103 protein-coding genes (2 of these 103 cut by a window edge) are annotated in these 115,343 nt (G+C 42.9%); 39 read left to right on the top strand and 64 right to left on the bottom strand.

Annotated elements, in window-relative coordinates; all coding sequences use genetic code 11:
- The 9 genes from FPL27_RS14230 to katG form a co-directional block, all read left to right on the top strand.
- A protein-coding gene (locus tag FPL27_RS14230) for a sodium-translocating pyrophosphatase (protein ID WP_143961724.1) crosses the window boundary here: on the top strand, window positions 1-16 show its final stretch. Its footprint begins 2,192 nt before the window's first position; 16 of the gene's 2,208 nt are visible here — the last part of the coding sequence; its start codon lies beyond the left edge, outside the window; the stop codon is at window positions 14-16.
- A 449-nt stretch (window positions 17-465) separates the two neighbouring features.
- Window positions 466-3,615, top strand: coding sequence for a SusC/RagA family TonB-linked outer membrane protein (locus FPL27_RS14225; RefSeq protein ID WP_143961723.1), 3,150 nt, complete (start codon window positions 466-468; stop codon window positions 3,613-3,615).
- A gap of 24 nt (window positions 3,616-3,639) precedes the next feature.
- The gene (locus FPL27_RS14220; protein WP_143961722.1) at window positions 3,640-5,112 is read left to right on the top strand and encodes a SusD/RagB family nutrient-binding outer membrane lipoprotein; all 1,473 of its coding nucleotides are present in this window, start codon (window positions 3,640-3,642) and stop codon (window positions 5,110-5,112) included.
- A gap of 16 nt (window positions 5,113-5,128) precedes the next feature.
- The gene (locus FPL27_RS14215) at window positions 5,129-5,557 is read left to right on the top strand and encodes a hypothetical protein (protein ID WP_143961721.1); all 429 of its coding nucleotides are present in this window, start codon (window positions 5,129-5,131) and stop codon (window positions 5,555-5,557) included.
- A gap of 78 nt (window positions 5,558-5,635) precedes the next feature.
- Window positions 5,636-7,162, top strand: coding sequence for an N-acyl-D-amino-acid deacylase family protein (locus tag FPL27_RS14210; RefSeq protein WP_143961720.1), 1,527 nt, complete (start codon window positions 5,636-5,638; stop codon window positions 7,160-7,162).
- A gap of 3 nt (window positions 7,163-7,165) precedes the next feature.
- Window positions 7,166-8,071 carry a serine hydrolase gene (locus FPL27_RS14205; protein WP_143961719.1) on the top strand — a complete coding sequence of 302 codons (906 nt, stop codon included), beginning with the start codon at window positions 7,166-7,168 and terminating at the stop codon, window positions 8,069-8,071.
- A gap of 125 nt (window positions 8,072-8,196) precedes the next feature.
- Window positions 8,197-10,287 (top strand): S9 family peptidase, encoded by a 2,091-nt coding sequence (locus FPL27_RS14200; RefSeq protein WP_143961718.1) that lies wholly within the window; start codon window positions 8,197-8,199, stop codon window positions 10,285-10,287.
- A gap of 122 nt (window positions 10,288-10,409) precedes the next feature.
- The gene (locus FPL27_RS14195) at window positions 10,410-11,693 is read left to right on the top strand and encodes a D-alanyl-D-alanine carboxypeptidase (RefSeq protein WP_143961717.1); all 1,284 of its coding nucleotides are present in this window, start codon (window positions 10,410-10,412) and stop codon (window positions 11,691-11,693) included.
- A 153-nt stretch (window positions 11,694-11,846) separates the two neighbouring features.
- Window positions 11,847-14,102, top strand: coding sequence for a catalase/peroxidase HPI (gene katG / locus FPL27_RS14190; RefSeq protein WP_143961716.1), 2,256 nt, complete (start codon window positions 11,847-11,849; stop codon window positions 14,100-14,102).
- A 161-nt stretch (window positions 14,103-14,263) separates the two neighbouring features.
- Here the strand turns inward: katG and FPL27_RS14185 are convergent, their stop codons facing one another.
- Window positions 14,264-14,845 (bottom strand): flavodoxin family protein, encoded by a 582-nt coding sequence (locus FPL27_RS14185; protein WP_143961715.1) that lies wholly within the window; start codon window positions 14,843-14,845, stop codon window positions 14,264-14,266.
- A 203-nt stretch (window positions 14,846-15,048) separates the two neighbouring features.
- Here FPL27_RS14185 and FPL27_RS14180 point away from each other — a divergent pair, with 203 nt between their 5' ends.
- A complete protein-coding gene (locus tag FPL27_RS14180; protein ID WP_143961714.1) occupies window positions 15,049-15,255 on the top strand; it encodes a hypothetical protein in 207 nt (68 codons plus the stop codon).
- A gap of 359 nt (window positions 15,256-15,614) precedes the next feature.
- A complete protein-coding gene (locus tag FPL27_RS14175; RefSeq protein WP_143961713.1) occupies window positions 15,615-17,864 on the top strand; it encodes a Tex family protein in 2,250 nt (749 codons plus the stop codon).
- Between the two features lie 172 nt (window positions 17,865-18,036).
- Here the strand turns inward: FPL27_RS14175 and FPL27_RS14170 are convergent, their stop codons facing one another.
- The 10 genes from FPL27_RS14170 to FPL27_RS20215 form a co-directional block, all read right to left on the bottom strand.
- Entirely contained in the window at window positions 18,037-18,600 is a 564-nt protein-coding gene (locus FPL27_RS14170) for a hypothetical protein (RefSeq protein WP_143961712.1), read from the bottom strand.
- A gap of 203 nt (window positions 18,601-18,803) precedes the next feature.
- Window positions 18,804-19,397: a hypothetical protein gene (locus tag FPL27_RS14165; protein ID WP_143961711.1), complete on the bottom strand. Its 594-nt coding sequence runs from the start codon at window positions 19,395-19,397 to the stop codon at window positions 18,804-18,806.
- The gene (locus FPL27_RS14160; RefSeq protein ID WP_143961710.1) at window positions 19,363-20,775 is read right to left on the bottom strand and encodes a hypothetical protein; all 1,413 of its coding nucleotides are present in this window, start codon (window positions 20,773-20,775) and stop codon (window positions 19,363-19,365) included. The genes FPL27_RS14165 and FPL27_RS14160 overlap by 35 nt, the downstream gene beginning before the upstream one ends.
- 821 nt (window positions 20,776-21,596) lie before the next feature.
- Window positions 21,597-22,439, bottom strand: coding sequence for a hypothetical protein (locus tag FPL27_RS14155; RefSeq protein WP_143961709.1), 843 nt, complete (start codon window positions 22,437-22,439; stop codon window positions 21,597-21,599).
- A 154-nt stretch (window positions 22,440-22,593) separates the two neighbouring features.
- Window positions 22,594-22,782 (bottom strand): hypothetical protein, encoded by a 189-nt coding sequence (locus FPL27_RS14150; RefSeq protein ID WP_143961708.1) that lies wholly within the window; start codon window positions 22,780-22,782, stop codon window positions 22,594-22,596.
- Window positions 22,776-22,910, bottom strand: coding sequence for a hypothetical protein (locus tag FPL27_RS20165; protein ID WP_262712086.1), 135 nt, complete (start codon window positions 22,908-22,910; stop codon window positions 22,776-22,778). Before FPL27_RS20165 ends, FPL27_RS14150 begins: the two co-directional genes overlap by 7 nt.
- Window positions 22,911-22,924: 14 nt before the next feature.
- On the bottom strand, window positions 22,925-23,608 hold the full coding sequence (locus FPL27_RS14145; protein WP_143961707.1) for a hypothetical protein: 684 nt from the start codon (window positions 23,606-23,608) through the stop codon (window positions 22,925-22,927).
- A gap of 126 nt (window positions 23,609-23,734) precedes the next feature.
- On the bottom strand, window positions 23,735-24,487 hold the full coding sequence (locus FPL27_RS14140; protein WP_143961706.1) for a hypothetical protein: 753 nt from the start codon (window positions 24,485-24,487) through the stop codon (window positions 23,735-23,737).
- A 1-nt stretch (window position 24,488) separates the two neighbouring features.
- Window positions 24,489-25,418 (bottom strand): bile acid:sodium symporter family protein, encoded by a 930-nt coding sequence (locus tag FPL27_RS14135; RefSeq protein WP_262712093.1) that lies wholly within the window; start codon window positions 25,416-25,418, stop codon window positions 24,489-24,491.
- A gap of 196 nt (window positions 25,419-25,614) precedes the next feature.
- Window positions 25,615-27,879, bottom strand: a complete 2,265-nt coding sequence (locus FPL27_RS20215; RefSeq protein WP_143961704.1) for a helix-turn-helix domain-containing protein — start codon at window positions 27,877-27,879, stop codon at window positions 25,615-25,617.
- 826 nt (window positions 27,880-28,705) lie between these two features.
- On the opposite strand from FPL27_RS20215, the gene FPL27_RS14125 reads away from it, so the two are divergent.
- A complete protein-coding gene (locus FPL27_RS14125; protein WP_143961703.1) occupies window positions 28,706-29,503 on the top strand; it encodes a polysaccharide lyase in 798 nt (265 codons plus the stop codon).
- Between the two features lie 67 nt (window positions 29,504-29,570).
- Here FPL27_RS14125 and FPL27_RS14120 read toward each other — a convergent pair whose 3' ends face one another.
- Window positions 29,571-30,722: a hypothetical protein gene (locus tag FPL27_RS14120; RefSeq protein WP_143961702.1), complete on the bottom strand. Its 1,152-nt coding sequence runs from the start codon at window positions 30,720-30,722 to the stop codon at window positions 29,571-29,573.
- Between the two features lie 262 nt (window positions 30,723-30,984).
- Window positions 30,985-31,197 carry a hypervirulence associated TUDOR domain-containing protein gene (locus FPL27_RS14110; protein WP_143961701.1) on the bottom strand — a complete coding sequence of 71 codons (213 nt, stop codon included), beginning with the start codon at window positions 31,195-31,197 and terminating at the stop codon, window positions 30,985-30,987.
- 310 nt (window positions 31,198-31,507) lie between these two features.
- On the opposite strand from FPL27_RS14110, the gene FPL27_RS14105 reads away from it, so the two are divergent.
- A complete protein-coding gene (locus FPL27_RS14105; RefSeq protein WP_143961700.1) occupies window positions 31,508-32,041 on the top strand; it encodes a methionine-R-sulfoxide reductase in 534 nt (177 codons plus the stop codon).
- 566 nt (window positions 32,042-32,607) lie between these two features.
- Here FPL27_RS14105 and FPL27_RS14100 read toward each other — a convergent pair.
- The gene (locus tag FPL27_RS14100; protein WP_143961699.1) at window positions 32,608-33,165 is read right to left on the bottom strand and encodes an alpha/beta fold hydrolase; all 558 of its coding nucleotides are present in this window, start codon (window positions 33,163-33,165) and stop codon (window positions 32,608-32,610) included.
- 203 nt (window positions 33,166-33,368) lie between these two features.
- Between FPL27_RS14100 and FPL27_RS14095 the strand changes: the two genes are divergently transcribed.
- The 3 genes from FPL27_RS14095 to FPL27_RS14085 all read left to right on the top strand — a co-directional run bounded on the left by FPL27_RS14095 (window position 33,369) and on the right by FPL27_RS14085 (window position 35,546).
- On the top strand, window positions 33,369-34,202 hold the full coding sequence (locus tag FPL27_RS14095; RefSeq protein ID WP_143961698.1) for a 1,4-dihydroxy-2-naphthoyl-CoA synthase: 834 nt from the start codon (window positions 33,369-33,371) through the stop codon (window positions 34,200-34,202).
- A 269-nt stretch (window positions 34,203-34,471) separates the two neighbouring features.
- Complete coding sequence (locus FPL27_RS14090) at window positions 34,472-34,741, top strand: hypothetical protein (protein ID WP_143961697.1); 270 nt, start codon at window positions 34,472-34,474, stop codon at window positions 34,739-34,741.
- 37 nt (window positions 34,742-34,778) lie between these two features.
- Window positions 34,779-35,546, top strand: coding sequence for an XRE family transcriptional regulator (locus tag FPL27_RS14085; RefSeq protein ID WP_143961696.1), 768 nt, complete (start codon window positions 34,779-34,781; stop codon window positions 35,544-35,546).
- Window positions 35,547-35,748: 202 nt separating this feature from the next.
- On the opposite strand, the gene FPL27_RS14080 is transcribed toward FPL27_RS14085, so the two are convergent.
- Window positions 35,749-36,432: an OmpA family protein gene (locus tag FPL27_RS14080; protein ID WP_143961695.1), complete on the bottom strand. Its 684-nt coding sequence runs from the start codon at window positions 36,430-36,432 to the stop codon at window positions 35,749-35,751.
- 14 nt (window positions 36,433-36,446) lie between these two features.
- A complete protein-coding gene (locus tag FPL27_RS14075) occupies window positions 36,447-37,211 on the bottom strand; it encodes a hypothetical protein (protein ID WP_143961694.1) in 765 nt (254 codons plus the stop codon).
- Between the two features lie 58 nt (window positions 37,212-37,269).
- Here FPL27_RS14075 and FPL27_RS14070 point away from each other — a divergent pair, with 58 nt between their 5' ends.
- Window positions 37,270-37,887: a 2OG-Fe(II) oxygenase gene (locus tag FPL27_RS14070; protein ID WP_143961693.1), complete on the top strand. Its 618-nt coding sequence runs from the start codon at window positions 37,270-37,272 to the stop codon at window positions 37,885-37,887.
- 74 nt (window positions 37,888-37,961) lie between these two features.
- On the opposite strand, the gene rluF is transcribed toward FPL27_RS14070, so the two are convergent.
- The 4 genes from rluF to FPL27_RS14050 are packed head-to-tail and all read right to left on the bottom strand — an operon-like array spanning window position 37,962 to window position 42,044.
- Window positions 37,962-38,723 carry a 23S rRNA pseudouridine(2604) synthase RluF gene (gene rluF / locus FPL27_RS14065; RefSeq protein WP_143961692.1) on the bottom strand — a complete coding sequence of 254 codons (762 nt, stop codon included), beginning with the start codon at window positions 38,721-38,723 and terminating at the stop codon, window positions 37,962-37,964.
- Between the two features lie 2 nt (window positions 38,724-38,725).
- The gene (gene menD, locus FPL27_RS14060; RefSeq protein ID WP_143961691.1) at window positions 38,726-40,411 is read right to left on the bottom strand and encodes a 2-succinyl-5-enolpyruvyl-6-hydroxy-3-cyclohexene-1-carboxylic-acid synthase; all 1,686 of its coding nucleotides are present in this window, start codon (window positions 40,409-40,411) and stop codon (window positions 38,726-38,728) included.
- A 3-nt stretch (window positions 40,412-40,414) separates the two neighbouring features.
- Window positions 40,415-41,620: a chorismate-binding protein gene (locus FPL27_RS14055; protein ID WP_143961690.1), complete on the bottom strand. Its 1,206-nt coding sequence runs from the start codon at window positions 41,618-41,620 to the stop codon at window positions 40,415-40,417.
- Window position 41,621: 1 nt separating this feature from the next.
- Window positions 41,622-42,044, bottom strand: a complete 423-nt coding sequence (locus FPL27_RS14050) for a hotdog fold thioesterase (RefSeq protein WP_143961689.1) — start codon at window positions 42,042-42,044, stop codon at window positions 41,622-41,624.
- 56 nt (window positions 42,045-42,100) lie between these two features.
- Here FPL27_RS14050 and FPL27_RS14045 point away from each other — a divergent pair, with 56 nt between their 5' ends.
- Entirely contained in the window at window positions 42,101-42,715 is a 615-nt protein-coding gene (locus FPL27_RS14045; protein WP_143962178.1) for a histidine phosphatase family protein, read from the top strand.
- Between the two features lie 25 nt (window positions 42,716-42,740).
- On the opposite strand, the gene FPL27_RS14040 is transcribed toward FPL27_RS14045, so the two are convergent.
- From FPL27_RS14040 to FPL27_RS14030, 3 genes are all read right to left on the bottom strand, one after another.
- A complete protein-coding gene (locus FPL27_RS14040) occupies window positions 42,741-43,169 on the bottom strand; it encodes a hypothetical protein (RefSeq protein ID WP_235893444.1) in 429 nt (142 codons plus the stop codon).
- Between the two features lie 463 nt (window positions 43,170-43,632).
- Complete coding sequence (locus FPL27_RS14035) at window positions 43,633-44,397, bottom strand: zinc ribbon domain-containing protein (RefSeq protein ID WP_143961688.1); 765 nt, start codon at window positions 44,395-44,397, stop codon at window positions 43,633-43,635.
- A gap of 3 nt (window positions 44,398-44,400) precedes the next feature.
- Window positions 44,401-45,501, bottom strand: a complete 1,101-nt coding sequence (locus FPL27_RS14030) for a Nif3-like dinuclear metal center hexameric protein (protein WP_143961687.1) — start codon at window positions 45,499-45,501, stop codon at window positions 44,401-44,403.
- A gap of 57 nt (window positions 45,502-45,558) precedes the next feature.
- Here FPL27_RS14030 and lpxK point away from each other — a divergent pair, with 57 nt between their 5' ends.
- The 4 genes from lpxK to FPL27_RS14010 all read left to right on the top strand — a co-directional run bounded on the left by lpxK (window position 45,559) and on the right by FPL27_RS14010 (window position 50,539).
- A complete protein-coding gene (lpxK, locus tag FPL27_RS14025; RefSeq protein ID WP_143961686.1) occupies window positions 45,559-46,626 on the top strand; it encodes a tetraacyldisaccharide 4'-kinase in 1,068 nt (355 codons plus the stop codon).
- Window positions 46,616-48,583 (top strand): putative porin, encoded by a 1,968-nt coding sequence (locus FPL27_RS14020; protein WP_235893443.1) that lies wholly within the window; start codon window positions 46,616-46,618, stop codon window positions 48,581-48,583. Before lpxK ends, FPL27_RS14020 begins: the two co-directional genes overlap by 11 nt.
- Window positions 48,584-48,589: 6 nt before the next feature.
- Window positions 48,590-49,201: a tRNA-(ms[2]io[6]A)-hydroxylase gene (gene miaE / locus FPL27_RS14015; protein ID WP_185974381.1), complete on the top strand. Its 612-nt coding sequence runs from the start codon at window positions 48,590-48,592 to the stop codon at window positions 49,199-49,201.
- 93 nt (window positions 49,202-49,294) lie between these two features.
- Window positions 49,295-50,539 (top strand): ABC transporter permease, encoded by a 1,245-nt coding sequence (locus FPL27_RS14010; protein WP_143961685.1) that lies wholly within the window; start codon window positions 49,295-49,297, stop codon window positions 50,537-50,539.
- 3 nt (window positions 50,540-50,542) lie between these two features.
- Here FPL27_RS14010 and FPL27_RS14005 read toward each other — a convergent pair whose 3' ends face one another.
- Together FPL27_RS14005 and mtaB are read right to left on the bottom strand one after the other, a co-directional pair.
- The gene (locus FPL27_RS14005) at window positions 50,543-50,896 is read right to left on the bottom strand and encodes a DUF805 domain-containing protein (RefSeq protein WP_143961684.1); all 354 of its coding nucleotides are present in this window, start codon (window positions 50,894-50,896) and stop codon (window positions 50,543-50,545) included.
- A gap of 76 nt (window positions 50,897-50,972) precedes the next feature.
- Entirely contained in the window at window positions 50,973-52,292 is a 1,320-nt protein-coding gene (gene mtaB / locus FPL27_RS14000) for a tRNA (N(6)-L-threonylcarbamoyladenosine(37)-C(2))-methylthiotransferase MtaB (protein ID WP_143961683.1), read from the bottom strand.
- 237 nt (window positions 52,293-52,529) lie between these two features.
- On the opposite strand from mtaB, the gene FPL27_RS13995 reads away from it, so the two are divergent.
- Both FPL27_RS13995 and FPL27_RS13990 read left to right on the top strand, forming a co-directional pair.
- Window positions 52,530-54,692 carry a glutamine synthetase III family protein gene (locus tag FPL27_RS13995; RefSeq protein ID WP_143961682.1) on the top strand — a complete coding sequence of 721 codons (2,163 nt, stop codon included), beginning with the start codon at window positions 52,530-52,532 and terminating at the stop codon, window positions 54,690-54,692.
- Window positions 54,693-54,809: 117 nt separating this feature from the next.
- Window positions 54,810-55,325, top strand: a complete 516-nt coding sequence (locus FPL27_RS13990) for a cupin domain-containing protein (RefSeq protein WP_143961681.1) — start codon at window positions 54,810-54,812, stop codon at window positions 55,323-55,325.
- 40 nt (window positions 55,326-55,365) lie between these two features.
- On the opposite strand, the gene FPL27_RS13985 is transcribed toward FPL27_RS13990, so the two are convergent.
- The 9 genes from FPL27_RS13985 to FPL27_RS13945 form a co-directional block, all read right to left on the bottom strand.
- Complete coding sequence (locus FPL27_RS13985) at window positions 55,366-56,736, bottom strand: DUF6600 domain-containing protein (RefSeq protein ID WP_235893442.1); 1,371 nt, start codon at window positions 56,734-56,736, stop codon at window positions 55,366-55,368.
- Window positions 56,737-57,013: 277 nt separating this feature from the next.
- Window positions 57,014-59,341 carry a PIG-L family deacetylase gene (locus FPL27_RS13980; RefSeq protein WP_143961680.1) on the bottom strand — a complete coding sequence of 776 codons (2,328 nt, stop codon included), beginning with the start codon at window positions 59,339-59,341 and terminating at the stop codon, window positions 57,014-57,016.
- A gap of 35 nt (window positions 59,342-59,376) precedes the next feature.
- On the bottom strand, window positions 59,377-60,618 hold the full coding sequence (locus FPL27_RS13975; RefSeq protein WP_143961679.1) for an ROK family protein: 1,242 nt from the start codon (window positions 60,616-60,618) through the stop codon (window positions 59,377-59,379).
- Between the two features lie 220 nt (window positions 60,619-60,838).
- On the bottom strand, window positions 60,839-62,425 hold the full coding sequence (locus FPL27_RS13970) for a toxin-antitoxin system YwqK family antitoxin (protein WP_143961678.1): 1,587 nt from the start codon (window positions 62,423-62,425) through the stop codon (window positions 60,839-60,841).
- Window positions 62,426-62,512: 87 nt separating this feature from the next.
- A complete protein-coding gene (locus FPL27_RS13965) occupies window positions 62,513-63,067 on the bottom strand; it encodes a hypothetical protein (protein WP_143961677.1) in 555 nt (184 codons plus the stop codon).
- A gap of 10 nt (window positions 63,068-63,077) precedes the next feature.
- On the bottom strand, window positions 63,078-64,076 hold the full coding sequence (locus FPL27_RS13960; RefSeq protein WP_143961676.1) for a 3-oxoacyl-ACP synthase III family protein: 999 nt from the start codon (window positions 64,074-64,076) through the stop codon (window positions 63,078-63,080).
- 200 nt (window positions 64,077-64,276) lie between these two features.
- Complete coding sequence (locus FPL27_RS13955; protein ID WP_143961675.1) at window positions 64,277-65,185, bottom strand: MBL fold metallo-hydrolase; 909 nt, start codon at window positions 65,183-65,185, stop codon at window positions 64,277-64,279.
- Window positions 65,185-65,883, bottom strand: coding sequence for an SOS response-associated peptidase (locus FPL27_RS13950; RefSeq protein ID WP_143961674.1), 699 nt, complete (start codon window positions 65,881-65,883; stop codon window positions 65,185-65,187). Before FPL27_RS13950 ends, FPL27_RS13955 begins: the two co-directional genes overlap by 1 nt.
- Before the next feature lie 30 nt (window positions 65,884-65,913).
- Window positions 65,914-66,873, bottom strand: coding sequence for a YheT family hydrolase (locus FPL27_RS13945; protein ID WP_143961673.1), 960 nt, complete (start codon window positions 66,871-66,873; stop codon window positions 65,914-65,916).
- Window positions 66,874-66,996: 123 nt separating this feature from the next.
- Here FPL27_RS13945 and FPL27_RS13940 point away from each other — a divergent pair, with 123 nt between their 5' ends.
- Together FPL27_RS13940 and hslV are read left to right on the top strand one after the other, a co-directional pair.
- On the top strand, window positions 66,997-68,679 hold the full coding sequence (locus tag FPL27_RS13940) for a pyruvate dehydrogenase complex dihydrolipoamide acetyltransferase (protein WP_143961672.1): 1,683 nt from the start codon (window positions 66,997-66,999) through the stop codon (window positions 68,677-68,679).
- Between the two features lie 168 nt (window positions 68,680-68,847).
- A complete protein-coding gene (hslV, locus tag FPL27_RS13935; RefSeq protein WP_143961671.1) occupies window positions 68,848-69,387 on the top strand; it encodes an ATP-dependent protease subunit HslV in 540 nt (179 codons plus the stop codon).
- A gap of 37 nt (window positions 69,388-69,424) precedes the next feature.
- Here the strand turns inward: hslV and FPL27_RS13930 are convergent, their stop codons facing one another.
- On the bottom strand, window positions 69,425-71,752 hold the full coding sequence (locus FPL27_RS13930) for a tetratricopeptide repeat-containing hybrid sensor histidine kinase/response regulator (RefSeq protein ID WP_143961670.1): 2,328 nt from the start codon (window positions 71,750-71,752) through the stop codon (window positions 69,425-69,427).
- Window positions 71,753-71,961: 209 nt separating this feature from the next.
- Complete coding sequence (locus FPL27_RS13925; protein ID WP_143961669.1) at window positions 71,962-72,297, bottom strand: single-stranded DNA-binding protein; 336 nt, start codon at window positions 72,295-72,297, stop codon at window positions 71,962-71,964.
- Between the two features lie 186 nt (window positions 72,298-72,483).
- Between FPL27_RS13925 and FPL27_RS13920 the strand changes: the two genes are divergently transcribed.
- A complete protein-coding gene (locus tag FPL27_RS13920) occupies window positions 72,484-72,849 on the top strand; it encodes a BTB/POZ domain-containing protein (RefSeq protein ID WP_143961668.1) in 366 nt (121 codons plus the stop codon).
- Here the strand turns inward: FPL27_RS13920 and FPL27_RS13915 are convergent.
- On the bottom strand, window positions 72,846-73,925 hold the full coding sequence (locus FPL27_RS13915; protein ID WP_143961667.1) for an AI-2E family transporter: 1,080 nt from the start codon (window positions 73,923-73,925) through the stop codon (window positions 72,846-72,848). The genes FPL27_RS13920 and FPL27_RS13915 overlap by 4 nt on opposite strands.
- A gap of 174 nt (window positions 73,926-74,099) precedes the next feature.
- On the opposite strand from FPL27_RS13915, the gene FPL27_RS13910 reads away from it, so the two are divergent.
- A complete protein-coding gene (locus tag FPL27_RS13910) occupies window positions 74,100-75,389 on the top strand; it encodes a metal-dependent hydrolase family protein (protein WP_143961666.1) in 1,290 nt (429 codons plus the stop codon).
- 9 nt (window positions 75,390-75,398) lie between these two features.
- On the opposite strand, the gene corA is transcribed toward FPL27_RS13910, so the two are convergent.
- From corA to FPL27_RS13890, 4 genes are all read right to left on the bottom strand, one after another.
- On the bottom strand, window positions 75,399-76,409 hold the full coding sequence (gene corA, locus FPL27_RS13905; RefSeq protein ID WP_185974380.1) for a magnesium/cobalt transporter CorA: 1,011 nt from the start codon (window positions 76,407-76,409) through the stop codon (window positions 75,399-75,401).
- A complete protein-coding gene (locus FPL27_RS13900; RefSeq protein ID WP_143961665.1) occupies window positions 76,410-76,784 on the bottom strand; it encodes a response regulator in 375 nt (124 codons plus the stop codon).
- A 204-nt stretch (window positions 76,785-76,988) separates the two neighbouring features.
- Complete coding sequence (gene groL, locus FPL27_RS13895) at window positions 76,989-78,617, bottom strand: chaperonin GroEL (RefSeq protein ID WP_143961664.1); 1,629 nt, start codon at window positions 78,615-78,617, stop codon at window positions 76,989-76,991.
- Between the two features lie 53 nt (window positions 78,618-78,670).
- On the bottom strand, window positions 78,671-78,949 hold the full coding sequence (locus FPL27_RS13890; RefSeq protein WP_143961663.1) for a co-chaperone GroES: 279 nt from the start codon (window positions 78,947-78,949) through the stop codon (window positions 78,671-78,673).
- Window positions 78,950-79,151: 202 nt separating this feature from the next.
- On the opposite strand from FPL27_RS13890, the gene FPL27_RS13885 reads away from it, so the two are divergent.
- Entirely contained in the window at window positions 79,152-79,859 is a 708-nt protein-coding gene (locus tag FPL27_RS13885; RefSeq protein WP_143961662.1) for a type 2 periplasmic-binding domain-containing protein, read from the top strand.
- A gap of 31 nt (window positions 79,860-79,890) precedes the next feature.
- On the opposite strand, the gene FPL27_RS13880 is transcribed toward FPL27_RS13885, so the two are convergent.
- The 6 genes from FPL27_RS13880 to miaB all read right to left on the bottom strand — a co-directional run bounded on the left by FPL27_RS13880 (window position 79,891) and on the right by miaB (window position 85,879).
- Entirely contained in the window at window positions 79,891-80,889 is a 999-nt protein-coding gene (locus FPL27_RS13880) for a sterol desaturase family protein (protein ID WP_143961661.1), read from the bottom strand.
- Between the two features lie 224 nt (window positions 80,890-81,113).
- The gene (gene secG / locus FPL27_RS13875) at window positions 81,114-81,491 is read right to left on the bottom strand and encodes a preprotein translocase subunit SecG (protein WP_143961660.1); all 378 of its coding nucleotides are present in this window, start codon (window positions 81,489-81,491) and stop codon (window positions 81,114-81,116) included.
- Window positions 81,492-81,503: 12 nt separating this feature from the next.
- Window positions 81,504-82,565, bottom strand: coding sequence for a hypothetical protein (locus FPL27_RS13870; protein WP_143961659.1), 1,062 nt, complete (start codon window positions 82,563-82,565; stop codon window positions 81,504-81,506).
- 37 nt (window positions 82,566-82,602) lie between these two features.
- Entirely contained in the window at window positions 82,603-83,133 is a 531-nt protein-coding gene (lptE, locus tag FPL27_RS13865; protein ID WP_394348511.1) for an LPS assembly lipoprotein LptE, read from the bottom strand.
- Window positions 83,126-84,418, bottom strand: coding sequence for a sigma-54 interaction domain-containing protein (locus tag FPL27_RS13860; RefSeq protein WP_143961657.1), 1,293 nt, complete (start codon window positions 84,416-84,418; stop codon window positions 83,126-83,128). Before FPL27_RS13860 ends, lptE begins: the two co-directional genes overlap by 8 nt.
- A gap of 3 nt (window positions 84,419-84,421) precedes the next feature.
- A complete protein-coding gene (gene miaB / locus FPL27_RS13855) occupies window positions 84,422-85,879 on the bottom strand; it encodes a tRNA (N6-isopentenyl adenosine(37)-C2)-methylthiotransferase MiaB (protein WP_143961656.1) in 1,458 nt (485 codons plus the stop codon).
- Window positions 85,880-86,256: 377 nt separating this feature from the next.
- Here miaB and FPL27_RS13850 point away from each other — a divergent pair, with 377 nt between their 5' ends.
- Window positions 86,257-91,251, top strand: coding sequence for a translocation/assembly module TamB domain-containing protein (locus tag FPL27_RS13850; RefSeq protein WP_235893441.1), 4,995 nt, complete (start codon window positions 86,257-86,259; stop codon window positions 91,249-91,251).
- Window positions 91,244-93,532: a translocation and assembly module lipoprotein TamL gene (tamL, locus tag FPL27_RS13845; protein ID WP_143961655.1), complete on the top strand. Its 2,289-nt coding sequence runs from the start codon at window positions 91,244-91,246 to the stop codon at window positions 93,530-93,532. The genes FPL27_RS13850 and tamL overlap by 8 nt, the downstream gene beginning before the upstream one ends.
- Before the next feature lie 34 nt (window positions 93,533-93,566).
- On the opposite strand, the gene FPL27_RS13840 is transcribed toward tamL, so the two are convergent.
- Window positions 93,567-93,752, bottom strand: a complete 186-nt coding sequence (locus FPL27_RS13840) for a hypothetical protein (RefSeq protein ID WP_143961654.1) — start codon at window positions 93,750-93,752, stop codon at window positions 93,567-93,569.
- A 42-nt stretch (window positions 93,753-93,794) separates the two neighbouring features.
- Window positions 93,795-94,865, bottom strand: a complete 1,071-nt coding sequence (gene dinB / locus FPL27_RS13835; RefSeq protein ID WP_143961653.1) for a DNA polymerase IV — start codon at window positions 94,863-94,865, stop codon at window positions 93,795-93,797.
- A gap of 113 nt (window positions 94,866-94,978) precedes the next feature.
- On the opposite strand from dinB, the gene FPL27_RS13830 reads away from it, so the two are divergent.
- From FPL27_RS13830 to FPL27_RS13820, 3 genes are read left to right on the top strand one after another with little or no spacing between them, the layout of a single operon-like run.
- Window positions 94,979-95,335, top strand: a complete 357-nt coding sequence (locus tag FPL27_RS13830) for a hypothetical protein (RefSeq protein ID WP_143961652.1) — start codon at window positions 94,979-94,981, stop codon at window positions 95,333-95,335.
- Window positions 95,332-95,670: a hypothetical protein gene (locus FPL27_RS13825; protein ID WP_143961651.1), complete on the top strand. Its 339-nt coding sequence runs from the start codon at window positions 95,332-95,334 to the stop codon at window positions 95,668-95,670. Before FPL27_RS13830 ends, FPL27_RS13825 begins: the two co-directional genes overlap by 4 nt.
- 26 nt (window positions 95,671-95,696) lie before the next feature.
- On the top strand, window positions 95,697-96,185 hold the full coding sequence (locus FPL27_RS13820; protein WP_143961650.1) for a copper resistance protein NlpE N-terminal domain-containing protein: 489 nt from the start codon (window positions 95,697-95,699) through the stop codon (window positions 96,183-96,185).
- 69 nt (window positions 96,186-96,254) lie between these two features.
- Here the strand turns inward: FPL27_RS13820 and pabB are convergent, their stop codons facing one another.
- Together pabB and FPL27_RS13810 are read right to left on the bottom strand one after the other, a co-directional pair.
- Window positions 96,255-97,487, bottom strand: a complete 1,233-nt coding sequence (pabB, locus tag FPL27_RS13815) for an aminodeoxychorismate synthase component I (RefSeq protein ID WP_143961649.1) — start codon at window positions 97,485-97,487, stop codon at window positions 96,255-96,257.
- Between the two features lie 71 nt (window positions 97,488-97,558).
- Window positions 97,559-98,278: a YceI family protein gene (locus tag FPL27_RS13810; RefSeq protein ID WP_143961648.1), complete on the bottom strand. Its 720-nt coding sequence runs from the start codon at window positions 98,276-98,278 to the stop codon at window positions 97,559-97,561.
- A gap of 262 nt (window positions 98,279-98,540) precedes the next feature.
- Here FPL27_RS13810 and FPL27_RS13805 point away from each other — a divergent pair, with 262 nt between their 5' ends.
- Window positions 98,541-99,056 (top strand): gamma carbonic anhydrase family protein, encoded by a 516-nt coding sequence (locus FPL27_RS13805; RefSeq protein WP_143961647.1) that lies wholly within the window; start codon window positions 98,541-98,543, stop codon window positions 99,054-99,056.
- A gap of 59 nt (window positions 99,057-99,115) precedes the next feature.
- Here FPL27_RS13805 and xseB read toward each other — a convergent pair whose 3' ends face one another.
- The 7 genes from xseB to serA all read right to left on the bottom strand — a co-directional run bounded on the left by xseB (window position 99,116) and on the right by serA (window position 105,730).
- The gene (gene xseB / locus FPL27_RS13800) at window positions 99,116-99,313 is read right to left on the bottom strand and encodes an exodeoxyribonuclease VII small subunit (protein WP_143961646.1); all 198 of its coding nucleotides are present in this window, start codon (window positions 99,311-99,313) and stop codon (window positions 99,116-99,118) included.
- Window positions 99,303-100,619, bottom strand: a complete 1,317-nt coding sequence (gene xseA / locus FPL27_RS13795; RefSeq protein WP_143961645.1) for an exodeoxyribonuclease VII large subunit — start codon at window positions 100,617-100,619, stop codon at window positions 99,303-99,305. The genes xseB and xseA overlap by 11 nt, the downstream gene beginning before the upstream one ends.
- Before the next feature lie 119 nt (window positions 100,620-100,738).
- Window positions 100,739-101,188, bottom strand: a complete 450-nt coding sequence (locus FPL27_RS13790; RefSeq protein ID WP_143961644.1) for a Spy/CpxP family protein refolding chaperone — start codon at window positions 101,186-101,188, stop codon at window positions 100,739-100,741.
- 21 nt (window positions 101,189-101,209) lie between these two features.
- On the bottom strand, window positions 101,210-101,584 hold the full coding sequence (locus tag FPL27_RS13785; RefSeq protein ID WP_143961643.1) for a hypothetical protein: 375 nt from the start codon (window positions 101,582-101,584) through the stop codon (window positions 101,210-101,212).
- A gap of 35 nt (window positions 101,585-101,619) precedes the next feature.
- Window positions 101,620-102,168 (bottom strand): RNA polymerase sigma factor, encoded by a 549-nt coding sequence (locus FPL27_RS13780; protein ID WP_143962171.1) that lies wholly within the window; start codon window positions 102,166-102,168, stop codon window positions 101,620-101,622.
- 82 nt (window positions 102,169-102,250) lie between these two features.
- Complete coding sequence (locus FPL27_RS13775; RefSeq protein WP_143961642.1) at window positions 102,251-103,174, bottom strand: universal stress protein; 924 nt, start codon at window positions 103,172-103,174, stop codon at window positions 102,251-102,253.
- A gap of 663 nt (window positions 103,175-103,837) precedes the next feature.
- Window positions 103,838-105,730 (bottom strand): phosphoglycerate dehydrogenase, encoded by a 1,893-nt coding sequence (gene serA / locus FPL27_RS13770; protein ID WP_143961641.1) that lies wholly within the window; start codon window positions 105,728-105,730, stop codon window positions 103,838-103,840.
- A 214-nt stretch (window positions 105,731-105,944) separates the two neighbouring features.
- Here serA and FPL27_RS13765 point away from each other — a divergent pair, with 214 nt between their 5' ends.
- Both FPL27_RS13765 and FPL27_RS13760 read left to right on the top strand, forming a co-directional pair.
- Window positions 105,945-106,454: a DUF4920 domain-containing protein gene (locus FPL27_RS13765; protein WP_143961640.1), complete on the top strand. Its 510-nt coding sequence runs from the start codon at window positions 105,945-105,947 to the stop codon at window positions 106,452-106,454.
- 87 nt (window positions 106,455-106,541) lie between these two features.
- Window positions 106,542-106,745 (top strand): hypothetical protein, encoded by a 204-nt coding sequence (locus tag FPL27_RS13760; RefSeq protein WP_143961639.1) that lies wholly within the window; start codon window positions 106,542-106,544, stop codon window positions 106,743-106,745.
- A gap of 113 nt (window positions 106,746-106,858) precedes the next feature.
- Here the strand turns inward: FPL27_RS13760 and FPL27_RS13755 are convergent, their stop codons facing one another.
- The gene (locus FPL27_RS13755; protein ID WP_143961638.1) at window positions 106,859-108,139 is read right to left on the bottom strand and encodes a hypothetical protein; all 1,281 of its coding nucleotides are present in this window, start codon (window positions 108,137-108,139) and stop codon (window positions 106,859-106,861) included.
- A gap of 118 nt (window positions 108,140-108,257) precedes the next feature.
- Window positions 108,258-108,635, bottom strand: a complete 378-nt coding sequence (locus tag FPL27_RS20060; protein ID WP_235893440.1) for a hypothetical protein — start codon at window positions 108,633-108,635, stop codon at window positions 108,258-108,260.
- A 282-nt stretch (window positions 108,636-108,917) separates the two neighbouring features.
- On the opposite strand from FPL27_RS20060, the gene FPL27_RS13745 reads away from it, so the two are divergent.
- A complete protein-coding gene (locus FPL27_RS13745) occupies window positions 108,918-109,298 on the top strand; it encodes a DUF983 domain-containing protein (RefSeq protein WP_143961637.1) in 381 nt (126 codons plus the stop codon).
- A 59-nt stretch (window positions 109,299-109,357) separates the two neighbouring features.
- Window positions 109,358-110,404, top strand: coding sequence for a DUF748 domain-containing protein (locus tag FPL27_RS13740; RefSeq protein WP_143961636.1), 1,047 nt, complete (start codon window positions 109,358-109,360; stop codon window positions 110,402-110,404).
- Window positions 110,405-110,456: 52 nt separating this feature from the next.
- Here the strand turns inward: FPL27_RS13740 and FPL27_RS13735 are convergent, their stop codons facing one another.
- The 4 genes from FPL27_RS13735 to FPL27_RS13720 all read right to left on the bottom strand — a co-directional run.
- Window positions 110,457-111,920, bottom strand: a complete 1,464-nt coding sequence (locus FPL27_RS13735; protein ID WP_143961635.1) for a Gfo/Idh/MocA family protein — start codon at window positions 111,918-111,920, stop codon at window positions 110,457-110,459.
- A 519-nt stretch (window positions 111,921-112,439) separates the two neighbouring features.
- The gene (locus FPL27_RS13730) at window positions 112,440-113,678 is read right to left on the bottom strand and encodes a serpin family protein (RefSeq protein WP_143961634.1); all 1,239 of its coding nucleotides are present in this window, start codon (window positions 113,676-113,678) and stop codon (window positions 112,440-112,442) included.
- A gap of 153 nt (window positions 113,679-113,831) precedes the next feature.
- Window positions 113,832-114,803: a hypothetical protein gene (locus FPL27_RS13725; RefSeq protein ID WP_143961633.1), complete on the bottom strand. Its 972-nt coding sequence runs from the start codon at window positions 114,801-114,803 to the stop codon at window positions 113,832-113,834.
- A gap of 135 nt (window positions 114,804-114,938) precedes the next feature.
- Window positions 114,939-115,343, bottom strand: partial view of a trans-sulfuration enzyme family protein gene (locus FPL27_RS13720; RefSeq protein ID WP_143961632.1) — the 3' end only. The gene runs 762 nt beyond the window's last position; 405 of the gene's 1,167 nt are visible here — the last part of the coding sequence; its start codon lies off the right edge, out of view; its stop codon occupies window positions 114,939-114,941.

Raw genomic sequence — 115,343 nt, 5'->3', positions numbered from 1 at the left:
AGTAGTAAAGCCTTAATTTGATATTCTTTGCTAGAAATGCCGATGGAAAAAGGAAACCATCGGCATTTTTTTTAAATTTAATAAAATATTCTTCCCATGAGATTTCCGAATATTTTCAATAGAAAATCAAAAAAGATCCAATTCTAAAATTTTTTATACTGAAAGTATGACATAATTAAAAATTTTGTATTAGTTTTTGTCATTATCATTTTTGTAATTTAAATCTACCATTGGTGTAATGCAAAGGATTTTTGATGGGAATGTTTGAAAATCTTAAAAAATTAACCAAAATTAGGATCTAATTCTTAAAGTTTATTAAAATCGAAAAAAGTTAGCTGTATCTTTTTATCAGCTTTAGGGATTTTTTGACCGGTTTTTAGCCATCCTGATTCAGGGTAAGTATCTAAACCTTTAACTTCAATTTTAAATATTTTAATTTATGTTACACCCAAAATTTACAAGTAAATGACGCAAAATTGTACAAAATCAGTCTTTTTCCTGATGCTGTTTTTGCTGGCCATACCCACGTATGCCCAGATTTCAGTAACAGGGAAAGTGACCTCCCAAGAGGATGGTGGACCTTTGCCGGGAGTGAGTGTACTGGTCCAGGGTTCTACCACTGGAGCGGTAACGGATTTGGATGGTGAGTATACTATCGAGGTGCCTTCTGGGGACGTCACCTTGGAGTTTTCCTTTATTGGTTTTTCCCGGCAACGTGTCCAAGTAAGGAATAGAAGTGAATTGAATGTAGTGATGGTGCCAGATATAGCTCAGCTTTCTGAGGTAGTAGTGACGGCCTTCGGTATAGAACAGGAGAAAAAGGCTTTGGTGTCGGCTACTCAAGAGGTGAAAGGTAGAGAGCTTGCACTTTCCAGAGAGCCTAACATGGTGGATGCCTTGAATGCCAAAGTCGCTGGTGTACAGGTGACTCGTCAGGGAGGGTCCGCCGGTGCTGCTTCCAGTATTGTCATCAGGGGCATGTCTTCAATCTCCGGAGAAAACCAGCCGTTGTTTGTAGTCGACGGTATTCCGATTAACAACGAATACAGAACGCGGTCAAGATCATCAGGGGTCGATGCTCCAAACAGGGCCATTGATATCAATCCTAATGATATCGAATCCATGAACGTACTTAAAGGTCCTGCAGCTACCGCACTTTATGGTATACAAGCTGCGAGTGGTGTGGTAATCATCACCACCAAGAAAGGTTCAAGATCTGATACGCAAAACCTATCAGTAAACTTCAGTTCAAACACAGGTGTAGATAGAATTATGCAAAACTTCCCTGCTCAAATGACTTATGCTCAAGGGGATAGAGGCGTTCACGGAACAACCACATTCGGACATTTTGGACCTCCATTATCGACATTGAGATTCAATGGTCAAGATACCCACCGAGATCCAAGAGGTTTATTGGTGGATATGAACGACCCATCTGCAACCAACCAAATGATGGACCCGGTGAACAACCAGGATGTGTTTTTTCAGGATGGTTTGACCTTGGATAATAGTATAAGTGTATCAACCGGTAACAAGCATAGCTCTTTTTATATTTCAATGGGCGATTTTAGCCAAACTGGGATTATCCCTAACAATAAATATAACAGAAGATCCTTCAAGGTAACCGGTGAGTCTTCATTAACTGAAAAATTGAGAGTAACCGCTTCCGCTAACTATGTGCATTCTACAAGTACGAGATTCGGTAGAGGTGACAATTTTGCCGATGTGGTGCAGGGTTCATTCAGAACACCTCCAAGTTTTGATAACAGTCTTGGTCATTTGAGACCGGATGGCGGACAGAGGTCTTTTAGAGATAACTCTCCAGACAACCCGTTCTGGACGGTAAATAACAACCCTTACGAAGATGAAGTAAATAGAATTATTGGTTTTATTCAGGCCAACTATGATCCTTTGGATTGGTTGAACATCATGTATAGAATTGGTACTGATGTATCTTCAGATAAAAGAAACCAGCAATGGGCAGTAGGTTCCTTCGGTGGTGACGCTCTTCCAGGCGGTAGAGTGCAGGAAACGACTTACAATGACAGATTACTGAACTCTGACCTAATCATAACTGCCAACACCCAGTTGGGTGAGGATTTTAATCTTCAGGGGATGGTAGGACAGAACTTCTACTCCAGATCTTATAGAATGCAGTTCTTTGACGGTAGAAACCTGGCAATTCCTGGCCTTTACCGTATCACCAATGCGCAGACCAACCTTGTGCAGGATCAGTTCACTGAATTAAAGCAAACCGCAGCCGTATTCTCTAGAGTTTCTGTGGATTTCAGAAATTATGCTTTCTTGGAAGCAACTGGAAGAAATGAATGGACTTCAACCTTGTTGCCTCCAAATAACTCGTTCTTCTATGGTTCCGTGGGTACTGGTTTTGTATTTACAGAAGCATTTAATTTAGATCAAGGCTTTTTCAGCTTTGGTAAATTAAGAGCGTCTTACTCAGAAGCAGGTAGAGATACCAATCCTTATAGAGACCAGACTTACTTTGGAAGATCATCCATTAGCGGAGCATGGGGTGGTGGACTTGTATTCCCGCTTCCATCAGGTGTAGGTGGGGTTCAACTTGCCGGTCTTGCTGGTAATCCAAACCTTCGTCCAGAAAGGAATAAGACTTGGGAATTCGGTGGTGAATTCAGATTTGCCGAAAACAGACTTGGCTTGGATGTGACTTACTATAGAGAAAGAAACGTTGACCAAATCATCGCGGTGTCTGAGCCTGGAAGTACAGGTTTCTCCTCCAGATGGATCAACGCCGGTACTATCGAAAACAGAGGTTGGGAGATCGTAGCCAATGCCTCACCATTAGTAGGTGACTTCAAGTGGGATATCGTAGCTAACTTTTCTAGAAACAGAAACGTGGTATTGGATCTTCCAGTGGACCGTTATGCCCTTGCTGGCTTTGGTAACTTGAGACCATCTTTGGTCGAAGGTCAACCTTATGGTATATTTATGGGGACAGGTTTTTTAAGAGATGACCAAGGTAACAGGATCATCAATGAAAACGGTTATCCTCAGCGAGTGCTTCCTTCAGATGAAAACCCATCTGGTGACATCATCATAGGTGATCCTACTCCAGACTTCCTCTTAGGATTGAGAAACAACCTTTCTTACAAAAACTTCCTATTGACTTTCCTTTGGGATATCAGAGTGGGTGGTGATGTGGCAAATGTTACAGCCAACTGGATGAGAGCACAAGGTGTAGGTGCTTTCACTGAGGATCGTGGTAGCCAGGTGATCTTCAGAGGTGTCAAAGGGGACGGTTCTCCAAACGACATCCCAGTGGTGATCGATGATGCGAGATACTACAACAACACTACCGGTAATAGGGATATCGCCGAAAGATTTATCGAAGACGGTTCTTGGGTTAGGTTGAGAGATATCACTTTGACTTATCAGGTACCTTCGGCAATTGCCAATAGATTGAAAATGAGAAATCTTGATGTTAGTTTGTACGGTAGAAACCTATTGCTCTTCACTGCCTATACGGGTGTGGATCCTGAGACAAACCTTGCGGGACCTAACTCTTCAATCGGTGTGGATGCCTTCGGTACGCCTACCACAAGATCAGTTGGTATCAACTTGTCAGCTCAATTCTAATTTTCATTTCAAAAAAGAGATCAAATGAAAGCAATAAAGAAAAAAATTATAAACGGCTTGGCAGGGGCACTCCTTCTTTCTACTGCAGGTTGTGATTTGCAAGAAGCAAATGTCAACCCAAATGCAGTAACTGAGGTTGGCGTAAACGTCCTTCTTCCCGCCACACAGGCCAATATGACGTGGGCCGTAGGGGACTTTACTTCCCAGGCTACAAGCATCTTGGTGCAATACATGACTGGTACTCTGAACGTGCAGCAAAACGTAACCTTTTATGCTTACGTTCCGCCAAACTTCAACACTCCTTGGAACCATTTTTATAATGGCGCCTTGATAGACTTGAAAAACATAATCGATCTTTCAACCGAAAATCAGGCTTTCCATTATAGAGGCGTAGCCAAAATCCAATCCGCCTTGCTGATGGGTTACTTGGTTGACCTTTGGGGAGATGTGCCTTATTCTCAAGCATTGAATATCGATGAGTTCCCTCAGCCGGCATATGATTCCGGAGAGCAAATTTATGAGGAGATTTTCCGTCTATTGGACGAAGGGATTGCTGATCTTCAGGGTGAAAGCTCCACATCTCCTGCAGCCAATGATTTGGTGTACCCAGCTGGAAACGAAGGCGCTTGGAGAAGCACTTCCCTTCCTAAATGGATCAAAGCAGCAAATTCATTGAAAGCCAGATACCACAATCACCTGAGCAAAGTGGATCCGCAAGGTTCTGCTACCAACGCTTTGGCGGCAATCAATGCTGGTGCTTTCGAAGGAAACGCTGATGATTTAAACACTGTGTTCGGAAACGCTGCAGATGCTGCGGGACCTTGGTTTGGATTCCTTTTGGGTTCTTTCGGTCAAAATAACATTGCCGTGGCTCAGAGATTCATCGATTTGCTTGAAAACAGGGTAGGGCCTGGTCAAAATGACCCGCGCCTTCCTTATTTCATCGCGCCTAATTCTGCCGGGGAGTTTGTAGGAGCCTCCTATGGTGCTGCATCTATTCCTAGCAATGTGTCTATAGTTGGTCCTTACCTTAATAACGAATCGGCACCAACTAGCATCATGACTTACTCTGAGTTGAAGTTTATCGAAGCGGAAGCGAATCAGCGACTTGGGCAGTATGCATTGGCTGCAGAAGCCTTGAATCAAGCGGTGGCAGCTTCTCTTATGAGAGTGACAGGTGCTGCTGATCCAGCTTATATAGCTGAATTCGGATCCGAGACAGCTGCCTCAATGGAAGCCAATGGCCTGGAGAGGATCTTTATGGAAAAGCACATAGATATGTACTTGAAAACTGAGTCTTGGGCGGATTGGAGAAGAAGTATCCCTGCAGGAGCTGACGGTACCACCAGTGGTATACCATTCCTTGAACCAGCGGATGACAATTTTACCAATGACGTATTCCCAAGAAGATTCCTTTATCCAACTTCAGAATTGGACAACAACTCGGCGAATGTACCGACCGGTTCTCCAACAGTAAAAGTGTTCTGGGACCTATAATTTTAAACAAATGAAGATGAAAAAATATATAGCCATATTGACCATGCTGGTCATGGTCGGCCTAACCTCTTGTTTTGATGAATACGATGAGGGATATGACCTTTTAGGACGTGTCGCTTCGATACCAGTATTCACAGTTTCCAGCACTACAGCTGCCCCTGGGGCTGATGTTACAGCTAATTTTCGCTATTTTTCTGAGCATGAGCCTGTGACCGGGCTTCGCTTGATTGAGATAATAAGCGGAAACGAAACTGTGGCGGCTTCTAAGGATATCACAGGACACAACGTGAGGGATTCGTATGAAGATTCCTTTACTTACACTGTTCCGGCAAGTTTAGATCCAGGTACAGCGATCACTTTATGGATCGAAGTAGAAACAGCCAATGGACTTACTAATAGAGGTAGCATCAACCGAGTAGTGACGGTTGCAGAGCCAGCAGAATAATCAATAACCTTATATATAAAAAGACTTCCATATGCTGTGGAAGTCTTTTTTCTTTGCTAATAACCCAAACCAAGCATTATGCATTTGATCAAATATATTACTGGGATATTATCCTTTGTTTTAATTTTTACCTCCTGCCAGCAGTCAGATTCCGCCACAGAATCTTACGACCTACTTATCCAAAATGCCCAAATCATAGATGGAAGTGGAGAAGAAGCTTACCCAGCCAACGTGCTCATAAAAGGGGACGAAATCATCAAGATTGAAAAAGATCTAACTAAGACATTTGAAGCCACCAGAACTATCAATGCCAATGGAAAAATACTGGCTCCCGGCTTTATTGACACCCACACCCACGGAGATCCATTGCAGACTCCTGAATTCCCAAATTTTTTATCAATGGGAGTCACTACCATTTTCATGGGACAGGACGGTTCCAGCCCAAAGACCACTGACCTTGCAGCTTGGATGGATGAGGTGGATGCTGCCGAGCCAGGTGTAAACGTCGCCATGTTTGCAGGACACGGTACGTTACGAATGCTTTCGGGAATAGAGTACGACAAAACCCCTTCTGAGGAAGGATTTCAAAAACTTGATCAGCTGGTGGCTGATGCCATGAAAGCAGGTGCATTCGGGGTGACCACTGGTCTGGAATACAACCCTGGTTACCTTGCAGATAGAAATGAACTCGCCCGTGTGGCAAAAGTGGTGGGGGAACATGAAGGAATCATGATGAGCCACATGAGAAATGAGGATGACGATGCCATTGAGGAATCTTTGGATGAATTCCTTTCCCTTGCAGAGCATTGTCCTGTCCACGTTTCGCACATAAAAGTTGTCTACGCAAAAGGAGAGGAGCGAGCAATTGAGGTTCTTGGAGTTTTGAACCAAAAAAGACAAAGGGGACATACTGTCACGGCAGATCTATATCCATATGAGGCTTCATATACCAGCATTTCCATCCTTTTCCCAGAATGGGCCAAGCCACCGGCTGATTACAATGAGGTAGTGGCAAGCCGTGGAGATGAACTTTTAACGTACTTACGTAACCGTGTGAATTTAAGAAATGGACCCGAAGCCACCCTTTTGGGAACTGGGGAATACAAAGGAAAAACGCTTAAGCAGGTTGCCGAGGAAAAAGGAAAGGCTTTTGAAAGAGTCTTGATGGAAGACATTGGACCAGCTGGAACGAGCGCAGCCTATTTTGTCATGGACGAAACGGTGATGAAGGAGTTTATGAAAGACCCTTACGTTAACATCTGCTCTGACGGAAGTCTTACCGGCAATCACCCTAGAGGCCATGGCACATTTGCCAAAATAATCGAATCATATGTAGTCAACGAACCGGTACTCAAGCTGGAAGAAGCGATCCATAAAATGACGGGACTTGCCGCCAAAAATGTTAAATTACAAAATAGAGGACTGATCAGAGAAGGCTATAAAGCAGATATGGTCCTTTTCGAACCTTCCGAAGTCAAAGCCATCGCAACCTACGAAAATCCGGGCCAATTGGCCAAGGGGTTTGATCTAGTAATTGTAAATGGTAAAATTGCTAAAGAGGGAGAGGAGTTTAAAAACCGATCAGGAAAGATCATTAAGAAATAAACCATGAAAAAGCCTTTTATCAGTGTTATTGGCCTACTGGCTTTTTGGGCATGTAGCCCTGCTCCTCAGGAGCAAAAAGATTTAGAAACCCTGAAAGCGGAAATCACTGAGGAACTGTCCTCCGTGGAGGGAGATTTTGCGGTGGCCTTCAGATTGTTGGGGGGCTCAAATAAAGAGATCCTGATCAACGAAAAGGAAAACTTCCATGCGGCCAGCACCATGAAAACACCCGTGATGATCGAGGTATACAAGCAGGCTGCCGCCGGTATATTTCAACTGTCCGACTCCATCACCGTGCACAACGAGTTTAAAAGCATTGTGGACGGCAGTGCTTACAGTATGCAATTGGGTGTGGATAGTGAGGAGGAGCTTTACGATCGCATTGACAAAAAAGCCACCATCTATGACATCACTTACGCGATGATCATCAAGAGCTCCAATCTGGCTACTAACATTTTGATTGATCTGGTAGGAGCTGAAGAGACTACTGGATCCATGAGAGATATCGGAGCACCCGATATTATGGTCTGTAGGGGAGTGGAAGATCAAAAAGCCTTCGACCAAGGCCTGAATAATACCACTACAGCCTACGACCTTATGGTCATCATGGAAGCAATTGCCACCGGTAATGCTGTAGATGAGGAAGCCGATGCCCAGATGTTTGACATCCTGGCCGACCAATATTTCAAAGACCTCATTCCTGCCCATCTACCGGAAGATGTGGTGGTCGCCCATAAAACAGGCTTCATCACAGGCGTTCAACACGACTCCGGCATCATTAGGCTTCCTGATGGAAGACAATACGCTTTGGTTCTTTTGTCAAAGAATTTGGGTGATAGGGATGAAGGCAAAAGAGTGATGGCGAATGTATCGAAGATGATATATGATTATGTGTTGGCGCTAGATTAGGAACGTACCCTCACTTCATCATTCGGCGTTCATCATTCATTATTCATTATTATAAAAATGATGAATATCGAATTATGAATAATGAATAATGAAATAAAAATGAAGACCATAAACACCCATTTGACATGAAAAAAGCTCTTTTTATTTTCCTAGTCTTTTGCTTCATCACCAGCTTAAGCGCCCAGGACTTCACCATGGAACAGGTTACTGCCTATCCCTTTCCCTCCGAGCTGACCACTTCATCGGGCAGTGATAAAATGGCTTGGGCCTTCAATGAGCAAGGCAAAAGAAATATCTACGTCGCCCAGGGACCGGATTTTGAACCCCGAAAACTGACCAATTATGACAAAGACGAGGGCCAGGAAATCAGCAGTCTTCAGATCTCCGCTGATGGCAACTGGATCATATATGTAAGAGGAGGAGAGCATGGAGGCGGAAACGCCCATGTGTATGTCAATCCGACCAGTCTTCCCAACCCTCCAAAGGTGGAAATATGGAAAGTACCTTTCAGTGGAGGTGAGCCAGTGCTCATTGGCGAAGGCGACCAGCCCACACTTTCACCGGATAGCAAAAAGGTAGCTTTCATCCATGGAGGCCAAGCTTGGGGCGCAAACTTAGAAAATGATGAGCCTGCGAAAAAACTTTTCACCTCCAAAGGATCCACAGGTTCTTTGGAGTGGTCCCCTGATGGAGAAAAACTTGTATTTGTAGCCTCCCGTGGCGACCATGCTTTTGTGGGTATTTATAGGAATGAATCAACCTCAATAAAATGGTTAGCGCCGGCATTTGCCCGAGACCGTTCACCAAGATGGTCTCCCGAAGGTGATAAAGTTGTTTTTGTCCGCACCCCTGGTGGTGGAGGAGAACCGGACAGCCTGTTGGTTCAGCAACACCGCCCTTGGAGCATATGGACAGCCGATGTGGATTCTGGAGAAGGACAGCAAATCTGGAAGGCTCCCGAAACGCTGGAAGGTTCCGTTCCTACCACCCACGGTAGCTTCAACCTACATTGGGCTGGAAACGAAAATATCGTTTTTCTAAGCTATGAGGACGGATGGCCGCATCTTTACTCCATACCCGAAGATGGAGGCGTGGTTACCCAGCTGACAAAGGGTGACTTTATGCTCGAGCACATTACATTGAGCAAGGACGGTAAAAAAGCCATCTTCTCAGCCAATACCGGTTCTGCTCCAGAAGACCTGGACCGCAGACATATAGGAATGGTATCGGTGGATGAGGCTGATATGGAGTTGATGACTGACGGAGAGGGAATAGAGGCCTTCCCGCATTTTATGGGAGATGGAGATAAACTTGCTCTTTTCAGCGGGGATGCCCGGCAGCCATTGTTACCTGCAGTATTGGAAATCAGTAGCAAGAATCTGGATGTTCTAGCAAAGGATAGACTTCCGGAAGACTTTCCGACAGACTATTTTGTGGAACCCAAGCAAGTGAGTTTTGAAGCTCCGGATGGTGTAAAAGTTTACGGCCAGTTGTTTGAAAAAGAAGGCGGAGATAGCCAAAAACCAGCCGTGGTCTTTGTACATGGCGGACCTCAAAGGCAGATGCTGCTGGGGTGGAGTTATATGGATTATTATTCCAATACCTATGCACTCAACCAGTATCTGGCCAACCAAGGTTTTGTGGTACTTTCGGTCAATTTCAGGATGGGAATAGGCTATGGACATGATTTCCACAAACCTGAAGGAGCTGGGATTTCCGGTGCTTCCGAATATCAGGACGTGAAGGCTGCAGGCGAATATCTTGCCGCGCTTTCACAAGTGGATGAAAACAGGATTGGCGTGTATGGAGGCTCCTATGGAGGATACCTCACTGCCATTGCTCTAGGACTTGACTCGGATCTGTTTGCTGTAGGTGTGGATATCCACGGGGTACACAACAGGGACGGTTACATTAAAATCCCCGACGGAATTGAGCAGGCGCCTGATTTGAAAAAGGCGAGACAAACGGCCTGGGATTCTTCCCCAGTTGCTATGCTGGATAATTGGACTTCCCCAGTGTTGCTGATCCATGCCGATGATGACCGGAACGTGAACATCAGTCACAGTGTGGATCTGGCCAGAAGGCTGGAGCAGCGGAACATCCCCTACGAATACCTCGTCATCCCTGATGACACCCACCACTGGATGGTCTATTCGAATATGGTCAAAGTCAACCAGGCGACCGCTGATTTCTTGATGAAGCATTTGATGAAATAAAGAAAATAGGGACACAGAGTTTCTCAGAGTTTTAAAGGGAGTTTCTCAGAGTCTCCTTCGCGGCCAATTTCCTGCTCCCACTCTATTTAAACTCTGTGTCCTAATTTTGATTCAATTATATTATGTACAAATACCTACTTACCGCTTTAACCCTAATCATTACAATAAATGCCGAAGCCCAGCGTCTCAACAAGCGCCAAGTCAAGCTGATCTTTGATCGATCTGAGATTATGCAGGAGCATTTTGTCGGCTTTGTATTGTATGACCAAGAGAAAGGGCGGGTTATCTATGAGGAAAATGCCAACAAGTACTTTCTCCCTGCGTCCAACACCAAGTTGTTTACCCTTTATGCAGCACTTAATATGCTGGGCGACTCCATTCCGGCTTTGAGGTATGAGGAGCGAGGGGATTCCCTGATCGTCTGGGGGACCGGCGATCCGACTTTTTTGCATGAAAAGTTTGAGGACCAAAGAGCGTTTGAGTTTCTTAAAGGCCATGACAAGCAGATCTATCTTTCCATGGATAGGGACGGTGCGTCCGTTATGGAGCCGAGCAACTGGAGGGCAGATATCAATACTTTCCCCATTGCGGCCAATACTGCCCAGATTACTGGTGGACCGGAAGGCTTCAAATCTTTTCCATCCGTGATTTCACAATACATCAAGCCGGACAGTTCATTTGTAGCAGACCGATTTACCCTGAGAAGGGCCAAGGTGGGATATGAACTCAATTACCCTCTTCTACCAATTCCCGAAGAATTTGACAGCAAAGTTCTTTATTCCGTGGGAGCTGAACTTACAGCTGAACTACTTTCAGATACGCTAAAAAGGGAAGTGAAGCTCACCAACCTTGCCATGCCTGAAGAGGCCAAAACTTTATATAGTGTGCGTACTGACTCCTTACTAAAACACATGATGCTGCCCAGTGACAATTTTCTGGCGGAACAAATCTTGATGCTTTGTTCCTCTACCTTGGAAGGAGAAATGGGAATTAAAAATGCCATTGACCATAGTTTGGAAACCTTTATGGATGACCTTCCTGCTGAACCCAAATGGTCAGACGGTTCTGGACTTTCTAGATTTAACCTATTTACCCCAGAAACGATCATTGCATTGATCGGTAAGATTAAGGCTAAAGTAGGAGATGAGGAAAGGCTTAAAGACCTTATGCCTGTGGGCGGATTGAGTGGTACATTAAAGAGTGCCTATCAGCTTGACAACGGGGTGCCTTTCGTTTGGGCCAAAACAGGCACCTTGACTTATGCCCATCTCCAGAGTGGAATCTTGGAAACCCGTAAAGGGAAAAGACTAAGGTATGCTTTTATGAACAACAATTATGTTAGACCCACTTCAGAAATCCGCGAGGAAATGGTCCGCATCATGACCGAAATCCACGAAAGATTTTAATCTTTGGTCTTCCGTCTCCGGTCTCCCGTCTTCTCCATAGATTCCCTCTATCTGCCATAGATTTTAATAGTTAAGAAAGTAAGGTTTTATCTATTCCTTTTTGTAATTTTAATTGTATTCAAAAAGGCAATATAAATTTTACCACTTTATACTATGGAAAACAACAAAGACAGAAACACAGCCCCCGACACCCCTGTTTGGGATACCAATGAATCCAGCAGGTGCCCATTTTTAAGCGGAGCCGTAAGGTCCACCGCGGGCAGTGGAAACACCAACCGGGACTGGTGGCCAAACATGCTTAACCTGAAAATTTTGCACCAGCATTCTTCTCTTTCCAATCCCATGGGTGAAGATTACAACTACAGGGAGGAATTCAAAAGTCTGGACTTGAAAGCAGTAAAAGAGGATCTTACTAAGCTGATGACCGATTCCCAGGATTGGTGGCCTGCAGATTATGGCCATTATGGCCCATTTTTTATTCGGATGGCCTGGCATAGCGCAGGTACATACCGAATCGCCGACGGGCGCGGTGGCGCAGGTTCAGGATCCCAGCGTTTTGCCCCATTAAACAGCTGGCCTGACAATGCCAACTTAGACAAAGCCCGCCTTTTGCTCTGGCCGATCAAACAGAAATACGGAAAAAAACTATCATGGGCAGATCTTTTGATTCTGACCGGTAACGTTGCTTTGGAATCCATGGGCTTCCAGACTTTCGGGTTTGCTGGAGGTCGGGAGGACGTGTGGGAGCCTGAGGAGGATATCTATTGGGGTTCTGAGGGTGAATGGTTAGGTAATAAAGAGCGTCACGAAGGGGGAACCTTGGAGAACCCCCTTGGTGCCTCTCATATGGGGCTTATCTATGTCAACCCGGAAGGACCAAATGGCAATCCTGACCCAGTGGAAGCGGCCCATCATATTAGGGAAACTTTCGGCAGAATGGCTATGAATGATGAGGAAACTGTGGCTTTGATCGCCGGGGGACATACCTTCGGCAAAACTCACGGTGCAGCAGACCCAGGAGAATATGTGGGAGCAGAGCCAGCTGGCGCTGGTATTGCAGAAATGGGCTTGGGCTGGAAGAATACTTTCGGCAAAGGACATTCAGGAGATACCATTACCAGTGGTCTTGAAGGTGCTTGGACCACCTCTCCAACTCAATGGAGCAACAATTTCTTCGAGAATCTCTTCGGTTTTGACTGGGAATTAACCAAGAGCCCTGCTGGAGCACATCAATATAAGCCAAAAAATGGGGCGGGAGAAGGTACCGTTCCCGATGCACATGACCCAAATAAGAAGCATGCACCATTTATGCTGACTACAGATCTATCCCTTAAGATGGATCCAGCTTATGAGAAGATTTCAAGAAGATTTTTTGAAAACCCTGAAGAGTTTGCCGACGCTTTTGCACGTGCTTGGTACAAACTGACCCACAGGGATATGGGGCCGCTTTCAAGATATCTGGGTCCGGAAGTTCCGCAAGAGGAACTGATCTGGCAAGACCCGATTCCTGCCGTAGAGCATGAGTTGGTGGATGATAATGATATCGCTGGCCTAAAGGATAAATTATTGAATTCCGGGCTTTCTGTAGGCCAGTTGGTCACCACTGCCTGGGCTTCCGCTTCCACTTACCGTAATTCTGATAAGCGAGGAGGGGCTAATGGAGGCAGGTTACGTTTGGCACCACAGAAAAACTGGGAAGTCAACAATCCTGAAGAGCTATCCAAAGTCCTCAATGTAATTGAGAGTATCCAAAGGGATTTCAATGACAGCCAGAGTGGCAACAAAAAGGTTTCTGTTGCTGACCTGATTGTACTCGGAGGATGCGCAGCGGTTGAAAAAGCAGCCAAAGACGCTGGATTTGAGGTGAGTGTTCCATTCACCCCCGGACGTGCAGATTCCAGTCAGGAACAAACCGATGTGGAACAGTTTTCCATGCTGGAACCAAATGCTGATGGATTCAGAAATTACTTTGGTAACCACGAGCACGTATCTGCATCAGCTGAAGAAATGCTCATCGACCGGGCCCAACTGATGACCTTAACCGCTCCCGAAATTACTGTACTGGTAGGAGGGATGCGAGTATTAGATACCAATTTCGACCATTCCAAACATGGGGTGTTTACCGATCGACCAGGTCAATTGACGAATGATTTCTTCAAAAACCTGCTCGATATGAGAACTACCTGGAAAGCTACCACGGATGAAGACAAACTTTTCGTAGGAAGTGACCGCCGAACAGGGGAGGTCAAATGGACTGGTTCCCGAGTGGACCTGATCTTCGGTTCCAATTCAGAACTGCGGGCATTTGCAGAGGTTTATGCTTGCAATGATGGTCAGGAACGTTTTGTCAAGGACTTTGTGAAGGCCTGGGACAAGGTGATGAACCTTGACCGGTTTGATTTGAAGTAAGAAAGTTTAAGCTTGAAAATAAAAGGCACTTTGGAGACAGGGTGCCTTTTTTAGTTTTAAATTGGTCACAAAGTCGCTCAAAGTTCAAAAAAAGTCGCACGAAGTCTTCACGTGGTGTTCGTTGCGTATTTCTCAGCGGCGTTGCGTGAAACTCATTAATCTCAGGGACTAGTGTCCAATTTCACCACCATTTCCGCCACCCTTCTTCCCAGCCCCTCTGCTTTAATCAGAAAAACTTCCTGAACGGGCTTACCCGCAAATTCGCCCTCTCCGGTGATAGCAGAGGCTCCAAAAGCAGCCTCAGTCTCCTCGCCTCCGATGATGATCATGCCGTGGATAAGCATGGAGTGGATGATGTTGAGCATCACCAGTTCCTCCCCGATGGAGATGCCGCCTCCTGTAGCAAAAGCAGCCCCAATTTTGTCTTTCATTGGCCGGGCCTCAAACGGCCAGGAATTGATGAACTCCTGCACTGCGGGTGCTATATTGGCATTATAGACAGGCGAGCCTAGAATTATAGCTCCTGCCCGTAGCAAGTCATCCTCTGTAGTTTCTGTTATGGGTTTCAGAACCACCTCTACCTCTCCGGACTCCGCTCCCTTAGCCACCGCTTCGGCCATTATTTTGGTATGTCCTGACGGGCTGTAATATGCTACCAATACGACAGGCTTTGATTGAGCCCTCAGAATTATTGGAGCCGCAAGCCAAATAAGGCTGAAAAGGAGAAAAGCGTAATATTTCATACAGATTTAGGAATTGAAAATGTAAAATTAGGAATTAAAAATGAAGTATCCCGTTGTTCCCGTTGTTCCAAGGCTTTGCCTTGGAACTTCGAAAATAGAGGCCTGCCTTTGCCGGTAGGCAGGCTTAGCCTCTTTTAATCGTATAAAAATATCCTTCATTTTGATTATTTTTACTACATAACTCTCTACTTAACTCAATAACCATGGCAAATCATGTAAGCTTAAGGTTAACTGTCGAAAAAACGGATACGGGCTATTCTGCATTTGCAGGAGACTATCCAATTTTCACCACCGGAAAAACTTTCCCCGATTTGATCATTAATGCCTATGAGGCTTCTGATTTGTGCTTCGAAGATGAAGAGGGATCAAATAAATACCATGACATTAGCTTTCAGGTAGAATATCTATAGATCTCTGTACCCTCTGCCTGCCCGCCGGGGCGGGATCCTCTGCGGTTATCCATTTTCCACTAAAACTCATCTCCTCCATTTTTGATGTCTTTGCGACCGTTGCGCCTTTCTTTGCGCCGCTGCGTGAAATTGTTTCCGCGAAGCAGCGACTCTGTGAAACTCCTTTTAAAACTCATTTAAACTCTGTGTCCTTTTACATTCCTCTACCTGATTTCCAATCCTTTAAATTTTCACCCCTTAATTTCCCGCCCTTCTTTTAAGAAAACTCTCGCATTAAGGTTAACTTGCAAGCCAGAAATCATCCGACCGGATAGGCTCTTTTCGAATAGCCTTCCGGTCTGTACATTATCGTTAAAACCATGAATATCAACCATTACCTCAAGATTGCCGAGGAGCTGAGCATCAAACTCAAGCAGGTGACCGATACGGCTGCCTTATTGGATGAAGGAGCTACCGTGCCCTTTATTTCCCGCTATAGAAAGGAAGTAACCGGAAGCTTGGACGAAGTGCAGGTAGCCGGCATCAGGGACAGGGTGCAGCAGCTGCGCGACCTGGACAAAAGGAGGGAAGCCATCCTCAAGTCCATCAAAGAGCAAGAAAAACTCACCCCCGAATTGGAGGAAAAGATTAATGGAGCCGAAACAATGGCCCTATTGGAGGATCTTTACCTGCCCTACAAGCCGAAAAGAAGGACCAAGGCCACCATTGCCCGCGAAAAGGGACTGGAGCCATTGGCCAACAAGATATTTGAACAGGAATCCTTTGACCTGGAAGCCGAAGCAGCTCAATACGTGGATGCCGAGAAGGAAGTAAATTCCACCGAGGAAGCCCTTCAGGGCGCCCGCGACATCATCGCCGAATGGGTAAACGAAAACGTGGAGCTCAGAAAGCAGATGAGGGACCTTTTCATCAACGAGGGCAAGTTTACCTCCAAAGTGATTCCCGGCAAGGAGGAAGAGGCGCAGAAATACAAGGACTACTTTGACTGGTCCGAGCCTATCAAGACCGCCCCTTCCCACAGGGTGCTGGCCATGAGAAGGGGAGAGAAGGAGCTGTTTCTGATGCTCGATTCCCAACCGGAGGAAGTGGATGCCATAGCTTTGATGGAAAAAATTGTGGTCCAGAATGCCGCCAACACGGCCGTGGAGCAGGTAAAAATCGCCATCAAGGATGCCTACAAGCGTTTGCTGAAGCCTTCCATGGAAACAGAGGTGAGGCTATATACCAAGAAAAAAGCCGACGAGGAGGCTATCAAGGTTTTTGCTGAAAATCTGAGACAATTGCTTTTGGGTGCACCATTGGGCGAAAAGGCCGTGATGGCCATTGACCCGGGGTTCAGGACAGGTTGCAAAACCGTATGTTTGGGGCCTCAGGGGCAGTTGTTGGGCTTTGATGTCATCTATCCCCATGAGAATAGAAAGATTGCCGAATCAGGAGCTTTGGTCAAGCACCTGGTCGAAAAGCATCAAATTGAAGCTATTGCCATTGGTAACGGTACCGCCAGTAGGGAGACGGAATCCTTTGTGAAGTCTTTGGGGCTTCCGAAGCATGTGATCGTGGTGATGGTAAACGAAAGCGGCGCTTCCATCTATTCGGCTTCGGACGTGGCGAGGGAAGAATTCCCGGATCAGGATCTGACTGTTAGGGGAGCCGTATCCATCGGCAGGAGATTGATGGATCCATTGGCCGAGTTGGTGAAGATTGACCCCAAATCCATCGGGGTAGGGCAGTACCAGCACGACGTGGACCAGTCCGCACTGAAAAATTCCCTGGACGATACCGTCATGAGCTGTGTTAACGGCGTGGGCGTGGAGGTCAATACCGCTTCCAAGCAGCTGTTGACCTATGTTTCCGGTCTAGGCCCTTCCTTGGCGCAGAACATCGTCAACTACAGAAACACCAACGGCCCCTTCAAGAGCCGTGATGAAATCAAGAAAGTCCCAAGACTTGGCGACAAGGCCTATGAGCAGGCAGCCGGTTTCTTGAGGATTCGAAACGGGATTAATCCATTGGACAGGAGCGCTGTACACCCGGAAAGCTATACCGTGGTGCAGAAAATGGCCGCTGATCTGGGTGTGGACGTGAGCGATCTGATGAGCAGCGAGGAACTGAGACAGAATGTGGTATTAAAGAACTACGTTTCTGAGACCATCGGTCTGCCGACCCTACAGGACATCATGGCCGAGCTTTCCAAGCCGGGCAGGGACCCGCGGGAGACCTTTGAGGTGTTCAGCTTCCAGGAAGGCGTCAACGAGATGAAGGACCTGCAGGTAGGCATGAAGCTTCCCGGCGTGGTGACCAACATCACCAATTTCGGAGCCTTCGTAGACGTGGGCGTGCACCAGGACGGCCTGGTCCACCTGAGCCACCTGGCCGACAAGTACGTCTCTGATCCCAATGAAGTGGTAACCGTCAACCAGAAGGTGGAGGTGACCGTGATGGAAGTGGACCTTGGCCGAAAAAGAATAGGGCTGAGTATGAAGTCCGATCCCTTTGCCGAAAGGCCGCCCAAGGGCGGAAAAGGCGGCGGAAGGCGCCCCAAAGAGGAAAAGGAACCCGAAGGAGATTTAGCGGCTAAGCTGGCGATGCTGAAGGGGAAGTTTAGGTAAAAGATAGCCACGAACTTGCCTGCAGAAGGCAGGTGCACGAATAAATATTGGTGCATTCGTGGCCTGACAAATAAAAGCAAAGGCTGCCTCTTAAGTAGAGGTAGCCTTAATTATTTAAAGAAGTTCTCTCAGTATCACTCAGCCCTGGAAAGGCTCCCGGAAGAAGCCATCCCTAATGGTTAAAGGCAACGAAAACTTTAGCAAAGTTCTGCCACCTGTCCTTTTCCCTTCTAAAAACATAAATTTCAGAGGAGCCGGTATTGGTGTGAAACGAGCTGTAAAACATAAAGGCGTACACCCTGCCGTCTTCGCCAGTTTGGAAGACGGGGAAGGTTATCCTATCTACTTTTCCGACCTCAGACACATCATCAGTTCGGCGTAAGCTTGAGACATCAAGTTTTTCTTCCTGAAGCTGGACTTCCTTCAAATTTTCAAACATGCTATCCAGCTCGTGCCTTTGCTTGACTGAAAAAATCGTGTCAAAATCAACATGTCTTTCCAGTTCTACAATAAAATTTTCCTTCCTGTTCTCTTCGTTAATAACTTGATATCTCAGCCATCTCTTCAAATACCCATCATTACCACCATACGTTTTGTAATAAAGACCTTTTTGGGAAGTAGGAAATTGGTTGATGAGTTCATACCCTAACTCTATATGATCTGTTTTCGTTGGTATGTAAGACTTTTTGGAGCAGCTAACCAAGATTATTGTGAGAAATATTAATGTTCTCTTCATGTCTAAATATAATTAACCAGCTTACAATCATCCAACCGAACAAGAGAGGAAAATGAAACCGAAGGCAGCAGGGCTTCCAAGCTGACGATGCTGGGGGAAGTTTAGGTAAAATAAAATTGCTGCGAATACCTAAATTATTTGTATTTAAAAATTTGTGAATTTATGGCTGAATGTGGATGAAGGCTCCCGATAGGGAGCCTTTTTTATGTTATAGATACAAATACCACTGCAAACCTTTCCCATTTATCCCCATCTCTTTTGTAAATGTATATCTCGGAAGAACCATTTAATCCATCTATGGAGGACCAAGAATAAAAGAAAAAGGCAAAGATATTATCATTTTTATCTCTTTGTATGATAGGGAAAGTTAACGCCTGAAGGAAATCTACATCCAATTCAGTACGTTTTCGGGTGTATCTTAGCCTATTGATGTTGAGTTTTTCTTCTTTTAAATTAACAGGTTCTATATTCTTAAGATTATTGTCTAGCTTTTCCTGTTGTTGAGAGGAAAAAACTGTGTCAAAATCTACAAACCTATCCCTTTCTAAAATATAACTTTCCTTCCTGTTGTTAAAGTTAATTGATTCATAGTTAAACCAATCTTTTAACCTATTATCTACATCAAACCCTTTGGTTTTATAGAATAAAGCACCCTCTATTATATCAAATTGATTTAATAGCTCATAAGCAAGATGTTCATCATCTATAGTTACAGGATGATTTTTTAGAGAAGTGCAGCTAAGGGTTAAGAAGATGCTGCAATTAAATGCAAGGATCACCTTTAGCCATTGGTTCATTTTTTGCCTCATTTTGGATAACGTTTATAGCTCTACTTCTCTCATTAAAATTCGGAAAATTTGCTTTAAAGGCTTCTGTTAAAACAGACTGACCTTTGATTTTATGATGAGTAAGCCCTCCCCATGCCAAATCCTTATAGTATTGCCATCCATGATTGCCACCTCCTCCATAATTTTTATCCCACTGGTGTAAAGATAGGGCCATTGCCTCAATATATGCTGGCATAAACTCATGATGAAGGATATTTGGATCAGTTATACCTGTAGAAAAGCTGTAATTCCGTATGGCATCATAAGGGTCGTCGTATGGATTTGCTCTTTGTTCATACTGTAAGTATGCATGTATGGATTCATGGATCATCGTTCTTGCAATTGATAATTGGGTTGCAGTATTTAAATAATTAGGATTAAATGAAGTGGTTATTTCATATTGTCCTGTTGTTGGATTTATTCTTGCAAAACTAGTGTTGGCAGATTCATCGTCTTCTAAACCGACTCCCTCCTTCACTATGTAATCAAATTTATCCGACTGTTTGAATAAATTCAGAACCATTTGGGTGATGTTTACATTAGTCCCGTTTAAAGAGGTTATGTTATCTAAATTTATATGGGTGAGGTTGTCAAAGATGCCACTGGCACAAGGATTGTTCAATTCATTTTTTAGATTATAAAAGAAATCAATCCACATCCCTCCTCCATAATAATCGGGAGGTATCATAAGCGTACCATCATTTAACGAAGTATCGTATCCTCCTGTTTCTGGTATAGGTTGGCATTCCAGCGATACCATAGGTTCCGAATGATATACTGTACCACTGGAGGTAGTGACAGACCAGATATTCCACGTCGTTAGACTATAGCATAAGGAGGCGTTATTTTCATCAGGTTGCTTCTGGGCAAATTCCTTAAATTCAATTTGCTGACTGATTTTTCCTTCCTTAAACCTTAGGCCATTTATAGGGCGTTCGTTCCAATCAAACCAATTATAAGTGCCTGAGAAGTCTTCGGAAACTCTTAAAAATCCAAAATCCTCTTTTTTAAAACGGGAATTGGGATATTGAAGGTCTGGCACTATCTTCAATATAAACGTATCCAGTTCGCCATTCTGCCTTTCAACTATGATTAATTCTGTGGTAACCATATCCTTTAAGCGGGCAAAGAGAGAAGGGATAGCTGCCTTTGGATTTGGGCTGTCAATATTTAAAGGAAAATACGGTTCCATATAGCTAAGCCCAAAGACGTGGGTCTTTTCATTTTTCGGGTTTACTTCAATTCGGTATTCATCCCAAAGTATAGTCCTTTCCAATGGTTTACTCCTTCCTGTTTCAGAAGTTATAAGAAACACCTTTTCTTGTCCAAGGTCTTCAAGCTTTTTCAATATCTAGCTATCAAGCCCTTGGTTATTCAGTTTGCTATCAGGAAATTCGTCTGTTTCCTCTACACAGCCTGTGGCAAGTAATATAGCGCACAGCAGGGATACAAAGATCCTTAAAACAATAGTAGGGGGGATAAAATTGTTTTCATTTTTTGCTAGTTTAAAGTTTAAAGTGATTGTAATGTATAGATTAGGGATTTAGTTTCAAAATATTCATCGGAAAAAATGAAAAATATCAGGTGGAAGAAATCGCTTCAGAAAGGAAAAGGCACACGAAGGAGCCCTCGTTGCCAAGGCTGAAGGGAAGGTTTAAGTGAAATAAAATTGCCATTACATTTACTGTCTTTCTATTCTTTTGTACATATCTGGATAACCCCTGACTAAACATGAAAATTACTGAATGCCATCGAGTATTGGACTATGAAACTCTCATTTGTCTTAAGCTCTTTTATTCCACAGATTCTAGCAATATAAAGTCAATACGTCCCTACTTTCCTCCTAATCCCTCTCTTTAACATCGGTTGGGCAAAGGCAGGATAAAGCAGGGGTAAAGGCACTCCACTAGGGACCCACTAGGCTCCCACTAGGGTTCCACTTCGGTACCAGTAGGGGTATAGGCACAGTGGATGGATACTGGATGCTCACTACGTGGGTACTGATTACCTATTGATGCTCCCGAACCCCTTCACAGAACTTTACACCAGAATGGGTAGCAATTGCCTGAAGATAGGGAGGTAGATAGCCACTATGGCCTTGGACTATAAATAGCAGCTAACCTAACTGGCAAAAGGTTGGTGCACAAATAAAATTAAGGGTAAATGATGTTAAAGTTCGTAACTCCATTGCTTTTTTATTTTATCGTAGTTGACATGTACATGTCTGTGATGACGAACCGCTTCCCCAGTCTTTTTAAATATTTTTGGTTCCCACTGTTTTAAATTCTCGAGAATTTTAATGGCGGCTTTTTCAAATTCATTTGGCTCTCTCTGATTAGAATAGTCATATTCAATGATGGTTTCAAATAGTGGATGTTGGATTCGATTGTTGGGCCGAAGCAAATAAACCCCCTGAAGAACTCCTTTTTCATCAATTTTCAAGTCCAAAATGGTATGACTACTTTGTAAATCTGCCTCCGGAGAAGCAGAAAACAGCGAATCTATATTGATTTTAGGCTCAGGTATGGTAAAGCCACCTTCAAACCTATATATATAATCTGTTAAAATAAAGTCTTGAGCATTTTCAAGAACCTCAACATGTTTTATGTTTTTTATGCCATAGTTTATCAACTTTCCAGAGTTGGAACAAATTCCTCCAAAATTGAGCCTATTATCTTTATAGTAAGCGTAAACAATCCATTCTTCTCCTTCATTTATACTCCAGTCGCATGAAGTCCAAGTTCCTGTGAACTTTCCTTCGGCAGGAAAAGTAAATTCTAAAGACTTGGTTTCCGGATCTCCCTTGTAAATCTTTTGAACATTAAAATTGATGGTGAACTCCTGCTTGTCTTGCGAATAGGTCTTGGCTTCCACTTTACCTTCAAATACCATCTCCGAAGCATAATATTCCAAAATGGGTTTCTGAATATCACATACACATGCTATTCCTCTATGGCTATTCCAGAAAAGGAGTCCAAGAATAAAAATAAGCTTAGAATAAAATTTTCCCATAATTTTTTGACTCAAACGGAAGATAATATACTTTTTACTTAGTTCATGGAAGAGGTATTTCTTAACCCTCAAACATCACCACCACAGGTTTGTCAAGCCCCTTTTTATTGATTATTATTAAATCAATCCTTCCTCTTCCAGTTCTTCTTTTAATCTATAGTAGCTTTTTAGCTTGGATTGAAGGAAGTACCAGTTCCCTATTGCTGTCTTCTGATTTGTCAATTTTTTCGGTGGGCTTGGATATTTTGCTCACATCAACATTGTCCATTATTTCCAGGGAAAAGGTGTCTCCAGCATTAATATAATCTTCAAAATATTTATGCTTGAGGTTCTTTTTTACCAAAGACGAGAATGCAGCCCACCCCTCATTTTTTCATCTTCATTTTTGAGGATAATTGAAAATGATGTTAATCCATTTTCAACTCCTAAAATATATTCTTTATGGTTGAATATGATTTTTAATGCTTTCATATAATTTTCTTTAGTTATTGGCATTTGCTTTCTATGTTCCGTTCCGCCAGGTTTCTGTAAAAACCCACACTTTCCCCATCAGCAAATTCCCGCAGTCGGCGGATCAATTCCTGCTGTTCATAATTCCCAAGAATAATCTTAGTGTAGGCAAGGTTGGCCCGACGGTTTTCGCTTTTCAGCAGCTTTAATTTTTCATCTAGATCCATTCCCGGATCCAGTTCAAGCTCAAGTTCCCTTTCTATTTCCAGGGTTTTTTCCCGATAGGGTTCCAGATCCACTCTGCTGTCTGCAAGGATGAGGTCATGAAAAATACTCAGGTTCACTCCCCAGTCAAAGGTATACTTCTTCAGTATTTCCTTTCCAAGAGCCTTCACTTCCTTCTCCCTTCCGGCTTCCCGTAGGACCTTCAGAATGGAGAGGTAATTCACTCCAATGGAATAATTGTCTGGGTTTTCCCGCTTCAACTCTTCCTCCACAAGGGAGTTGTAAATAGCTAAAGACTTGTCATGCTCACCTGTAAAGGAGAGGTATAAGGCTTCCTGATGAGCTATTACCTTGGCGATTTGGGGAAAATATGGATCTGCTTCATGCTTGTCTCTGAAATTCCTGATTTCGGTTATGGCCTCTTCATCACTTTTTTGCAGGAGGCTTCTCAATAGGTTATGGAACTTTTGCTGTAAGGGATGTAGAGTTCTCATATGGGAATTAGCAGGAGTATTGTTTCAAATAATTAAACCATAATATCAGGAATTTATTCCTTAGTTCAAAAAAACTGTGAAAGAGCAGATATCAAAATAAGAATGAAAATGGTGATTAGTTCTGTTCTATAAATCAAACTGACTTAGAAAACCTTGAGAATCTTCGTCTTTGTAATAAAAAACCGAATAGAGTAACTTTTCCGGCTTTTCTTTTCCGTTAAATAAAATCTCCCATTTGCTTTTGGAGATCATAGTCTTTAATTCTGAGACTATAGAATCCATCCCACTTTCCCCCAGAAGGGTAATCTTTTGTGCCTGAAGGTCTGGGTCCAAAGAAATCTCAAACAAAATAAAAGAATTACTTTCTAGACGTATTCCGTCAAATTTTTTAAGATTTATACATCTTGAAATTTCATGCAACTTTACCTGATTGACAAAATCAACTCTTTTTTCCTTTAAGGTATGCAACATCTTTAATTCTCGCTTTAAACCTTGATTGTCCCAGCTTTTAATAAAGGTCGTTCCTGAGCAGTAATTTATTTGAAGTTTTTCCTGATAATTATTGGCATAAACAATCATTATAGTTCCTCGGGGAATTGAAATGCCGCAGCCAGCCCCGGAATCACCTTGATAATTGCCAAGAACAAAGATTGAACTAACCTGATTTCCTTTAAAATGTTCTTTTATATCAATTTCGATACTATAATAATCGGAGTCCGGCGCATTTGGATGGACCTTTAAGACCTCAGCAAGGGCAACAAAATCCGCTTCTGCGTATTTTTCAGCAAACAAGGAAGGCATACAAGAACAAGCAAAGACTTCAACTTTAACGAGGAGGAGGATTATGGTCAGCGCAATTTGGAATTTCTTTATATTCATTTTACATGGTATGAGGGGAAGCTGCCTGTTTTACCATCTCTTTCTTCCTGAGCGCCAAGGCAATCACAGCCCCTGCTGTAAAGAACATCAAAAGGCTGTAAATGGCAGGAGGGATGGTCATGGCCGTATTCTGCAGCATGGAGGCGGCAATGGTAATGGCCAGGGTGCCGTTTTGGATGCCGGATTCTATGGAAACAGTGATTCGCTGCTTGGAACTCAAGCTAAACATTTTGGAAGTCATATATCCCATCAGTAGGGTCATGATGTTAAGGCTCAAGGTGACCGGGCCGGCCAGGATAAAATACTCCACCAGGTGTTCCCTTTCCTTCAAAATGGCCCCGGCAATGATGACGATGAGGAAAACAGCAGACATAAACTTTACCGGTCTGTCTGCCAACCGTGCCCATGAAAGGGCAAAATTCCTTATTACCATGCCCAAGACAATGGGGATTATGGCTATAACAAGTAATTTTAATATAGTTCCAGCCAAAGGCAAAGTGACTGCTTCCCCCGCTGGCATGAAGTGCAGGATGGAAAAGTTGACGATCAAGGGGATGGTAAACATGGACACCACCGTGGTGATGGCCGTCAAAGATACTGACAAGGCTATATCGCCTTTAGCCAGGTGCGTACAAAGGTTTGAAGTTGGTCCGCCCGGACACGCTGCCAGCAACATTACCCCCACAGCAAGTTCCAGTTTCAGGGAAAACAGCATCAGCAGTAGAAACGCCATCAGGGGCAATAGGAGCAGTTGGTTGAGCAGGCCGATGGATATGGGTTTTGGATTACGAAAAATCCTTTTGAAATCAGCCGGGACCAGGTTTAGCCCCATGCCGAGCATGACTATAGCCAGGGCAAGGGGGAGGAGGAGGTCAGTGACGATGTTTTGTTCCATAAGATTAGGTGGTAATTTTCCACTAAAAGGAACGATAATAATAAGGAAAGTACTTTAAAAATCATCATTCATCCATCTAAATTCCTTATTTTTTATATATAACCACCAGTAGACGACAAAACCTAACTGATTATTGATCAGTTTCTACTTAACCGCATCCGCCATCCGCCATCCGCCATCCGCCATCCGTCATCGGTCATCCGTCATCCTTCATCCGTCATCCCACTTCCCACTATCCCTCTGAGACCAGCTTTGGTAGGGAGGCCATGACGGCCCGGATTTCGGCAAAGCTGTATTTCTCTCCAAGGATTTCCCGTATTTCAGAACTTTTCAACTCTTCCTTGGCCTCCTGAATTACTGCGAGAATGGATTCCTTTTTGTCCTGCGAAACAAACTCATCCAACTTGACTTCTCCGGTTGGAATGAATGAAATTAGATGACTTTCTATCGTGCCGGTCACCAGCCCTCTTTCGGTTGCAATTTCGGCAATGCTTTTCCCTACCCGATACAGCTGAAGGGAAAGGCGCATAGAATCACCTTTTAACGGTTTTTTGCCTTTAGGCCTCTTTTCTCGGAAGGGCTGCTTCTGGATAGGCTTTTGGTTGGTAGCCGTGCTTGATTTTAGCTTTTCGGCAGCAATTTGGTCCAGCAGCTCCCCGGGCTGTCCTCCTTGGGTCAACCCTTTGCTGATTTGCGTCATTTGCTGTAGTTTCTTGCTTTTGGACTGAAGCCTTTGCAATAGGCTCTCCAATTCTTGGAGGTGTCGTTTGGCTTTTTTTGGTTGGGATTTCAAGGCCTCGATATGCTCCTTGAGTGGCTGCAGCATCTTTTCCTGCAGGTTGGATTCGAAATAATCCGTAGCGGCAAGTACTCGCTCATGGATGGTGGTATAATGGTCCGCTTCGGCTTTTGGGAGCAGTTGCTCGAGTTGCCTGGTGAATTTTTCGCCTACTTCCTGAAACTCCACTGCCTGAAGGAAAAGTCCTTGGGATATACGCAGGGCTTCTTCCTCAAGGGGGATCCTTCTTGTGGGCAGGTCTAGATGGAATTCCTCTACCTTTTCGGCCAACTTGTGCCAGCTGAAAACCTGTAGCAGGGAATCATGCACAAAATGCTTTTGGGCAACTTTCAGCCGTTCTTCCAAATCAGAACGCTCCGGTTCTGTATTAGCAAAGGCCAAGGCCTCCTGATCGGTACTGATGCAATCGGCATGGATGGGAGACTGGAGAACCAGGCCTTCCAGGGATTGCAGGCGGCTGAGGGCTACGTAGACCTGTCCGGCTGCAAAGGACTCCCCGGCATCCACGATGGCCTTGGCAAAGGTGAGGCCCTGGCTTTTGTGGATGGTGATGGCCCAGGCCAGCCGCAGAGGATATTGGGTAAAGGAGCCTTTCAGTTCCTCTACCACCTGTTCTTTTTCGGCGTCGTATTCATATCGCACGTTTTCCCAAACTTGCTTTTCCACCAGCAGCTCTCCGGGCTCATGGGGAAAGACCACGTGGATTTCATCACCCTTGATGCTGCTGATGGTGCCGGTTTTGCCGTTATAAAAACGGCGCTTCTCCCCATTATCGTTGCGGATAAACATGACTTGGGCGCCTTCTTTGAGCTGGAGTACCTTTTCCGCGGGCAGGGCATTCTCATTAAATTCACCTTCTATCTTAGCCTCGAATTCGTATAGCCTGCCGGGCAGTTTTTTCAGTTCCTGCCGGTTGATGACATCCGCCTTGGCGTTGTGGGAGGTCAGGGTAATGTATTCCCCCTTGGTGGTGGGTTTGAAATTGGGCTTATAAAATGTCCTCAACAAAGCCATATCCTCCCTGGTAGGCTGGTTGTTGCGCAGGTTGTTGAGCAGCTTGATGAAGGTTTCGTCGCTTTGCCGGTAGATTTTTTTCAGTTCTAAATAAATAGGCGGGTTTTCCCGGAGGGCCTTAGCATGGAAAAACATGGGGCTTTCATAATATCGGCTTAGGACCCGTTGCTCTGTATCCTTGACCACCGGAGGTAACTGAAACAGATCGCCAATAAAAAGCATCTGAATACCGCCAAATGGCTTGTAGGGAGCTTTTCTCACGTGCCTCAACACCATATCCATGGCATCCAGCAGATCAGCTCTCACCATGGATACCTCGTCGATCACCAGGAGTTCCAGTTCCTGCATCAGTTCCCGCTTGGCACGGGAAAGCCTGAGGTGCTGGAGCAGGCTTTTTCGATTGAAGAAATTGCTGCCCATGCCGGACAGGTTTTCGTCACCTGGGATAAAGGATCCGAAGGGCAGCTGGAAAAGGGAGTGGATCGTCACCCCGCCTGCATTGATGGCGGCCACCCCGGTGGGGGCTACTACTACCATTTGCTTGGGACTGCTGGCTTTGATATACTTGAGGAAAGTCGTTTTTCCCGTTCCTGCCTTGCCGGTCAGAAACAGATGTTGGGCCGTTTGATTGACAAACTGTACGGCCATTTGAAAATGCTGGTTGGATAAATCCGGCTGTTGCATAGTTATGAAAGGTTAAGGCTAAAAATATAACACTGTAATTCAGCTGCTTATTTACGCAAGGACGCATTCATTTTGGCGGCAACTTTTAAAAAAATCGGGGAACGCTAATTCGGTAAATTTCCTAGAACGTCTCTTTCGGTCTCCGGTCTTCCTTTTTCGGTCATCGGTCTCCGGTCTTCCAGCTTATAACATAAAGATAAAGAAGAGTTGGGAATTTGTCAATTCTGCTATACTATTTTCGAAACCCTTGCCCATTGTCGGGTTGGATGAGTCCCAAAATTTGAGTATTTCCTATGAAATATCCCCAGGTTGAGGAGGAGAATTCCCCAATTTTAACGGATATAATGGTTATTGGTTTTCCGAGCAAAATGTATGTTAATTGATTGATTAGTCTTGAATGGTCGTTCATTTACTAATATGAACTTTTCATCACAAAATTTAAGTTTTTTTAATTATTGGTGATTTTCATCCTGAAACAATAGAATATTTACCTTATGCAATAAGTTATATTAAATATTTAAATAAATCTGTTATTATTTATTTTGTCATACATAATTATTCTTAATAGTAAATACCTTTTAAAAGCCTGGCTAGGCCTAATGTCCTTCGAACAATTTGTAAAGGTTAATTTTTTATGGTAAAAATCTCATAATCAGAGGAAAAGGGCTGTATTATATTGGTAAAATCATATTTTTTCTTCTATAGTCTAAATTTCATTTAATTTTCTGGGAATGGAATTTGGCTTTGGCCCTCTCATCGGAATTGGAAAAATGATGTGAATCCCGGTCAAAGAATAAATATCCCCAGCAATTAAATTATTTAGAACATGAGTAGATTAAAAACCAAATTTTCGTTTTTGCTAACCTTATCTTTATTTGGTGTAGCATTGGTATCCTGCGATACAACAGGCCAAGAAGATTTTACGGAAGAAATGGCAGCCCTAAGGTCAACTTCCGCCAATGTTCTTGTTCATGAAAATTTTGAAGGAAGCAATCCATTCGGGCAAGTGCACAGACAGTTACCTGCCAGCCATTCCTTTAGAACGATACAGGATCCCAAGGACAAATCAAATAAGGGCGGAAGGTTTGAATTAAGATACAAAGATCCAATCGTAAGCGGTGGAAAAAGGGCTGAAGTTCTCTTCCCTGCTCAGTCTAATAAAGACAGATGGTATTCTTACTCCTTGTATGTTCCTTCTTCGGGCTTTAAAAAAGACAAGGATAACGACATCATCTCTCAGTGGCACCAAGAAGGGGGAGGAAGCCCTGCCACCACTATAAGAATTCAAAATGACAGATTTTTGGTTAAATCTGGTAATACAAAAGATTCCAGAAAAGATTTTGATCTTGGAGCACTACAAAAGGATACCTGGCACCACTTTGTGTTTCATATTGTCCATTCCCCAGGTACCGATGGGTTGCTGGAGGTTTGGCAAAATGGCAAAAAGGTGCTAACCCATAAAGGGGGCAATATGTATAAGCTTCCCTTGCCTCGATGGAAGGTGGGAATCTACAAAGCCTCCTGGGCTAAAAGAACAACAGACACGGATGTTAGGGTAATTATGTTTGATAACATCAAACTGGGAAGCCAAAAAGCCAAGCTTTCAGAAATGGGGGCAAAATAAAAGATAAGTTTAAAAAAGGCAGCTATACGGCTGCCTTTTTTTGTTCCGCTTATTGAAAGAGGTAATTTTAAATTGTAGTTTTTGTCAGGTCATATTTTATTAGTACATACTCATCCTCATTATTCTGATTAGGCTGGTTCAAGTAAAAAATGCCTTCATGCACAAAGCAGCTCTCCAAATGATTCTCCTCGGGTACAGTGAAATTTAAGATAGACCCTAAATTCCATTGCTGATCATAGATGAGGATTTGATAGTCGGATTTCATTTTTGATGCTGTTCTGAGTTCTATCGCTTTAATATCTTCTTCACTTATCTTTTTTGGAAGTTCTACCACCCTGAAATAAGTTGAGGTTTTGCTATCATAAAAAAGTTTGATGTTTTTATGATTTTTGGGATTGGGATTCCATTGGGCACTTCTACCATTTCTTGTAACTACATCAGGGTAGTAGGTGCTTTCCTTAAGACTGTTCAATTTTTGTTTTTGAACAATCTTGCAATCTTCTATCCGATAAACTGAGTCTGATAAGGCAAACATAAACCAATATTCTTCTTGATCAGTATTTATCGCTCCTAGAGTCAATGTTGCAGAAGGACTGTCATGAAAGGATTCATCAAATGGCGAAAAAAAATCTGAAACGCAGCTAATTCCATTTTCTATATCAATTTGAAATACCCAAGCACTAAATCCAGTATCAAAACCTCCATTAGGATCCATCATATCAAAAGGGTTTAAAACAACTTGATAATTTCCAGTGCCTAGTTTGGTGAGATTTCCTATTCCTTTTGAAATTTGGGTAAATTTATCTTTGGTAATTTTCGATAGGTTGATTTGGATATTTCGGTTTAAACTTCCGTTTGCATAGCTATGAAATTGACCAATTTGATTAAATACAACGTACTCTCCGGCTGGGGTTATGGCTGTACCAGACATAACCCTTTTCATCGCTTCTGGGCCGTCAAACGGAATTTGAAAAGAAAATTTTCTTAGGCCTGTCTCAAAATCATAAAGCTCATATTTGTTGGTTAATTCACTGACAAAGTATTTTCCGGAATCGGATTCTACTATCCCGTTGAACTTTAAATTTTTGCTGTCAGTAGGTTTAACAATAATAATCTGTCCGCTTTCGAAATCGGAGAGATTTGCAGTTTTTATGGAGGCTGTTTTTTCGCCGCATGAAAATAATACCAAAAAAAAAGTACTAACTAGAAGGCTTTTCATCTTGTCAATTTAAAATGGACTATAAAATTAATTAAATGTAATACAATTTTATTTATTCAAAAAATCCTCAAGGGCTTATTTAATAAGGTATCAATTTCGCCCACCTTATAGTATTTGCATTATCCTGTCACCGACAACCCGTGTAGCCTTAAAAAGCTCATTTTGTCCCAATAGCCACTTTTCAGGGTGATCTTTTTATTCTGAACGTGGAAAAATCCGCAGCCTCTCAACTGTTCGGTCTTCGGTCTTCGGTCTTCCAACTTTACCCATCCCTCTCCACTTCATCCTCGAGCTTGAGCACCATATTTCCATCCTCCTGCTGGATTAAAAGCGCTTTGTTGCCTTTTTCACCTTTACGGGTGATTTTGGAGCCCTTTATAGTTTTGGTCACCGCTTCATCAAAAGTTTCTGTGACTTTTCCATGGGCATAATCCTTTCCCCACTTCCATTTTACCTTACTGCCGGATCTTATCATGTTGGTTTCTATTGGTTTGAGAAAGGATTAACTTGGTTTGGGTAAAAGTGTTTGTGTACCTAATGCATGGTCCTTTTAAATGATACCATATACCAAGGGGTACAATCTGACACGTCCTGATTTTACTTGACCTTTTTTTTAAAATTAAATCCTTCACGGAAAAGGAAACTCTGCGAAACTCTATTAAAACTCTGAGTAACTCTGTGTCCCTTTTGATCCGGACTCCTTCGTACTTCGTATTTCGTCTTTGTACTTCCTCTAAAACCTTCCTTCTCCAATCCTTGTTACTTTCTTATAAGGAAAATTGAACATGAAAACATATATTATTCTCACCATGTTGCTCGTGTATGTGGCCTTCACTGCCTGTGCACAGGAAAAAGAAAGTAAGCAAACCAAAACTGAGACTATGTCTGAACAGAAAGAAGAGAAACTTATCGTCAAGGACGGGAAAAATAACCCGTTCAATGTGCTCAATGATATGGAGGAATATGTAATTAGGAAAAAAGGTACTGAAAGGCCGTTTTCCGGAGAGTATGACAACCATTATGAAGCCGGAACCTATATCTGCAGGCAATGCAACGCACCACTTTATAAGTCAGACGATAAATTTGACGGGCACTGTGGATGGCCGGCTTTTGACGATGAAATTGAAGGAGCCGTAACCAAGAAAACGGACCCAGATGGTCGAAGGGTTGAAATCCTGTGCGCCAACTGTGATGGTCACCTAGGGCACGTATTCGAAGGGGAAAGGTTCACCGACAAAAACGTACGGCATTGCGTAAATTCGGTTTCCATGAGCTTCATTCCCGACGGAAAGCCCCTTCCCACCAAATTGGAAAATTAAAGGACTAGTAATTAAAAAAATAACCACTGAGGCACAGAGGTCACAGAGATAAAATACTTCTCTGTGACCTCTACGTTTGAGCGGTTTAAAAACTTAGTCATAGTACATAGTACATAGTTCTTTGTACAACAAATCATGCCGGTACCTTAGGCTGTACTGGTTTTTTTACAATCCACTTGGCTGACACATAGGCCGCCAAAGTCCATCCAATTAACAAATTAAAACTCACCCCCAGTGCATAAGCATTTGGCAAACCCCACCAATTCATCAGTTGTCCGTAAATAGCCGTCACTGCTGCCAGGGAAGCAAAGACAATTATCGCCATGCGTCGTCCAAAGCCCAAAGGCTGAGTTAAAAACAGCAATATGGATAGCAAAAAGGCCACTAAAGCCTGTGTGATAATTTCTTTTACAAAATAGCCGCTCATGTCATAGGTTTCGATGGGGCGGTTGACAATCCAAGAAAACGTTTCATCAGTAGTCAAAGTGCTGATTTTTCCGGCAAACAAAGAATCATAAGCGGAAGTAGTGAGGCTGTTGGCAGGAAGCTCCAAAACCCGGTCTGATTCAAATTTTTCTTGCCCAGGACTTTGTGCAGCTACATTCTGGGTGGAAGGTACACCCCAAGGAAACATCTGTGTCATCCCGCTCCAGATAAATAATACCACAGTGATGACCAATATTGAAAGTAGAATTTTTTTCATAGGGGAAAGTTTGAACAGTAAAATTAACTATTATATGATTATCTGCAAAAGGCACAGGAGGCTCACCCATGACTAATGTTTTGAAAAGCTCCGGTCTTTGAATGGCTGCGTAAAAACCCACAAAAGCACCATAGGAGGAACCTACCAAATTTACCGGACCCAATTTAAGATTTTCAATAAAATCAATGAGGTCCCTGGCGTGCAGCGGTACAGCATAGTCGGTTGTAGAATCGGTAGGAGGGGTGTTGGGGTAATGGTATCGTCTGCTATAGCTTATAGTATGATAATCCTTACTGAAGGCTTCAAATTGATTGCTCCAGCTACGGTAATCGCTCAAACTTCCATGGACGAGGATGATTGGGTCGCCTTCGCCTTTTTCTATGTAACCTAGACTGTGATTGGATAACTGAACTGTTTTCATTCTTTGTAAAATAGAGATCTGTGAAATAAAAATGGGAATAGCATTAAATGTATGAACGAAATTTAGTGTATTGAGCCTAAATTCGCAATAATTAATTTTCAGAATTAAGGATATTATTTGTTTTTCTCCTACGGAGAAGCTATTGTCTTTCCTGTTTTTCCCCGAAACACCTTATCTTGCATCTTCATTAATTATTTTGACTTATGAACTGGAAAACGGTAAAAGAATACGAGGACATAACTTATAAAAAATGCGACGGAGTGGCCCGTATCGCTTTTAACAGGCCTGAAGTGCGCAATGCATTTCGTCCGAAGACTTTGTTTGAATTGGAAGAGGCGTTGATTGATGCAAGAGAGGATAATACCATTGGCGTAGTCCTGCTCTCTGGGGAAGGTCCTGCCAAGGACGGAAAGTATGCCTTCTGCTCAGGTGGTGACCAAAGAGTACGTGGTGCCAAGGGTTACCAGGGGGAGGATGGCGTACAGCGCTTGAATGTACTAGATATCCAGCGTATCATACGTTTTATGAGTAAAGTTGTGATCTGTGTGGTTCCAGGTTGGGCAGTAGGTGGAGGACATAGCCTTCATGTAGTTTGTGATATGACCCTTGCCAGTAAGGAACATGCTATTTTCAAGCAGACTGATGCGGACGTGGCGTCTTTTGATGGAGGATATGGATCGGCGCTTTTGGCCAGACAGATAGGGCAGAAGCGTGCCCGTGAGATTTTCTTCTTGGGAAGAAATTATTCCGCGCAGGAAGCTTTCGAAATGGGAATGGTGAATGCTGTAGTAGAACACGAAAAATTAGAGGAAACAGCCTTTGAGTGGGCGCAAGAAATATTGGGCAAAAGCCCTACGGCAATCCGTATGATCAAGTTTGCTTTTAACCTAGTGGATGACGGCATGGTTGGGCAGCAAGTATTCAGCGGCGAAGCCACCCGCTTAGCCTACATGACCGAAGAAGCAGAAGAAGGAAGAAAAGCCTTTTTGGAAAAACGGAAGCCAGACTTCAAGCAATTTCCATGGTTATCGCTTTAAAATAGTACAAAGTACGATGTACTAGGTGCTATGTATCCCTACGCTCCGTCGTACTTCGTATTTCGTACTTCGTACTTTCTCTTTATACCTAAAGACCTGCCAGGTTCAAAAAAAAACTGGCAGGTCTTTTTGGCTTTTCATCCGACTTCTGACATCTGACTCCGGACATACTGCGTCATCTTCTGTCACATAAACGTTTATTTTATAAACTTTGTATTGTTGTTTTTATGAACATTCGTACCTTAGTGTCAGTTAAAACAACAACCACTATGGAGACGCAAACAGAACAACAATCCAAAATCAGAATTACCAGCAAGAAACTGGCTTCAGGAAACCACCAGGTTAAGTTTTTTATTGAGGACGAAAAGCATCCTCAGTATGGCTACTTGTTAGTCACAGGGACAAGGTCAGTAGGAGAGGTAATCGAGGAAATCAAAAACCGTATAGCCGAGAAAAGGAAATGCGATTATGACCTTAAGCGTTTTTCTTTTAACCGGAACTTTAGAGATGACCATAATTTTTATCTTTATAGTGCCTAATCAGTAGATTGGGATTCATCCACTTAAACCAACTATCATGTATCTGGGAAAAAACATCCGGTTTTTGCGAAAAGCTAAGTCCATGACGCAGGAGGAACTCTCCGACAGGCTTGGCGTTAAACGGACCATGATTTCCGCCTATGAGGACGGCAGGTCCGAACCTAAACTCCAAACGCTTCAAAAGCTGACTTCTATTTTCGGCCTCAGTTTGGATGAGTTGCTTGAACGGGATCTAGAAGTGCAGGGCAAGAAAGTTTATCAGGCATCTGAAACCCGTATTTTAACTGTTACTCTCGATAAAGAAGAGGAGGAGACCATACCCATGATTGGTCAGAAAGCTTCTGCCGGCTACCTCAACGGATATGCAGATCCGGAATACATGGAGCAGCTGCCCCAATTTAACCTGCCCAACCTCCCGCGAAATGCCTCTTATAGAGGTTTTGAGATCAGTGGGGATAGTATGTTACCGATTTTGCCCGGCACGGTGATTATCGGTTCTTTCGTTGATGATTTCCAACAGGTGAAAAGTGGCAAAACTTACATCTTGGTGACTGCTACAGAAGGGGTAGTGTATAAAAGGCTTTTCAACTATTTGGAGGAAAAGGGAAAACTACTTTTGGTGTCGGATAATGAACAATACAAACCCTATGAAGTGGCTCCAGAGGATGTTTTGGAAATTTGGGAAGCCAAAGCCTTTATCAGTACCGAATTTCCCCATCCCAAAGACAAAAAGGAAAAAGTAACCCTCGAGGACCTTTCGGAGATGATTTCAGACCTCAAGTCCGAAATCATCAGGCAACGCTAATTTCCTTCGGCTAAGCTCAGGGACCGCTATTAAAAGTCTCTGTGCCCCCTAATCTTTGCACGATTTTTCCATTAACTTCTCACCTCTTACTACTTATTATTTTTTCTTTGCGAACCTCAGCTTTCTTTGTGGTTAATTAATTTTCTTCAACGCAAAAGGCTGCCCACAGGACAGCCTTTTGTATTGGTATATGAAGAGTTGGTTATTCTCCTTCTTGGTCATCAAGTTCGCCTTCTTCGGCTTTTTGCTTAAGGTCTTCATTTGCCCAGATGGCAACTTCGACTCTTCTGTTTTTGGCCCGACCCTCATCGGTCTCGTTGTCGGCAACTGGCTTGTCAAATCCATGGCCAATAGTAGTGATACGGTCACTAGCCACGCCCTGCATTTTCAAGTAATTGGCAACTGAACTGGCTCTTCTTTCAGAAAGTCCTTGGTTGTAAGTAGCAGAACCACGGTCATCTGTATGTCCTTCCACTTGAAGGTAAGTGTCAGGATATTCATTCAAGATTCGGGCAAGCTCCTGTACATTTTCCTGAGCAGCAGGAGTAAGGCTGTAAGAGTCAAAGCCAAAAAGAATTCCGGATTCGAAGGTCACTTTGATGCCTTCTCCAACTCTTTCCACTTCGGCATTTTTTACTTCCTCTTCTAGTTCTTTGGCCTGCCGATCCATGTAGCGGCCTATGGCTGCACCAGCAGCGCCACCTACAGCGGCTCCGATCACAGCACCTCCGGCAGTACTGCCTTTCTTGCTACCTATCACGCCTCCTAATACACCTCCCGCACCGGCTCCTGCTGCGGCACCTTTACCGGTATTGCTCCAGTTGGCACAGCTGAATAAAAAAACAGCCCCGAGGGCGATGGCAAACAACGATTTTAAACTACGCATATAATTTTTTAGGGTTAGATCAGTTTCTTGAATCCACTTTTGATTTTGGAAACCGCATCAAAAGAATCATCTAGGTTAAATATGCCTTTGCCAAATTCATGCCAGAAGCCGTCTCCTAAATTGATATAATGGCCTCTTTTGGTGGGTTTACCCTCTTTTGCCTGCTCATAATCATAGTCAGGAAGGTATACAAATGCCAGCATGTTTTTAGTTTGCTCAAAGTCAACGTCTTTCTTCTCTCCATTGATTTCTAAATCGACCTTTCTTGTGGCAAACTTCATTTTTAGATCATAAAAATATTCACCATCTTCCTTAGTGTTTACGTAGTATTGAATGTTAAGCGGAAGTTCCCTTTCACTGACCTCATACACAGCCTGGATGAAATCCTGGGTCAAAAATTGCCAATCTTCATTGTTGGCTGGAATGCCCCTAGCAATCTTTCCATGAAGATCCTTTGCCAAAACTTTAACTCCACCTTCGTCACCAAGATATTTCTTGTTAGACCAACGAGTGTTGGAATAAAGGTCTGTAAAAGGGCTTTCCCATACTTTTGGTAATTCTCCTTTGTATTGAAAATCATCGTCGGGAGTAAAACCCTCATCGAGAATTTCCTGTTCTGTTAATTCTTCGCGATGTGTATAAGTGATTTCCAGTTGGGTGTTGACAAAGCCCTTCTCAAAGCCCACCTTGATTTTATAGGTATGGCTGAATGGTGGCGGTACCGAACCGGAGTCAAACTCAATTTCTAATCTGGTAATATCTTCTTTCTTTAAATGCATGTTACAAAATTATATATTTCCATTAAATTAATCTGTTTATTTGCACATTAGATCGCATATGCAAGACCGTATAGAAAAAATCGTGCAGGATGTCTATGAGAATGGATATGCTGTGGTTGAAAATTTCCTAACTGAAGATTTTCGAAAAGAATTGCTGGCTGAGCAACAAGACCTGCTTGAGCATGGGCAATTCCGCCACGCCGGAGTAGGGAAAGGTGATGCCTTTACCATTCGACCGGAAATCCGCAGCGACAAAGTAATGTGGATGGATCACTTGCAGTTGACTCCCTTGCAAGCCCAGTATTGGAACATGGTGGAGGAGATTCGGGTTGCAATTAACCAACGCTGCTTTTTAGGATTAAGGTCCTTTGAGGCGCATTTTGCCATGTATCCCCCAGGCTCATTTTACCTGCGCCACTTGGACCAGTTTCAGCAGGTAAAATATAGAGTGGTAACAATTATCATCTACCTCAATGACTCTTGGACTGATGCTGATGAAGGAAAACTTCGAATGTACCTGCCACAGGAGGATGGTGAGGAAAAGATTCTGGATATCATGCCCGAAGGCGGTACACTGGTAGTCTTCCTAAGCGCCGAAATCCCCCACGAAGTTCTCCCCACCAACAAGCAACGTATCAGCATTACGGGCTGGCTCAGGGATATAGAGTATTCCTAAGAAGTACGAGGTACGAAGTTGGAAGTACGAAGTACCTCTGCCGCGTACACTTCGTACTTCGTATTTCGTACTTCTTAAATCCTCCTCCGCTTCCCTACCTTCGACGCCTCCTCGGTTTTGCTACTATCTGATACGGCCTTAAGTATGGTCTGAATTTCGTGGGGTTCGAGGTAGCGCCACTTGCCTTCAGGGATGCCCTCAAGGGTAATGTTCATGATGCGGTCCCGCTGCAGGCTGGTAACCTCATATCCCAAATATTCACACATACGCCTTATTTGCCTATTGAGGCCCTGTGTTAGGGTGATTTTGAATACAAAATTGGAGATTTTCTCCACCTTGCATTTTTTGGTAACTGTATCCAATATCGGTACTCCATTAGACATCTTTTCGATGAATTTCTCCGTAATCGGCTTGTTGACTGCTACTGTATATTCCTTTTCATGATTGTTGCCTGCCCGAAGGATTTTGTTCACGATATTGCCGTCATTGGTAAGAAAAATCAGACCCTTGGAGGGCTTGTCTAACCTGCCAATAGGAAAAATACGCTTAGGGTGCTTGATAAAATCTATGATGTTACCCTTGATGTGTCTTTCAGTAGTACAAGTAATGCCCACCGGTTTGTTGAAAGCAATGTATAGCGGTTTTTCCTTAGATTTGATAGGTTTGTTGTCCACCAATACTTCATCACCATCAAATACCCTGTTGCCCAATACAGCTACCTCACCATTGATTTTGACCCTGCCGGCAACGATAAATTTTTCGGCTTCACGACGGGAACAAATGCCCGTGTCACTGATAAACTTGTTGAGATTGATCGAATTCCTTTGCTCTTTCATAATTAAGCTCCTTTCAGTTGTGCTTTTACAGTTTGCAGAATTTCAGCGTTGGTCTTGCTGTCAGAGAAGATTTCTAGAAGTTTGGGCTCCATGGATTTGTTATAAAAACTATCCAGCGAGACCTTGAGTTCGTCTACATTGCTTGCCGATTGGTAGGTAAACCCAAACTCATTGCTCAAATGCTCTGCAGTCAAAGCCTGCTTTGTTTCAAAAAACTCCTCCAGTTCAGGCTGGGCAGCGGGCCCTTCAATAAGCCTAAATATCCCCCCTGCATGGTTGTTAAGTACGATGATTCGTAGATTTGGCATGTTGTAATTGTGCCAAAATGCATTGCGGTCATAAAAGAACGCCATGTCACCGGTGATCAGTGTCACGGTATCTTTTGTCGTAAAAGTGCAGCCGACCGCCGTGCTGTTTGAACCATCAATGCCACTGGTGCCCCTGTTGCAGATGATCTCGAATTCGTTATTTTTCAAGCCAAGGAAATTGAAATACCTTACAGCCATGCTGTTGGAAAGATGGAGCTTAGAATTTGCCGGGATTTTTTTAGATACCATGTGCAGGGCTTGGTATTCTCCAAACCTAGCACCTTCAAGTACTTTCAAAAAGCGGTTGTGAATTCTTTCATCCTCCTTTTTCCAAATATCAATAAACTCCCTGCTATGGTTTGGGTTGATTTTGGAAAGGAATTCCAAAAATGCAAGGGGATGGGTTTGAATGGACCTGGTTAATCCCTGGTAAGTATCAGGACTATACGCTCCTGGAGAGGCCACATGCCAATGGGGGGCTTTGCTAGATCTCAGAAACAGCTTGAGACCCTTGGAAATAATGGATTTTCCAAAACTGATGATCAAGTCCGGCTCAAAATCCTTTTCCTCCTTTATGTGTGGAATAAAAGTATCGTGATAGGTAATGCTATTTTGGTTGGCAAGATTGGATATAGCATCTGTGACCACCAAAGCCTTACCTTCCTCCTGAAGCTTTTCCAGCAGAACTTGGATTTTCTCGTTTGGTCTTTGCTGTCCAGGCACGACCATAATTTTACGGTAATGCTTAAGGTTTTCACCTAGTTTTAGCTCCTCGTCTGTATTAAGGTAGTTTCTTCCCTTTACCATTTCGAAGTTGGGAAGGTCTTTTTGGAAATTAAGAACTTCCTCCCTCTTAGGATAAAATGGCTCCCTTAAGGGAATATTGATATGTACCGGACCAGCAGGATAACTTTTGGCCAAATTAATAGCCTCATTTGTAATCCGGTGGGCATGCCACACTTTGTCCTCATGGGAAAATTCATCGGGGAAATTAAAGCTACCCTTGACGTGTTTTCCATAAATTTCTTCCTGCCGGATCGTCTGCCCATCCCATTGATCAATCCATTCTTTAGGTCTGTCTGCAGTAATTACCAATATGGGGATTTGCTGAAAATAGGCCTCAGCCACCGCGGGTGCATAGTTTAAGGCTGCGGATCCGCTTGTGCACACCAACACTACCGGGTTATCCAGTTGCTGTGCCATTCCCAAAGCCACAAATGCAGCTGATCTCTCGTCAGAAATAGTTCTGCAATGGATATCTGGATGGCGGGCAAAAGCCAAGGTAAGTGGAGCGCAGCGGCTTCCCGGGGAAAGCACGGCTTCTTTTACGCCTTTTTTGGCAGCGATGGCTACTAAGTCATTGATGGGCTGGATTACCAAAATCTATATTTTTTCTTTTGTGAAAAATCTTCCAATAATATCGCATTTCATTTCTGTCTCTTCCCATTCCTTTACGGCTATGGAGTCCTCTGTAATCCCCGCACCCGCATAAAGATAGGCATGATCACCAGTCAGTTGGACCGTACGGAGGTTGACATAGATGGAGGTGGCGTCTTGGATGTTTACTGGACCAAAATACCCGGCAAAAAGGGAACGTTTAAAATCTTCCTGTTCAGCTATGAAATCCAAAGCGGCTTGTCTGGGCATGCCACATACCGCGGAAGTAGGATGGAGCAATTCCAACATGGTGGAACCTAACTGCGGGAAGTTGGTCGCCTCCATGTCAACATTAAAGTCGGATCGGAGATGAAGAAGGTTGCCCGCCAAAACTGTTTTGGGGCCTTTTTCCTCATATTCCCTCAGCCTGATCTTTTTGAAGCAGTTGACAATATACCTGCTGACCAAGGCTTGTTCTTCGATTTCTTTTTGTGTCCAAGCTGCGTTTTTAAGTGGATTTTCGCCAAAGGCCTTTTGAGTTCCCGCAAGGGCCATAGTGGAAAATGCCGTGCCCTCGGTTTTGATCAATACCTCCGGACTGGCGCCCATCCAGGTACCGAATAATGGACTATGCACAAAATTGACAAATGCATTAGGGTAAGTTTCGCAGAGTTTCAAGAATGTCTGGCTTAAATCCAAAGAAGGATTCAATTTCTGCTTCTTTATTTTGGCAGGCACCACCTTGATCAGTTGTCCACTTTGAATCTGCTCAATTCCTTTGTTGACCTGGTCTATAAAAGCCTTTTTATCAGTTTCCTGAACTTCGGTTTTATTGGCGCTTTTCCTGATGCCCTCGTGGACAAGCTTTTGAAGTTTTGATTTTCCAATAGGAGCTTTCCCTGCAAATGAATGGTTTTCCTCTATTTCGACAGGGGTATTTAGATCAAAACTGTAATATTCCTTAGCCTCCAAAAAAAAGAATTCTGGAGAAGTCCTGTCTTCAAAAGTGTGGGCAATAAACCCTGCAGGTAGGTCCTCAAGTTGAGGTTTCCCCTTGCGTAACACCTGATCAGAATCGATAACGATTTCCAGCTGGTTAGACTTAGGTTTTCTCCATACCGCAAAATTGAATCCCTCCTGGAAAACATACTGCAACATCAGGTCCAAGTAGACCTCATGGGTGATAGCTTTGGTACTCGAAATTGTTTCCATATTATGCCTTGTCCAGTACTGCCAGGGTCAACCGGCAGATACAGGTCATTTCTTCTTTCTGGTTATAAATCTTGATTTCCCACACTTGGATCTTGCCTCCAAGTTTGATGGGAATGGCAATACCTTTGACCAGTCCGCTTTTGACTGCTTTTAGATGGTTTGCATTTATGTCGAGGCCCACGCAATATTGCTTTTCCCCGTCCAAAGCAAAGTTGCCAGCCACACTTCCAATGGTCTCGGCCAGCACTACATTTGCCCCTCCATGCAACAGTCCCATAGGCTGTTTGGTTCTATGATCTACAGGCATGGTGGCAGCAAGGTGGTTGTCCCCGATTTCGGTAAATTCTATGCCCAGGTGCTCAACCATGGTGTTTTTACCCATTTGATTGAGTGTTTCGAGCTGGAGGTTTTGGGGAAAGATCATGAAATGTTGAGTAAAAAGCCTTTTCTTTGAAAATTGAAAGCAAAAATAAAGAACTTTTGGCCACGAAAAAAATATACATAGTCCGTCACGGGCAGACAGATTACAATTTGAAGGGCATCGTCCAGGGCTCAGGCATCGACGCACCCATCAACAGTCATGGAGAGGAGCAGGCTCAGGAGTTTTTTGAAGCTCACAAGCACATTCCCTTTGATAAAGTGTATTATACAGCCCTGCAGAGAACTAGACAATCTATAGCCGGCTTTTTGGACTTGGGCATTCCAAGCGAAAGTCTCCCCGAGATGAATGAGATCAGCTGGGGAAAATATGAAGGGGTGCCGATGACGCATGACGAAAATCAGTATTATCTTCACATGCTCGAAAAATGGGCCTCGGGGGACCTAGATTATGCCATTGCCGGCGGAGAATCGCCCAATATGGTAAAAAGGCGCCTTAAAAAAGGCCTTAAGAAGATTTTAGAAGAAGGAGAGGAGACTGTACTCTTATGTATGCATGGCAGGGCAATGCGGATGCTGCTGAGTGTGATGTTACATTACCCTTTACAGTATATGGATATTTTTGAACACCAAAATCTCTGTTGCTATGAATTGACCTTAATGGGAGGGATGCAGTTCAGACTCGACCGATATATGGATATTTCCTATTTAAAATGAAAAAAGCTTCTAATAGAAGCTTTTCTTAATTTGCGACCAGGGAGAGTATTCCCCCTCTATCTTTCTTTTTCTTCCCGTTGTTGTTTTTGCTTTCCAACTCAGCAAGCAAGGCCTGATAGGTGGATTTGCTTTCATTCAGGTCAACTATTCTGAAAGCTATTTCCTGCAGCGAGAGTGTGGTGTTCCTGTTTACTCTCACTAACAGTTCACCCACTTGGCAAGGATCCATGTTGCAGTTTGGAATAGTCATTAATAGTACGGATTCAGAATTACCAGAATATGTTTTGGTGGTAAACATCTGATTAAATGTCAGTTCTATGTACTCAGGACTGGTTTTAAACTCCTTTAGCTCCTCTTTGTCAAAAATAATCAGGAATGTCCTGTCTTCTGGATTTTTTGCAAAAACCGAAGATAATATGGTAAGCGTTAATATGGCTGTCATTAGTGTTTTCATAATCTCGAATATATAGAAATAAACGCAAACTTTATAGTGTATTGTTTCTATATGCAAAAAATATGCAAAAGTTTTCTACTACATCTCCATGAGATTTTTATAAGCCCTCATTATAAAGGATACCCGATGTGGAAGCCAAATGTTTTTAAGGAAGGTAGTTTTTTTATTCATTTTACCTCCACTCTTAATTTCTGCAAATGAAATGTAAGCCGGATATAAGCACAATTGTCAACTCCCAAATAAGGAATGTCAGGAGGGTGTTTGCAGGATGTCGGCCAGATGTCGGCCACACTACCCATACATTCCCGCCTGTTTGGCTATGGATCAAGAAAGTATTGAATTATTCCAAGGGAGGGGTGTGGGGTTGCTTTTCTGAAGGGAGTACATGTCATTTCCCCTTGTTAATACAAGATACCCGAAGTTTTTTAGCATAAAAAAAGCCCGAATCGCTTCGGGCTTCATATTATGCTTTTCTTTTTTTCTTCGGAGTAGTTTCGTCCTCGATTTCGTCCTGAACGCCGGCGAGGATTCTGCCACAGTGTTCACAAACGATGAGCTTTTTCTTCTCACGGATGTCAGCCTGTCTTTGAGGGGGCACGATGTTGAAACAACCGCCGCAAGCTCCTCTTTTTACCATTACCACGGCTAAGCCGTTCTTGGCATTGTTTCGGATCTTCTCGTAAGACTTAAGAATTCTGTCTTCGATTTTCTTGCTTGCTTCTGCTTTTTCACTGATAAGCTTTGACTCCTCAGACTCACTTTCAGAAACAATTGACTTCAATTCATCCTTTTTGGTGTCCAGATCCTTTTTACGGTCCTTCAACGTCTCTTGCAAAACCTCAACGTCCTGCTTTTTGGATTCGATTCTGGCCTCAGCCTCACCGATTTTCTTTCTGCTAACCTGGATTTCCAAGTCTTGAAGTTCCAGTTCTTTCGTGATGGCGTCATACTCCCTGTTGTTTCTGACGTTCATCTGCTGTTCCTGGTATTTTTTGATCAGCTTTTCTGATTCCTTGATAGCTTCTTTATGCCTCTTAATCTCATCTTCAAGAGAATTGATATCCGTCTGGAACTTTTCAAGGCGGGTTTCATAACCTATGATCTCATCTTCTAAGTCTTGAACTTCTTCTGGAAGAGCTCCTCTGATTTTAAAAATAGCGTCTAGGCGGGAATCAATTTTCTGAAGGTTGTGAATGGCTTCAAGTTTCTGTGCAACGGTACTTTCCATGTACTATATATAAGTTATGGGATTCGAAACTACTTTTGTCAAATAGAGTGCAATATTACTAAAATTTTGTGACAATTTCTCTTTTAATAAATCTTTTGTATAAATTTCGCTTTCGTAATGTCCTATGTCTGCCAATACGATTTTCCCCTCAGCATCGAAAAATTCATGGTATTTTACATCAGAGGTGACAAATACATCGGCACCTGATCTAATTGCTGCAGACAGCAGAAATATCCCTGCACCGCCACATACGGCCACCTTTTTTACCGCTTTGCCTCTCAAATCCGTTCTCTTGACCACATTTAAATTCATGTTTTGTTTTAGCTGCGCAAAGAAACTCTCCTCGTCCATTTCCTGTGGCAGCTCACCCACCATGCCGGAACCGACCTCCTGATCCACATTTTCCAAAGTCTGAAGGTAATAAGCCACTTCCTCATACGGGTGGGCCTCCTTCATCGCTGCCAGTATTTTTCCGGAAAGATATTCCGGAAAGATGACCTCAATTCTAACCTCTTCCACTGCCTCTGCCTTGCCCTTGCTTCCGATTGTCGGATTGGCTTTTTCCGAAGGAGTGAAAGTTCCCGTTCCCTGAAGGAAAAAGCTGCAATCCTTGTAATTCCCGATTTGTCCGGCTCCCGCCTGGAAAAGCGCCTGGCTGACCTCTTCACGGGAGGCAACCGGGGCAAAGGTTACAAGTTTTTGAAGGGTCTGCTTTTTGGGACTTAAAATTCTTGTGTTTTCCAAGCCTATCATGTCGCATATCCTCTTATTCACCCCAGTGGAGACATTGTCCAAGTTGGTGTGGATAGCATAAATAGCAATATCGTGCTTGATAGCCTTAATAATGGTTCGTTCTATGTAGTTTTTTCCCGTCAAACTTTTCAACCCTTTGAAAATAATGGGATGGTGGGCCACTATAAGGTTGCAGTTGAGTTCTATGGCTTCATCCACCACGGCTTCCGTGGCATCTAGGGTGCAAAGTACTGCCGTGACTTCGGTCTCCGGGTTCCCGGTCAGCAATTGGGCATTGTCATAGCTCTCCTGATAGGCTGGAGGGGCCAAGGTTTCCAGGTAGGAAGTTATATCTCTTATAGAATAAACCATATATTTGTCTTTGCTTGATTGATCGTTCGGTAACCAAAAATAACAAAATTTTCCCCAATGCGCCCATTTGAACCCGTCTTGTATCCATTTGCCCTGCTGTATGATGGGATTACCAGGTTGCGAAACAAGCTTTTTGACATCGGAAGCAAGCGAAGTGTAGTTTTTGAGATCCCGACCGTAGTGGTGGGGAATTTGGCGCTGGGAGGTACGGGGAAAACACCTATGGTGGAATTTATCATCGAAAGGCTATCGCAACATTACGAGATTGCCACCCTCAGCCGAGGTTATGGACGTAAGACAACAGGCGTTATTTTGGCCGACCAGGAGGCCTCAGCCCAAAATATAGGAGACGAACCCTTCCAGATTTTTACCAAGTATGGAGAAAAGGTGCATGTGGCAGTAGGGGAGCAGCGGATCATGGCCATTCCCCAGATCATCATGGAACACCCAAGTACGGATCTAATCCTTTTGGATGATGCTTTTCAGCATAGGTATATCAAAGGGGATTTCAACATCCTGCTTACCACTTTTCAGAAACCTTTTTTCGAAGATAAGGTAGTTCCTTTGGGAACGCTTAGAGAGCATAGAAAAGGCGCGGGCAGAGCCCAGGCCGTGGTGGTGACCAAATGCCCCAAGGACCTTTCTGAGGAAAAGAAAAAGTGGTATAAAGAAAATATTAAAAAATATACAGCTCCAGGTACGCCTGTTCTGTTTGCGGGATTGAAATATGGGGAGCCATATGAAATCCAACCCAACGGCAGGGTGTTAGGCAAGGATGTAATTTTGCTCACAGGAATTGCGGATACCAAAGTGCTGAAAGAAAGCCTGAAAGGGCAATATAACCTGAAACATGCGTTGGAATTTGCGGACCACCACAAATACACGGAAGAGGATGCAGGCAAAATCAGTAAGGCTTTTCAAGCTTATGGAGGGGAAGGCACGGTGATTTTGACCACTGAAAAGGACATGGTCAAACTAAAAGACAGGAAATTTGCCCAATTATTGGAGGAAATTCCGATTTTTGCAATTCCGGTCAAAGTGGATTTTGACCATAAAGATGAAACGCTGCTAATGGACATGGTCCAAAAAAGCATAATAGAAAAAGGTTATAAACGTGAGGTTTAGACATATACTCATCCTTTTCTTGGGAATTTTAGGCTTCTGTCTCCAGGCAAGTGCCCAGGTCAACATGCCTCCTCCGCAAGGACAGCAACGGCAACAGCAGCAACAGCGCCAGGATCCTGATGAAGAGCAGGAGGAAGTGGGACCCAGACGGGGCATTCTCGATGATTCCACCAAGCAGGTGTACGGGCCTCGTACCACCCTGTATTTTAAGGAAAAACATATTCGCCACAATAGGTTTGAAACAACCGAGATAGACACTGCCTTGACCGGGTTTCATAACTATGAACCAGTAGCCCGCAGCTGGTACAGGTACCAGGATCTGGGGAACATTGGTAGTGCTGCATTGCCTGTGTTTTACGAAATTCCCGGACAAATCGGTAGGACATCAGGCTTTCATGCCTATGACCTTTACTACAATTCCCCGGACAGCATGACCTATTATGACACCAAGTCGCCTTTTACCAATCTGGGGGCATTTTTTGGTGGGGGTAACAGGAATATGCTTGATATTGCTTTTGCTAGAAATATTAACCCACGATGGAATGTTGGATTCAATTTCAATACCATTCGTGCCCGAAAAGTCCTCAATCCAAGTAGGAGGGATGACAACATGGCTGTGCAGAACAGCTACTCCCTACATACCAGTTACCGGTCTGAAAACGAAAAGTACATCCTATTGGCCAATTTTTCCAGGATGAAGCATACTGTCAACGAACAGGGCGGAATCATCCCGCCCGAAGTGGACAGCACCTCACTTTACTTCACCTATGAGGATTCCAAAATGTGGCTCCGAAACTCACAGGCCAATGACCTGAGGCAGGATTACCATCTTTATCACCAATATGAAGTTGTAAAAGGCTGGCAAATCTACCATGTCTTTGACAAGAAAAAGCAAGAGGTGTCATTTGTGTCCAACATGGCCGGATCAGATAGCTTGTTTTTTAACCAGTTCAATACAAACAGGTTTAATATTGGTGAAGATGGTGAGCGTACCGATAGTACCCGGAATCTAAGCCATTTTTCAGAATGGAGGAATGAGTTTGGTTTTAAAGGCGACATTGGGCCGATCTATTATAATGCTTTCATGAAATTCAGGACAGGCCGGATGGCAAGTCCATATTTTGAAAGCAACAACAGTTTCAATGAATTTTATATTGGAGGAGCGCTCCGTGGGCAAATCAGTGAGAGGTGGTATTTTGAAGGCGAAGGGGAGTATTTCATTCCGGATGCCTTCCGGATCAAGGGACTTTTCAGGTCCCCCTATCTGGACCTGACTTATACCAAAGCCCTCTACCGACCCAATCTGATGCAAATGATGTATATGGGCAATCATTTCCAGTGGAACAATCAGGACCTTTCCAATACTGGCGTGGACCAAATCACTGGACAGTTGAAAGCTGATTTTGGACGCATCTCTATCAGGCCTTCCTTGACCTTAAACAGAGTAAGTAATTACATCTATTACAATCAGGAAGTGGTACCCGAGCAGGCCGATTCAGATGCCTTTATGGTGATTCCGGGAGTGACGGCCAGATTTCTGATGGGTAATTTTGTCTTTCAAGGAGAGGTCTTCAATACCACCATTACCGGAGATGGAGCCGATAATTTCAGAATTCCGGAATGGTTTGTCAATTCCAGAATTTTCTATGACAGCCCATGGTTTAATGAAAACATCTTCGTGCAGATCGGTATCGAGGGAAGGTATAGAAGTGATTACTATGCACCAGCCTACATGCCCTCCACGCAACAATTTTATCTGCAGGACAACTTTTTGGTACATGGATACCCTGTGGTGGACTTTTTCTTCAACTTTAGGATAAATAGAACCCGTATTTCACTTCGGTACAATCATTTAAACGATAACCTACTTCAGCAGCCTGGGTATTTTGTAACCCCTGGATATACTGGCTTGAAAGGAATGTTGGATTTGGGGATCAATTGGTCCTTCTTTGATTAAAACAAAATGAACTGGGAAGACAGCACTAAAGACAAAATGTTGAACCTGCAACTGCCCACTGACCCACGCTGGGTAGACATAGCAAGCATGAACCTGGGGGAAATACTTGTGGATCATGCTTACTGCGAACAGAAAGCTGCCAGTTCCTGCATTAGTCTAATTTTAAAATACCCTGATCTCGACCAGTTGGTGGACACTTTGACCCCGGTAGTAGCAGAAGAATGGGCGCATTTTGAAAGAGTAATGGATCAGCTTCGCAAAAGAAATATTCCTTTTGGCTGGCCAAGAAAAGACGAATATGTGATTAGGTTGGCCAAATTTGTCAAAAAAGGTGGCAACCGCATGCAACAACTTACAGAGCAGCTGTTGATGAATGCACTCATAGAGGCCAGAAGCTGCGAAAGATTTAAACTTCTTTGGAAAAACCTGCAGGATGAGGAACTCAAGAAGTTCTATTACGAGCTGATGGTTTCCGAAGCTGGACACTATGTCAACTTCTTAGAACTTGCTAGGCACTATCAGGATGAAGAAAAAGTCAATGTACGCTGGAAAGAATGGTTAGCTTGTGAGGCCAAGATAATGTCGGAGCTGGAATTGCGGGATGATAGGGTACATTGAAATGGTTTTTGGACCGCTGAAAAAGAGTATAAAAAGGTTCTATGTTCTCTGAAGTTTTTTAGTTATACTTACATCCGGTATTTTTAAAACATAATGAATCTTCTTGAAAATATAAAGGAAGCTTTACGCTCCGTACAGTCCAATTTGCTCAGAACAATCCTTACAGGATTGATCATCGCCATCGGGATTACCTCCTTGGTGGGAATGCTTACCGCAATTGATGGAATGAAAGCCCAGATTGAGGAAAGCTTCTCAGGCTTTGGCGCCAACAATTTTGACGTGAAATCCAAATTTTCTAATGGTGCCAGGGTAACTACCGATGGGGTGGCCCAAAAAACCTATCCCCCGATTTCTTTCCGAGAAGCCTCTGCATTTAGGGATGAGTATTCCAGAAGGGGAGTGGTAACCGTATTTTCCAATTTCTCAGGAGCGACGGAAGTCAAGAGAGGGTCCAAGAAAACCAACCCAAACAGCCGGATGATCGGTGGAGATGAAAATTACTTTTTCATCAAGGGAATAAAAATCGACCAGGGACGGAACTTCAGTAACTCAGAAATCCAGTTTGGAAACAATGTCTGTGTTGTAGGAAAAGAAATAGTTACTGCATTGTTTGAAAAAGATGAAGACCCAATTAATCAGTATATAACTTTTTACGGTAGTAGGTATACCATTATTGGGGTGACGGAGGAGCAGGGTAGTGCCACTGCAGGCTCGGGCCCCGATAGAGCAGTGGTGATTCCTTTGGAAAATGCCCGTCGTTTGGATCGAAACGGAACCTTTAGATACGCCATCACGGCATCCATGTCTGATCCCAATAAAATGGATTATGAAATGGGTCATGCCACCGGTGTGATGCGAAAATTAAGAAAAGATCGGATAGGAGATGAGGATAGCTTTGAGATTGTAAAAAGCCAAACCTTAGGCGAGAGCTTGGAGGAGGTTGCTGGTTTCCTCAGGATTGGAGGTTTCGGTATAGGATTTATCACACTTTTGGGCGCAGCCATAGGCTTGATGAATATCATGATGGTGTCAGTTACCGAAAGGACAAGAGAGATTGGGGTTAGAAAAGCCCTTGGTGCTACTCCCTTGAGGATCCGGCAGCAGTTTTTGATTGAGGCAATCGTAATTTGCCTTTTAGGAGGATTACTAGGGGTGATTTTCGGAATAGGCATTGGCAACATTGTGGCCAACTTGGTAGGGCCTGGCGGTTTCTTGGTTCCTTGGCTTTGGATCTTCGTGGCCTTTGGAATCTGTATCGTAGTAGGTTTATTAAGTGGGTTTTTTCCAGCTTACAAAGCCAGCAAACTCGATCCTATAGAATCTTTACGCTACGAATAGACTTCAGACTACGTCAGTGTTTCTAGGATCTGGGCCATATTTATTGGGTCCAAGCGTACCTTCCTTGAAAGTTAAATAGATAAACCCAATAAAATTTATCGGAGGAGGGATTAAAAGATACAGGGAATATTTCCAATCCAGCTCTATATCATGGAGCCTTCTGATCGCGGCTACCATCAGAAACACAATGGTGGTAACTAAGATGATTCCAAAGATGACAAAACTAACCCAGGCCTGAAGCTCCAAAGATTCGTACATCTTCAGCAGGCATAAAAGATTTATAAAATAAAAAACTACAAATAGGACCAGAAACTTTCTTCTAGTAATCCTGCCCGTAGGTTCCAGTAGTCGCTTCATAACTGAAAACCGTTGATAATCAGTTATTAAACCTCATGGGTGGGCTGGTTGTTTAGACTTTTTCTTACTAAAATTTTCAGTGCGCTTCGTACACGACTTCAGGTTCCTCAATATCGACAGAACCCTTTTCATTGATTCCTACTAGTTGAACCACTTTGGTTTCATTGATGAGCATAGGGTCATATTTTGCAGAAACCCGAATGTAGTTTTCTGTAAATCCATGCATTTTCCCATCTTCAATGTCCTCTTCAAAAAGCACTGTATAGGTTTTGCCCAAATTCTCCTCATAAAACTGTCTTCTCATTTTCTCCGACAGTATACGCAGCATTTTGGATCTTTCATTTCTAGTTTTCATTGGAACCACGCCTTCCATCTCGGTTGCTCGGGTATTGGCCCGTTCGGAGTAGGTAAATACATGTAGATAGGAAATGGGAAGTTCTTTCAGGAAGTTATACGTTTCCAAAAACAGCTCGTCTGTTTCTCCCGGAAAGCCAACTATCACATCTACACCTATGCAGCAATGCGGCATAAGAGTTTTGATCTTAGATACCCTGTCTTCATAAAGCTCACGAAGATATCTTCTACCCATTGCCCTTAGCATAGTGTTGCTGCCAGACTGAAGTGGTATATGAAAATGGGGGACAAAATGTTTGGATTTGCTTACAAACTCGATAGTCTCATTTGTAAGCAAATTAGGTTCTATGGAGGAAATTCTGAATCTGTCTATCCCTTCTATTTCATCTAAAGCAGTGACTAAGTCAGCAAAACGCTCTTTTCTTTTTCCATCCTGAATTCCAAAATCCCCAATATTCACCCCGGTAAGCACCACTTCCTTGACATCAGTGCTGGCAATTTCCCTTGCGGAATCAAGGATGTTGGCGATACTGTCACTTCGGCTTTTGCCTCGTGCCAGGGGTATGGTACAAAAGGCACAGCCGTAATTACAGCCGTCCTGGACTTTCAAAAAGGTTCTGGTACGGTCATTGATACTGAAGGCATTGTTGAAAACAGTGGCTTCCTGAATGTCTGTAGCAAGCACTTTGGCCTCTTGCTCTTTGGCAAAACCATCCAATAGCTCAATCAATCTAAATTTCTCAGCAGCGCCTAATACCGCGTCCACCCCTTTTATAGTAGCGATTTCTTGGGGTTTAAGTTGGGCATAGCAACCGATGATGGTCACATAGGAATTAGGGGAGATCTTTTTGGCCTCCTTGACGATCTTTTTACACTTCTTGTCAGCGTTCTCGGTTACCGAACAGGTGTTGATAATGAAAATGTCGGGAGTTTGGTCAAATTCCACTTTCTGATACCCCTTGTTTTCAAACATTCTACTTATCGTAGAGGTTTCTGAGTAATTGAGCTTACAGCCTAACGTATAAAATGCTACCTTCTTCAAACCTAAATCCTTGATGCTTAATTAATCCGCGAAGGTAAGCATAATCCCTTAAGTTTTCAATCAAGGTCAATTTGATCTTCATTTGAGGACATTGTGTCAATAGGGTCAAAAAATGATTGTAATCATGCTATTTTTTGAAAAATATTTGAAAAATGGTTTAATTTTTGACCATATCCGCTTTGTAAAAATAAAAATTGTTAGATTTGCGTATCAAAATCAAACCACATAAATAAAAAAATGGCAACTTTAAGACAAGAAGCACTGAAAATGGTGCAACAGAGGGAACGAGTAAGTATGGTCGCTCCTTCGGCCAAGATCTCTGATTATTTTGGTAGTCAAGTTTTTGGGCTAAAGGAAATGAAAGAATCCTTGGCGCCAAATGTTTATAAAAAAATTAGCAACGCAATTGAAAAAGGCGGAAAAATAGACACCAGTACCGCCGATGAAGTAGCTTCAGCTATCAAAACCTGGGCGCTTTCTAAAGGGGTGACCCATTATACTCACTGGTTCCAGCCTTTGACTGGCTCCACTGCCGAGAAGCATGACACGTTTTTCGATGGAGCTTCAGGAATTGAAAAATTCAAAGGCTCAGCCTTGGTTCAACAGGAGCCTGATGCCTCTTCCTTTCCAAATGGTGGTATCCGATCCACATTTGAAGCACGTGGTTACACGGCTTGGGATCCCACTTCCCCAATCTTTATTTTTGACAAAACCCTTTGTATTCCTACCATCTTCGTAGCTTTCACAGGTGAGGCGTTGGATTATAAAACCCCCTTGCTGAAATCCATTGAAGCTATCAATTCAGCTGCATTGCCGGTTTGCCAGCTTTTTGACAGAAATGTTAAAAAAATTACCGCATCCTTGGGAGTGGAGCAAGAATATTTTGTGATTGATAGAGCTCTATTTGCTTCACGCCCTGACTTAATCATGGCGGGAAGAACTGTTTTCGGTCACAATCCCGCAAGAGGTCAACAGTTGGATGACCATTATTTTGGATCCATTCCGACTAGGGTAAAAGATTTTATGCAGGAGTTTGAAGTGGAAAGCTGGAAACTTGGTATTCCTGTTTCTACCCGCCACAATGAGGTGGCGCCTGGCCAGTTTGAAGTAGCCCCATTGTATGAAGAGATCAACAAGGCTACTGATCACAATTTGTTGTTGATGGACTTGATGACTAAGGTAGCTGAAAAGCACAATCTGAAAGTCCTTTTCCATGAAAAGCCATTTGCTGGACTTAATGGTAGCGGTAAGCATAATAACTGGTCTCTGATCACCGATACCGGAGTGAACTTGTTTCAACCGAGCAGTTCTGCCCGAGAAAATCTTCAATTCCTGACTTTCCTAGTGGCTACCATCAAGGCTGTTCATGACAATGCCGACCTACTGAGAGCAAGTATTGCCTCTGCGGGCAATGATTGGAGATTGGGCGCCAATGAGGCTCCTCCGGCAATTATTTCTGTATTCCTTGGCTCTACTTTGACAGGGGTGTTAGATGAGTTGGAGGAAAACGGAAACCTTAAAATAGAGAAGGGTGATAATATGTACATGAAGCTGGGTATCAGTAAGATTCCACAGATTATCTTGGACAACACCGACCGTAACCGTACATCTCCTTTTGCATTTACCGGAAACAAGTTTGAGTTTAGAGCAGTAGGGTCCCATTCTAACGTGGCAGGACCTATGGCTACATTGAATGTCATCGTAGCTGAAACGCTAAGGACTTTGCATGATGATGTGAAAGAAGAAATAGCAAAGGGGAAAGAGAAGAAAATTGCAATCGTCAATGTGCTTCGTAAATATATCAGAGAAACTAAAAACATCCGATTTGAAGGGGATGGATACTCTGAAGAATGGGAGCAGGAAGCTAAAAAAAGAGGTCTTTCCAACCTGAAAAGCACACCTTTTGCCCTCGATATTTTCGAAAACGAGCAAGTAAAAGAGTTGTTTAAAAAGCATAAGGTGCTTACCGAGATAGAGGTGGAGGCTAGGCATGAAATCATGCTGGAAAACTATATTATGAAGATTCAGATCGAATCTAGAGTAATGGGCGACCTTGCTCTTAACCATATCATCCCTACAGCCATCAACTATCAGAATAAGCTGATACAAAATGCTCAGGGTATGAAAGATCTAGGTTTGGACAATACTGCCGCAGTAGAAACTATCAAAGAGGTCAGTAACTATATCGAGTCCATCAAGTCGAATGTCAATGGCATGGTAGATGTCAGAAGAAGATTGAACAAGGTGACAAATATCAAAGAAAAGGCAAAAGGCTACAGCTCTGAAGTGAAGGAAGCCTATTTCCAGAAAATTCGATATGCAGTCGACAAACTTGAGCTTCTTGTGGACGATGAACATTGGCCGCTAGTTAAATATAGAGAAATGCTCTTTTTGAAGTAATTTTCAAATACATTCTTCATAATAAAGGCCACCAAAAAAATTGGTGGCTTTTTTGTTTATACTTACCCTTTATGTGTAAATTTTTCGTAATTTTTAATTTCAATTTTATATCAGATTATGCAACAAATAGATTTCAATAGCAGCCAAAAGAATGAGGTTTTTGAGCAAGTGAAAGGTTACTTGCAAGGTGAAGGATATCAGATTATTACCATGGACCAGAGTAGGCCTTGGGGTGGGTTTTTCGTGATCGATGAAGATCAGATTCAAAAATTCAAGGACCAGTTTTTTCCGGAGGTGGAACTGGATAAACTTCAATTAAGCCAAAAACTAAGTCCAAAAATACTTTTGGTGGCTCCTGAAAAAAGGCTCTCCTGGCAATATCACCATCGCAGGGCAGAAATATGGAAACTCGTAGAAGGTGAAGGTGGAATCGTCACCAGCGATACGGATGAGCAGGGAGAATTGAAAAATCTAGAAATAGGAGAGGTGGTCAAGCTTAAGCAGGGAGAGCGCCACCGTCTTGTGGGCCTTCGTAAATGGGGCATGGTTGCAGAGATCTGGATGCATGCCGACCCGTCCAATCCTTCCGATGAGGAAGATATTGTAAGAGTAGAAGATGATTTTGACCGATAAATAAAAAAGCTCCAAGCATATCACTTGGAGCTTTTTTTATTTAGTTTCCTCCTCTTTTACTATTGCCTCTTGAGTTGGATGATCGTGAACTTGTACCTGAGCTATTGCCTCTCGAGGAGGATGATCTAGATACTGTACCTCCGCTGCTACGTGGAGAGGAAGATCTCGATACAGTACCACCACTGCTTCTCGAGGAAGAAGAGGATCTGGATACAGTTCCTCCGCTGCTTCGATTCGACTGACGTGGTGCGCTGCTTCTTACTGCTGAACCAGATGAACTTCTATTGTTGGGCCTGCTCTGCACATTGGTGCCTCGATTTGAGGGTGCCTGCTGCCTAGAGTTGACCCGTGGTGCAGATGACTGTACCTGTCGCTGTTGGCTTGGTGCGGCCTGTCTGGTTTGCGTTTGCGCTGGTCTTTGCTGAACCTGACGGGAATTATTTCCTCTTTGGTTAGGCTGTGCGGCAACTCTCGACGGAGAAGCGGTGGCCTCTCCTCTTACATTACCAGCATTACCTCTTTGCACGGTTCCACTAGATCTTTGTTGAGCAGCTGAAGACCGGGCCTGTGCGGTTCTGGTAGCCCTTGGACCAGTTTGCGAACCTCTGGTAAATTCAGAGGAATTTACTGCTCTAGATGGCCTTGCCTGTCTTACTGTATTCCGGTTAACTTCAGGTCTATACATGGCCACTGAACCTCTAGCAACTGCAGATCTACCGGGTCTGCCTGAATTACTCACCTGATAAACAGGTATGCTTCTTCTGCTGATTCTTTCCAAATCTCCTCTGCGCGGCCCACCTACGTAAGATCTTTGGTTCACCACCACCGTGTTATTGATGATGGTGGTTTGTTGGTAAATATTCACTATACGAGTTCTTGGAACAAAATACCTGTGAACTCTTCGATGAATCAATCTATTGTGTGGTACAAACACATAATGGTGATAGGGTAAGTTTACGGCCATGTTAATGTGAACTCCAGGAGCCAATGGAGCCCATCCGTAATAACCTCCGCCGGTTCTCCAGTTTACCCAAGCTGGTCCCCATTCGTAGCCTGGTACCCAGGACCAACCGTATCGATTGGAGAAGAACCATCTACCGTAATGGAACGGAGCCCATCCCCAGTCAAAATCCGACACCCAAGTGTTTCCATAAGAGGTCATTACCCAATGGCCATTTGTAGCGTAAGGGTGAAAGTTACCACCTACGTGGGGGACCCAAACAAATCCATATTGAGGATCATTGATCCAAGTGCCATATGGCATCAATTCATCATAGAAAACTTGGAATGAAACAGCGCCTTGCATTTGGGCTGAAACTGGCTTTTGAATGCCTAGGGACAAGAAAGCCAATAATGCAAAAACCCTGAACACCTGCCTGTAGGAACGGAAATTTTGAAAGGGATTTCTCATAGCTGTGGGATTTAAGTATAGTTTGGTTTACGCAAGAATGTAAAAATTTGTTTGCTGTAAAATTTTGTAACAGTACTTTCTATTGCTTTATAGGGGATGTTAAAATAAAATTTAACAAGGCAAAGTGGTCAATTTCAAGGCTTACGTCAAAATGCTTTAACTATCCTTAAAATTTGTTAAAATTAGTCGCTTTTGAAAAAAAATAACCGAGGCTTCTCCGCCCCGGTTTTAATTACCTACTTTATGTATCCCGTCTCCCGTCTTCGGTCTCCCGTCTCTATAACATCCCTTCTATGGATTTTTCTAGTTCTCTAGCATGCTCTAGAAATTCCTTCACATTCATTTCCTTGAAGAAAATCAAACCATGACTGGATCTTACTTTTGCGGTTTCATGCAGATAGAAGTAATTTTTTCCTAGTAGCAACTGTATGTCGTTTAATTGACTTACCCAGGTTCGTTTAGCAATTGTACTGAATTTACCATTGTGGGCATAGCTTGGGAATGAAGCATTTACTTGGCTGAGGTAACAGTTGGCGAAGGAGTCCTCCATCACCGCCATATCCCCAAGGGATACAGGCACGATGACATTGCTTTCTGCTGGCTCAAACTTAAACCATACATTTCTGTAGCCTAGGATTTTAAGGTCTTTCAAATCCTTTTCCTCACTCCAGACCCTTACGGCCTCAGCTGTTGCCTGTAGTACCTTGTAATGGGTATCAGGTCCGCTGCCTTCCGGATCAAGTGTTAAACTGATTTTAGTAGGCTGTATTTTTCGGAACATATCCACTATAGGCTCCACATCTCTCTTCTTCTCAGGCTGCTCAGTGAAAATATCTCCGGTGTAGAAACCAAGGCGTAAGTGGTGGACATTTTTGACTTGAACACCAAAGTGTGCCCAAACCAACTCTTCCTCAAATTCCCTGATCATACCCTTGAGTTTTTGAATTTTGGCGGGATTTTTTTCTCCATCATAAGAATTGCGGAGAATGCTGATCACCTCATTGATAATCTCACGCAGGCCAGCAGTATTCTCCACTTTGTATATTTCCACCAAAGCTCTAACTACTCGATGACAAAGTCCCCTTAAACTTTCTTCCGGATCCTCGGAGGCAACATTTGTAAGATATTGATATACATCCTTGTCTGTTTTCAGCTTGTAGCCAGTGTTATAGAAGTCCTCATACTTAATCATCTGTATCCTTCCTTCATCTAATAGCTGTTTGGTATGCGTCAACGTGTTGATCACAAACGTGTTGGTTACAGCTGTGAAACCGGAGGTAAGGACAGAGAAATGTGCCTCATTGCTATTCTCCTGAAGTTGTGTGGTAATGTGTGGCAGGATCCCAAGTGAAATATCATCATGGTGAGGTCCGGTATGGAGCAACACTTCATTTTTTTCCTTGGTTGTTCCCTTATTGATTTTGGCAATGATGCTGTCCATTACCTCTTTTACCGTTTCTTCGGTAAGGTTTGGGATTAAAGACGTATATGGATCGGTCTTTAAGTCCTCCAAAGTCAACCTGTGCCCATATTTACCAAGCTTTTTGCAAAGATCAATAATGGATTTCTCGGTTTTTTCCTTAGTCCATTCTCCCACCTTGTAATAATGGTCAATACTGTCCGTCAACTTGCTTGCGGCCCCTTTAGTCATATAAAACCTACCGTTTTTCAACTTTTGCAAAACAGTGGCAGGGTAGAGGTTGGTCAAGGGGGTTTCAAGAGAATCCTTTACAATCTGAGCCTTGGCTTCTCCAGCGGCAATAATAATTCCCACTGCTTCAGGATTGTAAACGATGGTATCTAGGCCGATGGTAATTACCAGTCTATTAGCCGAAACTTCGATACCGCCAAGATCGCCTGCGGCAACGGCTTGTGTTTCAAAATTTGTTTCTGTGAGTCTGGTTGTGCTGAATAGATGAGAACCGCGAGTGTTGAAGGCAATATGACCATCCGGGCCAATGCCGCCAAGAAAAAATCCAATTCCACCTTTATCTCTGATTTTTTGCTCGAATTCTCCACACCACTTGTCAATTAGGTATATGGATTCTTGTTGTATTTTTTCAAGTTTCGACTTGGGCTCTCTGAATCTCAAGGAGAGGTCTACTTTCAAATCTGGAAAAACCTGATGAAAATTCCTCCCCCCAGCCAATGGGATTTCATCGGAATTGATCAATAAAGCTTTTTTGGGATCCAAGCCAAAGGCATCGATATAGAATTTGTTTACATAATGAAAAAAGCTGTTTTTCTGCTGAGAAGAGATTGGGTAAAATTCATCGATCTGTACAAATTGAAGTCCTCCTAATTTTGGCTTTTTTACTGCCGCCAAACCATATTTCTCCCGTATTTCTTTTCCTTTGGGACTGTCCCAATTTTCAAGCAAAAACTGGGTCCACTTGATAAAGAATTCTGGTGTCTTGCCAGTTGGTAAGCTGATTACCCCTTCAGGATTGGCAGCAGCCCATTCCAAAAATCTACAAGCGGTCATCAGTCCTAATTTAGGAAAATTATCTACCGTTAAGTAAGGGATTAAAGTAGAGTTAGGGCTTTGACCGGCTTCTTTCTGAAAGCTTTTTTCTACTTCTGATAAAGGGTAACTAGTTGGCATATTGAATAAATTTTTGGTAAAATGCTTTGTTCACTTTAATTCATCAGGTCTTCAAATATCTTGTCCACTACTACAGCCACACCACCGAGCAGTCCTACTTCCTTGCCCAATTTGTATAGTACAAGTTCAGATTGCTCCCGTGATTTGGCCATGCTGTAAAGATTAAGAGCCTGCTGTATGGGGGTGAGCAGATATTGATGCGCTTCTGCTACCGAGCCCCCGATAATGATTAGATCTGGATTCAGGAGTTGGATTAGGATGGAAATTCCTCGGCCTAGATCTAGACCTGCGTTGGAAATGATGGTGATGGCCCGTTGGTCACCGGCTAGTGCGGCCTCAACCACCCATGAGGGTTCCAATTGGTTATTCCGCTCTTGGGCAAGTCTGCTGAGAATGGAGTCCTCATCAGTTTTGATGGCTTCTTTGGCCATTCTGACGATGGCAGTACCGGAAGCCACAGCTTCAAGACATCCTTTTTTACCGCAGGTGCAGGTGATTTCTCGAGATTCAAAAATAGGGGAGTGGCTAAACTCTCCAGCGAAGCCCGCCCCACCACGGTATAGCTTACCGTCTATGATAATTCCCAAACCTATTCCCCAGCCGATGAAAATGCCAAGTACGTTTTGCTTCTTTTCCGGATGCTGTCCAAATTTGAATTCAGCCAATGTCATAGCACGAGCATCATTTTCAAGGTAAACTTTCCTGTCAAATTTTTTCTCTAACTTTTCTTTAAGACTGTCCTTACCAAAATTCAGGTAGGTGTGGTTGATGCCGTTGTCTGAATCAACTAAGCCGGGCATGGAGATCCCAATGGCAATTATTTTTTCGTTAGGAATGCTTGAATTCTGAATAGTTGTTTCCAGAAAATCCTCAAGGTTCTCATATGTCCCCTTGTCATTATTTAGGTTGATGTTATTGGATTCAATCTGTGAAGATTGTCGATGTGCGCTATCATAAACGGCGGCCTGAACCTTGTACTTGCTTATATCAACCGATAGTACATAAAAAGAATCATCCGTGAGCGCATAAAGATCAGGCTTTCTGCCCCCCTGAGATTCGCCTTGTCCCTGTTTGATTACTTCACCTGACTTCTGAAGAGCTGTTAACAGGGAATTGACTGTAGGTAAGCTTAAGCTCAATTCAGCACCGATTGAGCTTGCCGTGTTGTGGGTGTGGGTGTACAGATGCTTGATTATCTTGATCTTGTTGAGATAATTCTTAATCTCTACCACCCCTTCCTTTTGTTCTAGTACTTTATATGGGTTTCGAAGGTCCATAGGCTTTATTTGATGCAATTTAATGAATAAATGAATAAGTAAGCAGCACTTTATTAAAAAAATTAATTAAGTTAACGTTAAATATGTTAAATTTACTTATAACTCCTGCTGTTAAAGATCTGACTAAATAAGATACTAAGAATAACTTACGATAAAAATTTTAGAATGCCTGGAAATAAAAAAAGCCCCTTATGGGGCTTTTTGTTTCTTTTTAAATAATTTAATTAAAATTTTGGAATGGAAGGTCTACTTCGGGGACGTCTAAGTTCACTACTTCATCATTCTCAAACAGGAGAACTTCATCAAGTCGTCCGTTCCGGTTGTAGTATTTCCATTGACCTTCTTTTTTTCCATCTTTCATTTCACCTTCTGAAGCTAACCGGCCATTGTCATGGAAATACTTCCAAGTTCCTTCTGCTTTTCCCGAAACGTAAGTGCCTTCAGATTCTTTGCGCCCGTTAACATAGTAAGTCATTCGGGTGCCATTTCCGTTTTGGATTGTTCCTGGATCTAATGTAGATGAGCCGTCGTAGGTATAATATTCACCTACATTGAGCAGTCTTCCGTTGGCCCATGTCTCTTCTTGAGTCAACTGCTTGTTGTCATAAAATAGACCCCAATCGCCATCCTCAAATCCATAAAAATAAGATCCTACGGACTTCAACTGACCACCGTCATAGTAATATACCCACTGTCCGTGTTCGCTGCCAAGCTGATATTCTCCTTCTGCGATCAATATTCCGATTTTGTTAAAATATTTCCAAAGACCGGATTTTACATCATTTCGGTATTCACCTATGCTGTAAAGTTCTCCTTCCGGGAAAAAGTTTTTCCAAAGTCCGACTCTTGACCCGTTGTCAAACTGGCCTTCTACCGAGATATTATTATTGCTGTGGTATTCAACATATTCACCATGGGGTAAACCTAGCTCGTTATAGGTTTTTCTTTTGGCCAAATTCCTGTTTGGATAAAACTCCTCCCATGTGCCGGTCGGTTGGTCATTCTTGTAGTTTTCAGTTCTGGCTACCCTGCGGTTTTCATAGTAATAAGTCCATTCCCCCGTACGGTTGCCTTTATTGTCATATTCAGTTTCCGATTCCACTGTTCGGGAAAAAGGAAAGTATTTCTTCCAACTTCCTACCCGCCGACCCAGGTTAAACTCACCTTCTTCCTGTATATTATCCTCATCGTCATACCTTTTAAAATCTCCATGTGGTTTGTTGTTCTGATAATTAGCTTCTATCAAAATGTTACCATATTGACTATATTCTCGGTAGCGTCCTTCCAGCTTATCATCTTTATAAGTCTGAACAATTGCCAATTGCCCGTTTGGAAAATAGGAATTCCATGTACCCGTTTTTTTACCGTTTTCAAATTGGCCTTCCAGTTTTAGCTGGGGATTTCTGCCTTGGCTTTCATTGATATTGTAATACGTTTTGTATGGTCCCACCAAAACGCTATCCTGGAAAACCGATTCTAAAAGGACATTGCCCCTTTGATCATATTCCTTGTATTGACCATTGAGAACATTGTTTCTGTAATCGGCCCGCATTTGGGGCTGACCATTGGAATGAAAGGCCACCCACTCCCCATCTTTTTTGCCTTCCTCAAATTTACCTTGTTGTAAAAGCCGGTTGTTGGAGGGGTTCATGAATTTCCAGAGCCCTTCCATCTTGCCATCGCTCATTACTCCCGTTCCCATAATGGTAGAATCTGAGTTGTATAGCGTGACAGTTTGAGCCATTATTGGCGTCTCTAAGACTAGGAAGGCGACTAGGAATAAGACTTTTGCAAAAATATATTTCATGGACAATGAGGTAATTAATTCCTTAGGATGTTACGACAGTCAAAGCTACTAGGTTACTAAATTAACTTATAATCTTTAAAAAGTAGGCTAAATTCGGCGAAATTGCAAAATACGTTCCAATTCTTCCAATACCTCACCTTCGATATTTACCGGGGACCCCTTCACTACCAATTCTTTCGCAAACAGAAGGTAATTAAATTTCGAAAGATAATCATTAGCATTCATAGAAGAGTTTTTGCTGTTTTTTACCTCCCTATAGAAATTGCCGTAGTCAAATGGAGATTTGCCCCTCGGAAGCAAATATCCTTTTTCTAAAAAGATTTGATCTCTATCGTTTTTTAATATTTTTTCTGACTGTTCTTTTCCAAAAAAAACAAAAACAAAAAGCCCATGACCCCACCAGTTCAATACTCTGATGTTAAAGCCATGGGTTTTGTCAAAATTCCTGAAAATATCCAGCACTTGATAGGGACAATGATTGAGCTCATTGCCTATACTCACCTTGCAACCTTTGCTTTCAGGATAAATTTCTATCAAGCGTTGTTGAGGGAAATTATTAGAAATATTAATGAAGAGCTTTTTGAAAGCCGCTTTCAGCTCAAATATCTCTTCAAAAATCTTCTTGTCTTTTAATAACTCCAAGCCTTCCATTTTACCAGTTAAGCAATGCCGAGGCCCATGCAAAACCGCTGCCGAATGCCGCTAAGCATACCAAGTCTCCTGATTTTAGCTTGCCCTGTTCGAAAGCTTCACTTAATGCTATTGGAATCGTGGCAGCAGTGGTATTACCATAATACATGATGTTGTTGAAAACTTTTTCATCAGGTAGCTGTAGTTTTTCCTGGATATATTTGCTGATCCTTAAATTGGCCTGATGGGGTACAAGCAGGTCAATTTCTGACTTGTCCTTACCATTTGCTTCAAGCGCCTCTTCGATCACTTCCTGGAATTTCACCACCGCATGTTTAAAAACGGCATTACCGTTCATTTGCAACTTGAAACTTGGCCCATCAACGATGTCCGGTGATAGTCTATTCTCACGGCTGCTCCCGGGGTCTTTCACATAAAGTTCCTCACAGTAGTCACCATCTGCATGAAGGTGGGTGGATAAAACCCCATAGTCAGAATTTTCAGTGGCCTGTAATATTGCAGCCCCGGCTCCATCGGCGAAAATAACCGCACTGGATCTTCCTTCATCAGTTATATTGAGTGCGGAAGACTGAATTTCAGCACCTATGATCAAAATATTCTTATACATCCCTGTTTTGATGTATTGGTCGGCGATGGAAAGGGCATATACAAATCCAGAGCAGGCATTACGAATATCCAAGGCGCCAATGCCTTGCAGCCCAAGTTCCCTTTGTACCAAAACCCCGTTGCCCGGGGCGAAATAATCCGGGGTACTGGTGGCAAACACAATGAAGTCAATATCCTTGGTCTCAATACCAGCACGCTCTATGGCCATTTTGGAAGCTTCCACTGACATGCTGGTGACCGTGTCTTTCCCAGGAGTAAACCATCGTCTTTCATGGATGCCTGTTCTCTCGACGATCCACTCATTATTGGTGTTCATTATTTTGGAAAGGTCATCATTGGTGACCACACGTTCAGGTAAATAATGCCCTACGCCTACAATTCGTGATTTTTTCATGGGTTTATTGTCAATTGAAAAGTCAATATTAGTTTACTTTGTGTATCCGTTTTATTGCAAGAAGTACCGTCAGCTAATGAAAGAATGGCCGAAATTCAGATTTAAGGCTTCTTAGGTCATCGGACATTCGCTCCCAAAACCAAGGAAAAATGCCTGCTAGCATCATTGTGGATAATCATATTTAATTATTAACAGCAATTTCACTGTTGTGTTTTAGCCGCCTTTTCCTTAATCTTCCAATACCTGTACAGTCCGGCGACTGACATCCAGCTTGGGTTGGCCTTTTCATACTTTTCCACGGTCTCCTTGCTCAATCCCTGCTTTTCCAATTGGCTTTGGGTATATGAAATAAAAAGCGGCACGACTTCCTGAGGATCTACCTGTTTTTCGTAGTATCCTTTCATCCATACGGCCCAGTCATCCAACATCAATTTAAGCTCCTCAAAATGGGAAGCAATTTCCGTAACCGTTCCATAATGCGTAAGATATAGCATGGTTGGATTGAGTTCCAAAATTCGGTCAATGGAGGCCTTCCAGTTTTCTATATTAATGTCTGGTGGAGGACAAGGCGGGGTCACAGGTCCATTATCAATCTTTACCCCAGCCACATCGCCGGTGAAAACAATCGAACCCAACTGCCAGGCTAAATGGTGCACGGCATGGCCCGGAGTAAACCAAGCTGTCAATGTAGTTGATCCCACAGTTACTTTTTCCCCGTCGTTCATTGAGATCAACTGGGAAGGAGGGATGGCTTTCATTTCGCCCCAGAGATCCTCCATTTGCTCACCATAGATCATCTTGGCGGAGTTCCAGAGTTTGTCAGGATTAGAAAGGTGAGGGGCCCCCTTTGGATGAAGGTAAATCTGTGCGCCATGGTTGGCAAACCTCCAAGCAGCTCCTGCATGGTCGAAATGGATATGGCTTAAAAAGACGTGCTGAATATCCTCGACCTCATATCCAAGACTCTTTATCCCTTTCTTCAAAGTTTCAAAGGTGCTTTCAGGGCCTGTCTCAATAAGGATAGGCCCGGCATCAGTTTCCACCAAAAAGGTAGCAATGGAATTCGGAATTTGCTTAAACTGCAGGTCGATGATGTGAACTTTTTCCATTATCCAAACAAGGTATAGTTACCAAACTGATCCATAGGGGAGGTTTTTTTGATCAATGCGGGATTATCATTACCAACTTGGTTAACCATAGGTGACACCGGGTAACTTATCATCAAAGCTTGATCAAATGGTAGCAGACAGTTTTTTAGCTGTTCTGAATCAGTATTTGGATTTAGCCAAATTTTCTCTGATTCCTGAGTTAATATGACCGGCATACGGTCGTGGATGTCGGATACCATGTTGTTTGCCTCGGTAGTAATGATCAGGAAGGTGTGTTTGTTTTCCCCCTCCTCATTTTCATATTCCTCCCATATACCCGCAAAGGCAAAGGGCTTTTCGTTTTCTAAGACAAACCTGTAAGGGCTTTTGGATTTTTTGCCCAGTTGCTTCCATTCATAGAAACCGTCCGCCGGGATTATACATCTTCTTTTTTGAAATGCCGATTTGAAGGAGGCTTTTTCGGAAATGGTTTCCCCGCGCGCATTGATAAATTTCTGGCTCACCGGCTTGTTTTTGGAAAATTCCGGTGTGATGCCCCAATAGAAATGTGAAAAGCCTTGAGGGCTGTCTGAGGTGATAACCGGCATAAGCTGGGTAGGGGCCACGTTATATCTGGGATTGAACTCCCCTGGCATCTCCGCCTGGAATCTTTCCTCTAATTCAATCTTTGATTTGGCTAATGAATATCTTCCGCACATGGTGGTGGTTGTTTATTAAAGTTTTTGAAGTTACTCATCCGAATTGATAAATTCAAATGCGCGCTTTTCTGACCAGTAGATTTCTCCTCTCGTCCTAGGGCTGAAACCCACATGTCCTCCCTGCTTTGGAAACTCCATATATACGTTTTCCAACTTCAAAGCTAATTCTTTTGGATAGCAGAGTGGACTCAAAAAAGGATCATTGACCGCATTTAATATCAAGGAAGGAACCTCTATACCCTCCAAGAAATAAAGGCTTGAGCATTTTTCATAGTAATCATGCGCATCATCGTACCCATGTAAAGGACCCGTATAGACATCGTCAAAGTCTCTTAAAGTTTTCACTTTTGCTAAAAGCTCGAGATCTATGTCTTTAGGGTGTACTTCTGCTTTACGAATGATTTTTTCCTTGAGCGTTCGTAAGAATTTTTTGGAGTAAATAAGGTTTCTACCCCTGGAGATTTGGTTACAAGAACTTTCCAGATGAAGGGGAACGGAAATCGCCACAGCTTTTTTAATCCTCGAAACCCGGGTTCTTTCTTCCCCCAGATATTTGAGTATTAAATTTCCGCCAAGAGAAAAACCGATCAAATAGAGCTCATCATAGTTTCCTTTTGCATAATCTACTACAGTTTCCAGGTCGTAAGTAGCCCCGGAATTATAAAAAATGGGGAGAATATTTTGCTCCTCACTACATCCCCTAAAATTCCAGTTGAGCACATCGTAGCCTTGTCTATGAAATTGATGCGCCATGCCCTGCATATATGGTCTACGGCTGTTGCCCTCGAGTCCATGGCTGATGATCACCAGTTTGCGGCTGCCTTTTCGAAGCCAGTCTAGGTCGAGGAAGTCTCCATCAGTGGTGGTAATCCGTTCTCTTTCAAAAGGTAATTCTATAACCTTTCGGAAAATGCTGGGCACAATAGTCTGCAGGTGCCCGTTGAACAACATTCTAGGTTTGAGGTAATCTATATTTTCAATTAAAGGCATAAAGGGTAACTTTCTGCGCTGAGGGAAGTTTAGAGTCATGAAAATACGACTATTAAATTTGAATAAAGACATTTAAGAACTATTTTTGGACTCCTGAATATTGAATTGGAATAAATCAAACTTATGGCCGAAATAATACGAATGCCCAAAATGAGCGACACCATGGAAGAAGGGGTGATCGCAGCATGGTTAAAAAAAGTAGGTGATGAAGTGAAGCCAGGCGATATCCTTGCCGAGGTGGAAACAGATAAAGCTACTATGGAGCTGGAATCTTACGAGGAAGGTACCTTGCTTCATATTGGGGTAGAAGAGAAAGACTCTGTACCTGTGAACGGTGTAATTGCCATCATCGGGGAAAAGGGTGAAAATATAGATGACCTATTGAAAGAAGCTGGCAATGGCGGCGGCCAGTCCGAAAGTCAGCCAAAAGAAGAGGCGAAAAAAGAAGATAAGGGAGAAGAAAAGGAAGAGTCCTCCTCTGAAGAAACGGAAAGTTCGGCTGAGGAAGTCGATACCACCGATATCAATGCCACTTTGATCACCATGCCCAAAATGAGTGATACCATGCAGGAAGGTACTATTGCCAGCTGGTTGAAAAAGGTAGGGGATGATGTGAAATCCGGTGATATCCTTGCAGAAGTGGAAACTGACAAAGCTACCATGGAGCTAGAGTCCTATGAGGATGGTACCCTGCTTTATGTAGGAGTAGAGGAAGGTGATTCAGTAGCTATTGACGGCGTGATCGCTATCATTGGTGAAAAAGGGGCCGACTATGAAAAACTTCTAAAAGCACACGAAGGTAAATCTTCCAAAAAGGAAGAAAAGCCAGCCAAAAAAGAGGAGCCTAAAGCCGAGACTAAGAAAGAGGAAAAGCCGGCGGAAAGCAAAAAAGAAGAAGAAACTAAGAAAACTACTTCATCAGCCCCATCAACCACTGAAGGTGGCAGAGTGAAAGCTTCTCCATTGGCCAAGAAAATGGCTGAGGACAAAGGAGTAGATATCTCTTTGATCAAAGGTAGCGGTGAGAATGGAAGAATTATACGCAGAGATGTGGAGGAATTTGATCCTGCTTCAGTACAGCAACCAGCAGCGGCAGCTCAGGCCGGTGCTCCAGCAGTAGGTCAAGAGTCATACAAAGAGGAGAAGGTTTCTCAAATGAGAAAAACCATCGCTAAGCGTTTGGCAGAAAGCAAATTCTCTGCGCCACACTTCTATCTTACCATGGAAATCAACATGGATAAGGCAATTGAAGCGCGTAAGAGCATGAACGAAATCGCTCCTGTGAAGATCAGTTTCAACGATATGGTGATCAAAGCAGCAGCTGCCGCCTTGAGACAAAATCCAAAAGTGAACTCCTCTTGGTTGGGTGATAAAATTCGCTACAATGACCATATCAACATCGGTATGGCTGTAGCAGTGGAGGAAGGTTTGTTGGTACCGGTGATTAGATTTGCCGATAATAAGTCCCTTTCTCAAATTTCTCAGGAAGCCAAGTCCCTTGGAGCAAAAGCCAAGAACAAGGAACTTCAGCCAAAGGATTGGGAAGGAAACACTTTCACGGTATCCAACTTGGGTATGTTCGGTATTGATGAGTTTACCGCCATTATCAACCCGCCTGATGCCTGCATCATGGCAGTAGGAGGGATCAAAGAAACCGTTATTGTGAAAAATGGAGAAATGAAGGTTGGAAATGTGATGAAGGTAACCCTTTCATGTGACCATAGAGTAGTGGATGGAGCTGTTGGATCAGCTTTCCTTCAGACCTTCAAAAACCTACTTGAAGACCCCGTTAGAATCCTGATCTAAAAACGGCGTACTTGGTGTTTTTACCATCGTACCTCGTACTTCTAACTTCGTACTTCAAATATTTACTGCCAAAAAGTCCTGATATTTCGGGACTTTTTGCTTTAGTACGCCATTTGTTAATACATAGCAAAACGAAACGAAACTTTTAGCAATATTCAACAACAAGTTATGGAAAAGTTAAGATCCACCACCGTGGTGGCTATCAAACATAATAATGAAGTAGTAATCGGTGCCGACGGTCAAGCCACCCTGGGCAATACGGTTGCCAAAAGCAGCGTGAACAAGATCCGGAAACTGCAAAACGGTAAAATTGTAACGGGTTTTGCTGGTTCTACTGCCGATGCCTTTACCCTTTTGGAAAAATTTGAAGAAAAGCTAGGTGCCTTTGGAAACAACATGAAAAGGGCAGCTGTGGAGCTTGCAAAGGAATGGAGAACTGACAGGATGTTAAGCAAGTTGGAAGCAATGATGATTGTAGCCGATAGCGAGGATATCCTTATAATTTCTGGCACTGGAGACGTAATCGAACCTGATGAATACATTGCCACTATTGGGTCGGGGAGCATGTACGCCCAGTCTGCCGCCCGAGCTTTGAAAAAATTTGCCCCTCAACTTTCCGCCGAGGATATGGTAAGAGAAAGCCTCGGTATTGCAGCCGATGTGTGCATCTACACTAACCATAATCTTGTGGTAGAGAAAGTGCAATAAGAACTCAATTCGGTCTACGGTTTCCCGTTTCCAGTCTTCAACCCTTAATAGGCTCTAGGAGAAACTGTGAAATCAGTTTTTCTAGGGCCTTTTTGTTTATCGGTTTAGTAGTACAGTCGTCGAGCCCAGCTGCAATACACCTCTCTCTTTCATTATTTAAAGCAGAAGCGGTAAGCGCGATGATAGGGGTGTTGATACCGTTAGGAAGTTTTCTTATTTCACCGGTGGCTTCATAACCATTCAATTCAGGCATTTGAATATCCATCAGGATAAGGTTGATAGGGTGGGAGGTGAAAATATCTACCGCCTCACGCCCATTCTGCGCTTCATAGATTTTGCCTTTAGGTAAGAGCTTTTTGACGATCTTTTTGGTTAAAATCATGTTCACGGCATTATCTTCGGCCACCAGGATTTTTGCTTCCATGTTTTCCAATTGCTCCAAATATGATTCTTGCTCTTTTACGTTCTCATTGACTATATCTGAAGGGGTATCTAACATTTCATCCACTCCCACGAAGTTAATGTCGCAGAAAAACGTGCTTCCCACTCCCATGGCACTTTTGAGCTTAAGCTTCGAACCCATCAAGGCCAATATCTTATTACTAATTGCCAAACCTAGGCCTGTGCCACCAAATTTCCGTGTAGTTGAAGTGTCTTCTTGGCTAAATGCCTCGAATATCTTAGTTTGATTTTCCTGAGAAATGCCTAAGCCGGTATCCCTTACTGCAAGCCTTGTTATGTACTGGTTATTTACTTTTTCCAACAGCTTGATAGACAGCTCGATTTCCCCTTTTTCAGTAAACTTAATAGCATTACTGAGAAGGTTAATTAACACCTGTTTTAATCGTAGCTCATCAGCCAAAACCTTAATTTTTATTGAGGCATCAAAATCAAATTTCAAAGAAATATTCTTTTGATATGCCTGATAGGCAATTAGGTCTTTGGAGGAAGAACCCAGTTTTTTGAGATCAACAGGCTGTAATTCCAGCTCCATTTTTCCGGCCTCTATCTTTGAGAAGTCTAAAATATCGTTGATTATTCCGATCAAGGATCCTGCAGACTGATTGATTAAGCCCACATATTGCTGTTGTTCTGAAGTGAGAGCAGTTCCGGATAAGAGTTCGGAGAATCCTATCACCCCATTTAATGGAGTTCTGATTTCATGGCTCATTACAGAAATAAAATCAGATTTGGCATTGTTGGCTTTTTCAGCAATTGCTTTTGCTTTGCGAATACGCTTCATGCTGAATCCTATAATAATCAATAAAATAAGTACTGTTACAAAGAGCAAGATGAATACATTTCTTTTGAAAATCTGCTGATTGATCTGCTCTTTGGCCATGAGTTCGTTTGTCATTGCCTCATGGTTAATTTCTTTTAGCTTTTGGTCAAAATCAAACTTTGCTTCCAGTCTCCCCATGTTTCTTGAGTTGACCTGACTGGCTAAGGAATCAGACCAGGCAGCATAAAGTGTCCTAAACTTATATGCTTGCTCCCAATCGCCTAGATTTGCCTGAATTTCGGCCATGTCATTGTATAGAGTCACGATGTGGTCCTTAAACTCATTCTCTAAACTCAGGCTTAGTCCCTCTTCTATATACTGCTTCGCTCTTTGATAATTTCCATTTTGAAGGTGTATTTTACCTAACCTCACCATAACAGAAACCCATGAGGATTTTGAATTTTTGTTCTGTAAGTAGATATAGGCCTTTTCCAAATAATTCTGAGCCAGTTCGGATTGGCCCAAAGCCAAATGCACATCTGCGAAAGTCCTATAGGCAAAACCCTTATGGTAATCAATTTGGGCATAGTTTTCCACTTTTTGAAGTGTATTGAGAGCACTGTCATACTCTTCCACCATATACTGCAGGTATGCAATATTATTTAAGGACCTAACAATTAAAAGAGAATCCCCAATGGAGGCACTCTCCTCAAATGCCTGTCGCATGTATTTCAACGCAGCACGGTGATCCTTGCTTCCATCGCTATATATCGCTCCAATATTATAAGCGGATCTAATATTTAATTTCGGGTTGTTGAGTAGATTAGTTCTTTCATGTGCCTCCAGGGCATATTCCAGTGCCTTTCCATAGTTATCCTGGCGGTAATGAATCCAACCAAGGTTAATTAGACTTTCTGTTTGACCGTATTCATACCCGATTTTTTGAGCTTGTTCGTAGGCTAGTTCTGATTTTCCTAACGCTTCAATAATGTCGCTTTCTATGTTTTCGGTAGCCCATTTGTTTAGGCTATCTATTTTTTCTATAGAAGGGGATGATGTTGGAGATTCCTGGTACCTAACAGTCAAGGCAAGCAAGGGAATTAATAACAATAATTGAAACCCCAATAAGACCAACTTTCTCATAACTCAATAATAATGCATTTTGCACAATGAAATTCCTACTTGGTACAATATAAATTATATGTATAAAGTAGAACGGTATTTATAGCTTAAAATCAACTATATAATTTCTACAAAATAGATATTTATTTTATAAAATATGTCCTTTGGGAGATTTATTGCATAAAAATAAGTTCTGGCAGGCTTTTCCATTTAGCCTGCCAGAACTATGCTCACACTGCTGATTCCTTTTTTTCAACAATGGCCACCTCATTTGCTATTACTTCAGTGATCCATTTTTTCACTCCATCCTTATCGTTGTAAGAGCGAGTCACCATTCGGCCCTCCACACTTACCTCTGTCCCCTTGTCTGCATTGCTTTCCAGGGTCTCCGCTTGCTTGCCCCATACCACTACATTGTGCCAGTTGGTTTCCGTAGCAAATTCCCCCTTGCTGGTCTTGTAGCTTTCATTGGTGGCAAGGCTCAACCTGGCTACTTTTCTGTTGTTCTCGAATGTTTTAACTTCTGGCTTGGCACCAAGTCTTCCGATTAGTTTTACACTGTTCATAATTTTAAGAGTTAAAAAGTTTTAAAATGATTAACACCCCGAGAGGCTTGAGACAAAGTTGGGAATATCCATTGGGCTTAGGCGGGTAAAAACTGTTTAAATCTGTTTGTAAACGATTGTAAACGTTTGTAAAACTCTTTATAAGTTACTATATTCAATTGTTTTTTCAACTATACCCCATTTTTTATGATAGATACTAATATCAAAACCTGTGTAAGCTGTCAAAAAGCTCTAAAAGGAAGGGCTGACAAGAAATTTTGTGATGACTACTGCCGCAACCATTACAATAACCAACTCAAGTCGGTTACCAATAACAGTATTCGAAATATCAATTATGCTTTGAAGAAAAACAGGCATATCCTAGAGGAAATACTCTCAGACAGGGAAACTTGCAGGGTAAGCAGGGATAAACTTCTGGTGGATGGGTTTCATTTCAAATATCATACGCATGTTTACGCAAACAAAAAGAACAACACGTATAAGTTCTGCTATGATTTTGGATACCTGGACTTGGAGGACGGAAGCTTTCTGATAGTAAAAACCAGAAATTAAATGTTTTCCATTCTTCTTTCAAAGCTATTATCATCCTTATCATCCAAGTTTTTTTCAAGGTAATCCTTGATGTATAGTTCCCGGATCATTACCTGAACGACCGCCACCAATGGTGTGGCCATAATTACTCCAAGAGGACCGGCTAATATCCCAAGGAGAATTAGAGATGCAAGGGTGATGACAGGAGAAATGGAAACTGTCTTCTTATATATGTACGGCACAAGAATGTAACTTTCAACCTGCTGAATAACCAAAAAGAAAATACCTACCCAAAGTGCAGTCATGGGACTGACCAAGAATGCCAAAAGCACAGCAGGAACTGCAGCTAATATAGGACCTATATTAGGGATGAAATCCATTAGAAAGGCAAAAAAGCCTAGAGCAAAAGGGGCTGGTACTCCAAAGAGCATCAATGCAATGACGGTGGTAACCCCTATAAATAACATTGCTAAGAATTTGCCTAATAACCAGGATTTAAGAGCAAAATATACTTGATGCAGTACATCTTCTAATCTTTCCCTATAGCGAGGTGCAGCCAATACTACAACCCCTTGCACGTACAACTGTGGGCTAGCGGCGAAGAAAATCCCCATTATAAATATGATTAGCAGGTCTCCCAAGACTCCAAATGTGCCCGCGAAAAAGCTCTGGGCCAGTTCCATCAGCTTCTCATCCTCAGGCATGAGATCTTCTTTATTATCCTCTACTCGTTCAAAAATAGTTTTGCCCAATTCGGTTTCCTTGATAGTGGATTGTATGTTTTCCCAAGCCTCCGGAAGCTGGTCTTGGACATCTGATGCTTGATTTGCTACAGTAGGAATAATGAGCGTGATAATCCCACCCAGCATTACTATAAAGGTCAAAAGACTTACCGCCAGCCCTGCCCAATCAGGAAAATTCAATTTATTTTTTAGAAAATTGGTGCCCGCCCTTAGCAGAACGGCTAATAAAATGGCACTGAAAATTAACAGGAAGAGTTGTATAGCATACCCTATTAGCCAAAACAGGCCAATTAAAAATAAAATTATAATAGCTGCTGATAATATTTTGCTGTTAAATCTTGATTGCTGGTCCATAAAGGATAAAAGTGATTAAAGTCTAGTGGTATCTATTTAGAACACCACTATCTACAAAGAGTTTAATTAAAATACCATCTAGCACGCCAATCGATCTTTTTACTTTTTCCAAGTAAATAAAAATATATATATTCAGGATTGAATATTTAAAAATTACATTTTCCACTAACGTTAATGAAAAGAAAATTACTACTAGCTCTAGCTGGCTTCACGCTGCTTCAGACAACCTCTTTTGCTCAAAAAACCTACATACATGCAGGCAAGCTGGTCGATGTAAGATCCAAAAGCATCCTACTGGAAAGAACAATTTTGGTAGAGGAGGATAAAATCATATCCATCACTTCTGGATATCAATCAGGTGGGGAAGAGGACAAGACCGTGGATCTTCGAGAATATACTGTGATGCCTGGACTCATGGATATGCACGTGCATATGGAAAGTGAGACCGGCCCAACTCAATATATGGAAAGGTTTACCAACAATGAAGCAGACATTGCTTTCAATGCAACTGTTTACGCTGAGAGAACCCTCATGGCGGGATTCACCACTGTCCGAGACCTTGGGGGCTCCGGGGTCAACATTTCCTTGCGTGACGCCATCCATGCAGGTAAAGTCAAAGGACCAAGAATATATACCTCAGGCAAATCAATTGCCCCTACTGGCGGGCATGCAGACCCCACCAATGGAATGAAGGAGTCCCTAATGGGAGATCCCGGACCTGAAGCTGGTGTTATCAATGGTGAATCAGACGCCCGAAAAGCGGTGAGACACCAAGTAAAAAGAGGAGCTGACCTGATAAAAATCACCGCAACTGGCGGAGTGCTCAGTGTAGCGCGCGACGGTTCTGCCCCTCAATTTCAACAGGATGAGATCAACGCAGTTATCCAAACCGCAAAGGACTTCGGCATTCACGTGGCAGCCCATGCGCATGGTGACGAGGGAATGCAGCGGGCAGTGGAGGGTGGTATCCACTCGATCGAACACGGCACCATGATGTCAGATAAAACCATGGAAATGATGAAGGAAAACGGAACCTGGTATGTCGCCACCATCACGGCTGGCATGTCAGTGGCTGAATACGCCAAAATCCCTGGTTATTACCACCCAGCGGTGAAAGCCAAAGCAGAAGCCATTGGGCCACAAATTCAGGGGACCTTTGAAAAGGCTTATAAAAAAGGGGTGAAAGTGGCTTTTGGAACCGATGCGGGTGTTTTTCCTCATGGAGAAAACTACAGAGAGTTTATCTACATGACAGAAGTGGGGATGCCTAACCTTGAAGCCATCCAATCCGCCACCTTAAGAGCGGCGGAATTACTGGGTGAGGAGAATAAAATGGGCGTGTTGGAGGAAGGTATGCTCGCCGACATCATTGCTGTAGAGGGCAATCCAGAAGAAAATATAGAGGTGATGGAAAAGGTGGTTTTTGTAATGAAAGGCGGTGAAGTTTTTAAGGATAAAAAATAAGAAGGTGGCTCAAAACCACCTTTTTCTTTTAAAATACATCAGCATTCCTACAGTGCTTACTATAAAGAATATCCAAACCGTAAGATAGCTGTATTCCCATTCCAACTCGGGCATATGCGAGAAGTTCATGCCATACACTCCTGCTATAAAAGTCAGAGGAATAAAAATGGTCGCAATTATAGTTAAAGTCTTCATGACCTCATTTTGCTTGATACTAAGATGGGTCATGTAGATTTCCACTAATGTGGTGATAGTTTCCCTTTGTAGTTCCAGGTTTTCCATTATCTCAATGGTATGCTCATATGCGTCATTAAGATAAATCTGGGTCTTGTCATGTAGGTATGGGTGCTCGGATTTTTTCCAGTCTGAAATAATTTCCCGCATTGGCCAGGTGTTTTTTCTGATTTCCTGCAGGGTTTTGCGATGAATGTATAAATCCTCAAGCCTTACCTTTTGCCGGGCCCTTATAATTTGGTCTTCCAAAGCTTCATTGGCCTCACTCACCATCTCCATCACTCGGTAATAATGATCGGTAATAGTATTGATTAGAGTGTAGGCAAAATAATCAGCTCCAAGCTTCCGCATCCTTCCCGCAGGGTTTTCTAACCTAGTCCTTATGGAATCAAACACGTCCATCGGTTTTTCCTGAAAGGTGATCACGTAATTTTGACCAATCAAAAAGCTAATCTGTTCGGTCTCTAATTCTTCCAGAGCCCGTTTGGTGTAGATCATTTTGGTACTTATAAATACAAACTCATCAAACTCTTCAAATTTCGGTCGTTGAGTGGTATCTAGGATGTCTTCAATGGTAAGTGAATGTATATTGAACAGGTTGCCTAACTCAGATATAAGTTTCGGGTTATCTAGGGTAGGGATGTTGATCCATAATTTATGGGGGCCTTGAAGGTGGTCGGCAATTTGGTCAACATGGGTAAGGAGATGCTTTTCCAGAAAGCTTCCTCCAAACAAATAAAGCTCCATAGAGGAGCTTGCTGGATCAATATCGGTTGCGATATTCATTTAAAGAAGTTTTTTTAGTTTTTCTGGTGTAAGTGGCTTTTCTATAAATCCGCTGACACAATCGTATTCCTCAGCTTTTTGGCGGTCCTGAAAATCTATAGAGCTAGAGAGCATGACAATCTTGTCTTTTCTCAGTGTGCAGAAATTCAAATATTGGCTCAAGAAGTCCCAGCCGTTCATCACCGGCATATTGATGTCCAGTAGGATGAGCAGTTTTTCTTCTCTATGTAAAGATTGTATACATCCCAAAGCCTTTTCAGCTTCCAGGTATTCGGCCACCCTTGGACTTATGTCCAGTTTACTGATCAAACGTCTATTTATCAGGTTGTTAATAGGGTCGTCGTCTATTAATACAATTGAATCAAATGAATACATCAATCGTTTCTATGCTTAGTTGGTTTATAGTTTTTTCACCAGTCGCAGGTAAGTTACAATTATAAATTTATTATAAAAAAAATATCATATTAAATTCTCTGGCAATTGCATTATTGTTGCAAAGGGCAGGATGTGGGAGAAAACAGGCAAAAAAAGCGAGGATATCGTCGATACCCTCGCTAATTTATTATTGGGAATTCGGAATTACATCATACCACCCATTCCGCCGCCGCCCATTGGAGGCATGGCAGGACCTTCTTCTTTTACGTCCGCTACCACACATTCTGTAGTAAGCAATAGGGCCGCAATTGATGCTGCATTTTCCAAAGCTAATCTAGTAACTTTAGTAGGGTCGATCACACCAGCCTCAAACAAATCTTCATATTGATCCGTTCTGGCATTGTAACCGTAGTTACCTTCGTTTTCTCTGATTTTATTGATGATCACAGAGCCTTCGCCACCAGCGTTGGAAACGATAGTTCTCAATGGAGACTCAATCGCCAATCTGATGATGTTGATACCAGTATCCTGGTCTTCGTTCTCACCTTTCACTGAATCCAAAGCTGAAGCAGCTCTGATCAGGGCAACACCGCCTCCTACTACCACACCTTCTTGTACGGCAGCTCTAGTTGCATGAAGGGCATCATCTACTCTGTCCTTCTTCTCTTTCATCTCTACTTCAGTAGCAGCACCGATATAAAGGATAGCTACACCACCAGAAAGTTTGGCAAGTCTTTCCTGAAGTTTTTCTCTGTCATAATCAGAAGTCGTTTTCTCGATCTGAGACTTGATTTCAGAGATTCTGCCTTGGATGGCAGATGAGTCACCAGCACCGTTTACGATGGTAGTGTTATCTTTGTCAATGTTGATTTTCTCAGCAGTACCAAGGTATTCAACAGTTGCATTTTCAAGTTTGTAACCTCTTTCTTCAGAGATCACGGTTCCGCCTGTCAAGATAGCGATGTCTTCCAACATAGCTTTTCTTCTATCACCAAAACCTGGAGCCTTAACAGCAGCAACTTTCAGGGCACCCCTGATTTTGTTTACAACCAAAGTAGCCAAAGCTTCACCATCCACATCTTCAGCAATGATCAACAAGGGTCTTCCTGACTGCGCCACTGGCTCAAGTACAGGAAGTAACTCCTTCATAGAAGAAATCTTCTTGTCATAGATCAAAATATATGGATTCTCCAATTCAGCTTCCATTCTCTCAGTGTTGGTAGTGAAGTACGGAGAAAGGTAACCTCTGTCAAACTGCATACCTTCCACAGTTTTAACTTCAGTTTCTGTGCCTTTGGCTTCTTCCACAGTGATCACACCGTCTTTACCAACCTTGTCCATGGCATCGGCAATCATTTTACCGATTTCATCGTCATTATTGGCAGAAACAGTAGCTACTTGCTGAATTTCCTTAGATGTAGAAATTTCCTTAGAGTTGGCCTTCAATTGGTTTACAACAGCCGCAACAGCCTTATCGATACCTCTTTTCAGATCCATTGGGTTAGCACCAGCGGCTACGTTCTTGATACCCACGTTGAAGATTGACTGGGTAAGTACAGTTGCGGTAGTAGTACCATCACCTGCGTTGTCAGCAGTTTTAGAAGCAACTTCCTTCACCAACTGAGCCCCCATATTTTCGATAGGCTCTTCCAATTCGATTTCCTTTGCTACGGAAACACCATCTTTTGTGATGGTAGGAGCGCCAAATTTCTTGTCAATAATTACGTTACGACCTTTTGGTCCCAAAGTAACTTTTACTGCATCAGCAAGAGCGTCAACACCTTTTTTCAGTTTGTCTCTCGCGTCGGTATTGAAAAATAATTCCTTAGCCATTTTGATTCAATTTTTTAAATTTTCGAACTATTTAATTGAGGTAATGAGATTGATTAAAGAATAGCAAAGATATCTGCCTCTCTCATGATCAAATAATCGCTACCGTCTACGGATAGCTCAGTGCCAGCATATTTGCCGTAAAGCACGGTATCGCCAACTTGTACAGTCAATGGTTCATCTTTTTTGCCATTTCCAACTGCTACTACGGTGCCTTTTTGTGGCTTTTCCTTAGCAGTGTCCGGGATGTAAAGTCCAGAAGCAGTTTTCTCTTCAGCAGCAGCAGGTTCTACTAGAACTCTGTCCGCAAGTGGTCTGATGTTCACTTTTGACATAGTTATTTATTTTTTAAAGGTTAGTTTCTTTTATCCCTCTCATTGCATTTTATGTGCCATGGGCCAAACCCTGACATAAAGTCCAATTTTTGTCCATACCGCTGTCAGTGGGTTGAATATGTGGCACAGAAACTGTCAATTTTTCTAACAAGCTGTGCGATAAATTGTCAGTTTTTTTGTAAATTTTTGAAAACTTTAGTCTATGAAAACTTTGTCAGATAATTGGTTTGCTGAAGGGCTAGTTGATTTTGAATACAAAAAATACATCCTTCTCGCTTACCTTCAGCATGCCCAACATGAGTTTGATCATGTCAAACTCTATCCAGTGCTGGGTGACCTGATCAGGCAACATCAGGCACTGACAGCTTTTCAAAAAGAAAAATCCAATCTCAATGATGCCTTTCCAAAAAAACTCACAGGAGCCGACCTGTCCAAGCTGAGGTTAAACTATGAAAAATTAGTAGAGGACGGGGAGTTGATGAAAGAGCTTGAGCAAATTATTGAATTCGCCTTACCTAAGCTTAAATCACACATTGAAAGTGGTAAGGATATTTACAATTTTTTAGAGCAGCACATGGAGGTGGAGGCTGTAGGGCTTACACCGATATATCAGCGGGAAGGTTATGTTTTTCTCACTCAGGAAAAGGATAGTCAGGTATTCATTTACCGTTATGAGATCAGTCTTTTCCAACACAGTCTGGATAAGTTCAGGTCCATCCTTCTGAGATTGGTAAAAAAAGTGAACAGAAGCCTAGTCAATACAATAGATCAAATCAAACTTGACCTGGCAAGAACTTATCAAGAGCTGCCTAATCCAGCGACCTGGCGAATTCACTCTAAGCATAAAGTACCATTGAACGAGAGCCTGGTACCAATCAGCAAAAGATTGCTTTTACAACATATACCATAAGAAAAGCACCGGGATCGTTCCGGTGCTTTTCTTATGGATAACCATTCTTTTTCTTCATCAGGGATTTTTCGTGAAGCCCAGGTGAGGGTGGGGTAGAGGCGATTTTTTCATGCTGCCCCGGGCTTTCAGCTTTTGCTAAAGCTTCCTGCTCTCTTCTCAGGTTTCTGTTTTTAATGACTTCAGCACCTGGCTTGCCAAATAGAATCTGTCTGGCTTCCTTAAAGCTTTCAGCTTGTTTCAGATCTTTCCAGATATCTACAAACTCATGGAAAACCAAGTAGATCGGGTTATATGTATTAATCTCTTTGGTAATGCCATATGTGGGTCTGTCATCTTCTGGCATAAACGTACCAAACATCCTGTCCCAAATGATAAAAGTTGAGCCATAGTTTTTATCGAGGTACTTTTCATCACTGGCATGGTGCACGCGGTGATGGCTAGGTGTGGTGAAAAAGTACTCGATCGGTGCCGGCAGCTTCGTGATATATTCAGTGTGTATCCAAAATTGATATAACACAGCAATTTGGTGGCAAATGAAAAACACGAATGGGTCAAACCCCATCATCACTACCGGTACAAAGAATATAAACTTGATATGTTGGGTCCAGCTCAAGCGGAAAGAAACCGAGAAGTTGTATTTTTTGGAATTGTGGTGTGTAACATGGGTAGCCCACCAAAAGCGGTTTTCATGAGAAATCCTATGCGCCCAGTATCTAGCAAAATCAATGGCGAAAAAACAGGCAATAAAAGACCACCAAGTGGCGGGAATCTTCCAAGGTACCACGTTCCAGAAGAAAAGCACAATGCCAAATATCGCTACTTTAATCAATGCGCTAATACCCACATTTATAAATCCGATGGTGGAGGCTGCCAGGAAATCTTTTTTATCGTAAGCGTCTTTCTGATTTTTATAGAGGCTAATTCCCCATTCCAAGAACACAAGAAAAAACATGATAGGCGCTGCCCAAAGAATAATGTTGGGCCAATCATGTACGCCTATTTCCTCAAGGGTTAGGTGATTTTCAAACATAAAAGCTGGTAGTTAGTTGTAATTGGTTTTCACTATAACCCTTAATTTACAAAGAATGTTGGCACATTCCAACTATAAAGATTAGCAGGTCGATTAAAAATTATATAAACAACCTTATAAAAAATAATAAAAAATTAAATAAAATTATCGCCTGTTGTAGTAGGCGAAAAAAAATAAGGCCATTCGAAAATGGCCTTATTGAATATTTTGAATTGACGTTTATATTATTCGCCGCCTTCTTCAGGTTGTTCTTCTGGGGCTGGAGCCTCTTGAGTAGGAAGCAATTCCTGCTGCTCGCCTTCACCTCCAAAGGTAGGAGCTACACCTCTTTGTTGTCTTGCATTCTCAACGTTTGGAGAAACAAAGTCGCTTGTTCCGCTAGTGTTATAGAATGCTGTGGAACCTAAAGAAAGCAATAGGATGCCTATCGCTAATACCCACGTAGCTTTTTCAAGAATGTTACCAGTTTTGGTAACCCCCATGATCTGTGAAGCACTGCCTCCAAATGCCGCTCCAACACCGCCTTTTGAGTTTTGACCCAAAATCACCAAAATCAATAGTACGGCAAGAATTAAGGTAATGCTAATAATTATAGTAAACATAATCTATATATTTTAATCTTCTAATTTCTTCATTAAGTCCGCAAAGTAAGCTTTTTTCTGGGGAAATTTCAAAATTAATTTCTGATATATTTCCTTGGCAGCTGCTGCTTTACCCTGCTGCGTCAAAAGCTTGGCATAAGACTCTGATACAAGCCTGTCATTTACCTGTGTACTTCTGGTTGATAAATCTTCAAGCCGGTTGACGTCCTCGTTTTCCCGGATGGCAGCCATCTTGATGGATTTCTTACTGAACTCTTTAATTATATCGCTCTGCTCAAGTTTTTTTGAATCCTTGATTTCCTTCTTTTCCTTCTTTTTAATGGATTCAAGAATTTCATCAGTTCCTCTTCTTTTACGCTTGATCGGCTTTTTCTGAGCTTTAGGCTTAGCCTCCTCATTCTCTTCTTTTTTATCGGAAGCAGCCTGGTTTTCTAACTGTGGTTCTTTTTTCAGCTTTGAAAGATTCTCTTCCAACTGCCTCAAGATATCCATTCGGTTGCTAGGAGGACCAGGTAGGGGCTCGATGATATTTTTGTCCTCCTCTTTTGCCGACTCAAGTTTTATATCAGAATTCTCGACAATTTCTGGCTCAGATATTTCCGCTCTTTCATCCTCTTTGACAATCAATGTAGGCTTAGGGGTATCTTTATCAGCTTCCTCTGGAGAGGCTATTAGATCAGGCTTTTCCTGATCATTTTCCGTACCCTCAGGATTTTCTACAATCTCAGGCTTATCGGTTGATTCAAGTTTGGCTTCGTCAGGACTGATGATTTCGGACTCCACATTGTCTGTAGGCTCCAAAGTTGCTTGATCCTTAGGCTCTGCATAGACTTTCGTAAAGTCAATTTCTTGCTCTAAAATTTTTTTCAACCAAATCCTGTCAGGACTCAAGGCTGCCGCCCAATGGAGAAACTCCTCATTTTTGGAATCCCTGGCATACTCAATCTTGGCAGCCAATACCATGGGTATCTGAAAGTAAGGAAATGACTGATGCAACTTTATTAAATGATGCAGGTCATCTCTTTCAAGCTCGTTACCCTTCTCAATAAGCGATAAAAATTGACTTGAGTTCACGGTTTACAGTGGTTTAGATTCCAAATTAAACATTTTTTTACCAGTTGGCCACAGTGGCAGTAAAAATATCCTGAATAATGTTTTCAAATATTATTTCAATTAATTCTGTCTCTACTTGAAGTAAAGAGGTGTTCCTTGGATCATAATCCTGAAAGAAAGAGAAAGTTCTGCTGAGACTTTCCTCATCATTTTGCGTATTCACAAAATCCACCTGTACCGAAATGCTTAGACGCATCTGACCCGCCCTGTCGGGGAGATTGGGGTCCGGACTACTAACCGTAGCCTGAGGATCAATGCTATACCTGGTAATTGACCCCTCAAACTGCAAGTCACCGTTAGTCCGGATGAGTTCAAGTTGAGTGTTTCGCTGGAAATATTCCTTAAGTGATTCTGTGAAGAGCTGGCCCATGTTGGCTGGCCCACCACCGGAGTCATTGAAGAAATTCTCCACCGAAAAGGAATTGGTCAATTCATAATCCAACGTGGTTCCGGTAAAACTGTATTCAATCCGACATGCTGAGAATAAAAAAATGGGAAGGAACAGCGTCAGAATAGCTTTTTTATTCATTGATGTCATACTGCTTAATCTTTCTATATAGGGTACGCTCCGAGATGCCAAGATCTTGGGCCGCATATTTCCTCTTATTGTTGTGCTTCTTTAACGCTCTTATGATCAATTCCTTTTCTTTTTTCTCAATTGAAAGGGAATTATCATCCTCCTCATGGATAATATCCTCGATAGAGTCATCCTCGTAATCATTTCTATAATCCTGTTTTTCTTTCGAATTGCCTGAATCCAGCACCAAAGGTAGTGATGGAGATGGGTTAGGCTTGTCTTCGAAAGGTGCCTGGCTGTCCATATCCTCAAACAAAGTCTGATGCTTTTTGATAATGTTTTGGTTTAGCCCACCTGAATGATATGACTCCAACACCAGCTTCTTGAGTTCGTTCATGTCCTTTTTCATGTCGAAAAGGACCTTGTAAAGGATTTCCCTTTCGGAAAAATCACCAGAACCCGAACCGTCTGACCCTCCCATAAAGGGGACTGGCAACCTGGGCTGGGCAGTAGGCAGATACCTGGATAGGGTGACCGCATCTACTTCTCGCTCGCTTTCAAGCAGACTTATCTGCTCTGCCAAATTTTTGAGTTGGCGGATATTTCCTGGAAAAGGAAATTTTACCAGCAACTGCTTGGCTTCCGCATTAAGTGAGATAGGTTTCACTTTATACTTTTCAGAAAAATCAGTGGTGAACTTTCTGAAAAGCATGACCACATCCTCGCCCCGCTCCCTCAAAGGGGGGACATAGATGGGCACCGTGTTAAGTCTATAATAAAGGTCTTCTCTAAACTTGCCTTTTTCAACGGCCTTGATCAGGTTCACGTTGGTAGCGGCAATCACGCGGACATTGGTCTTTAGGACCTTGGAGCTGCCGACTTTGATGAATTCACCGTTTTCCAGCACCCTTAGCAGTCTGGCCTGAGTGCCTAAAGGCATTTCCCCAATTTCATCCAAGAAAATAGAGCCACCGTCAGTGACTTCAAAATATCCCTTTCTGGCCTCATGGGCACCAGTGAAAGATCCTTTTTCATGGCCGAAAAGCTCGGAATCAATAGTGCCTTCTGGGATCGCTCCACAGTTGATGGCGATAAATTTGCCGTGTTTTCTGGTACTTAAGGAATGTATAATTTTGGAAAAAGACTCCTTACCGCTACCACTTTCACCCGTAATAAGCACGGTCATGTCGGTAGGCGCAGCCTGCATGGCCACACGGATCGCATGGTTTAGCAAAGGACTGTTTCCAATTATTTCATACCGCTGCTTGACAGCTAATATCTCCGAATCTTTAATCATACGCTATGCTACCACCTCCCCGAATAATGTTGCCGGAGTACAGTCAGTTATTTTTACTTTTGCATATTCTCCGGCCTTTAAATTTCCAGCAGGAATGATCACCACCTTATTGGCTGAATTTCTGCCTTTAAGTTGCTCTTTAGATCTCTTGGAGGTGCCCTCTACAAGGATTTCCTGAATTTTGCCTACGTCCAACAGGTTTCTTTCCAAGCTGAGTTTGCTCTGCTTGTCGATGATTTCCTGAAGTCTTCGCTTTTTAATCTCCAAGGGAATGTCATCCACAAACTTTTTTGCCGCCAACGTGCCAGGTCTTTCGGAGTAATAAAACATATAGGAGAAGTCAAACTTCACAATATCCATCACGCTCAAGGTGTCCTGATGCTCTTCCTCAGTCTCAGTACAGAAGCCAGCAATCATGTCAGAAGAAATACCACACTCTTCTCCAAGAATTTCTCTGATCTTGGAAACTCTTTCCAAGTACCATTCTCGATCATAAGTTCTGTTCATCAAGTCCAGTACCCGGCTGTTGCCGCTCTGAACAGGAAGATGAATATATTTGCAGATGTTGTCGTACTTTTTCATCGTATAAAGTACTTCGTCTGTAATATCTTTTGGATGCGAGGTAGAGAACCTAACCCTTAATTCTGGGCTTATTACTGCCACCATTTCAAGTAAGTTAGCAAAATTGACAATGTTGGACACCTCTTCTTTTTTGTTGAGCCTGGCCTTGTTGTTCTCTTCAGCGGACCACTTGTAGCTATCTACATTTTGGCCCAAGAGGGTAACTTCTTTATAACCTTGGTCAAAAAGTTGCTGAGCTTCTTTTACAATAGAATGCGGATCCCGGCTTCTTTCCCGTCCCCTTGTGAAAGGTACCACGCAGAAGGAGCACATATTGTCACAGCCCCTCATGATGGAAATGAACGCTGAAATTCCATTGGAGTTAAGCCTCACTGGAGCAATATCCGCATAGGTTTCTTCACGGGAAAGGAAGGTATTGACCGCTTTGCTGCCTTCTTCGGCTTGGGAAACAAGGTTAGGCAAGTCACGGTAGGCGTCAGGGCCCACCACCACATCCACAAGCTTTTCTTCCTCAAGAAGCTTTTCCTTTAGCCTTTCGGCCATGCAACCTAGCACCCCTATGGTCAGTTCAGGCCTCTCTTTTTTGATGGTGTTGAATTGGGTAAGGCGCTTTCTGACTGTCTGCTCTGCCTTGTCCCGGATAGAACACGTGTTAAGAAATATCACATCAGCCTGCTCAAATTCAGAGGTGGTGTCAAAACCGTTGTCTTTCATAATCGAAGCCACAATCTCACTATCAGAAAAATTCATCTGACAGCCATAGCTTTCTATATAAAGCTTTTTGCTTTTGCCGGTATTTTCTTCCACTGTCGTTTTGAAATCACAGGCTTGCGCCTCCTCAGCAGAAATGATATCTATATCCTTAATAATATTCTCCATATCGTCATTACTTTCAGACTGCGAAATTAAGAAAATACCGACAAAATGACAGTTAAATACTCATAAATCTTTGTGAAGGACAAAGGTCCACCACTTATCAAAAAAGGTATGTATTTGAGAAAAAGGTAAAGAAATTATATAAAAACCCTGGTTATATTGTAAACTGGGATGAAACATTTTATTCTAAAAATGGCTTATTACATGGTATTGGCCTACATTACTCAGAGATTTTGAAAAACGGAAAGTATATTTTTATTAAAGTATTAAAAATACTAGGATGGTTCTTCCTGGGAGTTATTTCATTGATTATCATCTTACTATTATTTATTAGAAGCCCTTGGGGGCAAAATATTATCGTAAGTAAAGCTACCGATTATTTGGAGGGAGAAATTGGTACCCGGGTAGATATCGGTAGGCTGTTTTTTACCTTTAGGGGAAACCTTTTTATTGAAGATCTTTACTTGGAGGATCAACAGGGCGATACCTTATTTTATACCAGATCACTTGAAACCGGAGTAGCTGTCTGGCCCCTGATAACTTCCAACGAAATCCACGTGCCCCGCATAGAGTGGGAAGGCCTGCGTGCAAATGTTCATAGAGACGAAGAAACTGAAAGATTCAATTTTGACTATATTTTGGATGCCTTTATGGGCGATAGTGAAGATGAAGAAGAGGAGGAAACTGTCGTGACAGATGAGGAAGGGGAGGCTATGAAAATCGAATTGGGTCCCATCCGGTTCAGCGATTTCCATCTCACCTACAATGACGGGGTAATGGGAATTGAAAGTTTTTTTACTCTTGGTCAATTGAATGTAGACATCGAGCGGATGGACATGGACCAGATGTCATTCTACATCTCCAATGTTGATTTTTTAGACAGTGAAGGCTATTATCTACAAACAAAACCTTTTGAGCCTACTGAAGAGGATACCACTGAGGCAGGGGTAATGCCTTTATTAATCCTTGAAAATTTTCAGGTTCGGAATGTGAAGATGTATTATGAGTCTGAGCCCGACGGCATGCTGGCTGATGTGCTTCTGGGTGATATGCGAGTCAATCTTCCAGAGGCGGATCTTGAGAAAAACAAGATTTTGCTCAAGGAATTCAGGTTGCATGACAGCTTCATTACTTTCAAAACCCAGGATGTCATCTTGGAGGAAGACCCTACTGAAGAAGTTGAGGACCCCACTGAAGAGGAGGTTGATACCCCGCCTTTTGAATGGCCTGAATGGTTGGTGGAAATAGGTGAGATTTCATTAAGGGATAATCAGATTGTCTATCAAGCAGGGGATGTGGAACCTATAGAGGGTACATTTAACCCGAATGCAGTAGCGATTAATGATTTTAACCTAGTGGTCAGCAATCTGTTTCTAAAGGATCAAGAAGCTGGGCTAAGGTTGGACAGATTTGATTTTGCCGAAAAGAGTGGTTTTAGACTTGATGAGTTTGGTTTGAAAGTACATGTGTCGGAAGAGGCCTTTGATCTTTCAAACCTTACTTTGAGGACTAACAAAAGTACAATTCGGGGGGATGTGGGGTTGACTTATGCCTCAATACAAGACCTAATGGATAATCCAGAAAACTCCGGCATGCGGATTAATGTACCCACCATTGAATTGTTTTTAGACGAGGCCTATTTGTTTGCTCCCGAACTGAGAGAGAATGAGTATTTCGTTGCAGCGGCACAACACCCAGTTCGAGGTAATCTCAACGTGAAAGGTAGCCTAAGCCAATTGCAGATTCCTTCATTCGAACTTCGCTGGGCGGAAAGAACGAGATTTTTGGCTAATGGTCTGGTCAGAAACCCACTTGATGAAGACAATATATTTGTGGATTTTGACGAAATATTATTCGAATCGGATAGGCAAGAGTTACTTGCCTTTGTAGATGAGGATCAAATGGGTGTCCGTTTGCCCAAAACTATCCGCCTGGAAAGTAATGTGACAGGAAGCCCATCTGAGTTGGAGGCCACCGCAGATTTAATACTTCCCGACAGCCGAGTTAATTTGGATGCATATTATAAAGACAGGGATCAATTGGTTTATAGAGCCAAACTGGATGTGATCGATCTAAATTTAGGCCAATTGATGATGGACCCAGAAATGGGAGTGATAAGCTTTTCGCTGGAGTCTGAAGGGCAGGGTAGAAACTTAAATGAGCTGGATGCTTTCCTAACTTCCGATTTCAGAACTTTCCAAATGTATGGGCAGGACCTTTCGGATTTATCTATTTCCGGAACGATGAAAAACGGCAGAGGAGACCTTGAACTTGAGCTGGAAAACGACCACCTTGATTTTGACTTTACCGGTTGGGTCAATTTGGACTCCGTATACACCGAAGCTGAAATAATTCTGGACTTAAAAGGTGCCGACTTATTTGAACTTGGACTTACCAACGAGCTCATGCGTACTAGCGGTTATTTGACTGCTACATTTGAAGGAAATTTGCAGGACTATAACGTGACTGCCCGAATAGAAGAGGGAGCTATTCTCCAGGAAAGGAGACTGTATTCATTAGGTCCCTTTGGTTTGACAGCCAGGATAATGGAAGATTCCACAAGTGTGGATTTAAGCAGCGAAATGCTTTTTACTAAGTTGCGTTCAAACTCATCTCCAGAGGAACTAATAGCAGGTATTCAACGGCAGTTCCGTACCTACTTGTCCGATTCTATATATGTTGACACGATTTCCAGACCAGTGGAAATGAAGATGGAAATGGCCTTTTGGCAGACTCAGTTATTAAATGAGGTTTTCCTTCCTGGACTTGAAGAAATGGATTCTCTTTTCCTAGAAGTAGACTTTAATGAGTCCGATAATATTTTTTCTGCAGAAATGCTGCTGCCTTATGTCAATTACAGCGACCTCGAAATTGATAGTATTGGTTTAAGAATCGATGGAGTAGGGGATGATCTGAGGTTCGCCTTCGGATTGGTGTCCTTGGAGACGGGGCCTGTTTCCATGGGTAGGACATTTTTCAGTGGAGAAGTGGAAGCCGAGCGGTTGTTTATTGATTTCAATTCCTTTGATGGGGAGGAGCGTCTAATACATTTGGCAACTGATATTGGTTATAGAGGTGACACATTGAGTATACACATTGATCCAGAGGATCTGGTTTTCAACAAGCGTAGTTGGGATATTCCCCAAGATAATGAAATCAGGTTTGCTGACCAGTACTTAGATTTTTACAACTTCATTTGGTCCAGAAGTAATCAACGTATGCAGATCACCGGAGAGGTGGAGGGGATTGAGGAAAATCACATTGGTGTTATTTTCGAAAACTTCCAGCTAAGTACCTTCCTTTCACTCTTAAATCCAGAAGAACCCTTGGCAAGTGGAGCCCTTAAGGGTAGGTTGGTGGTGAAGGAGCCATTCGGGGCTACGGGGATTTTAGCTGACCTCAACATTAATGAATTGAGGGCCATGGATATTCTATTAGGCAACCTTTCTTTGGATGCCAAATCCGTAGAGGGTGACCAATATGATTTTAACCTTGCTCTGAAAGATGGTGGCATTGACCTGGACCTAGTGGGGGATTATATTGCTGACCCAGAAGGCGCCCAGCTTAACCTAAACCTCGACATCAATGAAGTGCTGATGGAAGTTGTAACCGGCCTCTCTGGCGACCAATTAACAAATGGTGAAGGTTTCCTTGCCGGAAACATTGTGGTGCAGGGAACTACCGCCAATCCTGAGTATGAGGGAGTCTTGAGATTTGACGGGGCTGCATTTACTGTTACCGAACTCAATTCCAGGTTTAAGCTATCGGATGAGGACCTAAGAATTGATAACTCTGGGCTTTACGTAAGCAACTTCACCATTTTGGATGAAAAGGGAGACTCTTTTGCTTTGGATGGGGAAGTGTTAACTGAAGATATGGCCAATCCCACTTTTGACCTTAGGCTGATGGCTAACAATTTTCAGGTGATCAACTCTTCCAGTGATGACAACGAATTGTTTTATGGCCGTGCGGCCATTGATGCCGATGTGACTATTGGAGGAGACCTGCAATTGCCAATCATAGAAGGCAAGCTTAAAGTAAGGGAAGGTACAAATTTGACTTTCATCGTACCTGAAACTCAATTGGACTTGGTCGAAAGAGATGGAACGGTGATTTTTGTCAACCGATCTGATCCCGATGACATTATGACCCGAAAAATGCCTGAGGCAGCATCCGACTTTTCAGGTTTTAGATTGACTTCAATCCTTGCCATTGATAGAAATGCCGAATTCAATGTGGTGGTCGATGAAAGAAGCGGGGATAACCTGAGGGTAGTAGGGGAAGCTGACCTAAGTTTTGATATTGATCCTAACGGAAGAATGTATCTGTCCGGTTCTTATGAAATTGTGGAAGGCCATTATGAAATGAGTCTTTATCAGTTGGTAAACCGAAGGTTTGAGCTTTATGAAGGATCAAGGATAACATGGTCAGGAGACCCTATGGATGCGATGTTGGATATCAGTGCCATCTACAGAATCCGTACCTCGCCATCGGAACTGATGTCTTCGCAACTGACCGGTGCAGATGCTGATATGAGAAACCGTTACAGGCAAGAACTTCCGTTTATGGTTTTCCTAAATGTGGAGGGAGAAATGCTTCGCCCAGAAATTTCATTCGGACTGGATATGCCCGAGGAGCAACGAGGAGCTGTAGGGGGTAACGTTTACACCAGAGTTCAACAGGTAAACCAACAGGAGGATGAATTAAACCGCCAGGTGTTCTCACTTTTGGTGCTTAACAGGTTCTTTCCGGATACCGGGGGTGACGGTACAGGCGGAGGGATGTCTACCTTGGCCAGATCCAGTGTGAGCCAGATGCTTTCAGGTCAACTTAACGATCTAGCTGGAAATCTACTAGGAGGCTCTGGAATAGAGTTGGATTTTGACTTGGACAGTTTCCAAGATTATCAAACTGGTGCTCCTCAAGATAGGACCCAGCTGAATGTAAGTGCCAGAAAACGCATGATGGATGACCGCCTAATCGTGCAGGTGGGTAGCCAGATGGATATTGAAGGGAGTAGTCAGATGGAAGACCAATCCAGTCAGGTTATAGGAAATGTCAGCGTGGAATACCTGCTTACGGAAAACGGAAGATACAGGCTCCGTGGATTTAGGAGAAACCAATTCGAAAGTATAGTGGATGGTCAGCTCATCGTAACTGGGATTTCAGTTATTTTTAACAGGGAGTTCAACAGATTTAGAGAACTGTGGTCAGGTAGCGATCTAACTAAGGAAGGAGAGCCTGTCAACCCAATTTCCAGAAAAGAAGAAGAAAATAGAAACGGGGATAAGGAGAAAAGGAAAGAGGAGAAAAAAGAAGGGAATTCCTCCAATACACCTAATAGAACTGAAGAAAACCGAGAAGAAAATGAATAGAAGATTACTTTTCTATATAGCCTTTTTCACTTTTTTCCTGCTGGAAGCCTGTAACGTAAAAAAATTCATCCCGGAAGGGGAATATCTTTACACTGGTTCTGAGATAGAGTTTGTAAGGGAAGGTGAGGTAAAAGACTTCAATCAAGTAACGGGAAGGCTAAATTCTTTGTTGCCAGAACCGAATAGCACTGTTTTGGGGCAAAGAATAGGTCTTTGGGCCCACTATAAAGGTAGCCAGGAAAAACCCGGTTTCATTAACCGTTTTCTGAAAAACAGACTAGGTGAGGAACCAGTCTACCTGAGTGATATCAGCGCGACACGTACCGAACAATTGTTAGTCAACCGAATGGAAAATATGGGTTATTTCTTTGGACGTACAAGTTCTGAAGTGATCCGTAAAGACAAGTTTGCTGAAGTGGAGTTCAAAGCCTATTTACCTACACCATACCTCATTGGAGGGGTGCAGATTGATAGGGATTCTTTACCCATTGAGAAGGAAATGAAAGAACTTTTGGAAGAATCAGATCTAAAGCCAGGCGATAGATTTGACCTCCAAAAACTTCAAGCCGAAAGAATCCGAATAGACAATGAACTCAAGACAAGAGGGTATTATAACTTCAACTCTGATTATTTAATATTTGAGGCAGACTCCACCGGTGAGGGAAAAAAACAAATGGACCTCTACCTAAGATTGAAAAACGAGGCGCCGGAAAGAGGGATTATTCCCTACAGAATAAATGAGATCAAAGTTTTTCCAAATTATTCTGTATTGGAGGACGGAGACCTCTTGGATACCACTATTGTCAAAGACAAACAGTACATCCAAGGCAACAAAGTTTTCAAGCCTCATTTACTGGATGAATATATCTTGATCCAACCCGGTGATATTTATAACTCCACGCAATCTAGACTAACCCGAAACCGTCTGAGTGGAATTGGTAACTACAGGTATGTAAATGTAAGGTTTTCGGAACAAGACACCTTGATGGATGATGGTTTTGGAACCCTTGACGGCAATATTTACCTTTCACCTGTCACCAAAAGGGCACTACGAGCTGAGCTCCAAGGGCTTTCCAAATCTAATAACTTTGCCGGACCTGGTTTACAGGTGTCTCTCCAAAACAGGAACCTTTGGAATGGTGGAGAAACCTTAAATCTTTCCGCAAAAATTGCCTACGAAACTCAAATAGCAGCAGGGGAACGACAGGGGCTAAACTCACTGGAGTTGGGTTTGAAAGCCGATCTTATTTTTCCCAGGGTGATCTTTCCTATTCCAATCAACGAAAGGTTTGCTTATTCAGTACCAAAAACCAAAATGTCTCTCGGTGTCGAATATCTAAATAGGGGTGACCTGTACCGATTATTTAGTTACATGGCTTCCTATGGCTATTATTGGAATCAAAATAGATATGTATATCATGAGATCAACCCTATAAGTTTGAGCTTTGTGAACATGACCAATGCCTCGCCAGAATTTGAGGCAATATTGGATAGCAACCCTTTCTTAAGGAATAGTTTTGAGCAGCAATTCATCGCAGGGATCAATTATACGTTCAACTACAACCAGATGGTAGACGCACATCGGACTCACAGTATATTTGTGGGTACTACAATAGACATTGCTGGCAATGGACTCAACCTTGCTTCTAGAGCATTGGGGGGTGACCCATCAACCTTTTTTGGGTTGAATTACGCCCAATATGCAAGAGGGGATGTAGATTTTAGATACTACTGGAAAATTGACCAGAACAACACCATTGCTACCCGCTTGTTTGGTGGCTTAGGTATTCCTTATGGCAATTCCGTTTCCCTACCCTTCGTAAAGCAATATTTTGCAGGAGGTCCCAATAGCATTCGTGCCTTCAGAATCCGGTCTTTGGGACCTGGTACTTATCGCCCAGAACAGTTTGATATTGGATCATTTTTCGACCAGGCCGGTGATATCCGCTTAGAGGGAAATATTGAATATAGATTCCCAATTATTTCAGTTCTCAAAGGAGCGGTATTTATGGATGCCGGTAACATTTGGCTTCAAAATGAGAACCAGGCTTTACCTGGAGGTGCCTTTTCTTCGGAATGGTATAAGGAGTTAGCGGTTGGGGCCGGGTTTGGCGTGAGGATCGATATTGAATTCTTTGTGATCAGGTTTGATATAGCCACCCCATTGAGAAGACCTTACTTGCCAGAAAACGAACGATGGAGCAATTCATTCGACTTAGGCAACAGCGAATGGAGACGTGAAAATCTAATATTCAACTTTGCAATAGGATATCCTTTCTAAACTAGAAAAGACCTCAATTTGAGGTCTTTTCTAGTTAATCTATCTCGCCTTTTGCTTTGGAGAGGGAGTATACGTAAGCCAACATGGCCGGAGTCACGATGCTGAACACCAATAAATTCCCCAAGCCTTTAGCTTTCCTCATGGCCAATGTGGATCCAATAATCATTAGCGGTACGCCGTATTTGACGCCAAAATCAAAATAACTTTTTCCTAGTTTCATAGCTAAGTAAGGTTTATGGTTGTTAAAATAATAACCTAAACCTCAAAAATCGGTATACTCAATTTTCAATTGATAATCCTGGTTTTCTGAGAGGTTAAGGTTTGAAATACCTAAACCCAATAACCTCACCGGTTGTTTGATCGGGGCCTGATTTAATAGCTCCTCTACCATTTCAGCATATTTGCTCTCCGGTATAAAGGAGGTGAGGCTTTTACTTCTGGTCTGAACCGTAAAGTCACTGTACTTCACCTTTAGGGTGATGGTCCTTCCTTGTGCTTCCGCTTTTTCTATCCGCCTTTTCAAATCCTCCAAAATTGAAGGAAGCGCATCGCGAATTGAGTCTATCCCTTCCAAATCCTCCATGAATGTGTTTTCCGCACTGATGGATTTCCTTATCCTGTCTGGTTTGACCTCACTCAAGTGGATGCCCCTTACGATATCATGGTAATGGACTCCCGCCTTTCCAAAATGCTTGACCAGAAATTGCAGGGAAAACTGTTTAAGCTGTTGACCTGTATAGATACCAAACTTATTCATTTTTGCGGCAGTTTTTTCCCCGATTCCGTAAAACTTCTCAATAGGCAAGCGCTCCAAAAAAAGCTCAGCCTCTTCCGGCAAAATGACTGCCTGCCCATTTGGCTTATTGAGATCTGAAGCCACCTTGGCCAGAAATTTATTGTAGGATATGCCCGCCGAAGCGTTGAGACCGACTTCGGCCTTTATCCGATCACGGATTTCTTTGGCGATCAGAGTGGCAGATGGCTTTCCTTTTTTTGCAATGGTCACATCAAGGAATGCCTCATCCAATGACAAGGGCTCCACCAAATCAGTATATTCTAAAAAGATACTCCTTATCTGGGTTGAAATTTCCTTATATCTTTCAAATCTTGGTTTGATAAAAATGAGATGAGGGCATTTCGAGGCCGCAATTTTTCCAGGCATCGCCGAGCGGACCCCATATTTCCTGGCCTCGTAACTTGCGGCTGCCACCACTCCACGATCGCTCTTTCCGCCCACGGCAAGCGCTTTTCCTCGCAATTCTGGATTATCCATCTGCTCGACCGATGCATAAAAGGCATCCATATCGACATGAATAATTTTTTTTACATCCATTTTTTATTTAATAAAAACCTTGTATATTTCAAACTCGGTACGGAATTGGTATTGATTGGTAAAATAAATCTTTCAATTAAAACAAATAGTTTTTCTCATTGTTAGTTTTACCTATGGACAATCAAGAAATAATAAACCAACACTTAGTACGGATAGTAGATCTTTTAGGAGAAGTACTCGCCCAAGTAAAGGGTATGGATTATCAAACTTTTGAGGCCAACGAACAGGTCAAAGATACCGTTTATGAAAATCTTCAGGAAATCGGACAGGCAGCAGATGAGCTCACCCGATACAATACTTTTCCCGAAGACCTACAGGTACTCGAAAACCTGATAAATTTTAGAGGTGCAACTTACAACCAAGCTACCGAAACCAATCACCAGATGGTGTTTGGTATGATAGAAAATGACTTTGACGAAATCATAGCTATAATTACTGAACATGAACTTTATCAAAATAGATTATCATGATAGAACCGACCATCAACTTCTCACCAAGTTTTTCTGAAACTTCCTTGTTAGATCAAGTGAAATCTACTTTTTCTTTTGATAAAAAAGATCTTCCGTTTTTAATGGATGTCTATGTAGACGTCAAAAAAATTATCAGTGAAAGCAGATCAAAGTTTGGCTTCACTGTCAAAATCAACATGATCCATAATGAATTCAGAGTGGATGTCATCTCTGAATCTTTTTCTATGGCATGTCTGCAGGCAAGGGAAATTATTAATATCAAGCTGAGTAAGGAACTCCGGTTCAAAGAATTTATAAACATTCCCGCTGCCCATTCCAGACAGCCGGAAGTATAATTTCTTTAACTCAAACCCCCAAACTCATGTATAGACTTTCAATAGCTTTATTCAGTATAATTCTTTTGGCTTCCTGCGGTAATGGTGAAAACCGTGAAGACAATGGCGGATTGCAAGAAATTGCAGAACCCATTCAAGAAAGAACCACGGAGCAATGGCTAATTTTTGAAGGTGAAATTCCTTGTATAGACTGCGATAAAATTGAGGTTACCCTGTGGCTGGAAAAAGACAGTATACAAGAAACCAACGACTATAGAATAAGAACCGTCCACAGAAACACAGCTCAAGGTGATATTGAAGAAGAATTGGAAGGCATTTATGCCAGACTCACTGGCTATAGAGGTGATGCTGAAGCCGTGGTTTACCAATTGAATCCAGGAACTGAAAACCCAAGATATTTTTGGCTGCAAGAAAACGGTGAACTAAGAGTTCTCGGTGCTGACCGTGAAAAACTTGTGGAGGATGATGAGGAAACAGGCCTCACTTATGACCTCCAACTTAGAAGAGAAGATTGATTTACTTATTCCTACTTGTAACAATAAGTTTAATTTTTTAAACCCCAACTCCCTGAGCTGGGGTTTTTTCTACCCCTCTAGTATTTGAATTATGGCTTTCGCCTTTAAAAGACATTCCTGATATTCAGCTTCAGGCTCTGCATCGAAAGTGATCGCACTACCAACTGCAAAGTACAACTGACCAATCTTTTCATCATAAAAAATACTTCTAATGATGACATTGAAATCGAAATCTCCATTTTTCTCCATATACCCCAGACTTCCAGAATACCAGCCTCTTCTAAAATCCTCATATTGCTCTATAAGCTCCATGCATTTGATCTTTGGGGCTCCCGTCATACTGCCCATGGGAAAGGTTTTGGAAATAATTTCATGAAAAGAAACCCCATCATTTACTTCTGAAGCTACCGTGCTGATCATTTGATGGAGATTTTTGAACGTGTAGATCCCGAAAAGCTCTTCAACTTTCACCGACCCGGTTTGGGAAACCCTGCTCAGGTCATTGCGCATCAAGTCTACGATCATCAAATTCTCAGCCCGCTCCTTTTCTGAATTTAGCAGGGCCGTCTTTAAACTTTGATCCTCTACTTCATCCTTTCCACGCTTGGCAGTCCCCTTAATTGGTTGGGCAATTAATTTGCTTCCCGTTTTTTTAATAAATCTTTCAGGCGAAGCACATATTAGGTACTGGTTGTTGGCCTTGAAGAAGGCAGCAAATGGCATAGGGGATTTGGTACTTAGCTTTCGAAATAAATCAATAGGGGAGAGGCTGCTGACTTCCGCTTGAAATGCCATGCAATAATTCATTTCGTAAATGTCACCTTCTATAATGTGCCTTTTGATATGCTCCACACTTTCAAGATACTTCTGTTTTGAAGTAAGAGCAGTAAGAGAGGAGATCTTGTTCTTTTTTGGCTTGTAAACTTTCTCAAGGATTTGCTCCCAGACATTCTCAGGGTCCTCGCCATGGATCGTGAGTGATTCTTTATCAAACTCAATTTTTAATTCCGGACGGAAAAAAAGGCTTTCGGGGTGAGAGAGGATGGTAGGGTTATGGCTTTGCAGCTTTTCAAATCTGTTCTTTAGGTCATAGGATAAAATTCCCACTAGGTCTTCATTGTCTTTGATTTCTTCAAAAGGGATGGTGGTGGTTCCTGCAAATAATACCTGCTTGAAACCCCCATGCGGATAAGGAATATCGTTGGAAGTAAAATAAGCTGAAAAAGGATATTTAGTACATGCCCAATCAAGGATTTTTACAAAGTCCTTTGTGTCATAATCGGATTTAACAAGTTTGACCATCCTGTAAAAATACTACTAAAAAAAGAAAGGGAAGCCTTTCAGCCTCCCTTTCTAAATTGGTATGTGTCTAATTAATTGGCATTCAACTCAAACCCAACGTTCACAGTGTTGTAAATGAACGTGTCTTTTGCTTTGTTACCAACAGAGCTCTCGTCACCATAGGCAACTTTCCACTGAGTTCTGTCAATATTGAAACCCGCTACTGCAGATACTGCGCCATCATTGACGTTAACTCTAGCTGGGAATTTGATGTTTTTGGTATTTCCTCTCATAGTCAAGTTGCCAGAAATCCAGTGAGTAGGATTATCAACAGCTTGCTCTGAACTTGACTTCGGGGTGTTGTCTGTTTCAAATTCATCCTGATCTTCAATGTCAGAAGCTGAAGTAAATGGCTCTACTTCTGTCACTTCAAATACCGCCTCAGGGTGGTTCTCAGCATCGAAAAAGTCTGCAGACTGAAGGTGTCCGTACAGCTTTTGGTAGTTTTCCTCATCACCTTTCAAATCTTCGATTTCGAGGGCGGTAAGATCCATCACAAAACGGCCACCAGTGATATTGTTGCCGTCCACATTCAATTCACCATCCTTGATGGCGATAGTTCCATAATGCTTTCCTGCAGGCTTGTAACCCGTCCAGGTCACTTGGCTAGCCTCAGTGTTTACTGTGTAAGCTACACCTTCACCATTGGCCACATCCTGGGCATCTCTGGTCTCTACAGTGTTTCCCTGGTCGCAAGAAGCGAGCATCAATCCGGTGGCCAAAGCCAATCCTGTCATTTTTAAAACTCTCATAATAGAATGTTTGATTTTATGTACGGGTAAAATTAATGTATATACATGTAAATTCAAAATGCTATGGTAAAGTTCCAGAAATAATATAAAAAAAGTAGATTTACCCAAAATAAAAATAAAACGTCCGTAATAGCACTGGTATACATGTAAAATTGGCGGATTCTTGATCTAAAGCTAGATTGGCCGTAGTTTCGGTCTTCCGTGTCTTCGGTCTTCGGTCTTCGGTCTTTCCTAGCATCATAGCGGATAATTATAACAAAATATGGCATTAATCAGAAGTGTAAGGGGACATGCTCCCCAATTCGGAAAAGATTGCTGGCTGGCTGAAAATGCTACCGTAGTGGGAGATGTCATTATGGGAGAAAACTGTACCGTCTGGTTCAACGCCGTAGTCAGAGGCGACGTCCATGAAATCCGAATCGGTGATTATACGAATATACAAGACGGAGCAGTGATCCACTGCACCTATCAAAAGGCTGGTACTTACATTGGCAGCAGGGTGTCTATAGCCCACAACGCTATAGTCCACGGCTGCACAATTCATGACAATGTATTAATAGGAATGGGAGCAATCGTGATGGATGGGGCAGTGGTCCACAGTGGAGCCGTCATTGCCGCCGGAGCAGTAGTGCTTGCCAATACCGTGGTGGAAGCTAATAGCATTTACGCCGGCATGCCAGCCAAAAAAGTCAAAGACACCGGTGACAACATGAAGGAGGTAATTGAAAGAACTTCCAATAACTATCCAATGTACGCTCAGTGGTTTAAAGATGAATAAGCTAATCCTGCCAGGTTTTCTCGACCTTTTTGATTAAACCTGGCAGGTTTTATTAATAATCACCCCTCTTTCTCCTCAAAAGCCTTCAAGATATCCTCTTCAGTCATCTTGAGTCTGGACTTGCAGCTTTTGATCAAGCCGCTGGCCTCTTTGACCATCGCTGACAACTCGTCTATGCCTTTATTGTCCTGCTCCAATGACTGGACGATTTCCTCTATTCGGGCCAGTGCCTGGTCGTAACTGATGCTATTTTCCATGTTCTTCAATATTTGTGATAGTACTTTCTATTTTGTTGGTTAAAGTATAAGTTGTGATTTGATCACCTTTTTGCAACTCTGATTGCTCTATGGATTTCCCTTCTTTTTCGGTCCGGGTATAGCCCCGCTTCATGAAAAACACCGGATCTAGCCTGTTCAAGTCTTTTTCTAAGCCCTCCAGTTTTGTGCCTTCCTGCTGCAGCAAGATTTTCGCCTGGCGCTGAAGCCTTCCGGATAGATTATCTATCTCCCGATTGTTATACTGAACCCTACCCAAACATTGGGTGCTGATATGCCGGGCCGCAGAATCCAAATACTGATTGGCAGCCTGCAACTTGTTTTTGAAAAGATTGATAAGGATATGCTCCCTGTCCCGCAAAGTTTGCTGTTCCTTGGTTAGGTAGAAGTTGGCCGCCCGTTCGATCTTTTTAAGGTTATAGTTCAATGTCTCCTCAAATTCCTGAAATCCGGAAAGGATAAACTCAGCCACAGCCGTTGGGGTCTTTACCTTGGTGTGGGCTACCAAGTCAGCAATGCATTCATCCCGCTCATGGCCTATGCCTGTCACCACAGGAATCCTCATTTGGGCAATTGCCTTGGCCAACTCATAATCATCAAAACAGTCCATGTCAATCTGTGCACCACCACCTCGGATCAATATAACCAGTTGAAACTGCTGGTTTTCCTGTTCCTCTTGTATGTTTTGCAAGGCGGCAATTATGGAGTCCGGAGCATCATGTCCTTGCATGGTAGCAGGAAACAATTTATAATGAAGCTTGTATCCATGCCGGTTGTTGTCGACCTGCTGTATAAAATCCCCATAGCCTGCAGCGGTAGCCGAACTGATAATAGCCACTTTTTGGGGTACCGATGGTAAAGGGAATTGCTTATTGGTATCCAATAGACCGGATTTGGCAAGCTTCTCAATTATTTCCTGCTTCCTTTTGGCTCTCTCTCCAATGGTGAAGTTGGGGTCAATGTCGCGGATATTGAGACTGAGTCCATAAAGTTCGTGAAACTGCACCGTCACTTGTGCTAGGACCTTCATACCATTCTGAAGGCCTTGGCCAGTAAGATCCCTAAACCTTGCGGCCAAACCTCGATAGGTAAATGCCCAGATATTGGCCCTCATCTTAGCTGTAACTTGGTTTCCCGTTTTTTCAACCAAGTCCAGATAGGCATGCCCTCGGGCGCCTTCCTTGAAATCACTGATTTCGGCCACCACCCAATAGGCGGGAGCCAGATTTCTGTCAATAGTCTGTTTTACTAGCTGGTTTAGCTCAAAAAGCGTCATCGGGTTTTGCATGATGCAAATTAACAAATGTCAAGTAAAGTTATGGCCACAAACGCAAAAAAGGAGCTGCTAAAGCAACTCCTTTTAATCTCGTTAAACCAATATTTTTTCTATATAATATATTGTTTAAATCAATTACTGTGCCGAGATCTTCTGTCTTCTCGTTGCATCCGGTAAAGCTGCCTTGTAAAGTCTCTGTTGACATTACTTAGCTGCAAAGCTTGAACGGGGGAAATCACCTCGGTAATTTTTTTGGTGAATGTTTTCTCACTTTGCATCATTTTTTCCTGAATCTGAAATCTTTGTTCCAAAAGCTTTTCGGCCTGACTATCAGAAATATCTTCTCCAGCCTGCCTATTGATGCCTGACATTTCTCTCATATACCCCGAACGCTCCTCCATATGCTGGTTGTAGAGAGGCCAGAATTTTTCTGCCTGAGAAGGAGTGAGGTTAATTCGGTTAGTCACGAAAGCTACCCGCGCGGCTTCCAATTTCTCCTTGTCATAACCTCTTTGGGGACGTTGAGCCCATACACTTCCTGTGCTTGCAATAAGCATTACTATAATCAATATTCTTTTCATCGTTGTTTGATTTCAGTCAATTTAGTACCACCAATCGTCGCCATCTACATCATCGTAAAGGTCATAGTTTTCCCATTCCATGGCTATCAGATTATCAAGTATATCATCAGGGTTGTCGCTAAGGAGAAGAATGTCCTCAGCCTGCCAAAAGTCGCTGTTGATAAGCAACTCAATTTCTTCATCCATTTCCGCAGACGCCGTGTAGGTAGGCTCGTCGGTCTGCCAGAGGTTGAAAACTACCGCCAGTCCAATTATTAAGGCTGCGGCAACTCCCACCAGGGTTTTAAGGAAAACCTGTTTTCCCTTTTGCCCCCTCTGGGCCAAAATCTCGTCAGGCAACCGATCGAAGTATCCCTCGGGTGTCTTAAAGATGTTATTTTTTGGAAAATTTTTCATAGTCAATTTGTTAGACAAGGGTCGGTGTCAAAGGTTTATTCGGTGGTCAAATCTTGTTCAATTTTTTTCACAGCATGATGGTAACTGGCTTTCAAGGCACCCACAGAAGTCTCTGTAACCTGCGACATTTCCTCGTAGCTCATATCCTCAAAGTATTTGAGGTTGAAGACAAGCCTTTGTTTTTCAGGTAGGGTCAGCAATGCCTTTTGCAGTTTCTTCTCTATTTCACTTCCCGAAATCTCCGCTGAGGTTTCCAAATAGGTGTTCATAACCTGGTGATGGTCCTCAATTGAAAAGAAGAAGCGCTTTTTCTTTTTTTCCAGAAAATTCAAGCTTTCATTGGTGGCAATTCTGTAAAGCCAAGTGAACAAGGTGGAGTTCCCCTGAAATTTATCCAGATTTTTAAACGCCTTGATGAAGGTGTTCTGGGTCAGATCATCGGCATCTTCATGGATGATTACCATTTTCCTAATTATACCATAAACCCTTCTCTGATAGGTTTCTATAAGTATACGGTAACCTCTTTCTTTGGTAAAAGGATTCTGAATTAACGCAAAAAGCTCTTGATCTGTGGTCGCAATCATTGAATCCTTAGACAATAGAAAGAGGATAGGGTTTAAAATGATTAAAAAAAAACTAACGGAAGCTGTCGTTAGGTTAAGGTTTTTAGATTTCAAGAATGTAATCCAACAGTCCAGCATTCTTTCCCTTCGGCCGAGTGACCATGAGGGGTAACTTGTCGTTAAGCTGTATAAGCCTTTCGGCAAGGCTTCCGATAAATAGCGCAGTTGCTGCCGTTCGGCCTTTCGCTCCGATAATTATTCCGTCCACCTGGAGCTCAAGTGCCTTCTGTAAAATATCCTCCACTGGGTCCTCATCCTCGTCCTTTGTATATAGCGGCGTAATGTTGATGCCCTTTGTGTCTATTTTGCGGATAAACTTTTTATAATTCACCTCTGCATGATTTTGCATAATGTCGGTAAATTCCTGATAACTTTTCCCCGTGAAATGATAGCCGGAAGGAACCGTAAACACGTTCTGACAAAAAATCTCCACATCACCTCCATTCTTTTCAGCTATCAGTATGGCTTCTTCCATGGCGTCTTTGGAGTAATCCGAAAAATCACTTGGCACCAGGATTCTATTTGCATTAGGCACGCTGCCTTCTGGCACAATCAACAACGAGCAACTCGCTCTTCTTGCAAGCCTCTGCGTTACCACGCTCGTACCGGGCAGGTTGACCTTTCTACCCACAATAATCATGTCCGCAGACTTCTCATGGGCAAGCTTCAATATTTTTTTGGAAAGTTGTCCCTCCTTCACCACTAAGGAAATGTCAGCTGGAAGGTTATGATCAAAATTCTCGTCTACCACATCCTTCATCTGGGTCTTTCGCTCCGACACCATGTTGTCAATTAGGTTGGGGAATTCCTTCAACACCTCTTTAGGAATGTTGAGATTACGGATGACATTGATAAAATAAACCTTTTCGGTACGGTTGATCGAGGCTACAAATGAGGCAAATTTGACCAGGGTCTCATCTAAGGCGGTCTGATCAAGGCAAACAATCAATTTTTTAATCTGATACATTTCCTATAAAATGGGATTGGAATGCAAAAATAAACATCTATTTATAACCCTAGGCTTTTCACCGACATATTCTTTCTTACTCAAATCAAGTTATGGAAAATTAACAAAAAAAATTAACCAAGGAAGATATTGTAATTATGTTTCAAGTATTTAAAAATTGCCTGTATATAATTTACTCATCAGCCTTGAAGTAAAATATAAGCAGGTCTGAATCCATCTTCCGAAAATAGATTTGGCCAGGGCAGTAAACAAAGGCTATCCAAAATTCGTATATTTGTAATGAGTTCGGGTCGCCGACATGTTCAAACTTCACAATTTAACAAAATACCGGGTGAAGCCTTTTTTCAAAACCAGGCCTCATCCTCCCGAGTAATCGGGAGGGCCTCGTTTCTTCGGAAGCAGGATAACAGTGGAAGGTTGCGAAATCCTGGCAGCTCAAATCTTGTCTATAAAAGAGGTTTGTAACACTCTAAGGCCCGAACTCTATTTTTCCTTATAGTTTAGAAGTTTATTTCTGGATTGGCGCTACGCGAATCCAAAAGGTTAGAGGGTTAGAAATTGCACTAAACGCCCCAGCTAAACCTTTAAACAGTTCCGAGCGCATCGTATGAAATTATGCGCATCGGAACACTAAACCTCTAAACCACATCGGACAAACTTCATTTAATAAAGAACTCTGAATCTAATCGTTCCTTCGATTTTCTTCAACGCATCAATCACCTCATTCGAATACTTCTTATTAATATCCGTAATCACATATCCTATTTTCTCATTAGTCTTTAGGTACTGTCCCACAATGTTGATCTCATAGCTAGCTAAAACCTGATTAATCTGGGCCAATACGCCAGGTGCATTCTGATGGATATGAATGAGCCTATGCGCATCCTGCAAAAACGGCAACTGTATATTAGGGAAATTCACACTGTTGTATGTATTCCCAGTGTTGATGTATTCGATCATCTTGTTAGGCACAAATCGGGCGATATTCTGCTGGGCTTCCAAAGTGCTTCCGCCAATATGCGGGGTAAGTATGGTGTTGGGAAGTCCCATCAGCTCAGACTCGAATGGTTCCTCATTGTTTTTAGGCTCCTGGGGAAATACATCCACCGCGGTTCCAGCAATCTTCCCCCTTTCTACAGCTTTTTTCAAAGCAGGTACATCTACCACATGTCCTCTGCTCAGGTTCAAAAACACCGCCCCATCTTTCATCTGTTCAAATTCCTTTTCTCCCATCAGATGTTGGTTTTCTGCACGCCCATCCACATGAAGCGTGACGATATCAGAAATTTTCAGTAACTCTTCCAAGCTATTGAGCTTGGTGGCATTGCTTAGTGAAAGCTTTTCGATCACATCAAAATAGTACACATCCAGTCCCAGATTTTCAGCAAGCACCGAAAGTTGCGCACCGATGTTTCCATACCCCACGATACCCAGTTTTTTGCCTCTTATCTCAAAGCTTCCGCTGGCAGACTTATCCCACTTGCCTTGATGCATCAGCCTTGACTTGTCACTGATATTCCGCATCAAAAATATAATCTCAGCAATTGCCAGTTCCACCACCGAGCGGGTATTGCTAAATGGGGCATTGAATACTGCAATACCTTTTTCCTGACAAGTCTCCAGGTCAATCTGGTTTGTACCTATACAAAAAGCTCCCACAGCCATCAACCTATTGGCATTCTCCAATACTTTTTTCGTGACATTAGTCTTGGAACGTATCCCCAGGATAGAAACATTCTGGATTTTTTCCGCCAATTCTTCCTCACTCATGGCCGAAGTGTAAGTTTCCACATTATAACCTTCATGCTGCAGCATCTCAATGCCCACAGGGTGCACATTTTCCAAAAGAAGGACATTTATGCGGCTTTTCGGATAGCTGTATTTTTTGTTCATCTTGTTCACATAGAGGATTTCATCCAAACTCGGGGCAATATGATCAGCCTTGGCCGTCACCGAAGGACGGTCCACGTTTTCGGTAAAAGCATAGAATCTGTTGGCCAACCCAGCAGCCTTGATTTCGTAATCAGTGTACCCGTCACCGATCACAAAAATATCACCGGTCAGATCCAAATTCTTAATGGTGGTAGCCTTGCCATTATTTTGAGAAAGAATATTTTCCCTGTCAAAATCAACAATATTGCCCTTTTCATCATAGACAAACTCGTTGGCAAAAACATTCTCCTCCTTTAGGCCAAAACTTTTTACCACCGGGACAATGAAATCCTTGAACCCATTTGAGATGATATAGATGTCCTCAGCATTTTCGGCGAAAAACTCCTGGTTTCGGTCAAAAGACTTGCTGACCTTTTTCTTCAAAGCCTTCACCAACTCCTCTATTTGACTTTTGTTAGCCTCCAATATAGCTATTCTCTGCTCTATACTTTCCCGGAGGGTAAGTTGCCCCTCCATACCCAAGTCAGTAATTTCCTTGATTTTTTCAAGTCGATTGGTGCGTTCTGGGTGGTTTTCCAAACTTATCTCTCCCAAAATATCCAGCGCCTCCACCTGGGTAAAGGTGCTGTCAAAATCTATGATAAACTTCTTGTTATTCGGCATTTGTTGTGGAATTGTTAAAAATTATTACGTGAATTTAAGTATTATTCAATAAAAACATAAGCAGTTTGCCAATTTTACTTCCTCATCCGTCATCCGTCATCCGTCATCCCACATCTCACATCCGTCATCCGTCATCCCACATCCGTCATCCCCCCCCCCATTTTGCCAATCCACCTTTATTCCTAAATTTGTACCTTACACGAAAACACAGACTATGAACAAAATCATTACTTTCTGTCTAGCAAGCGGTTTGCTCCTTTCTGCCTGTGACTCAGGTAGTGGCGTCAAGACCGATGCCACAGTTACGGAAGCTGACTCGGTTCTCGGCAATTATGGAGAAACAGTAGCAGATGAAAACATCTCCAACGTGCAGACCATGTATGCGGCCCTTAATGAAAACGGCAGCTTCGAAGGCAAAGTCGTGGGGGAAATAAAAGAAGTCTGCAAATCAAAAGGATGCTGGCTGAGCATTGAGCTTCCAAACGGAGAACTGATGCGGGTCACTTTTAAAGATTATGGTTTCTTTGTGCCGACCAACTCTAAAGGCTATATGGCCATATTAGAAGGAAGAGCTACCAAGACCACTACCAGCAAGGAGACATTAAGGCATTATGCCGAGGATGCCGGTAAATCTGCCGAAGAGATTGAAGAAATCCAGAGCTCCAAAGAAGAATTTACCTTTGAGGCGGACGGGGTACTACTCAAAAGCGCTGTGTCCAGCTGATTTTGAGCAAACCTTTTTTTGATGTAGCTGTTAGGTTATTTCTGTGACAGGGATTTTAAAAATTGAGAATTTATTAAAGGAGAACTTATGCCGTTGGCACTGGATAACTTGAGAGTAGGGAGGGTGTATCGCTTCATCAATATGGGCGAAATCCGCAATTTGGAAGTCATGGCCAGGTTGAGCGGCGAAAACTTCAAGGTCAAAGACTTGGATACTTTAGAGTACTACGAACTTGAGGAGCTGCTCCGTTGGGGCAAAGGCAAAGATTACGACCTAGACGAAGTCAGGTGAAAAAAAGACCACGGAAACTTACCTCCGTGGTCTTTTCCGTCTTCGGTCTTCCGTCTTCCGTCCCCCGTCTTCGGTCTTCCGACATCCGTCATCCGACATCCGGCATCGGTCATCTAAAAAATAAACCCTAATCCAAACTCAAACCTATCACCCTCAAATACCCCATCCGCTAAAGCACTGCGGTTATTTCGGAATTGATAATTCGTCTTCATCACCACATTTCTCCTTGGATTGAAATTAGCCCCAATCGTAATGGCGGTAAGGTCACTTTGGAAGAAAGGTTGGTCCATCAGTTCAGGGCTGATCTGAGCATGGGTGTCCAGTCGCTCGTAGCGCACGAAAATAGGAAGTTTCAGTTCGCTTGGTTTAATCAAAAACGAATTTTTATCCCTTGATTTACTGGTATTCACTCCTAGTAATGGTAGTATATCATAACCCACTTCGGTATAATAGCCATACACATTCCTGCCTAAAACTTGACCGGTATTGTCAAGGGAATAAGCTTGGGTAAGTTCAAAAATCCCTTGAGTGTTATCTGATCCTCCTATGGCTCCCAAGGCCATAAAGGACCAGTTTCTATAATTATGTCTCACATAAGAACTCAGGATATGCGTGTTGGACTTGACCCCGTCTTGGCTCATGCTGGCAAATATCCCATTTACCGCCAGTTCCGTATCCCTCAAACCCGTGTACTTTAAACCTGGGTTAAAGGTGTAGCCGTTGAAGTTAAATCTCAATGCCTCATCCCGGCCTCTTCTGATCCAGGTGGCTCCATTGAGCAGGGTAGGGTCCAAACCCTGATAAATGGAAGCGGACCACTTAAGGTCATTGTTGATTCGGCCATAAGTCATGATACCCAAATCAATCCAGGTGGAAGGTATGATTATCCTTTCCACTTCAGGTCTGTTTACTGTATAGAACATGACAGGTTCATCGCTATTGTTGAGATAACCGATCGTAGCCTGATGGGTGCCCAACCGTAAGTTGAATTTTGGACTGATAAGGAAGTCGGCGAAGATCTCAGGCATAAACTCAAACTTTCTCTCGCTTCCTCCATCCATCATGTATTCGGCAAAGATTTCGGCATATAGGACCAACCATTTCTTAGGCTTGTACGCAGCATAGGCCACAAAGCGCTGCATGTTGGTCATGTATAGTTCCAAGTCTTCACTTTGGGTGTTTTTCGGTCCCAAATAGTTGATGAAATTGGACTCTCCATATCCGGAAATGGTAAATTTAGAATCGGTAAAATAAATCTTTGAGGCTGCAATGGGTAGACCTGATTGCGTTTCGTAGGTCAGGGTGTCGATTACTTTTCTCGTTTCCCTGCCTTCTTGGGCAAATGCACTGATAGCCATAAGCCCTAGCAATATGCTAAGTGCGATACTCTTCATTTTCATTTTATAGGAAATAATTGCCTACAGCAGAAGCCATAGGTGAAATGATATAAAATAGAAGCCGTAGCATTACCGCTTCAAATTTTAAGAATAGTGGATAGAAATAAATGAAAAATTAAGCCCGCTTGGGGGGAGGTGAGTTAATGTCAAAAGCCCAGTCTTCGTAAAAGTTCTCGTAATGTCCTTTATAAACGATTTTTTCGTTGGGCAGAAACTGGTCGAATGATATCTTTTCTGCAGAATACAGCAGTTTAATATCGGCAATCTTTCTTTTTTCGTGGGGTACTTCGGTGTCGGGAATGGTTTCATCATCCATTTCCAAAACATATTCAAGAACAAGCTCTGCCAAGGAATCGATGGGATCCTGATACTGGAGCAGGTTGGAATCCATTTCCGAAGCATGATAGAAATTAGCGGACAAGTTGACAAAGTTGACCAATAAGATAAAGGTCAGCACTTTATTCCAGATGCCCGATTTAAATTTTCTAATCATTCCACAAAATTAACCATTTGTTCCCAATTCGAATAACCATGCCAATTAAAGATTCGTTAAAATTTAAAAGGTTTCAAGGAAGAGTTCACGCCACGGCGCAGCGAAAGACGCCACGAACGCAGCGAAGTAAGGAAATAGTTACGAAGCACTCTGGGAGCAGCTAAACCCCTAACCCTCCCGCCGCGCGTCAGCGCCGGGAATTAACCCCCTAAACCAAGATCGCTTCATGGTTATTTTCACTTATTCCCCTATCTTTATATCGGTAATCTACCCCTTCCACTTATGTCTCAAACATCCCTTAGCAACGCCATGTTGCAAGCCAAATGTCCCCGTTGCAGAAAAGGCCATATGTTCAACGTACCAGTTTACAGTTTCCGCAAACTCACCGAAGTCCGCCATTCCTGCGAACATTGCGGAGCCAACCTTTACCCCGAGCCAGACTTCTATTACGGTGCCCTCTATATCAGCTATGCCTTTTCTGTTGCTTTATTCATCAACGTGATGATTATCCTCAATTTCGTCTTTGACGAACCCGAACTTTGGGTATACATCGTAACGGTAGTAGGTGCCAATTTGGTGTTGCTTCCCTTTATGCAACGCTACAGTAAAGTGCTTTACCTTTACGGATTGGGCAAGTTGAAGTACAGACCAGAACAAAATTGACAATGGTATAAGATTTGACATGGAAAGAGAATAGTGTTCTTTGGCTTTAATCTCTTTCTATGAAAAAGCGATATTGGATACCTTTAGCTGTAATAATATTTATCTTTCTTTTTCTTCACTTTGCCCTAGAGCCCATCGCTCTTAGGCAGGTCAATCAGGCTTTGGGGAAGATGGAAGGTATGCATGGTAGGGTCAATGATGTCAGTATACAGCTGTATCGCGGCGCTTATCAGGTTGATTCCCTCTATATTTTTACCGACAAGCAAACCCCGGATGATATTCCTTTTTTCGCGGTGTCTACCATAGATATTTCCCTTGAATGGAGCGCCTTGTTTCGGGGGGAAATTGTTGGAGATGTGGGATTGGTCAATCCTGTATTGAATTATGTTTATGATGGGGAGGAGGTAGATGATGGTGATGAGGCCGATTTGGCAATGGTTTTGGATGACTTGGTCCCATTCAGGATCAATGCTTTTACCGTTCAAAATGGGGAAATCCATTACCTAGACCCCACTTCAAGTCCCAAGGTTGATGTTTATGTAAAGGATCTGGATGTCAATGCCACCAATTTGGGCAATATTCAAAAAAGCGAAAAAGCTTTGCCTTCTTCGGTTTCCATTTCCGGAACCACCAATGGGGGAGGGGTACTCACCGGGCATATTGACCTAAACATTCTAAAAGCAAACCCGGATATGGACCTTAATCTTGAACTAGACGGGGTGCATCTCACAGAGTTGAGCGATTTTACCGAAGCTTACGCCAAGTTTACTTTTTCCGAAGGGGAAATGTACCTGGGTACAGAAATAATTATGAAGGATGGCATATTTGAAGGTTATGTCAAGCCTATCTTCTCTAATGTTGAAATCTCTGACCATAAGGAGGAGGACAAATCCTTTTGGCGACGGGCATGGGAAGGGGTAGTAGGAGTCGCATTCGGGATATTTGAAAATCCAGATGAAGAGCAGGTCGCCACCCAAATACCGTTTCAAGGAGACACCACGGGCTCCGAAGTAAAACTCATCCCAACCATCTTCAACGTCTTCCGCAACGCCTTCATCGAAGCCTTCCAAAAAGACCTGGACCACGCCTTAGAGTTTGGGGAGTAGATGTCGAAGTTAGAAGTACGAAGTCACGTCCTTCGTACCTCGTACCTCGTTCTTAAATAAGCTTCCAACCCTCCCTATACTCCCTCTTCACAAACTGATTCGCCTCATCAAAGTTAGTCACCTTCATATTCTCACCATCCCAAAGCAACTTGATATGCCTTCCAGGATATTCATATCGTCCTTCTTCGCCACCTACTGGCTTGCGGATATCATAGCTTCTGATCGCCAAGTTGCCCATTAATACTGATTCAGTCAGCGGTCCGGCTATGGAGAATGGCGAACTCAGATTATTATACTCATCGCTGCCGTGGCCGGCAATACAGGCATTCACCCATTGTTTATAGTGACCGGCCTCACCGTCTTCTACTCTAGCAATAGTTTTAGGAACATCTACTTCCTCGGTGCGGGAGGTAGGTAGTAAGCGTGGATTTCGTCCGTATGTGGAGGCCATCATTTTACCTTTGGTACCCTCTATGATCACACCGTTGCCACCATCCCCCATGGTTTCATTTGGTCCAAGTTCCTCCGGTCTCGGTGGCTGAATACCTCCATCCATCCAGTGGAATTTGATGTCCTGCTCTTTGTCCCCTTTGAAATTAAGGGTAACATGAGAGGAGGGAGGACAGCTGTCAGGGAAGTAACCCCGCTTAAATTCATCTACATATACCGACCCCACAGAGGCTTCTGCTTCAGTAGGATAGCCCAGATTCAGCACCCTAAACGGTGACTCCATGATGTGGCAGGCCATATCGCCCAGGGCTCCAGTACCATAATCCCACCAGCCTCTCCAGTTGAAGGGAACCAGTCCGTCTACATATTCTCTATAAGGAGCTGTACCCAACCAAAGATCCCAGTCCAACTCCTCAGGTACAGCTTTGCTTTCCTCCGGCCAAGGTATGCCTTGAGGCCAAACAGGTCTGTCCGTCCAGCAGCGAACCGTATGGGCCTCGCCAATGATGCCGGCATTATACCACTCCATCATCTGTCGGACCCCTTCCCCGGAGGAACCCTGATTTCCCATTTGGGTTACCACATTGTAGCGCTCAGCAGCTTCAGTTAGCTTTCTGGCCTCGTAGATGTCGTGGGTAAGGGGTTTTTGCACATACACATGCTTGCCCAGTTGCATGGCAGCCATGGCTTGTACGGCATGGTTGTGGTCGGGGGTCGAGATGGTTACTGCGTCTATGTTCTCATGTTCCTTTTCCAGCATTTCCCGGTAATCCCGGTAATATTTGGCTTTGGGGTGTTCCTGTCGGGCTTTAGCTGCCCTTCGGTCATCCACATCACATAGGAAAGCGATATTGGCCTTTCCGCTTTTGTAAACGCCGGTGACGTCATTAAAGCCCATGCCGCCGACACCGATTCCGGCCACGTTCAGCATATCGCTGGGAGCAGTATATCCCGGTCCACCGAGTACATGCCTGGGAACCAGATAAAAGCCTGCCATGGCCAACGCTGATGATTTGAGAAAGTCTCTTCTGGAGTTATTTTGCTTAGGTGATTCGTCCTTTTTCATCTAAAAAGATTGGTGTTTAGGTGGTATACAAAACTGCTAGAAACTCCAATTTATAAAAAAAGTCTATACTTTCCTTTTCATTTCAGGAAAATGGAGCGCTGAGATGTTGAATGGTTTTGAAGCCTTCCAAAAGGTTCATCGAATGGGAGGCGTGGTTGTCCGCTTCGCTGTTGTCCACCCCGTTTCCTTTGCTGCGCAATGGACGGGGTTGTTGTCAGGGTTGTCATTGTTCTATTCAGTGTGCAGCCACGACAGGGAGGAAGGTGGCGATCGTGCTCCCCTGCCTCATCCCTTCCGTAGATATTCTCCTGCTGGGCGTCAAGGTAGAACAATGACAACTCGACAACAACCCGGGGAGGCGAAGCCGACCCACGGGTGGACAACGGCGCAGCGGACAACCTCCCGCATCCCTTCCGTAGATATTCTCCTGCTGGGCGTCAAGGTAGAACAATGACAACTCGACAACAACCCTGGGAGGCGAAGCCGACCCACGGGTGGACAACGCGCAGCGGACAACCTTTATCTCCCCAACTCCCCCGGATCAGTAAGCTGCCCCATGAACAGCATCGCCCCGGAAGCTTTCTCCTGGATAAAAAATATGAAAGGCCTATCCAAAGTTACCGTGCGCGGTCCCGCAGGCATACTTGTCATTTCCATTTCTACGATCGTGGCCGCAGCAGCTTCCGTTCCCTTCTCATCCACTTCGATCAAAGCCTGATGAATGACCCTGCTGATCTTCAGCGGACCAGATGTCTCAAAAACCTCAGTAAAATTCTCGGGATGATCAACAAATGGTGTCCTTAAACCCATATCAGTCAAGTCCTCACTCAGGTTTTCGATTTTGTAGCCCATCTTAAACTTGGGCATTTCCAGGATCACACTCGTTTCATAGGCGCTTTCCCGCCAAGTGGTAAGGTTGGATAAGGTTATTTCTTGCTTAATGTCTTCCAAACCCACACCGTCAGGAAGGATTACACCCATGCTGTATTGCCCGGTACTATAAGGGATTTCCAGGTAGGCAAACCCATTACCGTTGTATGTTTTAATGTTTGCAGCTTCCTTGGTTCTCATCATGTCTACCTGCACATCACCTCCATTCGTTAGCTTAAATGGTTTTTTGGAAGTTAAACTCTTATCAAACTGGAATTTCCAATCAGCTTTGAAGTAAATGGCATTTACCAATAACATCACCGCATCTGGGCTGATACTATCCAGCATGTCCTTGATCAACCCCTGAGTCTGCCTGTCGATCCAATTGTTGATGCCCTGTACCGTTTGGGGGGAGCGTAGGTCAGCTGCCTCCAGGTTTGCCTGGTAAAAATGCTCCATATTCTGCTTGAAAGGAGCTTTGACCTGCAGCTTTTGGTCGTACCAAATGCCATTAGCAATGTTGAGCTTCACCTTGGGATCCACGTCTCTTAGAAACTGGGTTAGCTCCAGAGCGGCCTTGTTGGCGTCTTCCATATCCAGGTTGTCAAACCTCAACACCTCGAGATACTCCTCCAGTATCTCCTCCACATTGCCGTTCATGGCCATTGCCAACGCCAGCTGCACGCTGTAAGGACTGTAAAACTGGTTTTCGCTGGGATTGCTTATCTGCTGAAAAAAGTCAATGGCAAAAGCCTGACTGGATTGGGACAACTCTTTTTCGTAAAGACTCAAAGCCCTCAAGTTGGGCAGGTTCTCCTCCGGCTTCTCCTGTCCCACACAGGAAGCCATCAATAGAAACAATGCAGAATATAACAGTAGTGCTCTCATACTTTTCGCCTTTTTCTATAAGACGAATGAAATACTGAAAACGCTACTTATTGTACTAAGTACTCAGATACCATGTACCAAGTACACCCCAGGACATCCCGCTGTTTTATGCCCTTTTAACCCCCTAAACCTTCCCGCAGGAAAAATAAACCCCTAGGCCACTTCATCCTGCCTTCCTCGTACTTCGTACTTATAAAACCTTTCCCATTTTTCCTGCAGAGCCGGTATTATGTCAATGTCCTGCCTTTCTATTTGATGCGCTGCAGCAAAGACCCAGGAAATGAAGCTGATGATGTACGGGCTGAGGTTTGGCTCTTCAGAAAAAGATCTGTTAATACACTTCTCTATCAATACATGCTCGGCATCATCCATCCTCCTTCCTTTTTCTTCCAAGTCCATTTGCAAAGTGACTATATCGTGGAAGCCTGGCATCATAGTTCCAAAATCAACAAGATTTAGGATAAAGTAACGCTTTCCGCAAGTTATAACTTTCTCGGATTGGAAGTTTCCGTGACTGGGAAAGTAAAGTAAATGTTGTTCTGCCCAGAAAAGGCTATCGAATTCAAGGTCAATAAACTCTTGGAGCGTTTTTGATTTCAGGGTATTCTTCAATAGGTTCATTGTCCCCCAGAAAAAGTCGGGCATCAATACCCCTTTCCGGTAGTTCAGGTATTGCACATATTTGCTAGCAATCTGCCTAAAATATGCATGGCATCGGTAGCTTTCATGCAATTGCTCTTTGCCATAAAACCTTTCTTTGAAAAAGTGTTTATCCTTAATTTGGGCTGTGGTTATTATAGGCTTTTCAAAAAACCTAAAATAGTCATCCAAAAACAATGGAAGCAAGGTTTTCTGACTTTTCGGGCTATAGACAAACATCCTATCACTATCTATCAGTCGAACCTTTCCCGATTTGGTTACCAATGCTGTTGTAAATTGCGGGGGCGGGTTTAACTGATGCAATAACAATCGGTATGTTTTTGTACCCAGATACTCAAGGTATCTGCCTAACTGTTTGAATTTATAATAGATAATTTGAGCGGCCCTAATTCGTGGTTCTGAATTTTCATACCTAACCACTCCCAATTGCCGCTTGGTTTTTTTTGACAAAAAACTATTTTTCATATTGACCAATTATATATTAAAAAATATAAGTATCCGCTCCCGCCTCCCGTCTTCGGTCCTCAGCCTACCATCTTCCTAATATACTGAAAGCCAATAATCTAATCAATAGTTAGTCAGAGAAATAAACGTTTAATTTTAACCCAGCCCCCGTTCAATATCCGCAACAATGTCATCCACATGTTCCAAACCGACTGATATCCTGATTAATCCATCGGATATCCCCACTTGATTTCTCTCTTCAGCCGACAATTTGCTATGTGTGGTGGAGGCAGGGTGGGTGACAATTGTCCTACTATCTCCCAAATTGGCAGTAATGGAGACCATCTGAAGTCGGTCAATGAAAGCCTTTGCTTTTTCCAGTCCGCCTTTTATTTCCAAAGTAACTATCCCGCCTCCTAGTTTCATCTGTTTTTTGGCGATGTCAAATTGGGGATGGGAGGGAAGGAAAGGGTACTTTACCCTGTCAATTTTAGCATTCCCCTCAAAATATTCAGCTAAGGTCAAGGCGTTTTGACAATGCCTATCCATCCTTACTGGAAG

Source organism: Litoribacter populi, from assembly GCF_007483685.1.
GTDB lineage: Bacteria > Bacteroidota > Bacteroidia > Cytophagales > Cyclobacteriaceae > Litoribacter > Litoribacter populi.
The sequence above is the reverse complement of the archived record's forward strand: the minus strand, read 5'-3'. Positions and strand labels throughout refer to the sequence as shown.

Excerpts from the sequence above, each read along its gene's own strand:
- FPL27_RS14010 (WP_143961685.1), top strand. The coding sequence starts at position 49,295 with ATGAATCTTCTTGAAAATATAAAGGAAGCTTTACGCTCCGTACAGTCC.
- FPL27_RS14005 (WP_143961684.1), bottom strand. The coding sequence starts at position 50,896 with ATGAAGCGACTACTGGAACCTACGGGCAGGATTACTAGAAGAAAGTTT.
- FPL27_RS13950 (WP_143961674.1), bottom strand. The coding sequence starts at position 65,883 with ATGTGCGGAAGATATTCATTAGCCAAATCAAAGATTGAATTAGAGGAA.
- FPL27_RS13880 (WP_143961661.1), bottom strand. The coding sequence starts at position 80,889 with ATGTTTGAAAATCACCTAACCCTTGAGGAAATAGGCGTACATGATTGG.
- FPL27_RS14080 (WP_143961695.1), bottom strand. The coding sequence starts at position 36,432 with ATGCGTAGTTTAAAATCGTTGTTTGCCATCGCCCTCGGGGCTGTTTTT.
- FPL27_RS13830 (WP_143961652.1), top strand. The coding sequence starts at position 94,979 with ATGGACAATCAAGAAATAATAAACCAACACTTAGTACGGATAGTAGAT.
- FPL27_RS13890 (WP_143961663.1), bottom strand. The coding sequence starts at position 78,949 with ATGTCAAAAGTGAACATCAGACCACTTGCGGACAGAGTTCTAGTAGAA.
- FPL27_RS13820 (WP_143961650.1), top strand. The coding sequence starts at position 95,697 with ATGTATAGACTTTCAATAGCTTTATTCAGTATAATTCTTTTGGCTTCC.
- FPL27_RS20215 (WP_143961704.1), bottom strand. The coding sequence starts at position 27,879 with ATGCAACAGCCGGATTTATCCAACCAGCATTTTCAAATGGCCGTACAG.
- FPL27_RS13860 (WP_143961657.1), bottom strand. The coding sequence starts at position 84,418 with ATGATTAAAGATTCGGAGATATTAGCTGTCAAGCAGCGGTATGAAATA.
- FPL27_RS14120 (WP_143961702.1), bottom strand. The coding sequence starts at position 30,722 with ATGAAAAGCCTTCTAGTTAGTACTTTTTTTTTGGTATTATTTTCATGC.
- FPL27_RS14040 (WP_235893444.1), bottom strand. The coding sequence starts at position 43,169 with ATGAAAACACTAATGACAGCCATATTAACGCTTACCATATTATCTTCG.
- FPL27_RS13725 (WP_143961633.1), bottom strand. The coding sequence starts at position 114,803 with ATGAAAAATAGTTTTTTGTCAAAAAAAACCAAGCGGCAATTGGGAGTG.
- FPL27_RS14030 (WP_143961687.1), bottom strand. The coding sequence starts at position 45,501 with ATGGTTTATTCTATAAGAGATATAACTTCCTACCTGGAAACCTTGGCC.
- FPL27_RS14170 (WP_143961712.1), bottom strand. The coding sequence starts at position 18,600 with ATGAAGAGAACATTAATATTTCTCACAATAATCTTGGTTAGCTGCTCC.
- FPL27_RS14220 (WP_143961722.1), top strand. The coding sequence starts at position 3,640 with ATGAAAGCAATAAAGAAAAAAATTATAAACGGCTTGGCAGGGGCACTC.
- FPL27_RS13810 (WP_143961648.1), bottom strand. The coding sequence starts at position 98,278 with ATGAGAGTTTTAAAAATGACAGGATTGGCTTTGGCCACCGGATTGATG.
- FPL27_RS13970 (WP_143961678.1), bottom strand. The coding sequence starts at position 62,425 with ATGAAATATATTTTTGCAAAAGTCTTATTCCTAGTCGCCTTCCTAGTC.
- FPL27_RS14055 (WP_143961690.1), bottom strand. The coding sequence starts at position 41,620 with ATGGAAACAATTTCGAGTACCAAAGCTATCACCCATGAGGTCTACTTG.
- FPL27_RS14225 (WP_143961723.1), top strand. The coding sequence starts at position 466 with ATGACGCAAAATTGTACAAAATCAGTCTTTTTCCTGATGCTGTTTTTG.
- secG (WP_143961660.1), bottom strand. The coding sequence starts at position 81,491 with ATGTTTACTATAATTATTAGCATTACCTTAATTCTTGCCGTACTATTG.
- FPL27_RS14210 (WP_143961720.1), top strand. The coding sequence starts at position 5,636 with ATGCATTTGATCAAATATATTACTGGGATATTATCCTTTGTTTTAATT.
- FPL27_RS13985 (WP_235893442.1), bottom strand. The coding sequence starts at position 56,736 with ATGAGAAATCCCTTTCAAAATTTCCGTTCCTACAGGCAGGTGTTCAGG.
- FPL27_RS14090 (WP_143961697.1), top strand. The coding sequence starts at position 34,472 with ATGGAGACGCAAACAGAACAACAATCCAAAATCAGAATTACCAGCAAG.
- corA (WP_185974380.1), bottom strand. The coding sequence starts at position 76,409 with ATGAATATCGCAACCGATATTGATCCAGCAAGCTCCTCTATGGAGCTT.
- rluF (WP_143961692.1), bottom strand. The coding sequence starts at position 38,723 with ATGAAAGAGCAAAGGAATTCGATCAATCTCAACAAGTTTATCAGTGAC.
- miaB (WP_143961656.1), bottom strand. The coding sequence starts at position 85,879 with ATGGAGAATATTATTAAGGATATAGATATCATTTCTGCTGAGGAGGCG.
- FPL27_RS13755 (WP_143961638.1), bottom strand. The coding sequence starts at position 108,139 with ATGAAGAGTATCGCACTTAGCATATTGCTAGGGCTTATGGCTATCAGT.
- FPL27_RS14095 (WP_143961698.1), top strand. The coding sequence starts at position 33,369 with ATGAACTGGAAAACGGTAAAAGAATACGAGGACATAACTTATAAAAAA.
- FPL27_RS13940 (WP_143961672.1), top strand. The coding sequence starts at position 66,997 with ATGGCCGAAATAATACGAATGCCCAAAATGAGCGACACCATGGAAGAA.
- FPL27_RS13735 (WP_143961635.1), bottom strand. The coding sequence starts at position 111,920 with ATGAAAAAGGACGAATCACCTAAGCAAAATAACTCCAGAAGAGACTTT.
- lpxK (WP_143961686.1), top strand. The coding sequence starts at position 45,559 with ATGCGCCCATTTGAACCCGTCTTGTATCCATTTGCCCTGCTGTATGAT.
- miaE (WP_185974381.1), top strand. The coding sequence starts at position 48,590 with ATGAACTGGGAAGACAGCACTAAAGACAAAATGTTGAACCTGCAACTG.
- FPL27_RS14050 (WP_143961689.1), bottom strand. The coding sequence starts at position 42,044 with ATGATCTTTCCCCAAAACCTCCAGCTCGAAACACTCAATCAAATGGGT.
- FPL27_RS14140 (WP_143961706.1), bottom strand. The coding sequence starts at position 24,487 with ATGAATATAAAGAAATTCCAAATTGCGCTGACCATAATCCTCCTCCTC.
- FPL27_RS14070 (WP_143961693.1), top strand. The coding sequence starts at position 37,270 with ATGCAAGACCGTATAGAAAAAATCGTGCAGGATGTCTATGAGAATGGA.
- serA (WP_143961641.1), bottom strand. The coding sequence starts at position 105,730 with ATGCCGAATAACAAGAAGTTTATCATAGATTTTGACAGCACCTTTACC.
- FPL27_RS13785 (WP_143961643.1), bottom strand. The coding sequence starts at position 101,584 with ATGAAAAATTTTCCAAAAAATAACATCTTTAAGACACCCGAGGGATAC.
- FPL27_RS14215 (WP_143961721.1), top strand. The coding sequence starts at position 5,129 with ATGAAAAAATATATAGCCATATTGACCATGCTGGTCATGGTCGGCCTA.
- FPL27_RS13975 (WP_143961679.1), bottom strand. The coding sequence starts at position 60,618 with ATGGACCTTCGAAACCCATATAAAGTACTAGAACAAAAGGAAGGGGTG.
- xseA (WP_143961645.1), bottom strand. The coding sequence starts at position 100,619 with ATGCAAAACCCGATGACGCTTTTTGAGCTAAACCAGCTAGTAAAACAG.
- hslV (WP_143961671.1), top strand. The coding sequence starts at position 68,848 with ATGGAAAAGTTAAGATCCACCACCGTGGTGGCTATCAAACATAATAAT.
- FPL27_RS13780 (WP_143962171.1), bottom strand. The coding sequence starts at position 102,168 with ATGATTGCGACCACAGATCAAGAGCTTTTTGCGTTAATTCAGAATCCT.
- katG (WP_143961716.1), top strand. The coding sequence starts at position 11,847 with ATGGAAAACAACAAAGACAGAAACACAGCCCCCGACACCCCTGTTTGG.
- FPL27_RS14185 (WP_143961715.1), bottom strand. The coding sequence starts at position 14,845 with ATGAAATATTACGCTTTTCTCCTTTTCAGCCTTATTTGGCTTGCGGCT.
- FPL27_RS14145 (WP_143961707.1), bottom strand. The coding sequence starts at position 23,608 with ATGAGAACTCTACATCCCTTACAGCAAAAGTTCCATAACCTATTGAGA.
- pabB (WP_143961649.1), bottom strand. The coding sequence starts at position 97,487 with ATGGTCAAACTTGTTAAATCCGATTATGACACAAAGGACTTTGTAAAA.
- FPL27_RS13945 (WP_143961673.1), bottom strand. The coding sequence starts at position 66,873 with ATGCCTTTAATTGAAAATATAGATTACCTCAAACCTAGAATGTTGTTC.
- FPL27_RS13885 (WP_143961662.1), top strand. The coding sequence starts at position 79,152 with ATGAAAACTTTGTCAGATAATTGGTTTGCTGAAGGGCTAGTTGATTTT.
- tamL (WP_143961655.1), top strand. The coding sequence starts at position 91,244 with ATGAATAGAAGATTACTTTTCTATATAGCCTTTTTCACTTTTTTCCTG.
- FPL27_RS13790 (WP_143961644.1), bottom strand. The coding sequence starts at position 101,188 with ATGAAAAGAATATTGATTATAGTAATGCTTATTGCAAGCACAGGAAGT.
- FPL27_RS13840 (WP_143961654.1), bottom strand. The coding sequence starts at position 93,752 with ATGAAACTAGGAAAAAGTTATTTTGATTTTGGCGTCAAATACGGCGTA.
- FPL27_RS13915 (WP_143961667.1), bottom strand. The coding sequence starts at position 73,925 with ATGGACCAGCAATCAAGATTTAACAGCAAAATATTATCAGCAGCTATT.
- dinB (WP_143961653.1), bottom strand. The coding sequence starts at position 94,865 with ATGGATGTAAAAAAAATTATTCATGTCGATATGGATGCCTTTTATGCA.
- FPL27_RS14155 (WP_143961709.1), bottom strand. The coding sequence starts at position 22,439 with ATGGGAAAATTTTATTCTAAGCTTATTTTTATTCTTGGACTCCTTTTC.
- FPL27_RS14035 (WP_143961688.1), bottom strand. The coding sequence starts at position 44,397 with ATGGAAAGTACCGTTGCACAGAAACTTGAAGCCATTCACAACCTTCAG.
- FPL27_RS14195 (WP_143961717.1), top strand. The coding sequence starts at position 10,410 with ATGTACAAATACCTACTTACCGCTTTAACCCTAATCATTACAATAAAT.
- FPL27_RS13740 (WP_143961636.1), top strand. The coding sequence starts at position 109,358 with ATGAAAAAGCGATATTGGATACCTTTAGCTGTAATAATATTTATCTTT.
- FPL27_RS13990 (WP_143961681.1), top strand. The coding sequence starts at position 54,810 with ATGCAACAAATAGATTTCAATAGCAGCCAAAAGAATGAGGTTTTTGAG.
- FPL27_RS13765 (WP_143961640.1), top strand. The coding sequence starts at position 105,945 with ATGAACAAAATCATTACTTTCTGTCTAGCAAGCGGTTTGCTCCTTTCT.
- FPL27_RS14165 (WP_143961711.1), bottom strand. The coding sequence starts at position 19,397 with ATGAACCAATGGCTAAAGGTGATCCTTGCATTTAATTGCAGCATCTTC.
- FPL27_RS14100 (WP_143961699.1), bottom strand. The coding sequence starts at position 33,165 with ATGAAAACAGTTCAGTTATCCAATCACAGTCTAGGTTACATAGAAAAA.
- FPL27_RS13805 (WP_143961647.1), top strand. The coding sequence starts at position 98,541 with ATGGCATTAATCAGAAGTGTAAGGGGACATGCTCCCCAATTCGGAAAA.
- FPL27_RS13920 (WP_143961668.1), top strand. The coding sequence starts at position 72,484 with ATGATAGATACTAATATCAAAACCTGTGTAAGCTGTCAAAAAGCTCTA.
- FPL27_RS14200 (WP_143961718.1), top strand. The coding sequence starts at position 8,197 with ATGAAAAAAGCTCTTTTTATTTTCCTAGTCTTTTGCTTCATCACCAGC.
- FPL27_RS13745 (WP_143961637.1), top strand. The coding sequence starts at position 108,918 with ATGTCTCAAACATCCCTTAGCAACGCCATGTTGCAAGCCAAATGTCCC.
- FPL27_RS13930 (WP_143961670.1), bottom strand. The coding sequence starts at position 71,752 with ATGAGAAAGTTGGTCTTATTGGGGTTTCAATTATTGTTATTAATTCCC.
- xseB (WP_143961646.1), bottom strand. The coding sequence starts at position 99,313 with ATGGAAAATAGCATCAGTTACGACCAGGCACTGGCCCGAATAGAGGAA.
- FPL27_RS14085 (WP_143961696.1), top strand. The coding sequence starts at position 34,779 with ATGTATCTGGGAAAAAACATCCGGTTTTTGCGAAAAGCTAAGTCCATG.
- FPL27_RS13760 (WP_143961639.1), top strand. The coding sequence starts at position 106,542 with ATGCCGTTGGCACTGGATAACTTGAGAGTAGGGAGGGTGTATCGCTTC.
- FPL27_RS13955 (WP_143961675.1), bottom strand. The coding sequence starts at position 65,185 with ATGGAAAAAGTTCACATCATCGACCTGCAGTTTAAGCAAATTCCGAAT.
- FPL27_RS14205 (WP_143961719.1), top strand. The coding sequence starts at position 7,166 with ATGAAAAAGCCTTTTATCAGTGTTATTGGCCTACTGGCTTTTTGGGCA.
- FPL27_RS13910 (WP_143961666.1), top strand. The coding sequence starts at position 74,100 with ATGAAAAGAAAATTACTACTAGCTCTAGCTGGCTTCACGCTGCTTCAG.
- FPL27_RS14125 (WP_143961703.1), top strand. The coding sequence starts at position 28,706 with ATGAGTAGATTAAAAACCAAATTTTCGTTTTTGCTAACCTTATCTTTA.
- FPL27_RS14105 (WP_143961700.1), top strand. The coding sequence starts at position 31,508 with ATGAAAACATATATTATTCTCACCATGTTGCTCGTGTATGTGGCCTTC.
- groL (WP_143961664.1), bottom strand. The coding sequence starts at position 78,617 with ATGGCTAAGGAATTATTTTTCAATACCGACGCGAGAGACAAACTGAAA.
- FPL27_RS13960 (WP_143961676.1), bottom strand. The coding sequence starts at position 64,076 with ATGAAAAAATCACGAATTGTAGGCGTAGGGCATTATTTACCTGAACGT.
- FPL27_RS14175 (WP_143961713.1), top strand. The coding sequence starts at position 15,615 with ATGAATATCAACCATTACCTCAAGATTGCCGAGGAGCTGAGCATCAAA.
- FPL27_RS14180 (WP_143961714.1), top strand. The coding sequence starts at position 15,049 with ATGGCAAATCATGTAAGCTTAAGGTTAACTGTCGAAAAAACGGATACG.
- FPL27_RS20165 (WP_262712086.1), bottom strand. The coding sequence starts at position 22,910 with ATGAAAGCATTAAAAATCATATTCAACCATAAAGAATATATTTTAGGA.
- lptE (WP_394348511.1), bottom strand. The coding sequence starts at position 83,133 with ATGAATAAAAAAGCTATTCTGACGCTGTTCCTTCCCATTTTTTTATTC.
- FPL27_RS14075 (WP_143961694.1), bottom strand. The coding sequence starts at position 37,211 with ATGCATTTAAAGAAAGAAGATATTACCAGATTAGAAATTGAGTTTGAC.
- FPL27_RS13925 (WP_143961669.1), bottom strand. The coding sequence starts at position 72,297 with ATGAACAGTGTAAAACTAATCGGAAGACTTGGTGCCAAGCCAGAAGTT.
- FPL27_RS20060 (WP_235893440.1), bottom strand. The coding sequence starts at position 108,635 with ATGATTAGAAAATTTAAATCGGGCATCTGGAATAAAGTGCTGACCTTT.
- FPL27_RS13980 (WP_143961680.1), bottom strand. The coding sequence starts at position 59,341 with ATGCCAACTAGTTACCCTTTATCAGAAGTAGAAAAAAGCTTTCAGAAA.
- FPL27_RS14110 (WP_143961701.1), bottom strand. The coding sequence starts at position 31,197 with ATGATAAGATCCGGCAGTAAGGTAAAATGGAAGTGGGGAAAGGATTAT.
- FPL27_RS13900 (WP_143961665.1), bottom strand. The coding sequence starts at position 76,784 with ATGTATTCATTTGATTCAATTGTATTAATAGACGACGACCCTATTAAC.
- FPL27_RS13775 (WP_143961642.1), bottom strand. The coding sequence starts at position 103,174 with ATGTATCAGATTAAAAAATTGATTGTTTGCCTTGATCAGACCGCCTTA.
- FPL27_RS13730 (WP_143961634.1), bottom strand. The coding sequence starts at position 113,678 with ATGAGAGCACTACTGTTATATTCTGCATTGTTTCTATTGATGGCTTCC.
- FPL27_RS13825 (WP_143961651.1), top strand. The coding sequence starts at position 95,332 with ATGATAGAACCGACCATCAACTTCTCACCAAGTTTTTCTGAAACTTCC.
- FPL27_RS13995 (WP_143961682.1), top strand. The coding sequence starts at position 52,530 with ATGGCAACTTTAAGACAAGAAGCACTGAAAATGGTGCAACAGAGGGAA.